The organism is Pseudoxanthomonas sp. LjRoot125, assembly GCF_964252705.1.
GTDB lineage: Bacteria > Pseudomonadota > Gammaproteobacteria > Xanthomonadales > Xanthomonadaceae > Pseudoxanthomonas_A.
In genome coordinates, this window is record NZ_CAXUOY020000001.1 from 169,213 (window position 1) to 280,131 (window position 110,919).

Sequence of the window (110,919 nt, forward strand, 5' to 3'; positions counted from 1 at the left end):
TCAGGCAGGTGACGATTGTAGCGAAGCGTGGTGCCATCCACTCCGGCGCGGCGGCGTTTAAACCCCCGGGCGCGCCGGTGCATCAGACCGATACGAGACCACCCGAGAGGCAACCCATGATCCGTCCCCGCACCGCCCTGCTGCTGACCCTGGCCCTGGCCACCACGCCTGCGCTGGCCCAACAGGAAATCTCCAAGGTCAACGGCAGCATCACCGCCGAGGCCGGCCAGGCCTATGGCGACCTCGACACCGTCAACGGCTCCATCCGCGTCGCCGACGGCGCCACCGCCGAAGACGCCAGCACCGTCAACGGCAGCATCAACGTGGGCGACAAGGCGCGCGTGGATTCGCTGGAAACCGTCAACGGTTCGATCCGCGTCGGCAAGGACGTCCAGGTCCGCAAGGACGTGGAAACCGTCAACGGCAGCATCTTCACCGACCGCGGCACCGTGGTCGGCGGCCGCATCGAAACCGTCAACGGCGCGATCGGCCTGGTCGCCACCCAGCTGGCCGGCGGCATCGAAACCGTCAACGGCGACATCACCGTCGGCGTCGGCTCGCACGTGAAGGGCGGCATCAAGGTGGAGAAGCCGCAGGGCATCCGCCTGAACGTCAAGCGCGACCCGCGCGTCATCATCGGCCCCAACGCCATCGTCGACGGCCCGCTGGTGTTCGAACGCCCGGTCACGCTGTACGTGCACACCAGCGCCAAGATCGGTGCGGTGACCGGCGCGACCGCCAAGCCGTTCAGCACCGACACCGCGCCGGCCGAGTAAGCGCGAACCGCGGGGCACGGCACAGGCCGGCCCGCGGCCATGAGGCTAGAATCGGGATTCCTTTCGTTGAGGAATCCCGATGTCCCGCAAGTTGATGCTGGTGCTTGCCGCCACGGCCGCACTGGCCGCGTGCAAGCGCGAATCCGAAGCCCCGGCGCCCGCGCCCGAGGCCGCCACCCCGCCCGTCGCGGCGCACGCCTTCACCGCCGACATCACCGAGGGTGATTTCTCCGACCTGGTGAAGACGCTGTCCTCGGACGAGTTCGAAGGCCGCGGCCCCGGTTCGGTCGGCGAAGAGAAAACCGTCGCCTACCTCGAAGCGCAGATGAAGCGCATCGGCCTGCAGCCGGGCAACAACGGCAGCTATTTCCAGGACGTGCCGATGGTGGAAACCACCGCCAACGAAGCGGCCACCACGCTGACCCTGGCCACCGCCAAGGGCGAGCACGCGCTGAAGTTCGGCACCGACTTCGTGATCGGCACGCGCACCGGCCAGACCGAAGTGAAGCTGGATGCCAGCGACCTGGTCTTCGTCGGTTACGGCGTCGACGCGCCGGAGCAGAAGTGGAACGACTACGCGGGCCAGGACTGGACCGGCAAGACCGTGGTGATGTTCGTCAACGACCCGGGCTTCCACAGCAAGGACGAGACGCTGTTCGGCGGCAACCGCATGACCTACTACGGCCGCTGGACGTACAAGTTCGAGGAAGCCGCGCGCAAGGGCGCCGCCGCCGCGCTGATCGTGCACGACACCGCCGGCGCCAGCTACGGCTGGGACGTGGTGAAGAACTCCTGGGCCGGCCCGCAGTACGACCTGCCGGCGAAGGACGATCCGGAGAAGCGCATCCCGCTGCAGGGCTGGCTGAGCGCGGACGCCGCGAAGCAGCTGTTCGCCGATGCCGGCCTCGATCTCGACGCGGCCTACGCCAGCGCCGGCAAGCGTGGCTTCAAGCCGGTGTCGCTGAAGGCCAAGGCCACGGCCACGCTGACCAGCAGCATCACCGAGAAGACCTCGCGCAACGTGATCGGCGTGCTGCCGGGCAGCAGCAAGCCCGACGAAGCCGTGCTGTACATGGCGCACTGGGACCACCTGGGCAAACACGAGGGTGAGGAAGGCGACAACATCTACAACGGTGCGGTCGACAACGCGACCGGCGTGGCCGGCATCCTGGAGATCGCCGAGGCGTTCGCCCACCAGGAGCCCAAGCCGGCGCGTTCGGTGGTGTTCGTGGCGGTGACGCTGGAAGAATCCGGCCTGCTGGGTTCCAAGTACTACGTCGCGCACCCGACCTTCCCGCTGGAGAAGATCGCCGGCGTGATCAACCTCGATGCGATGAGCGTGGGCGGCAAGTCGCGCGACTTCGTCGTCACCGGCAAGGGCAACTCCGAGCTGGAGGACATGCTGAAGGTCTACGCCGACCAGCAGGGCCGCGTGCTCACCGAGGAAGGCAACCCGGCCGGCGGCTATTACTTCCGCAGCGACCACTTCAACTTCGCCAAGGCCGGCGTGCCGGCGTTGTACGCCAAGGGCGGCAACGACCTGCTGGAAGGCGGCGTCGAGGCCGGCAAGGCGGCGAGCGAGGAATACGCCAAGCGCTACCACCAGGCCAGCGACGAGATGCACGAAGGCTGGAAGCTGGATGGCGTGGTGCAGGACCTGCAGGCGCTGTACGGCGTCGGCAAGGACCTGGCCGTGGCCGACACCTGGCCGAACTGGTACGAAGGCAACCCCTTCAAGGCCGCTCGCGACAAGATGCGTCCGGCGGCGCCCGCGGCGAAGTAAGCCGCGCGGTTCCTGCAAGTCGAAGACGGCGCCGCGAGGCGCCGTTTTCTTTGCCGCGCCCATGGACGCCCGCCCTCGCCTGCCACTACGCTGCGGCATCCTCGGGAGGGAAACGTCATGTCGATCGCTTACTGGTGCATCCTGGTCACCGCGCTGCTGCCGTACCTGTGGGTCTTCATCGCCAAGCGATCGGGCGAGCGCTACAACAACCGCAATCCGCGGGGTTGGATCGCCAAGCAGGAAGGCAACTACAAGGTGCAGCGCGCCAACGCCGCGCACCTCAACGGATTCGAGGCCTTCCCCGCCTTCGTCGCCGGCGTGCTGATGGCACAGCTGGCCGGCGTGCCGGCGGACACCATCACGCCGCTGGCCATCGCCTTCGTGGTGGCGCGCGTGCTGCACGGCGTGTTCTACCTGGCCGATAAGCAGTCGCTGCGCAGCTTCATCTGGCTGATCGGCATGCTGTGCGCCGTGGCGCTGATGGTGCTGGCGGCGATGCGGGTGGCGTGACCCTCAGCGCAGGTCCTCTTCCCAGCCGAACAGCGCGAAGGCCTTGCGGAACTCCGCATCCAGCGGCGCCACCGCCTCGATGCGCGCGCCGGTCAGCGGATGCGGGAACGACAACCGCACCGCGTGCAACAGCATGCGATGCACGCCCTGCATGCGGAAGTTGCGGTTGTGGCGACCATCGCCATGGCTGGTATCGCCGATGAGGTGATGGAACGCGTGCTTCAGGTGCCGGCGGATCTGGCGGAAGCGGCCGGTCTCCGGCTGGCAGCGCAGCAGCGCATAGCGCGAGGTCTCGAAGCCGACGGAAGGCAACGGGAGTTCGCCCGTCGCCAGGCGCACGAAGCGCGTCACCGACGGCTTCTTCTCCGGCTTGCCCGGGCCGCCATCCAGCGGATGGTCGACGGTGAAATCGGGTTCCGGCCAGCCGCGGCACACGGCCAGGTAATCCTTCTCGACCTCGCGCGACATCAGCACCTTGCCGAGCGTCGAGGCGCTCTCGCGGTCGAACGCCACCAGCAGGCAGCCGCTGGTCGCGCGATCGAGCCGATGGATCAGGAAGATCGGCTTGCCGAACTGCGCGCGCAGTCGGTCGGCGACGAAGTCCGTCTCGCCGCCGGCGAGCTTGCTGTCGTGCGCCATCACGCCCGCGGGTTTGTTGACCACTGCGATCTGCGCATCCGCGTACAGCACGGGCACTGCGCCATCGTCCGGCTTCGTTTCAGCGTATTCCATGAATCTGCGTGCCTTCCAAATCTGCGAAACTCGGGGTTCGCCGCACGCGATGGACGCACGCGGCCCCGAAGGAGGATTGAGGATGAAGTCACCCCGTTTCATTGTCGCACTCGGCCTGGCCGTGACGCTCGCCCTGGGCCAGCCGGCCTGGGCCGATGCCGCCGCCGCGCTGCCGAAGGGCGTCGCCGCCGGCCCCAGCATCGAGGGCATCAGCGAGTACACGCTGTCCAACGGCCTGCGCGTGCTGCTGTTCCCCGACGACACCAAGCCCACCGTCACCGTGAACCTGGTCTACGGCGTGGGGTCAGTGCACGAGAACTACGGCGAGACCGGCATGGCCCACCTGCTGGAGCACCTGCTGTTCAAGGGCACGCCCACGCAGGCGGACATCAGCGGCGAGATGAAGAAGCGCGGCATCGACTTCAACGCGACCACCGGCCTGGACCGCACCAACTACTTCGCCTCCTTCCCGGCCAACACCGACACCCTGGAGTGGGTGTTGAAGATGGAAGCCGACCGCATGGTCCACTCGAACGTCGCCAAGAAGGACCTCGACAGCGAGATGACCGTGGTCCGCAATGAACTGGAAGCCGGCGAGAACAATCCCGCCGCGGTGCTGTTCCAGCGGATCCGCTCCACCGCCTTCCTGTGGCACAACTACGGCAACACGACCATCGGCGCGCGCAGCGACGTGGAAGGCGTGCCGATCGACAAGCTGCAGGCGTTCTACCGCCAGTGGTACCAGCCGGACAACGCCACCCTGGTGGTCGCCGGCCGCATCGACAGCGCCGACGTGCTCGCACGCGTGGCGCGCCACTTCGGCCCGGTGAAGAAACCCGCGCGCGTGCTGCCGCGTTTCTACACCATCGAACCCGCACAGGACGGCGAGCGCGAAGTCACCGTGCGCCGCGTCGGCAACCTGCAGCTGGTCGCCGCGTCCTATCACACGCCCGCGCTCGCGCATCCGGACAGCGCGCCGCTCAGCGTGCTGGCCAACGTACTGGGCCACACGCCCGGCGGCCGCCTGCACAAGGCGCTGGTCGAGGCCAAGCTGGCCGCGGCCGCCGGTGCCAACGGCGAATCCATGCGCGACCCGGGCCTGCTCACCGCCATCGCGGTGGTGCCCAACGACGGCGACCCCGCCAAGGCCGAGGCCGAACTGCTGAAGCAGGTCGAACAGCTTGCCGCGCGCCCGATCACCCAGCAGGAAGTCGATGAAGCCAAGCAGCGCATCGGCAATGCGTACGAGCTCTACTTCACCGACGTCAACGCGGTGGGCATGGGCCTGTCGGAGTTCCAGTCCGCCGGCGACTGGCGCCTGCTGTTCACCAGCCGCGATGCGGTGGAAAAGGTCACCGTCGCCGACGTCAACCGCGTCGCCGCGGCCTACCTGAAATCCAGCAACCGCACCCTCGGCCGCTTCGTGCCCACGCCCACGCCGGATCGCGTGGAGATCCCGGCCGCGCCGGCGGTGGCCACCCTGGTGGACGGCTACACCGGGCGCGCCGCGGTGACGGCGGGCGAAGTGTTCGATCCCTCGCCGAAGAACATCGATGCGCGCACGCAGACCTTCACCCTCGGCAGCGGCTTGAAGGTGTCGCTGCTGCCGAAGAAGACCCGCGGCGGCACCGTCATCGTCGATGCGAACTTCCGCTTCGCCGACGAGGCCGCGCTGAAGGGTCGCGAAGGCGCGGCCGGCATCGCCGGTGCGATGCTGATGCGCGGCAGCAAGACGATGACGCGCGAGCAGATCGACCAGCGCCTGGAGCAGCTGAAGACCCAGGGCAGCGTGGGCGGCAGCCTGCAAGGCGCGAGCATCGGCCTGCAGACGCGGCGCGAACACCTGGCCGACGCGCTGGCGCTGGCCGCCGACGTGCTGCGCAACCCGACGTTCCCGGACAGCGAGTTCGAACAGCTGCGCACGCAGGCCGTCACCGGCATGGAAGCCTCGCGCTTCGAGCCCGGCGCCATCGCCGGCCGCGCGCTGGCGATGTACTTCGATCCGTGGCCGGCCGGCCACCCGCTGCACGCCCGCACGCTGGACGAATCGCTGACCGAACTGAAGGCGCTGAAGCTGGCCGACGTGCGCGCGTTCCATCGCGACTTCTACGGCACCGCCAACGGCGAGATCGCCATCGTCGGCGACTTCGACCCCGCGGCCGTGCGCGCGCAGCTGGAACAGCTGTTCGTGGGCTGGACGTCGGGCAGGCCCTACGGCTCGATCGCCACGCAGTACACCGACGTGGCGGCGAAGCAGGCGCGCTTCGAAACGCCGGACAAGCCCAACGCGGTGCTGCTGGCCCGCCACAACCTGCCGTTGAAGGTCACCGATGCCGACTACCCGGCGCTGGTGGTTGCCAACCGCATCTTCGGTGGCGGCGCGCTGAAGTCGCGCCTGGGCGATCGCATCCGCCAGCAGGAAGGCCTGAGCTACGGCGTCTCCAGCGGCGTGCGCGCCGACGACAGCCTGACCGGCAAGGACAACGCGGGCAGCTTCAGCATCCAGGCCATCGCCGCACCGGAGAACATGGCGAAGGTGGAAGCGATGGTGCGCGAAGAGCTGGCCAAGCTGGTCAAGGACGGCATCACCGCCGAGGAACTGAAGGACGCCGTGGCCGGCACGCTGACCGAGCGCCAGCAGGCGCGCGCCGAGGACGGCACCGTCGCGGGCATGCTGAGCGACCAGCTGTTCTACGGCCGCACCATGCAGTTCACCGCCGACCTGGACGCGAAGTACGCCGCGCTGACGGTCGACCAGGTGAACGCTGCGATCCGCGCGCACTTCAAGCCGGACGCGCTGAGCGTGTTCCTGGCGGGCGACTTCGCCAAGAAGGCGACGGCCGCCCCCGCGGCGGCGCCCACGAAGTAAGCCACATCAAGTGACACGGAACGGCCCCGCAAGGGGCCGTTCTTGTTTCCAGGCCCGTGTCATACGTCACTTGAAGCACTGCGCGTGACGCTGCGGGCCATCGATGGGATTCAGCGCTCCATCGTTCTCACATCGAGCGTCGCCCGCGAGGTGTCGCGAGTCGGCGCAGGCTTACGGCAACCGCAGTGTCGCCACCAGCGGGAAGTGATCGGACGGATAGCGGTGGTTCCAGCGCGTGGTCACCGAGGTGATCGATTCCAGCTGCACGCCGCGGACGAAGATCCAGTCGATGCGGCGGTCCGGCGTGCCGGTGAACGCGTGGAACGTGGCGTCGCTGCCCTCGACGCGCGGCGCGGTGGTCCAGGCGTCCTGCAGCGTGCGGGCGAGCACGGCGTGCACCTCGGTATCGGGCGCGGTGTTGAAGTCGCCGGTCAGCACGATCGGCACGCCGGCCGGCAGGGTGCCCAGGCGTTGCGCGATGGCCTGCACGCCCTTGATGCGTGCCGCTTCGTCCTGCTCGCGGTACGGCAGGTGGGTGTTGAACAGGTAGAAGCGCTTGCCGTTACTGCGCTGTTCGAACAGCGCCCACGTCACCATGCGCGGATACAGATGGTTCCAGGTGATGCTCCCCGGCACATCGGGCGTATCCGACAACCAGAAGTCGCCGGACTCGACCACCTTCAGCCGGTCCTTCCGATAGAACACGCCCATGTGCTCGCCGCCGCCATCGGCGTTGCGGCCGCGGCCGAACCACGCGTACGCCGGCAGTTCGCGCGCCAGGTAGTCGGCCTGCGACTTCACCAGTTCCTGCAGGCCGATCACGTCCGGCGCCTGCTCGCGCAGCATCGCTACCGCGAGCGGCTTGCGGGTTTCCCAGTAATCCACGCCGTCGCTCTCGGCCGGCAGGCGGATGTTGAAGCTCATGACGCGCAGCGGCGCGTCGGCGGCGAGCGCCGGCGTCCCGGTGGCGCACGCCAGGATGGCGATCAGAAAGAAGCGCAGGAAGCGGTTCATGGCGTTGCCTGGAGTCGACTCGCGCCAGTATAGGAACTGCGGTAACGTCGCGCTCAATCGGGGATTGGGGAGTTCCATCATGCTGGGAATGAAGCGCATCGCCGTCCGGGGTGCATGGTGGTTGGCCGCCTTCATGGTGGTGCCGTTCGCACACGCGCAGGAGGACGCGCCTGCGGCTCTCGGCGACGCACAGGTCGCGCAAGCGATCCTCGACGCGGAGGCGACGGGTCGGGCGATCTACCTGCACGACCAGGCCGCTGCCGTTGCGACGGATGCCGTGATGAAGCTCAAGGCCTTCCGGCAGGACGGCAAGCGCGGACAGCTGGCCGGCTGGATCACCGAGCAGCGCGATGAAGGGATCGTGGTGACGTTTCTGAGCAGCGAGTCGATCCCACGTGCGAGATACCGTGCCACCGTGGCGAGCGATGGTCGCGTCACCGGTGAGGTAGAAGCCCTGGAAGAACCTGCCGCATTGTCGTCGTACGAACTGGGCGCCGCACGGGCGCGGGCCACCGCCGCCACGGCGAAGTTCGAGCCGTGTTCGAAGACCTACAACAGCGTGGTGCTTCGCGACGACCGCGAGGGAGGCGGATGGATCGCCTACCTGCTGCCTGGGACGACGCAACATGGCGTCGTGCCCATCGGCGGCAGCTATCGCCTGGATCTGGACGCGACCGGCGAGAAGGTCGTTGGCCAGCGCGGATTCACCCGCTCCTGCATCGTGCTGGAGAACCCGCGGGATGCCGTCGCGATCATGATCACGCATCTGATGGACCCGGTCCCCACCGAAGTGCATGTGTTCTGGAGCGCGTGGGCGCGCAAGCCGATGTACGTGGGTACGTCCCAGGGCGGCTGGAAGATCGAGAACGGCCGCATTGCATTGATGAACCGCCGGGGAGGCGGAAATAAATGATGTGCGGGCCAGTACCGCTGCCGCAGTGCGCGCCGGTGGCGGTCCGCTAGCCCGTGGCGTCGCGCGCGACCACCACGGTACGCAGCCTCCTTGCGCTGGCACTCGCGATCATCGCGGTGCCGGTGGTGAACCTGGCCGGCGGCGAACTTGCGGCGCTGTTGGGCCTGCCGCGCGGCGGTGATGCGCGACTGGGCTACGACCTGCTGTGGGTGTTCCTGGCCGGTGTCGCCGGCAGCGCGCTGATGGTCGGCGTGGCGGCCGTGGCGAAGACCGCGCACGCGTGGGTGTTGTTCGCGCTGTACCTGGTGCTGGACCTGTATGTAACGGTGATGGCGTGGGACGACTTCCCGCGCTGGTTCACCCTCGCCTGCCTGCTGACGCTGCCGCTGCAGGTGTGGCTGGGCTGGTGGCTGGCGTGGGGACGGCGGCGCGCCTGATCGCGCGTCAGCGCCGCGGCCACGCCGCCAGCAGCGCCCACAGGCCGCCGATGCCGGCGATCCACGCCGACGCCGGCACAGAGAAAATGCTCGGGCCGCCCGCTTCCAGGCCGTACAGCACGGCCGCGACGATCAGCAGGCCCACGCCGAGGATGGCGGCGACCACGCGGCGCTGCATGCCCTTCATCGTCTGCGCGAGATCGGTGAGGTCCTTGGAACGCAGCGACAGTTCGTGCCGGCCGTCCACTTGCTGGCTCAGCCACGCGTGCACCAGGCGCGGCATGTCCGGCGCATGGGTCATGATTTCGGGCAGGCGCTTGCGGAACTCCTGCGCGGCGCGCTGCGGGCTGTATCGCTCCAGCAGGATGCGCTCCAGCACCGGCTTGGCGACGGCCCAGATGTCGATCTGCGGGTCCAGCTGGCGGCCGACGCCTTCGATGTTGAGCAGCGTCTTCTGCAGCAGGATCAGCTGCGGTTGCAGGGTGAGTTCGTAGCGCTGCGCGGTGCGGAACAGCTTGGCCAGCACCTCGGCCAGCGAGATCTCGCTGAGCGGACGGGTGAAGTACGGCTCGCACACCGCGCGTGCCGCCGCTTCCAGTTCGTCGATGCGGATGTACGACGGCATCCAGCCCGCCTGCACGTGCAGTTCGGCGATGCGGCGGTAGTCCCGGTTGAAGATCGCCATGAAATTCTCGGCGAGCCAGAACTGGTCGTCGCGCGAGAGCTGGCCCATGATCCCGAAATCCAGCGCGATGAAGCGCGGGTCTTTCTTGCGTTCCGGATCCACCCAGATGTTGCCGGCGTGCGCGTCGGCGTGGAAGAAGTTGTCGCGGAACACCTGCTGGTAGAACACGCGCACGCCCTTGGCGGCGAGTGCCTTGCGGTCGATGCCGGCGGCATCCAGCGCGGCGATGTCGTCGGACGGAATGCCGCGCACGCGTTCCATCGTCATCGCGCGTTCGGCGGTGTGCGACCAGATCACTTCCGGCACGTACAGGTCGGGCGAGTCGGCCCAGTTGCGGCGCAGCAGGCTGGCGTTGCCGGCCTCGCGCTGCAGGTCGAGTTCGGCCGCCAGCGTGTTCTCGATCTCGGCGACGACTTCGCGCGGGCGGATCTTGTCGGCGGCGGGGTGCGCGCGCTCGACGATGGCGGCGATGCTTTCCAGCAGCGCGATGTCGCCGGCGATCTGCTTGCGGATGTCGGGCCGCAGCACCTTCACCACCACCTCGCGACCGCCGGGCAGGATGGCCGCGTGCACCTGCGCGATGGAGGCGGACGCCAGCGGCGTGGTGTCGAACTGCTCGAACGCCTCGTGGATCGGCTGGCCGAGTTCCTCTTCCACCAACCGGCGCGCGATCTCGCCATCGAAGGGCGCGACGCGGTCCTGCAGCAGGGTCAGTTCTTCGGCGATGTCGGGCGGGATCAGGTCGCGGCGCGTGGACAGGATCTGGCCGAACTTGACGAAGATCGGCCCGAGTTCCTGCATCGCCAGGCGCAGGCGCGCGCCGCGCGGTTGCGCCGCGATCTGGGCCGAGGCGCGCGGCACGAACGGACGCGCGAGCCGCAACCAGCGTTCGACCGGCGTGCCTTCCAGCAGGTCGTCGAGGCGGTAGCGGAGCAGGACGCGTCCGATGCGGCTGGCCCGCAACACCGACTTCATGCGCGTTGCTCCACGCGTGCGGCGAGGCGGCCGACGCGCACGGCCAGGCGCTCGACGTCGTCGCGCACGGCATCGACGTCGTCGTGGAAGGCGTTGAGTTCGGCGCGGCCGACGACGTCGCGCGATTCCTCGGTGACGTACTCGGCGGCGCTCTCTGCGACGTTGCCGGCGACGATCCGCGCCTGCTGCAGGCCGGCGCGCACGGTGTTGGCCACCTGCACGCCGATCACGTCGCCGAACACGCGGGTGAACGGCAGCGACCAGTCGGGATCGAAACGGGTGGCGAGCGTCTGCAAGCGGCGGGCGAGATCGGCATCGCCGGAGACGTGCAGCTTGCCGACTGGAGCGGCATCGTCGCGGCGGAAGAACGGGAGCTGGGACAGCAGCCCGCCGAGCGTGCTGCGCACGGCGAGGTCGGCATCGAGGACTTCGCTCGCGGGGCCCACCTGCAACTGACCACCGCCGACGATGATGTCCATCGCCAGCGCCGGTGCATCGATGCGCAGCTGGATGCGACGGCCTTCCAGCGGCAGCAGCGCCGCCTGGGTGTCCGGGTCCAGCGTGAGGGCGTGGTTGAGCGCGGTTTCCAGCGCGCGGCCGGCGAGCGGCTTCAGGGCATCGAACGGGGACAGGTGTCGGGTGGGAGGGCTCATTTGCATGAGCCCCCCCCCCTAAGAACCGTACGTGCGAGTTTCCCCGCATACGGCTCAAGCCTGCTTAAAGCCCCCGTGAGGGAGCCGGCTTCACTACTTTCAAACCAAGTTGATGGACTCGGATATGACATACGGGGTGCAGGAGAACTCGGTTAGCCAGTGTATCCGGCCCACCCATCGCCTTGTAGACGATGTGGTGGTTTTCCCACCCAGTTTCCTGCGTGATGGCCCCTTGGCACAAGGCGCAACGACCGGCTTGCGATTGATAAAGAGATAGCCACTGCTTTCTTTGGCACTTGCTGTTCAGCAAGCGCTGTTGTCGCAGGGTCTCTCCGTACCTTTCATCAGCCGGGTCGAAGGGGTTGTAACTCCCTTTGACCTTTTGATGCCTCCGAATTGGAGTATCCGCAAGCGTATAAAGCGTCGCCTGCCGCGGTACTCCGTACCTGTCAGTTCCCATCCCGGCGAACACCCAGTTTCGAAGCTCGACCGAGTGAAAATACTTATTTCTCACCCAGTCCACCCTCTTGTCTGGATGTCGCCGTTTCGCCCATCGCCAGATCGCCCGGTGTATCAGGTGATCCATGCGATTGAACGCCATCTTGGCCACTACGGGGCTGTGATAGTTCGCCCAGCCTCGCAGTATTGGGTTCAGCAGGTCGATCAGATCGTACTGCCGTACCGTCTTGTTGCTACTGATAGCCTCCTTGACCTTGCAATAGTTCGATTGCTCGCTCTTCTTGCTCGGTTTGATGAGCATCTTTCCGCTGTACTTGCGGAAGTTCCAGCCCAGGAAGTCGAAACCCTCGTTGATGTGCACGATGCGCGTCTTTTCCATCGACAGTTCGAGCCCTCGTTCTTTGAGGAACCCTTCCACCCATGGCTTGACCTCCTCCTCCAGCAACTCCTTCGAGCTACCGGTTATGACGAAGTCATCCGCGTACCGCACCACATTTACTTTGAGTCCCGCAGCTTTCGTCTTGCCTATCCGCGCACGTAGGTGCGCGTGCAGACCTGACTCCAGCCCATTCAGTGTCACATTGGCCAATGTAGGGCTGATGATGCCGCCCTGTGGCGTTCCTTCTTCGGTGTGCTGAAGAAGCCCCTTGTGGATGACCCCGGCCTTCAGCCACTTTCTGAGCACCGTTCTGTCCATGCGGACATTGCGAAGCAGCCAGTCGTGGTTGATGTGGTCGAAACACCCCTTGATGTCCGCTTCCAGCACCCATTGGGCCGAAGCCGTCTGGGACAGGGAAACAAACAACTGGCTCATGGCATCGTGCGTCGAGCGATTAATCCGGAAGCCGTAGCTGTTCGGATCACTCGTCGATTCGGATACCGGCTCCAGTGCCAGCAGATGAAGCGCCTGCATGGCCCGATCCAAGATCGTCGGGATTCCCAGCGGACGTTCCTTGCCGTTGGCCTTCGGGATGTAGACGCGGCGTAGCGGCTTGGGCTTGTACCCTCGCCGCCTCATCCGGCCTATCGCTTCCAATCGGGTTTCAGGCGTGTCCCAGAGTTCACGATCGACACCTGCCGTTCGTGAGCCTTGGTTCTCTGTCACTCGTCTTGCCGCCATTACCTTGCCGCAGTACGAGCGGGTCAGCCAGCGTTGCAGGGCTTTCACCTTGCGCCACTGACCTTCCTGTGTTGCCTTCGCGATACGGACCTGTATACCCCGCACATTCCTTTCCACCCGGCGCCAGTCGATCTGGTGCCAGTTGTCAGGAACGTGGGAACGCGCAGGCCCGCGAGGGGTCACTCTCATGCTTCGTTCCTCCTGAGATGAAACATCCCGGCGGAAAGACGCATGGAGCCCCGGCAGGGGCGACATGCGCCCCGTCGGGGTTGGGTAGTCGTGGACCGAAGCCCACGTAGATAGGGTCAAGCAGGTGACACGCGATGCAGACCAGTCGGAAGTGGGCGTATCCGCTCCATTACAGAGGGGCATTTGCTTTCTCCGACCTCCCTTACCCGCTCCCAACAGCGCCCCTTGCGGAGAGCCTGCCCAGAGGGCGGGAGTGCGGGTATTACCACGTTCCTTGAAGATCACACGACTGAGGCAGGGTCTGTCTATTCGCCGGCGGCTTGTCTTGGTGACGCATCCCATGCATGGAGTGGGATGACCAGCCGCGGAGTACCTATAAGCAGCTTCGGTACTGCAATGGTGACGACGTTTATCGACAATTCACAAAAGTTACCCATTTCAGCCAGCCTCGCCCCTCATCCGGTTTGCTGCTACCAGAATCTGCGTGAAAACCTCGCGACTTCACGCCCCTTGCGGGAGACTTGTTCAGTGGGCTTCGCACCCCTCCGTTTCCGAAGACGCACGCCACTTCAGGCTACTGGCGGTCACACACCAGGTCCTACTTCCCGTCATCCGGACGGGTAGGACAATGATCAACAAGACACAGGTTCGCGTAGAGATAGTGCTGGCTTCTTGCAAGCCAACTCATTGATTCGCAAGGACACGACAGGGTCGTGTGGGAATTCCATGCACGACATACCCTGCCCTTGCGGCGGAGTCTGACGTACTTCCCGACTCCGCTTGCGGATTTCGATGGGACCCCGGAGGGTCTTGGTTAGATGGAGTATTAAGGCACTCAGACCTACGAGCTACACGAACCTTCGTGTCGCACCCATGCCGTCATTCTAGCGGCAAGGCCTTGCACCCCGCCCGTCCGCAGGCCGGCTTCCTGCCGGACCGGACGGGCGCGGCGGCATCCTGCCGCCCCGGCGGAGAGAGACGGTGATGGCGTCAGACGCGCTTGCCGCGCAGCATCGAGACGACGGCCAGGATCAGGAACACGACGAACAGCACCCACGCAATGTTGGTGGCGGCGCCGGCGATGCCACTGAAACCCAGCACGGCCGCGATGATCGCGACGATGAAGAAGATGACGGCGTAGTGCAGCATGGGGAACTCCTGTTGGCATGCGGCCAGGAAGGCCGGTGGTGGGGCCATGCTGGAATGCCGGGAGTCATCGCCGCGTGAGCGTGGGGCGCACGCAGACGGCCACGCTTAAGCGTCGTGATCCATGCGTGAAGGGTCGCCGCCGAAGCGCGGCGCGTCAGACCGGATGGTCGCGCAACCAGGCCTGCAGGCGCGCAAAACCTTCTTCCATCGACACGCGCGGCACGTAGCCGAAATCGCGGCGCGCGGGCGCCATGTCGTACCAGTGCGCGGTGGCGAGTTGTTCGGCGAGGAAGCGCGTCATCGGCGGTTCGCCCTTCAGCGGCAGCACCGTCCACAGGGTTTCGCACACCGCGCCCACGCGGTACGCGGCCTTGAACGACAGGTGCTTGTCCACGCGCGGCGCGCCGGCCGTTTCCAGCAGCGCGTTGAGCAGCTTGCGCATCGGCCACGGCTCGCCGTTGGAGATGAAGTACGCCTTGCCTGCGCAGGCGGCGCCCGGCGCGAGATGGTCGAAGGCATCGAAGTGCGCCTGCGCAGCGTTGTCGATGTAGGTGGTGTCGACGTGGTTCTCGCCGCTGCCGACGATGCGCAGCCGGCCGGCGCGCGCACGCGACACCAGGCGCGGGAGGATCTGGTGGTCGCCCGGGCCCCAGATCAGGCGCGGGCGCAGCGCGACCGTCGCCAGCGAAGCCTCGTTGGCGGCGAGCACGGCTTTCTCGGCGATCGTCTTGGTGCTCGCGTACGGCGCCTTGAAGCCTTCGCCATAAGGCACGTCGGCGGCGGTGCCGCCTTCGACCGGATGCGTGGCACGGTGGGTCACGCTGGGCGTGGAGGTATAAACCAGCCGGCCGATGCCGTGCGCGCGGCAGGCATCGAGCACATTCTGCGTGCCGACCACGTTGGCGTCGTGGTAGCTGCGATAGCTGCCCCACGCGCCGGCCTTGGCAGCGTTGTGGAAGACCGCATCGACGCCGTCGGCGGCATGCCGCACCGCGTGCGCATCGGCGAGATCGCCCTGCACCTGGCCCACGCCCAGTTCGCGCAACGCCGGGTAATAACCGCGATTGAGGCTGATGACCTCGTGCCCGCGCTCGACCAGGCCACGGCACAGTGCCTGACCGAGGAATCCACCGCCGCCGGTAACGAGGATCTTCATGCGTGTTGCTCCTTTTGCGTGGCGGCCCACACGGCCAGCGTCTCGCGGCCGATCTTGGCGTTGTGGCGGATGTCGACGGGAAAGCCCGGGTGCGGCAGGAACACGCCGATGCGTGCGGTATGCGGAAGGCGTGCGCCGATCTCGCGCAGTTCGGCCTCGATGCGCACGCGATCGGCGACCACGCCGAGCATCAGCTCGTAGCACAGCGCCGGCCGCTGCAAGCCAGCCTCGCCCACGCCGACCAGCGCGGTGCGGCGGACCTGTGGATGCGTGTTGAACACGGGCTCGACCTGCTCGGTGTAGAGCGGGCCGTCGGCGGTCTCCACGCGCTGCGTCTTGCGCCCGCAGAACCACAGTCGGCCTTCGCCATCGAACCAGCCCACGTCGCCCATGCGATGCACGATGCGCTCGCCCCCGTCGGGCAGCGCTTCGCGGATCTTGGCGATCCGCGTGGCCGCGTCGCGGCGGAAATAAGTATCGGTGGCGGTGGGGCCGGCGACGGTGATTTCGCCGACCTCGCCATCGGGCACGATGTCGACGTCGCGCCAGTCGGCGATCGGCGCATCGACGATGCGGATGATGCGGACCTCGTTCGGCGGGACGGCGCGACCGACGCAGGTGCCGGCACCGGCTTCGGTCGCCGTGCGCGTGGATTCCAGTTCGCGGCCTTCGATGACGGCAACGGGCAGGCACTCGGTCGCGCCGTACGGCGTCCAGAACTGCGCACCCTCGGGGAGCAGCGTGCGGATCTTCGCCACGGTATCGGGCGGCACCGGCGCACCGGCGGACGTCACGCGCTGCACGGTGGGCAGCGGTGCGCCGTGGTCGGCGAGCACCTTCATCAACGCCGGCGAGCCGAACAGCTGGGTGACGCCGAAGCGCGCGATGGCCGCGTGCAGCTTGTTCGGGTCGGCACTCGCGGGCCGGGTGGGATCCATGTCGGGGATCACCGAGGTCAGCCCCAGCGCAGGATCGAACAGCGCGAACGGCGGGAAGGTCGGCAGGTCCACGCCGCCGGGCTGCATGCCGAACGCATTGCGCAGCAGTTCGATCTGGGCGACGAAATGACGATGACGATAGACCACGCCCTTCGGCACGCCGGTGGAGCCGCTGGTGAACAGGATGCCGGCGACATCGTCGGGCGAGGTGTCCGCGAGTTGCGGGCCCGCGCCGCTGCCGCGCGCTTCGATCTTCGCCAGCGTGGTGCCGCCCCAGGCCCAGCGCGTGCCGACGGTGACGATCTTCTTCGCCGATCTCGCCCAGCCCAGCACGCGGCGCGCGACCTGGGCGAGCGGGATGCCGATGAAGGCCTCGGGCTCGGCTTCGTCCAGGCATTGCTTCAGCGCACGGCGGTCGATGCCGGGGTCTACCAGCACCGGCACGGCACCGGCCTTGAACAGCGCGAACATCAGCAGGAAGAACTCCGGCGTGGGCCGCACCATCACCACCGTGCGGCTGCCGCGGCCGATGCCGTACGCGCCCAGGCCGGCGGCGATGGCGTCGCTGCGGGCATCGAGCTGCGCGTAGGTGAGCTCGCGGGTGTAGCGGCCGGCGCCATCGGGGCAGCGCATGGCCACGCGGTCGGGCTGCTCGCGGGCCAGCCGGGGCAAGCTGGCGGCGATGTTGCACGGATCGGTCATGCGGGCATTGTCGCCGCTGGGCGGTACTTGCGTCAGCCCGCGGCGTTGGCAGAATGCGCGTCCCGCCCGCGCCCTGACGCCAGCCCACGCCGATGCACCCCTGCCTGACCTGCGGCGCCTGCTGCGCCCACTTCCGCGTGAGCTTCCACTGGAGCGAGGCGGACCCCGACCAGGGCGGCGTGGTGCCGATCGAACTGACCGAGCCGTTGCGCGTGCACGAGCGGGTGATGCGCGGCACCTCGCAGAAGGAGCCGCGTTGCGTGGCGCTGGACGCCGACATCGGCCGCTACAGCCGCTGCACGATCCACGACCGGCGCCCGTCGGTCTGCGCGCTGGTGCCGGCCTCGCTGGAATTCGGCGAGCGCAGCGCGCAATGCGACAAGGCGCGGCTGGCGCATGGCTTGCCGCTGCTCGAGGCAGCGGACTGGGCGGGCGTGGTGGACGCCGAAAAGAACCCGCTGCCGGCGCTCTGACGCGCCGCTCAATCGAGCGGGTGGCGGTCCAGGAAGTCGCGGATCAGCGGCACCAGGATCTCGTGCTTGTCTTCCAGCACATAGTGGCCGGCGTCTTCGTACGCGTGCACTTCCGCGTTCGGCAACGCGGCGCGGAAACCGTCGAGGAAGTGCTTGTCGAACACGAAGTCCTTCAAGCCCCAGCCCAGGAATGCGGGCCGGTCGGCGAACGACGGCAGCGCCTTGCCGGCGGCGTCGAGCAGCGGCCACGCCTTGTCCTTCGGACCGAGCGGGATGTCCTGCATGAAGCGGATCGTGGAGATGCGGTTGGCCCAGGTGTCGTACGGCGACACATAGGCGCGGCGCACGTCGGTGGGCATGCGGCGTTCGACGCCGATCCACGACGCGCCGGCCGAGAAGGCGTTGAAGCCGCGGATGATCCACTCGCCGATCTTCCAGTCGCGGCCGAGCCCGATCTGCCACGGCATCGCCTTCGCGGCGGGCATCGGGAACGCGGCGGTGTTGGTGACCACCAGGCGCTTCACCTGCGCGGCGTGCGAAAGCGCCCAGCCGAAACCGATCATGCCGCCCCAGTCGTGCACGGCCAGCGTCACCGGGCCGGTGATGCCGAGGTGGCGCAGCAGCGCGGCGACGTCGTCCACGCGCGACTGCAGGGTGTAGTCGTAGCGGCTGTCGTCAGGCTTGTCCGACAGGCCCATGCCGATGTGGTCGGGCACGATGCACCGGTACTTGTCCGACAGCCCCGCCACCAGCGTGCGCCAGTAATAGCTCCACGACGGATTTCCGTGCAGCATCACCACCACCTCGCCGTCGCGCGGACCTTCGTCGAGGTAGTTCATCGACAGGCCCGGGCGGACCTCGAAGCGCTGCGGATGGGAGGGATAGCCGGGAAGGTTCATCGTGCGTCGCCGCCGTCAAAGAAAAGGGCCGGCGAACCGGCCCCCTGGATACGAAGTGCGGCAGGGATCACCAGACCACTTCGGCCATCGTGCAGTTCAGGCCCGAGCCGATGCCGAGCAGGGCGATGCGGTCGCCCTTCTTCAGCTTGCCCAGTTCCTTCAGCTTGCTCAACACGATCGGCACGGAAGCCGGACCGATGTTGCCGTGCTCGGTGAAGATGGTCATGACCTTCTGCGGATCGATGCCGAAGGACTTGATGAAGGCCTGCGTGTGCGGGCGGCTGACCTGGTGGATGACGAACTGGTCCAGTTCGTCGACCGCCCAACCCAGCGCGACCTTGGCGGCGGCGAAGGTCTTGTTGGCCAGCTTCATGCCTTCGATCAGCAGCATGCGGGTGTCGGTGACCATGCGGTCGAGGTTGCCGCGGCAGAGCTTGTTCCACTCGGTCGCCGAACGCGTCACGCCGCCCTTGTAGCGCGGGGCGTCCGGCACGAGCGCAGCGCGCGCCATGACCATGGCCACGGCGCCGCAGCCCAGGGTCAGCGCGGCCAGTTCGTCGCGGAACTGCTGTTCGGTGATGTCGGGCGCGTTGAGGCGCTCGATGGTCTTTTCATAAACCAGGTTGGCGGTCTCGCCATCGACGACCAGCGCGTAGTCGATCTCGTCGCGCTCGAGCATGCGGGCGGCGATGTCCATGCCGTTGATGAAGGCCAGGCACGCATTGGCGACGTCGAAGGTCTGGCAATGCTCGGCCACGCCCAGGTTGCCGCAGACGATGCTGGCGGTGGACGGCTCCAGGTAGTCGCGGCTGACGGAGGTGTTGACCACCAGGCCGACCTTGTCGGCGGTGATGCCGGCGTCGAGCAGGGCCTTGCGCGCGGCCATGGTGGCGGCGTCGGAAGCCTGGGTGTCGGCGTCCCACAAACGGCGGGCGTGCACGCCGGCGATGTCGTTGAGGACGTCCGTCTTGATGCCCAGGCGGTCGAGCGTGGGCTGCAGGCGGGCGTTGATCTCGTCCGACGTCAGCGTGTGGGGCGCATCGATATGCGCCAGTCCCGCGATGGAGACATTCTTGAAGAGCATCGAGGTTAGCGCCAAGGCTCAGGCGGAAGGGGCCGACAAGGGTACTTGCTTCCCGTCTTCACCGCATCTTTACGCGCCCGGTCGCACCCCGACACGCCCGCTCAAGTGTGACTCAGTTCACACTTTATCGACCGCACCGATAGGCGGCGAAGCGCTGCTCGCCGTTGGCGGGGTCGCCGAGCGGCTGCAGGGTATCGGCCTGCAGGCCAGGGCCCTCGTTGCGGGCCAGGGTTTCCAGCTCGTCGCGCACCCGCAGGTTGTTGCGGTCATAGAAGGCCACGCTGTCTTTCACCGAAACCGACACTTCGCCGCGCTTCTCGCAGCCCGCGGGTGCCGCACCGCCGGGAATGACCCGGACGTTCTTCGCGGACGGCGCCAGGTGCACCCAGGTGCAGGCGGACAACAGCACGGTGGAAGCCACGGCAAGCAGGGCGAGACGCATCGGGGTCACCTTGGAATGTGAGTCGTGGCCATTCTGGCCGACGCCGGATGAATCGATCCGGGCCGACCGCCGTCCCCGGCGAGGGACGGCGGCAGGGCCAGTCTTACTTCTTGGCGTTGCCGTCGGCGTCGAGCTCGACCGCTTCGCCCAACTGCAGCGCGCGCACCGAGGCACCGACCTTGGACAGGTCGCCCACGACCACCCAGGTCAGCGCGGCCGGCGACAGCGTGGTCGCGGCCTTGGCCACGTCGGCGGCACCAATGGCCTCGTTGCGGGCCTTGTACTGGACGATGTAATCGTCCGGGCGGCCATAGCGCTGGTTGGAGGCGATCTGGCTGAGCACGGCGGAAGCGGTCTCGTACGCCCCCGGCAGCTCAAGCGTGTTCGCCGCGCGGATCTTGGCGATCTCGTCCGGCTTGGCCGGCACCTGGCCGGTGGCGAACTGGCTGATTTCCTTCTGCAGCTCCTTCATCGAATCAGCCGTGCGATCGCTCTGCACCGCCGCGCTCGCCCACCACGGGCGCTGGCCCAGCGTGTTGCGGGCGCCGCTGTAGGAACCGTAGGCCCAGTGCTTGTCCTCGCGCAGGTTCATGTTGAGGCGCGAGCTGAACTGGCCGCCGAGCACGCCGTTGGCGAAGTCGAAGTCGATCGTGCCGGCGTCGCCGGTGGGCGGCACCAGCTGCGCGGCATAGACGTTGGACTGGATCGCGCCCGGCTGGTCGATCAGGAACACGCGCGGCTTGGCGGCGTTGGCAACCTTCGGCACGGCGGCCAGCTTGGGCGCGTTCGGCGCGGCCTTCCAGTTGCCGAGGCGGGCTTCCAGCAGCGGCACGATCTGCGCCAGCGTGGTGTCGCCGACGATGGTGATGCGGGCCTGGTCCGGCTGCAGCCAGTCGCGGTGGAAGGCGACCAGGTCATCGCGGGTCAGCGAGGCGATCGAGGCTTCGGTGCCCGAGCCGGTGAACGGGATCGCGTACGGGTGGCCGGCGCCGTACAGCAGCGGCGGCAGCGTGCGCAGCGCGGCGGTCTGCGGGCGGGCCTTTTCCTGCTTGATGCCGGCGATCCAGGTGGCGCGCACGCGCTCGATCTCGCCCGCGTCGAAGGTCGGACGACGCAGCACGTCGGCCAGCAGGTCGAGCGAGGGTTCCAGCTTCTCGGTCAGCGCGGACAGGCCGACCGAGGCTGAATCCAGGCCACCGCCGGTGCTGAGTTCGGCGCCCAGGGCTTCCTTGCGCGCAGCGAAGGCCAGCGCGCTGTAGTCGCCCGCACCCTCGTCCATCATCTGCAGCGCGAAGCTCGCGGTGCCCAGCTTCTTGCCGACGTCGGCGGCATAGCCACCGGGGAATTCGACATTGAACTGCACCACCGGCGTCTCATGGCGTTCGGCCAGCACCACCTGCATGCCGTTGGACAGCGTGGCGCGCTGCACGGCGGGGAACTTCAGGTCGGGGAAGGTCGTGGTCTTCGGCACGCCGGTGCTGCGGTCGACGTCGGTCTTCACCGTCTTGAACTTCGGGTCGACCTTCGGCGTGGCGGCCGGCGTGGTGGCCGGTGCGGCGAACACGGTTTCCGGCAGCGAAGAGGCTGGCGTCTCACTCGGCTGCACGAGGATGGTGTGCGATGCGCCCGCCAGCCACTTCTTCGCGGCGGCCTGCACCTCGGCCGCGGTCGCGTTGGCGAGGATGTCGAGTTCTTCCTGGTAGCAGTCCGGCTTGCCCTGGTAGACGGCGCACGACGCGAGCACGTCGGACTTGCCGCCAAAGCCACCGATGCGCTCGATGCCGCGCACGAACGACGCACGGCCGGCGACCTTGGCGCGCTCCAGTTCGTCGGCGGTCGGGCCGCTGGCGATCAGGCGCTTCAGTTCTTCGTCCAGCGCCTTCTCCACCTTCGCCGGATCCACGCCTTCCTTCACCGTCGAGACGAGGAAGAAGGTGCCGCTGATCTCGCTGCTCCACTGGTAGGCGCTGGCCTGGTCCGCGATCTTCTCGCCATGCACCAGGCGGGTGTCGAAGCGCGACGCCGCGCTGCCGCCCAGCACCTGGGCGAACAGGTCCAGCAGCGCCGCGTCCTTCGAGCCCATCTCGGCCACGGCCCAGCCGCGGTACAGGCGCACCTGCGGCACGCGATCCGGAATGGTTTCGCGCGTGTCCTTGGCGTGGGTGGGAATGTTGGCCTTCATGTCGGCCAGCGTGGCGCTGGCGGGAATGTCGCCGAAGTAGCGCGTGACCTTCTGCTTGGCGGTGGCCACGTCGATGTCGCCGGCCAGCACCAGCACGGCGTTGTTCGGGCCGTACCAGCTGCGGAACCAAGTCTTCACGTCGTCCAGGGTGGCGGCGTCCAGGTCGGCCATCGAGCCGATGGTCTGCCAGCTGTAGGGATGGCCGGCCGGGTACAGGGCTTCGAACATGCGGGCCATGATGCGGCGGCCGTAGGGCTGGTTCTCGCCCTGGCGCTTCTCGTTCTGGACCACGCCACGCTGTTCGTCCAGCCCCTTCTGGTCGATCGCACCGAGCAGGTGGCCCATGCGGTCGGATTCCATCCACAGCGCCATGTCGAGCGCGGTGGTGGGCACGTTCTGGAAGTAGTTGGTGCGGTCCTGGTTGGTGGTGCCGTTCTGGTCGGTGGCGCCGACCAGCTCGAACGGGGTGAAGAACTCGCCGGGCTGGTTCTCGCTGCCCTGGAACATCAGGTGCTCGAACAGGTGGGCGAAGCCGGTGCGGCCCGGGGTCTCGTTCTTGCTGCCCACGTGGTACCAGATGTTCACTGCCACGATCGGTGCCTTGCGGTCGGTGTGCACGATTACGCGCAGGCCGTTGGGCAGGGTGAACTCCTCATAGGGAATGACGATGTCCGCACCGGCGGCCGGCTTCGCGTACGTGGGTGCCGGCGCGTAGGCCAGCCCTCCGACGGCGGCGGACAGGGCGACGGCAAGCAGGGCGGCGCGGGGCCGGCGGGAAACGCGCATCGGACACTCCTTAGTAATACTGAATGGGCAGCAGAACCCTCGATGCTAACCGTCGCCCCGGCTCATTACACTAGGCCACAAGCCATGACGGATGGCCTATGCGGCCCGCGCCGCCAGCCCGTTCCGTCCACCCGGGAGGTGCCATGGACCGCAAGCACTGCCTCGTCACCGGCGCCAACCGCGGGTTGGGCCTGGAACTCGTCCGCCAGCTGCTGGGCCGGCACTGCCACGTCATCGCCACCTGCCGGCAGCCCGGCAAGGCCACCGCGCTGACTACCTTGGCCGGCGACCATCCCGGACGCCTGCACGTATTGCCGCTGGACGTCGCCGACCCGCGCAGCCGCGCCGCGCTGGTGCGCGAACTGCCGCTGGTGACCGACGAAGAACCCCTGCACCTGCTGGTCAACAACGCCGGCGTCCTGCGGGGCGGCGAACGCTTCGGCCAGGTGGCGCCGGTCGATCTGGATGCCAGCTTCCACACCAACGCCGCCGGACCGTTCCTGCTGACCCAGGCCCTCGCGCCGCGGCTGGCCGACGGCGGCGTGGTCGCCAACATCTCGTCGGAAGTCGGCTCGATCGGCTTGCGCCAGGAGTTCCGCACGCCCAGCTATGCCATCGGCAAGGCGGCGCAGAACATGGCCACCTCACTGTTGTCGCAAGCATTCGCGGCCCAGGGGGTCGTGGTGGTGGCGCTGCATCCCGGCTGGGTGCGTACGGACATGGGCGGACAGAACGCCGCGCTGTCCGTGCAGGAGTCCGCCTCGGGCCTGCTGCATGTGATCGATCGACTCACACCGGAGGACAGCGGCGGCTTCCTCGACTGGCAGGGCGAGCCCCTGCCCTGGTGAATCTGAACGCCAGCATCCGACATGCCGGGGAACTGCAACGGTTCCTAGCTAAACGGCATCACAACCAGCACACCCCAAGCTGACCGGCCTCCGACTGAAGCGGCGTGTTCGCAGTCACAACACACACCTCCCGGCGTCTTGTTCAAGCAGGACGGACACCCGGACGGACACGCACCTCGGACACCGGACAGCGAAAAAGCACCACTTAGTTCAATTGGATCAATAACTTGTAGTTGGCACGGTTCCTGCGTTACCCATAACAAGATTCCCGCCGTTCCGAACCGAACCTGACTGAACCCTGAACCAAAGCACCGAAACGAAAGGTTTCGCTTGACCGTTCTGTCTAGGTGTACTACCTTACTACCACACCACCCAACAACATCACTACAGAGGCATGACAATGAACGCCAAGAACCTCCTCCCGCTGACCGCCGCCGTCGTCTTCGCGCTGTGCGCCGGCTCCATGGTCATCTCGGCCACCCACGCCGACAACAACCACAACGCCGCCCAGGCGAACACCATCGTCGACCTGCCGACCGTCACCGTGACGCCGGACGCCGCCGACCTGGCCCACTACAACACGTACAAGAACGCCAAGATCGTCGACCTGGCCGCCGTCACCGTGACGCCGGACGCGAGCGACCTGGCCTACTTCGTCGCCAGCCAGGCGGTGCGCGTGGTCGACATGCCGGTGGTCACCGTGCGTCCGTCGGCGGAAGACATGCAGCAGGTCGCTGCGCAGGCGGGTGTGCTGGCCAGCCAGCTGGCTTCGCGTTGATACGCAGGCAACACGTTCCAACCGCGTAACACGCAAGCCGGCTGCGGCCGGAGTTCCACCGCACCACCGCCCGCGAGGCCATGCAGCGCCGCGTAGAATGCGCGCCATGACCGACGCCCTGGACCTCGACGTCCTGCTGTACCAGCCGGAAATTCCCCCGAATACCGGCAACGCCATCCGCCTCTGTGCGAACACCGGCGCGCGACTGCACCTGATTGAGCCCCTCGGGTTCACGTTGGAAGACAAGCAGCTCAAGCGCGCCGGTCTGGATTACCACGAATACGCCACGCTGCAGGTCCATGCGTCGCTCGACGCGGCCCTGCAGCGCATCCGTCCTGCGCGCCTGTTCGCCCTCAGCACGCGCAGCACCACGCGCTACGACCAGGTCGAGTACCGACCGGGCGATGCCTTCCTGTTCGGCCCGGAAACGCGCGGCTTGCCGCAGGACGTACTGGACGGCCTGCCGGCAGAACACCGATTGCGATTGCCCATGCGACCGGACAACCGCAGCCTCAATCTTTCCAACACCGTCGCCGTGATGGTGTTCGAGGCCTGGCGCCAGGCGGGGTTCCCCGGCGGCGCGTGATTGCGCGTAGGCTGGTGCGATGGCCTCCCCGGCACGCCCGCCTTCCGCTTCGCAGTTCGATGTCGTACGGCTGCTCGACACCGCGACCGTCTCGGTGCGCGATGTCTGCTGCCGAGGCGAATGCCCGCATCGCAGCGACGAGGAATGCATCGGCGCCACGCATCTGGTGTTCCCCTATCGCGGCACCTACCTGCGCCACGTCGGCCAGACCCAGGCCGTCGCCGACGCCAACCATGTGCTGCTCTTCAACGCCGGGGAGGGCTACCAGGTCAGCCATCCGGTGGAAGGCGGCGACGCCAACTTCGTCCTCCAACTGGCCGACGCCTTGCTCGACGAGCTCGCGCCGGCACCGTTGCGGCGCAAGGGCGCGGAGGTCGCCTTTCGCCACCAGGCCCTTCGCATCGATGCTCGCACGCAGGCGCTGGTCGCGCTGCTCAGCCATGCCTTGCGACGCGGCACCTGCGAACCGCTCGAGGCCGAAGGCCTGGCGCTGACGCTGGCCTCGCGCAGCCTCGGCGCGCGCACCGCACATGTGCCCGGCGCAACGCGCGGACGGCAGCGGCTGGTCGACCGGGCCAAGCTGCTGCTTGCCAGCGATCCCGGGCGACGCTGGACGCTGGCCGAGATCGCGGATGAGATCGGTGGTTCGCCGGTCTACCTCACCCAGGTGTTCCGCCAGGTCGAAGGTCTCCCGCTGTACCGCTACCAGCTGCAGTTGCGGCTGGCGCGCGCGCTGGACCTGCTCGCCACGGCCGAGGATGTCTCCACGGTGGCGCACGACCTCGGCTTCTCCAGCCACAGCCATTTCGCATCCGCGTTCCGCCAGGCCTACGGCCGCTCGCCGAGCACCTTTCGCGCGTCGTGAGTGCGCGGGAAACCGCTAAAGATTCCGACAGCGCCGCGCCGACCCGCATGGTCTCCTGTGGCTGCCCAAACCCGGGCAGCCTTCTGGAGCGTGTCATGTCCGAACAAACCTGCGCCGCCTGCGATTACCCGCTGGACGGCAATGCGATCAAGGTGACCCTTGGCGGTCGCACGGTGGAAGTGTGTTGCGAGGAATGCGCGGAGAAACTGCGCGAAGCGAACGGCGCGGCGGCCTGAGCCGCGACACAGCCCTCAGCCGAAACGCGCCAGCGCGTACGGCGCGAGCGGAATCTCCGTTGCTTCACCCGACATCAACCGATCGAGCAGGCGACCGGTCACCGGCCCCTGGGTCAGGCCCAGGTGGCCGTGGCCGGTGGCGACGAAGATCTCTTCGCCCGGCACGCGGTCGATGATCGGCAGCGAGTCCGGTGTGCAGGGCCGGTTGCCGGCCCATTCGGACACCGGCTCGCCGGCGATGCCGGGGAACAGCTTGCGTGCTTCCGGATCGAGCCGGCGGATCAGGTGGTAGTGCGGATCGCGGCCGAGCGCGGTCAGTTCCTTGATGCTGGTCATGCGGATGCCCGCCTGCATCGGCGACACCACCATGTAGCGCTCGGCCCACAGCGTGGGGCGACGCACGACGGCCTCGGCCTGCGGATACATCAGGTGGTACCCACGCGCCGGGATCACCGGGATCTTCAGGCCGAACGGCTGCAGCAACGCATTGCTCCACGCACCCGCGGCCACCACGACGCGACCCGCCTGCACCGGACCATGGTCGGTATCGAGGTGGTAACTACCGTCACGGCGCGCGATCGCCGATACGCTGGCCGTCAGCGGCACGGCACCGCGTGCGCTCAGGTGGTTGAACAACCGTCGGCAGAAATCGCCCGGATCGCGCATCGCCAGCGACTCGCGCTGGAATACCGCGCGCTGGAACCCTTCGCCGATGCCAGGCTCCAGTTCGCGCAGTTGCGCCGCATCCAGCACGTCGAAGGCGACCCCGCGGTCGCGCATCAGCCCTCGCTCCCACTCGCCCTTCTCGAAGGTCTCCACGGCGCTGTACACATGCAGGTAGCCGGTGTGCGCGATCAGGTCCTGCGCCTGGATGCGCTCGCCCAGCTCTAGCCATGCGCTGCGCGAGGCGCGATTGATCGCGCTCAGCGCGTCGATGATCGGCAGCACGTGCTGCAAGCGTCCCTGCGCCAGGAACTGCAACAGCCAGCGCGCGTACGACGGGCTCACGCCCCAGTCCAGTTTCAGCGGCGCCAGCGGGTTGGCCAGCATGCGCAGCGCCTTGACGACGATGCCCGGCGTCGACTGCGGCATCACGTTGCCGACCGAGATCGACCCCGCGTTACCGAACGACGTCTCGCCCGCCGGCCCCTTCGGATCGATCAGCATGCAGGACAGGCCGCGGTCGAGCAGGTGGTGCGCCGTCGACAGGCCGACGATGCCACTGCCGATCACCGCGACATCGGTGGTGCGCGGCGGCCGGGAGGAAGAGGAGGAAGTCATCGGATCGGAACGTCGTACGCGGTCTGGGGGGAAGGTTCGGGACGGAAGGTGAAGTGCCACCATTCCATCGGGTAATTATGGAACCCGTGGCGCGCCATGGCATCCACGAGGTGCGCACGATTGGCTTTCTGCGCAGGCGACAGATCGGCGTGCGCGGTATTCGCACGGGCATCGAAGAAGTCGAACGGCGTGCCCATGTCGAGATCGACGCAAGCGCCGCGTTCGCAGCGGGTCAGCGTGAGGTCCAGCGTGGCGCCGCGGCTGTGCCCGGAGGTTTCCGCGATGTAGCCGTCGAGCAGCTTCGCTTTCTCGACGTTCGGATAGAACGCGGACTTGGTGCGCTGGTCGGTGGTATCGCTTGCCCAGGCAACGAAATGCTTCACCGACCGCACCGGCCGGTAGCAATCGAAGAGCTTCAGCGACAAGCCCTCGCGCTGTACGTCGGCCTGCACCTTCGCCAGCGCCTGTGCGACCGGCGCCAGCAACAGGCAGGTGTTGGCTTCGTAACCCGGCACGCGCGCACCAGTGAAATTGGCGGCGCCGGCATAGCGCATGTCGAGCTGGATGCCCTTGGCGAGCGATGCCACATCCACCAGCCCTGCCGCGGCTGCGTCGGTGGCGCTCGATACCTCGACCTTCACGGCGGGCGCAGCGTCGCATGCGGTCACCCGGGTGAACTCGAGGTCCTGGTAGTCGTAGCTGAAGTCCGCGTCCGGATCGACATGCGACAGCGTCAACCGGTTCGTGCCGCCCGCCGCGTCGAAATGCAGCCAGGGCTCGGCATCGACGCTGTCGTCGTCCCAGTCCACCAGCCAGCGAGTGCCCACCTGCATCACCGTGCCGGTCAGCATCGGTGAGCGCTCGGCACTGAAACGGACGCGATCTCCCTGCGCGCACATTGAGACATCGCCGAACCAGGCATCGCGATAGCGTCCGGCCCAGGTCGCCAGCGCACCGACCGGCGCCGGCGCGCGATGACGGGTGTCGGGCTTCGGCTTGGCCGCGCGTTCGCCCGCGCGCTCCTCGTCCAGCAACGCGGCATAGTGCGCCACGCTGTGCTTCTGATCCGGCAGGGTGATCTGCTTGGTCAGGACTTCGCCCAACGCGGTGCGGGCCGCTTCGCCTTCGCCGTTGATCAGGATCACGATGCCCGTGCGCTGATCAGGCAGCAGGATCACCGAGGAGTACATGCCCGCCAGCGTGCCGGTATGCGCCACCTTCCATGCGCCATCCACGTCCGACAGCCGCCAACCGTAGCCATAAGCGGATACGTGGCTGTTGTCCCAGGCGCGCATCCGCGCACTCACCGGCATCGGCATGTGCGCGGTCCACACGGCCTTGCGCTGCGCCGGCGAAAGCCAGGCCGGCGTGGCGTCCGGCGACAACCACATGCCGACCCAGGTCAGCATGTCGTTGAGGCTGCAACGAATGCCGCCCGCGGCCATCGAGGTGATGTCCGGTACCACCTCGCCGTCTTCGCGGATCACGCGATTGCCGGCTTCGGTGCGCATGTGCGGCTGGGCCACGTTGCCGACCTGCACGCGGTTCCATTCGCCCACCTGGCAGCGGCGCATGCCCAACGGGGCGAACAGCTCGCGCCTCACCAACGTTTCGTAGGGCGCGCCCCCCGCCGCCGCGGCCACTTCGCCGGCCACCACGTACAGCAGGTTGTCGTAAGCGTAGTTGGCGCGAAAGCTGTGCGTCGGCTTCAGGTGCTGCAAGCCGGCGATGATGTCGGCACGGGTGAAGCGGTTGGGCTCGGGCCACAGCATCAGGTCGCCCGCACCGAGGCCAAGGCCGCTGTTGTGGATCAACAGGTCGCGCACCTGCATCTGCTGCGTGACCCAGGGATCGTGCATGCGGAACTGCGGCAGGTGCTTCGTGACGGGGTCGTCCCAGTTGAGCTTGCCGGCATCGACCAGGCGCGCGAGTACGCCCGCCGTCATCGCCTTGCTGTTGGACGCGATCTTGAACAGCGTATCGGCATCCACCTCGTCGCCACTGCCCGCGACGCGTTCGCCCGCCGTCCGCAGGTAGACCACCTGTCCGTCGCGCACCACGCCGACCGCAAGGCCGGGCAGTTTGTAGCGCTCGAAGGTGGCATCGAAGGCCGCGTCGCGCTCGGCGCGCAACGAGCCGGGTTCCGTGGCATCGACCGTCGCGGCGACGGCGAGCATCGCGCATGCCAGCAGGAAGCGCCAACGCCGACGGGCGCGCGCCTTGGGGGTGGATTCAAACCATCGCACGCGCATTCCTTCCTGGCTCTGGCCAACGGGGCTTGCGATGCCCCACGACACGCACGGGCGGCATCGCCGCCCGTGCCATGACATCTTCACCCGCTCAGCGGAACTTGTATTCCATCAGCAGGCTGTAGGCGCGACCCCGCGGGTCGGCGATGCGGGGTTCCCACGCGGCGCCGGCGGCGAAGTCGTTCTGGTGGGCGGTGAACGGCGGATCTTCGTCGAACAGGTTCTTGACGCCGAACGTCAGCTTCATCCGCTCGATGCCGGAGTACACCAGGCTGTAGTTGTAGGTGGTGTAGTTGGAAACGCGCGGATTCCAGTTCTCCGGGATGTACGTATTGTTGCGCACGCTCACCGGCAGTTCGTCGTTGTAACCGTCGCGGTAGATCTGGCTGATGTTGTGCGACCAGTCGCCCTTCTGCCAGGTGAAGGTCAGCGTGTGCTTCCACTTGATCGGAAGGTTGTAGTAGCGGACGTAGTCGCCCACCAGGTTGTCGGTGTACGGCAGCGTTTCCAGGGCCTTCGTCTTGAAGGTGTTGATGTAGCTGCCATTGAGGTTCAGGCGGAATGTGCCGCCGGCCAGATCACCCATGACGTTGCCGTCGATTTCGATGCCGCGCATCAGGCTGCCGCCCGAATTGATGTAGCGGCGATCGATCGCTACCACTTCGCCGCTGGCGTCGCGGATCCAGTTGGCGGCGAACACGTCGTAGTACTGGATCAGGATCTCGCGCGGCGCGGACCGGATGGTGTCCTCGCGCTCGATCTCCCACCAGTCGACGCTGACGTTCAGCCAGTCGACCGGCGCCAGCACCACGCCGAAACTCTTCTGCGTGGATTCTTCCGGCTTCAGGTCTTCCTTGCCGCCGAACAGCTCGACCGGGCGGATCGATTCGCACCCGGCGACCGCCGGGTTGGCGATGCCGCTCGGACAGGTCGCCGGGTCGGCCAGGTCCAGGCCGGTGTACTGCGTCTCGGTCACGCCATTGAACAGCTGGTTGAACGAGGGCACCTTGAAGCCGGTGCTGTAGGCGCCGCGGAGCGCCACGCCCTCGAACGGCGCGAACTTGAACGAGACCTTCGGATTGGTTGTGCTTCCGAAGCCGTCGTACTCGTCGTAACGGCCCGCGACGGTGATGTCGAGGTTGTCCAGCAGCGGCAGGTAGACCTCCGCGTAGACCGCCTTGATGTCACGACTGACGTTGTCGAGGATGTTCGAATCGTCGAACGGCGCGTTGAAGACCGGGCGCCTGTCCACGCGCGAATCGCCGTCGAACTTGAATTCTTCGCGACGCAGGTCGATGCCCGTGGCCGCCAGCACTTCGCCGCCCGGCAGCGAGAAACCCAGGCTGCCCGAGAACGTCGCGTCCAAGGTGGTGAGGATCGATTCGCCGCCGTACAGCATGACGCCGGCAGCCGAGGCCTCGTTGAGCGCGGACATGGCCGCCGCACTCTGCTCCTGGCCAGGCATGAGGAACGGATTCAGCAGGCCGCTGCCCAGGATCGTGCGCAGCTGATCGGTGTAATGGAAGCCGCTGCCCAGCGTGGATTCGGACTTGCTGGAGGCGCGCGACAGGCCGACGTTGTAGTCCCACTTGCTGCCCAGTGAACCTTCGAACGCAGCGAGGAAGCGGTACGACTTGGTGGTCGTCTCGATCTGGCGCGGACCGCAGGCGATACAGCGCCAGCGGTAGGCGATCGGCGCACCGTAGTTGAGATTGCCCGCGCCGAAATAGGCCGCCAGCGAGTTGTAGATCATGTCGTACGTGGCCTGCGTGGTCGCATTGAGCGGATACCACGTGCTCGGTCCCAGCGCCGTCGTGGCCGTCGAGGTGCTGGAGGAGATCTGGTTGGGTTCGAACGTCTTCTCGACGTCGACCTGCGATCCGACCAGCTCCACATAGGCCTGGTGGTTGTCGCTGATCTTGAAGGTGGCGCGGCCGATGAAGTCGACGCTCTCTTGCGGCTGCTGGATGATCGCGGCGGCCGGGTAATCCCAGGCGCAGGCGTAGCGCGAAGCCGCACTGCTCCACAGGCGATGATCGTACGGGCCCATCATGTCGCCGCCGCTTGCGCAGCCCGCGGCGCCCGGCAGGTCGAGGGTGTTGATCGCGGTCAGGCGCAGGGTGGAGCCGGGGCCATCCGCCGGGTCCAGCTGGCCGTTGCGCAGCAAGCTGCTGGCGCCCACGCCGGTCGTGCCCAGGCTGAAGACGGTCGCGAACGGCGTGCCGCGCGTATCCGGCGACAGGCCGCGGTCGGCCTGGAAGGTATTGGAGTAGTCGCGGTCGGTGCCGCGCAGGATCTCGTTCTTCTTGTAGGTGACCGTCCCGAAGACGTTCCAGCGGTCGTTGTCGAGATCGCCCCAGCCGCCGAGCAGGTTGGCGCGGAAGATGTTGCCGCCGCCATCCTCGGTCACGTCGACGAAGGTCGACGCTTCGAGACCGGTGTAATCGCTCTTGGTGATGAAGTTGATCACGCCGCCGATGGCGTCGGTGCCGTACACGGCCGAGGCGCCGTCGCGCAGCACTTCCACGCGGTCCAGCGCGGCGAAGGGGATGGAATTCAGGTCGACCGCGCGGCCCTTGAGGCCGTGCGTCGCGACGCGGCGACCGTTCAGCAGCACCAGCGTCGCGTCGGCGCCCTGGCCGCGCAGGTTCGCGCCGGACACACCGTTGTTGCCGCGCTGCTCCTCGCTGACGATGCCGCCGTTGCTGGCGAGGTTGTCCGAGCCGTTGCCCGCGATGTTGAGGAACATCAGCAGCTGTTCGGCGGAGGAGATGCCGAGCTCGTCGATACGCTCCTTCTGCAGCACCGTCACCGGCAACTGCGCTTCCACTTCAGTCCGCTTGATGCGCGAACCTGTCACCGTGACGGTATCCAGCGTGCGCGCGCTGCTTCCACTGGCGGGCGCCGATTCCTGCGCGAGGCTGACGCCCGGAATGGCCAAGCCGAGCACGATGGCGGCGGCGAGATGGCTCGGCTTGAGCGAGACGGAACGAGCGGGCATGCGGAATCTCCTGGATGAAAGAACGCGCCGATACGATGGGCTGCGTTGCGCGGCGCATGTCGCTGATCGGGAATTCCCCATGGCGGGGCTGCCTGTCCGGCCTGACCTCACCGCCGCGTCGCCTGTCCCCGGCGGCTGGATTTCCCCATCCGTGCCAACTGGCGCGCCCCGTTTCCGGCGTGCGCAACGCAGACCACTGCTGACCTCTGGTTGTTACGCCGGCACCCCGCCGGATACTGCATCGCCGGATGGAGCATCCCGGCGCAAACCCCTGTACATCCGTGTAGCACGCGGTGTGCGACGAGTCAATAAATTATTCCTTGTGTTAGAAGAAACCGACTTGAATATTCGCATTCAAGGCGTTGTCGCGGGGGGATTTTCCGTTGGGGTCATGCGCGTGAGCGCATGCAGGATGCGAAGGTCTTCCGCATCCAACTCCGTGCCTTCGATGCCACGGAACCGATGGTGGAACGCGCGTACGGTGTCGCCGCGGTTGTCGATGGCGTAACCGATCGCCCGTAGCGCCAGCCAGGGATCGAAACCCGGCGGCGGTTCACCGGCCTCCGGGGCGGGCCACAGACCGAAGCCGGCGTCGTGCAGGCGCTTCCAGGGAAACAACGGGCCCGGATCGATCTTCCGCATCGGCGCGAGGTCGGAGTGGCCGATGATCTGCGCGGGCGGGATGCGCAGCCGCGTGGTGAGGTCGCGCAGCAGCACGATCAGGCTGTCGATCTGCGCATCCGGATACGGGCTCTTGCCGTTGTTGTCGATCTCGATGCCGATGGACGCGTTGTTGACGTCGGTGATCGCGCCCCAACTGCCCGCGCCCGCATGCCAGGCCCGCTTCGCGTCGCTGACCAGCTGGTAGATCTTCCCGTCCTTGCCGACGAGATAGTGCGAACTGACGCGACCGCCGCTGTTGCGGCTGCGCAACGTATCGAGGGATTGCTCGACCGAATCCTGCTCGGTGTAGTGCAGCACGATGACGACTGGGCGCCGTTCGTCGAAGTTCTCCGACGGCACCCAGGCGGCGAGCGGATTGCGCGGGCCGGTGTGCGCGCACGCGCCGAGCAGCAGGACCAGGGCCGCGAGGGCGAGAGATCGGGATGCGAACGGTACGTGCTTCGTCATGCGGGACACCTCGGATTGCGCGCGGGGATAGCAATAGCACGGATCGCATCGTGGGGCGGCCATCCCACCGACAAAGAAAGGCCTGCCGCGAACGGCAGGCCACGGGAGAGACACATATCCGACCGCATGCACTGTGCGGTCAGAAGTTCCACGTCACCACGAGTTGCGTGTAGCGGGGCGACTGCCAGCGGGTACCCGTGCCGAAGGTGGTGCGGTACACGCCGGGTTGCTTCTCGTAACGGCCGCGGACGTTGATCACTTCCTGGTCGTTGAGCAGGTTGTAGACCGAGAGCCGCGCCTTCAGGTCGATGCCCTCCACCGGCAGCGTCCACGTCAGGTTGGCGCCCAGGTTGTAGGTCCACGGCATGCGGCCGAAGGCACCACGCTCGGAGTATTCGTACACACGCTGGTCATAGGCGCCGCTGCAGTTCTGCACGCAGATCCAGCCGGTGCCGCCGCCACTGCCTTCGCTGGTGTAGCTCGCGACTGCCAGGTTCTCGTCGGGCCAGGTCACGCCGAAGGCCGTGATCGGACCGCCCGACAGCGCGGTGAACGTGCCGCCGACCGACCACATCTCGTTGAACCTGTAGCTGGCGCGCAGCTTGATCTGGTGTTCGTGGTCGTTGAACAGCACGCCGTAGCGTTCGTTGTTGGCCGGGTGATCCCAGTGCTGGACCATGCCGGTGTCGCCGTAGTTGGTGTCGGAGTTCACCGGACCTTCGTGGTTGCCTTCCGACTTCGACCACAGGTAGGAGGCATTGAAGGCCCACTTGTCGTCCCATGCGCGATCGATCTGGAATTCGACGGCCTTGTAGGTCCGCTTCGGCTTGGAGTAGCCGATGATCCGGTTGCTGCCGGTCGTGATGTAGCCCTCCTGCGACGTGTCGATCGTGACCCAGCCATCCTGGGCGCAGCCCATGGCGGTGGTGCCCCACAGGGTGAGCTGGTCGCCCGGGTTGGCGATCGGCCAGATGTTGGCGTGGCGCACGCCGCACAGCGCGTTGATGCGGATGTCGTCCAGCGCGTTCGTCATCCGGCGGTAGGTTGCGTTGACGCCCCACGACCAGGCCTGGTTGATCATGGTCTGGAAGCCGAGGATCGCTTCATCCTGGTAGACCGCGTCGATGTCGCGGTCCACGCTCTGGCGCAGGTCGCCGACGGTGACATTGAACTGGTCGTCCACCGGACCGATCTGCGCGCCCAGCACCGGCTGCATGTAGCTCGTGCCGGTGATGGGATTGGTCTGCGGGCTCCAGCCGTTCAGCACGTAGTACGTGCGCTCGTCGATCAGGCCGCCCGCGAACGTGTAGTTGATGTTGTTGGTGACCGGCAGGTAGTAACGGCCCAGGTTGCCGAACAGCTTGGTGCTGCCATCGCCCTTCATGTCCCAAGAGAAACCGAAGCGTGGCGACACGAGGTCGTCGATCTTGATGAAGCTGCCGCCCGCCGCGGTCTTGTTGTTGAACGCGTCGACGCGCAGCCCCAGGTTCAACAACAGGTTCGGCGTGACGCTCCAGTTGTCCTCGATGTACCACGCGTTGGCGGTGGTGTCGAAGACGCCGCCGTCGACGCGCTTGCGCCCCATCACGACGGCATTGACGCCCGCCGGCACGGTGGCGCCGTTGTCCAGCGCCGCACCCGGGGTCATCGAATAGACCGTGTAGGTCATCTGCGCCGGACCCGGGTAGAACGAAGATCGGTCGGTCGTCATGACCTCGCGGTCCAGGCCGAAGCGCAGCAGGTGGTCGCCGAGCGCCCATTCGAAATCGAGGCGGCCGACTTCGCGCTTGTCCTCGTGGTTGATGACCGTGCCGCCGGGATGGCAGCTGACCGGGGGCCGGCCCATGCCGGCGTAAACGGTGTTGTAGCTGGAGTTGATGACCACCTGCGAGCACAGCGCATCGGCGGGCGAGCGACCGAAACTGCTGCTGTTGTTTTCGCCGTACATCGCCTTGACGGTGAAGTCGTCGCCGAACCGGCCGGTGTAGGTCAGCGAACCGCTCTTGCCGCCGCTCTCCGTCGTGCTCACACCGCTCATGCCGCCGCGCGCCGCTGCGTCCCAGTCGTACGCGTAGGTGGTGCTGTCGGTGTCGCCCTCGTCGGAGAACGCAAGCAGTTCGAGGCGGTGGTTGTCGTTGATGTTCCAGTCCAGCTTCGTGCCCCAGAACCCGTTGCCCGAGTCGCCGGTCGTCCAGGTGTTGCCATTGGCGTTGGTGTAGCCGGCACGGTTGTCGCGCTGCTCGAACATCGCGAACAGGAACAGCTTGTCTTTCACCACCGGCCCGGACGCCCAGACATTGGCCTTGCTGAACGTGCGCGTGTCGTGGCTGGCGCGGTAGTACACCGGCACGGGATTGCCGTTGGCGTCGGTGTCGGAGAACTGGTGGTCGTCGGCCGAGGCACGCCAGGCCTCCGGCTCGAAGGTCACTTCGACGCCGCCCTGGAATTCGTTGCTGCCCGAGCGCGTCACCGCGTTGATCACGCCGCCGGTGCTGCGGCCGAACTCGACGGAATAGCCGCCGGTCTTGACCTGGAACTCCTGGAAGAACGCGAACGGCGCGGTGGAGAAGCTCTGCCGGCGGTAGAAGTCGGTGACATTCAGGCCGTTGATGAATACGGAATTCTCGGCCACGGACGAGCCGCCGAAGGAGATGCCACCGAAGCTGGAGTTGCCGCCGACCACGCCAGGCGCGAGCAATGCGACGGAACTGAGATCTTGCGCAACCGGCAGACGGGCCAGCTCTTCGCGATTGATCGTGGTCGCCGACTCGGTCGAGCGCACGTCGACACGATTGATCACGCGCGAGCCCACCACCTGCACGGCATTGAGGTTCACCACGCCGCCATCGCTGCCCAGATTGACGGTGGTGGTGCCGCCCAATCCCACGTTGACCGACACGGCTTGGCCCACGTCCTGGCCCGCACGCTTGACCTGCAACTGGTAGTCGCCCACCGGTAGCTGGCTGAGGCGATAACCGCCGTCGCCGCCGACCGTGACCGAGCGCTGCGCGCCCGTCGCGGTGTTGGTGATCATGATCTGGTCGCCCGCGTTCGCGCGGCCCGCGACCGCACCGGTCGCGCTCTGCGCCATCGCCAGCGGCGCCATCGATGCCAGGCAGGCACCGAGCGCCATGCCCAGTGCCGCCTTCTTGAATACCTTGCCTCTCATCCCCGCTCTCTCCTGCTAAAGATGTTGGTTGAATCGTGTGGTGGTGAAATCAGCCGCGCCCGTCCCGGGGCAGCACGGTCCATTCGAACTGGTAATCCCATTGGTCGAAGTAGAGGTTCCCGCCCTTCCACTCCACTTCGCCGCGCTGCAGGTCCACCGTCTCGGACCGCACGTGTTGCTTGGCCGGGATGAACTCCCGCGCGTAGTCGTCGTTGAAGGCGACGCGATACGCATCCAGCCCGCCGAGGTAGAACCAGCGCAATCCCGGATCGTCCGAGGCGAGCTGGCCGGTGGTGACGTCCATCGGCACCCAGCCGTACGGCGCGAGGTACAGCGCGCCCCAGTCGTGCATGGTGTCGTGGCCCTCCACGTCTTCGGAATAGGCCCAACCGGACTGCCAGCGCGCGGGAATGCCGTTCATGCGCAGCAGCGCGATCAGCAGCAGCGTCTGCTGCCCGCAGTCGGCGTGGCCGGCGCGCAGCGCGTAGTCGCTGATGTTGGTGATCGTGGAGTACTCGCGCGCGCCGCCCCAGGGAATGCGGTCCACGGCGGCGAACAACTTCTGCGCGACGCGGTAGGGATTCCTTTCCTCGCCGACGATCTCCGCACTGAAACGGCGCAGGTCGTCGCTGAAGACCACGTGCGGCGCACGCTCGGCGACGAAGGGCGCGAGGTCCGGCGTGATCTCCGCCGGCACCACGCGGTCCGGATCGATCGCCACGCGGCGCGCGTGCACCGTGACTTCGTAGGTCAGCGAAAACGTCGTCGGCTGGCCCGCGATGGCGGGCTGTTCAAGATAGGCGGTGCGTTGCAGCGCGCGTTCGGGCGCGACTTGCGGCCGCGCCGGTTGGCTGCCGATCAGTGCGATGGCTTCCTGCTGCCCCGCGATCGCACGCGGGTAGGGAATCCAGGCGCGCACGGTCTCGCCCGCGGGCACGGCATCGGGCTTCACCGTGATGCGGTGGGTGATCCGCACACGACGAGGCAGCACGCTGTCGGTCGCTGTCGCCTTCGCGATCTGCAGCACGTCGCGATGGTGGCGGTGCAGGGTTTCGTAAGGCCCCTGCGCGAACGGCTTGACCGGCGGCGCGCGACGGGCAGCCGCCTCCGGGCTCGCGCGGAACAGGTTGGAGACGGACCGGCTGAAGTAGCGCGGCTCGCCATCGATATCCAGGCGCTCGATCAGGCCGGCGGCGTCCCAGCGCTGGAACTCGTCCTCGCGCAGGTCGGGCACCTGCGCGCGGATGCGCTCGCGCACGGTCGCGGCGTCGAGGGTGAAATCGAGGCGGATGCGGCGCATGCGCTCGCGCTGGAACCTCAGGGCCTCGGCTTCCGAGGCCTCCACGCTGCGTGCCGCAAGGGCCCGGGTGATCGCCGTGTCCGCTTCGAAGAACCGGCCCCGATCGATGTCGGCGACGATCGCCGCCAGCGGATCGCCGGCGGCGGCCAGGCCGGGCGCCAGGAGTACCATCGGCCACCCGCTCAGGCACAGCCACGCGGCCAGCCGGCGCTGCCGGCGCCTGCCGTGTACTGCAACCGAGTGCTGGCAAAAGCTGGCATCCACGTCGAACAATCCCCAGGCCGACAGGTCCCGATTTGTGTAACACGGCCTGAACATAGGGTCAATAATTTATTCTTGATTTTTATATTGGAAGAAATAAATATTCTTGCAGAACCGGCCCCGGGCATGGCGTGATGTACTGCCGGCAGGCCCTGGCTCAGAGGAAGGGGAGCGGATGAACCTAGCGATGCAGCACCGGTCCGTACCACGGCCGGCTTCCCGGACGCGCCGCCCCGCGGTCGTCGGCAGCGCGCTGTGCCTGGCGCTGACAGCCCTGCTGGCGGTCACGCAGCCGGCCCACGCGCGCGACGCCGCCCTCCCCTTGCCACGGCACGCGGTGATCGGGGTCGAGGACCAGCACCTGGATCCGGCGTACTGGATCGACAAGCTGGCCCGACCGCAGCACGCGCTCCTGGATACCGCCGGGGTCGCTGCGCAGAACCGCCAAATGGTGCAGGCCGACCGCCACGTCCACGACCTCGACGCCGTACCGGCCTCGCTCACGCGCGACCAGGTCCGCGAGTGGCTGGTGCCGCTGTCCGCCGCGCCCACCCGCACGCTGTACGACGTGCAGGGGCGCGAGGTGTCGAAGGCGCAGTTGGCCTCGTTCGCCGCCAATGCGGCCGTGGATGCGGTCGCCGCGCAAGCGCCGGCCCGCTACGGCCTGGTCGTGCACCGCGCCGACCTGCGCACGTTCCCGACCCGCGAACGCGTCTTCAGCAGCCGGGGCGACACGGACATCGACCGGTTCCAGGAAAGCGCGCTGTTCCCCGGTACGCCGGTCGTCATCGCGCATGCGAGCGCCGACGGCGACTGGTACTTCGTGGTGAGCCCGCTCTACGCCGCGTGGATCGAGAAGCGGTTCGTGGCCGAAGGCGCGCGCGACGTGGTCCTGGGCTACGGACGCGGCACGCCTTCGCTGGTGGTCACCGGGGCGACCGCGCGCACGGTCTACAACCCGGAGGAGCCAGGCCTGTCCGAACTGCAGCTGGACATGGGCGTTCGCGTGCCGGTGCTCAACGACTGGCCCGCCGATGCACCGGTGAACGGCCAGCATCCGTACACCTCGCACGTGGTGCAGTTGCCGGTGCGCCGCGCCGACGGTGCGCTCGCCCTGCTGCCCGCCCTGCTGCCGCGCACCGCCGACGTATCGACCGACTACCTGCCGCTGACGCACGCCAACCTGCTGCGCCAGGGCTTCAAGTTCCTCGGCGAACGCTACGGCTGGGGCCATAGCTACAACACGCGCGACTGCAGCGGCTTCGTCTCCGAGGTCTACCGCAGCATGGGCGTCACCCTGCCGCGCAACACCAGCGCGCAGGCGGTGAGCCCCGCGCTGGAACGCGTGGGCTTCGACGCCTCGGACAGCCACGAGAAGCGCCTGGCCGTGTTGCGCACGCTGCAGGTCGGGGACCTGGTGTACATCCCGGGCCACGTGATGATGGTGATCGGCCACGACAAGGGCACCACCTATACGATCCACGACACCACCGGCATCACCTACCGCGGCGCGGACGGCAAGCCCGTGCGCGCCCGCCTCAATTCCGTCGCCGTCACCCCGCTGGAGCCGCTGATGTTCAACAGCGAGCAACCCACCGTCGACCGCATCACCGCCATCCAGAGAATCCGTCCCCAAGGGGCTCCATGAAGATCACCGATATCCGGTTCGGCATGCTGCGCGTGCCGCTGAAGACGCCGTTCAAGACCGCGCTGCGCACCGTCGACACGGTGGAAGACATCGTGGTGCTGGTGCACACCGACACCGGCCACATCGGCTACGGCGAAGCGCCGGCCACCGCCGTCATCACCGGCGACACGCACGGCTCGATCATCGAGGCGATCGGCAAGTTCATCCGGCCGCGCCTGATCGGGCAGGACATCGCCAACCTCAATCGCATCACCGACCTGATCCAGACCGCGCTGGAGCGCAACACGAGTGCGAAGGCGGCGGTGGAAATCGCGGTATACGACCTGTGGGCGCAGCTGTACGACGCGCCGCTGTACAAGATGCTGGGCGGCGGCGACCCGGTGATCACCACCGACATCACCATCAGCGTGGACTACATCGACAAGATGGTCGCCGACTCGATCAGCGCGGTCGATCGCGGCTTCGAATCGCTGAAGATCAAGGTGGGCAAGGACATCGGCCTGGACATCGAACGCGTCAAGGCGATCTATTCGGCGGTGGAAGGCCGCGCGCTGCTGCGCCTGGATGCCAACCAGGGCTGGACCGCCAAGCAGGCGGTGTTCGCCATGCAGAACCTGGAAGACGCCGGCGTGGTGCTGGAGTTGCTGGAGCAGCCAGTGAAGGCGCGCGACCTGGACGGACTGAAGTACGTCACCGACCGCGTGCATACGCCGGTGATGGCCGACGAAAGCGTGTTCGGCCCCACCGAGGTGATCGACCTGATCAAGATGCGCGCGGCCGACATCATCAACATCAAGCTGATGAAGACCGGCGGCATCTCCAACGCCATCCGCATCGCCGACATCGCCTCGCTGTACGGCGTGGAGTGCATGATCGGCTGCATGATCGAGGCCGGCGTCAGCGTCGCCGCCGCGGTGCACGTGGCAGCGGCGAAGGCCAACGTGATCACCAAGATCGACCTGGATGGCCCATCGCTCGGCCAGTTCAATCCGGTGGAGGGCGGCGTGATCTTCAACGAGTCGGAAATCACGATCACCGACGCGCCCGGCCTCGGCATCCGCGAGATCCGCGGCCTCGAGCTGCTGCCGGGCTGAGGCCGGTCGCCGGCTGCCGTTGTCAGGCCCACCCCGCCACCTTCACACTGCCGCCATGACGACGCCCTTGGTGAAGATCCGTTCCGAACGCGACCAGATGTCGGCCATCGAGCGCCGCATCGCCGACTTCATCCTGGACAACGCCCACCTGCTGCGCGACTACTCTTCGCAGCAGCTGGCCAGCGCGCTGGGCATCAGCCAGTCCAGCGTGGTGAAGTTCGCGCAGAAGTTCGGTTTCAAGGGCTATCCCGACCTCAAGTACTCGATCGGCGAGACGATCGCGCGCAACGGCAACGGCCAGGCTGCGCTGCCGGTCGCGACGCAGGACGACGCCGGCGATGCCTACCTGCGCCTGCAGGAAGCGCTGCGCCTGAGCAAAGCCGCGGCCGAGGAAGAAACCCGCGCGCTCAATCCGCGCGCGCAGGTGGAAGCCATCGTCGGCCTGATCGACGGCGCCGGCAAGGTGTTCGTTTGCGGCCTGGGCGACGACGGCCTGTTCGCGCGCGAGTTCGCCGTGCGGCTGTCGCTGCTCGGCCTGCTGACCGTGCCGCACGCCGACCCCATCCTGATGATGGCCAACCTGTCGGCGGCGCGGCCCGGCGACGTGCTGCTGATGTTCTCCGAGTTCGGCAAGCTGCCCGAGCTCTCGCAGGTCAGCCGCCAGTTCCAGGCGTTCGAAGGCAAGGTCATCTCGATCACGCGCCACACCGCCAACCCGCTGCGCGCGCATGCCGATGCCGCACTGGTCGTCTCCGCGCACGACCCCGAACCGCATGTGGAGCAGTTGCTGTATCGCTCTTCCCTGCAGTCGCTGCTGGATTTCCTGTTCGTCCTGCTGTGCCAGAACCCCGGCCGGCACCGCCAGCTCGCCCTCAATCTAGAACGCATCCATCACCTGCTGGAGTCGTGATGCCTGTCCTGCACCGAGTGTTCCGCCCCTTCCTGCTCGCGGCCCTGCTGCTGTCCGGCACCAGCGCCTGCGCGACGCAGGCGACGACGCCCGCGCCGTTGCCGTGGCGCGATGCCCGCCAACTGGTGCTGGTGCTGACCGACGGCTGGGACGCCACGCAGGGCACGCTGCATCGTTTCGAATGGAAGGACGGCCAGTGGCGTGCCGCGGGCGAGGCATCACCGATCGCCGTCGGTCGCAACGGCGCGGCCTGGGGACTGGGATTGCACCCGGCGCAGGCCGACGGCCCGCGCAAGCAGGAAGGCGATGGCCGCGCACCCGCCGGTGTGTTCACGCTTGGCGAGGCGTTCGGCTATGCCGCAAAGGGCAGCACCGCGTTGCCGTACCGCGCGATGCAGGCCACGAGCTATTGCATCGACGTGCCGGACTCGCCGCTCTACAACCGCATCGTCGACACACGTGAGGTCGGCGAAGCCGCAGCGAAGGGTTCCACCGAACCGATGCGCCTGGACCTGCATAACAACGGCGACCCGCGCTACCGCGAAGGCCTGGTGATCGGCCATAACGCGAACGCCGCGCCGCGCGGTGGCAGCTGCATCTTCGCCCACCTGTGGCGCACGCCCGGCGAAGCGACGGCGGGCTGCACCGCGATGGCCGCGGAGACGATGGACGCCTTGTTCGGCTGGCTGCAGCCTGCGGAGCGCCCGGTCTTCGTCCTGCTGCCGCGCCCGGAGTACGCGCGACTCGCACGCGACTGGCAGCTGCCGGAGACCGCACGATGAGGTGGCCCGGCGCCACCGCGCGCGTCCTCATCGGCCTGGTCGCCGGCGCGCTCGCCGGCCTGTCGCTCGCGCACTGGTGGCCGGCTTCCGCGGGCACCGCCGTCGCCATCGCCCAACCGATCGGCAAGCTGTGGCTCAGCGGCCTGCAGATGACCGTCGTGCCGCTGGTGTTGTCGCTGGTGATCCTCGGCGTGGCCACCGCCAGCGATGCGGCCGCGTCGGGGCGTGTCGCCCGGCGGGCGATGGTCGTGTTCATCGCGGTGCTGTCGCTATTCGCCGCCTATGCGGCCATCGTCGCGCCGCTGGTGCTGTCGGCGGTGCCGCCGAGCGCGGCCCTGACCGCGACGCTGCATGGCACGCTGCCCACGGCCGGGGCGCTCGAAACGCCCGGCCTGGCGCAATGGATCGGCGCCATCGTGCCGAGCAACGCGATCATGGCTGCGGCGCAAGGCGCCATGTTGCCGGTGGTGGTGTTCGCCCTGTTCTTCGGTTTCGCGCTGACGCGCGTGGATGCGGACCGCCGTGCGCAGATCATCACGTTCTGTCATGGCATCGCCGACACCATGATCGTGATCGTGCGCTGGATGCTGGTGGCCGCCCCGATCGGCGTGTTCGCACTCGTGCTCGCGGTCTGCGCGCAGGCCGGCATTGGCGTGATCGGCGCGCTGGCTGGCTACATCGTCCTGCAGTGCGGCATGTACCTGGGCGCGACGTTGATGTGCTACGTGCTGGTGGCGGTGTTCGCGCGGCAGTCGCCGCTCGCCTTCGCCAAGGCCATCCTGCCGGCGCAGGTGGTTGCGGCCAGCACGCAATCCTCGCTGGCCTCGTTGCCGGCGATGGTCGAAACCGCGCGCTTCCGCCTGGGCCATCCGCGCGCGGTCGCGGCGCTGGTGTTGCCGATGGCGGTGACGCTGTTCCGCATCACCAGCCCGATCCAGTACGTCGTCGCCGCGTGCTTCGTCGCGTGGGCCTACGGCATCGATCTCAATGCGGTGACGCTGGCAGGTGGCGCGGCACTGGCGGTGGTGATCAGCCTGGGGTCGATCGGCCTGCCGGGCCAGGTCAGCTTCATGGCCACGGTGATGCCGGTGACGCAGTCGATGGGCCTGCCGATCGAACCGCTGGGCCTGTTGCTGGCGGTGGACACCATTCCGGATGTCTTCGCCACCACCGGCAATGTCACCGGCGACCTGACCGCCAGCAGCATCGTCGCGCGCCAGTCACCGGATGCCGTCGATGCGGATACGGAAGGCCATTCGGGCGAGCCCTGAGGCAACGACGCGGGACGGAAGTCCCGCTCAGTCGTTGCGTGACGCAGGCGCGGCGGGATCCTGTTTGCTCCGCGTGGGATAGCGCGTGGCGCGGTATCCGGCCAGCACCCAGCGGATCGGATCGGCCAGATCGGGGTGCGGTGCCAAGGTCTTCAGCACGTCTTCCCAGATGCCCTCGTGCACCCAGCGGGTGAAGCGCACGTAGACCGTATGCCACGCACCGTAGTCGGGTGGCAGGTAGCTCCAAGGGGCGCGGTTGATCGCCACCCACAGCACCGCGTCGAGGAAGACCCGGGTGCGTTCGCCGTTCTTTGCACGGGCGCGCACGAGCGGCGGCAAGCGGTCGGCGATCAGGTGCCACCGCGCATCATCCAGGCGCGACGCCGTGTCGCCATCGGCACCCTGCTGCACATCCCCTGTCGCCATGTCCGCCTCCCCTGCATGTTGTGCGAAATCCCTTCGCTGCACAGGAGAATTCGTCGCGTCGCAGGCAATGCGGACACGACAGGGCGCGCTCAGCCCTGGGGCACGCCGTCCATGTTCGGCAGATGATGGGCCACGCCCTTGTGGCAATCGATGCAGGTCTTCTTGCCGGTGCCCAACCACAGCTTGTGCACCTGCGCCGCGCGCGATCCCTGCCGGGTGAGGTCCATCGAATCGTAGTCGTGGCAGTTGCGGCACTCCAGCGAATCGTTGGCCTTCAGCCGGTTCCATTCGTGCGTGGCCAGGATCAGGCGCTCGTCGAGGAACTCCTCGCGTGTGTCGATGGTGCCGAAGATCTTGCCCCAGACCTCCTTGGACGCCTGCATCTTGCGCGCGATCTTGTCCGTCCAGTTGTGCGGCACGTGGCAGTCGGGGCAGGTCGCGCGCACGCCGGAACGGTTGCTGTAGTGGATCGTGGTCTTCAGTTCCTCGAAGACGTTGTCGCGCATCTCATGGCAACTGGTGCAGAAGGCTTCTGTATTGGTCGCCTCGAGCGCCGTGTTGAAGCCGCCCCAGAAGATCACGCCCGCCAGGAAGCCGGCCACCGTCAGGAAGCCCAGGCTGTAGTGGCGGCTCGGCAGGCGCAACGTGCGCCACAGTCCCAGCACCCGTGCTTTCGTCCGTGACCACATGGGCTACTCCTTCGCCGACGGTGGGGACGACAACACGCTGTCGATGTCGCGGAACTGGTTCGCCACCAGCACCGGCGCATCGGTCTGCACCACGTGGCACTGGTTGCAGAAGTAGCGCCGCGGCGAGATCGTCGCCAGGAACTGGTCGTCGCGGTCCATGTAGTGGGTCACGCTGACCGGCGGCGCCTGGAACGTGGCCGCGTTGGCGCGTGCGTGGCACAGCATGCAGCGGTTGCTGTTCCTGTCGATCTGGTAGCCGTCGATCGCGTGCGGAATCGTCGGCGGCTGCATCGGGTACGCGCGGGCACGCTTGAGGTCGGCGTTCTCCACGCGGGCCATGGGCGGCGGGTGGCCCTCCTGGTCGATCGGCACGCCGCGGCGGATCGCATCGATCTGCCCACCGCCGGGCACGAACACCGCGCGCGCGTCCACCGGCGTGGATGCGACCTCCGCCACGGCGTCGGCATGCTTCGGCCGGCCGAACATCCAGCCCGCCACGAACACCAGCGCCATCAGCACCCCTGTCAGCGCCACCGCGATCCATAGCTGCTTGTTCTGCATGGCGAGCCTCCTAGGCGGCGACGACCTTGACCGCGCACTTCTTGTAGTCGGTCTGCTTGGAAATCGGATCGGTGGCATCCAGCGTGACCTTGTTGATCAGCTGGCCGGCGTCGAACCACGGTACGAACACGACGCCGCGCGGCATCCGGTTGCGCCCGCGCGTTTCCACCCGCGAGCGCATCTCGCCCCGGCGCGAGGCCACGATGATCTCGTCGCCGCGCTTGAGGCCGCGCTCTTTCGCGTCATCCGGATTCATGAACACCACGGCCGCCGGGAACGCCTTGTACAACTCGGGCACGCGCATCGTCATCGAACCCGAGTGCCAGTGCTCCAGCACCCGGCCGGTGACCAGCCACAGGTTGAACTCGTCGTCGGGCGATTCGGCGGCGGGCTCGTAAGGCAGCGCCCAGATCACCGCCTTGCCGTCCTTGTTGCCGTAGAACTCGAAGCCGCTCCCCGCCTTGACGTAAGGATCGGCGCCTTCGCGGTAGCGCCAGCGCGTCTCCTTGCCCTTGACCACCGGCCAGCGCAGGCCGCGCGCCTTGTGGTAATCGTCGAACGGCGCCAGATCGTGGCCGTGGCCGCGACCGAAGGCCGCGTACTCCTCGAACAGGCCCTTCTGCACGTAGAACCCGAACAGCGCCGATTCGTCGTTGGCGTAGCCGCGTTCGATCTGCTCGCTCGGGAAGCGGTCCACGTTGCCGTTGCGGTAGAGCACGTCGAACAGCGTCTTGCCCTTGTACTGCGGGTTCGCCGCCAACAGGTCGGCCGGCCAGCACTCGTCGGTGGTGAAGCGCTTCGAGAATTCCATCAGCTGCCACAGGTCCGAGCGTGCTTCCCCCGGCGCCTTCACCAACTGGTGCCAGAACTGCGTGCGCCGCTCGGCGTTGCCGTAGGCGCCCTCTTTCTCCACCCACATCGCCGCAGGCAGGATCAGGTCCGCCGCCTGCGCCGTCACCGTGGGATAGGCATCGGAGACGACGATGAAGTTGTCGGGGTTGCGGTAGCCCGGCCAGGTTTCCTCGCGCAGGTTCGCCGCGGCCTGCATGTTGTTGTTGACCATCACCCAGTACGCGTTGAGCTTGCCGTCCTTCAACGCGCGGTTCTGTTCGACGGCGTGGTAACCCACCTTCGGATTGATGGTGCCGGGCGGGAGTTTCCAGATCTCCTCGGCGTGCTTCCGGTGTTCGGGATTGGTCACCACCATGTCGGCCGGCAGGCGATGGCTGAACGTGCCCACCTCGCGCGCCGTGCCGCACGCCGACGGTTGCCCGGTCAGCGAGAACGGGCTGTTGCCCGGCGTGGCGATCTTCCCGGTCAGCAGGTGGATGTTGTAGACCATGTTGTTGGCCCACACACCGCGCGTGTGCTGGTTGAAGCCCATGGTCCAGAACGACATCACCTTGGTCTTCGGATCGGCGTACAGCTCGGCCAGCTGCTCCAGCCAGCCGCGTTCCGCGCCCGTCATCTCGACGGCCTTGTCCAGCGTATACGGCGCCACGAAGCGTGCGAAATCCTCATAGCTGATCGGCTGGCCGCCGTTGGGATCCTTCGCGTTCTTCGCCTTCACTTCCAGCGGATGCTCCGGCCGCAGGCCGTAGCCGATGTCGTCGTTGCCACGCTTGAAGGTGGTGTGCTTGCCGACGAAGTCCTGGTTGACCTTGCCGGTGCGGATGATGTGGTTGGCGATGTAGTTGAGGATGACCAGGTCGGTCTGCGGCTTGAAGATGATCGGGATGTCGGCCAGCTCGAAGCTGCGGTGCTCGAAGGTGGACATCACCACCACCTTCACGTGCGGATGCGACAACCGCCGATCGGTCACCCGCGTCCACAGGATCGGGTGCATCTCGGCCATGTTCGAACCCCACAGCACGAATGCATCGGCCGCCTCGATGTCGTCGTAGCAGCCCATCGGCTCGTCCATGCCGAAGGTGCGCATGAAGCCCATCACCGCCGAGGCCATGCAATGGCGCGCGTTCGGGTCGATGTGGTTGCTGCGGAAGCCGGCCTTCATCAGCTTGTTGGCCGCATAGCCTTCGAAGATCGTCCACTGCCCCGAGCCGAACATGCCGATCGCGTCGCTGCCTTTCTCCTTGAGGACGCGCTTGAACTGCGCCGCCATCACGTCGAAGGCTTCATCCCACTCCACGGTGGTGAACTCGCCGTCCTTCGCGTACACGCCGTTCTTCTTCCGCAGCAGCGGCAGGGTCAGGCGGTCGGCACCGTACAGGATCTTCGAGAGGAAGTAGCCCTTCACGCAGTTGATGCCGCGGTTGACCTCGGCGTGCACGTCACCGTGCGTGGCCACCACGCGCCCGTCCTTGACCGCGACGTTCACGCCGCAGCCGGTACCGCAGTAGCGGCATGGCGCCTTGTCCCACTTCAGCGTGGTCAGGTCGCCCTCGGTGACGACGTTGCTGCCGGTGCCGGTCAGCGGCAGGCCGGCCGCGGCGGCGGCCGTGGCCAGCGCGCTGTGGCGGATGAAGTCACGACGTGTGCTCATGGGCCTCTCCGGTCGCGGACAGGATGGACAGTGAAGGCAACGGTTCGTCGAGCGCGTGCGCCGGCTCGGCGTGGTGGTAGACCAGCAGCACGTTGAGCACGCCGGGCACCGCCTGCAGCTGGTCGACGCGCTCCATCACCGCATGGCGATCGGCGGATTCGCAGATCACCACGCTGCGCGTGCCGCCGGCGAGCGCCAGGTCGAGGTCGGCGTGTTCGCGGATCATCGCGGACAGCGCGTCGCCGGCGGTGTCGCGATGCTGGATGACGAAGCTGGCGATATGGATGTCGGGTGCGGATGCGTTCAAGCGACGGCCTCCATGGCGGGTGCGTGCTGCAGGGTGATGGCATCCACCGGACACGGCGCGACGCAGGCGCCGCAGCCCGTGCATGCCTCGAGATCGACGGTGGCCGCGCCGCGCGCGCCGGGCGACACGCGGATCGCGGACGCGGGGCAGACGTCACGGCAGCTGGCGCAGACCACGCCCTGCGCCGACAGGCAGGTGGCGGCGACCTGGGCGACGAGCGTCCACGGCGGATCACGCGCAGGCTCGAACGCACCGCTGTCGCATGCCGCCACGCAGTCGCCACAGAACGTGCATTCGCCTGCGTGCGCCTCGAAGCGCGGCAGGCCGTCGGCACCGCGGACCAGTACCTGCTCGGGACACGCACGCACGCAGCCATCGCAGTGCGTGCAGGCGGCAAGGAACTCAGGCTCGGGCTTCGCCCAGGGCGGTCGGAACGCGCTGGGCAACGGTTCGGCGGGCCTGCGGCCGAACAGCAGGGCACGACGGGACGGGGAGCGGATATCGCCCATCGCTCACGGCCCGGTCGGCGGCCCGGAGAACAGCAGCTGCCACATCCACACCAGGAAGCCGTAGCCGGCGACGATCAGCACGGCCGCCAGCGGAAAGATGACCGCCGTCAGCAACAGGAACGCGGTGCGCTCCTGTTTCTTGCTCGCAACGGCTGTTCCTTCGCTCTGCTCCATGATGCCTACCTTGCGGTTGGGTACTGGGTGCGACGATGCTGCGGCCGCAGGCTATCACATTCATATGACCGCCCCGGCGCCTGTCATCGGCAGGGAAACTCAGGGCACCGGATGCGCGAGCGTGCGCCAGTCTTCGGGCGTGTTGCAGTTGCGCAACGCCTGCGACCAGGGTGCTGCGGGCAGTACCTGCGTCTCCACGCCGTGCTGCAGCGCGCGCAACGAACGCTCGCGGCCGGAACGCTGGCCGATGTCTTCCATCACGGCGCGCAGGCGGTCGTCCATCCGCAGCCGCATCGGCAAGGCATGGCCTCCCACGCAGGCGCACGTGGCCCCGGCGGCGAGCAAGGCGTGCAGCAGGTCCGCGGACAGCAGCGGCATGTCCACGGGGACCACGATCCATGCGCCGTCATGCAGGCGCGGCGCGAGTTGCGCCAGCGCGCCCATCGGTCCGGTATCGGGCGTCGCGTCGGGCACGCCGCCGATCTCCGGGCGATCACCGCTGACGATCACCTCGCTTGCGCCTGCGGTGAGCAGCAACGCGCGCATGTGCGTCAGCAACGTGCCGTCGCCCCAGGGCAGCAAGGCCTTGTCCGTGCCCATGCGCGAGGAGCGCCCGCCCGCGAGCAGCACCGCACGCCAGGCGGGCGATGCCAGGCTCACGCCGGCATCCACGCGGGCGGCTGCAAATGGCTCAACCCGTGCACCTGCACCGCGGTGCCTGCGACCACATCACCGACGTCGGCCGGCAGCGTGATCCATGCGCTTGCCTGCGCGAACGGCAGCAGGCGGAACGAGGCCTGCGCAGTCGCCACGTGCGCGCGCAGTCGACCGTCGCCGTCGCACTGCAGCGTGCCGTGCAAGGCCGCATGCAGCCCGGTACGCGAGCGGCAGTCGTCGGCGAGCGGCAACCAGCGCGGCGTTTCCGGCGGCAAACCCAGCCAGGCGCGCAGCAGCGGTTCGACAAGGAAGCGGAAGCCCACCGCGGTCGACAACGGGTTGCCCGGCAGGCCGACGAACAGCGGCCCTTCGCGCAGGCGCGCGGCGAGCACCGGCTTGCCCGGACGGATCGCCACGCCGTGGAACAGGATCTCGGCACCCCGCGCAGCGAGCGCGGCGGGCACGAAGTCGTAGCAGCCCTTCGACACCGCGCCCGTGCTGAGCACCAGGTCGACGCCCTCGGCGAGTGCAGCATCCAGCGCGGCCTGGAACGCGGCCACGTCATCGCCCACGCGCACGACGCGCTGCACGTCGGCACCGGCGGCGGCGATGGCGAGCGCGAGATAGGGTGAAGTCGCATCGTGGATGCCGCCCGGTGGCAGCCGTTCGCCCGCCGCGACGATCTCGCGGCCCGTCGCCAGCACCACCACGCGTGGACGACGCGCCACCGGGACCCGGCCGACGCCCAGGCCGGCGATCAGCATCAGTGAGGCAGCATCGAGCACGTGTCCGGCCGGCAACACGGACTGCCCCGGCATCACGTCTTCGCCGCGGCGACGGATGTTCGCGCCAGCCGCCACGTCGCCCAGCACGCGTATCCGCGACGCGCCCGAGGCCGACGCAGGCAACGTCTCGATCCGTTCCACGGGAACGACCGTATCGGCGCGCGCCGGCAACGGGGCGCCGGTCATGATCTCCCACGCCAACGCGTCATCCTGCGGCGCAGGCTCGCCGGCGCCGATGCGCGCACCGATCTCCCACGCCCGTGCATCCGGCAGCGGCATGCCGCCGGTCGCGAGCGCCACGCCGTCCAGCGCCGCATTGTCGAAAGGCGGCAACGCGAGGTCACTGACGATCGCGGCGGCCAGCACGCGGCCGAGCGCGTCGCCGGGCGCGAGCGTCTGCGTGCCGCGCAAGGTCGCGCCGTCCGTCAGTCGTGCCACCGCGTCGTGGTACCCGATCACCTTGCCTCCTCGTCCCTGGCGTTACGGCGGGCACCAGCCTAGTGCGGCCCCGTGCGCTTGCCAATCGTGGCGAACGAACGCGCCTTCACGCCGCTGAAGGCTGCGACGCCACGCCGCGGGCGGTTGACCCATGTCAAGGACAACCCCGCCACGCGCGCCTAGCCTGCACGCATGGCCAGCCTGTCCTCCCTCTTCGACCCCGAGTTGCTGCGGCGCTACGACACGCCGGGGCCGCGCTACACCTCGTATCCCACCGCCCCGCAGTTCTCGCCCGGCTTCGACGAAGCCGACCTGCGCGGCATGGCGGCGATCAGCAATGGCGACCCGATTCCGCGTCCGCTCTCGCTGTACCTGCACATTCCGTTCTGCACCAGCCCGTGCTTCTACTGCGGCTGCAACCGCATCATCACCCGCGACACCGCGCGCGGCGCCGCCTACCTGACGCGGCTGTACCGCGAAGTGGCGATGGTGTCGGCCTTGTTCGACCGTGACCGCGACGTGGAGCAGGTGCACTTCGGCGGCGGCACCCCCAATTTCCTGACGCCATGGCAGATCGCCGAAGCGATGGATGTGTTGCGCCGGCATTTCTCGTTCGCCGCACCGTCGCGGCTGGATTGCTCGATCGAACTCGACCCGCGCTTCATCAGCCCCGACGACGTGGGCGAACTGGCCAAGGCCGGCTTCAACCGCGCCAGCCTGGGCGTGCAGGATTTCGATCCCGAGGTGCAGCGCGCGGTCAATCGCATCCAGAGTGTCGAACAGACCCTGGCGATCATCGATGCCTGTCGTACGCACGGCCTGCAGTCGGTCAACGTCGACCTGATCTACGGGTTGCCGAAGCAGAGCCTGGCCGGCTTCTCGCGCACGCTCGACATCACCCTGCAGGCGCGGCCGGACCGGCTGGCGATCTACAGCTACGCGCACCTGCCGTCGATGTTCCGCCCGCAGCAGCGCATCAATGCCGACGAGCTGCCATCGCCCGAAGTGAAACTCGGCCTGCTGCAATGCGCGATCGACAAGCTCGGCGAGGCCGGCTACGTCTACATCGGCATGGATCACTTCGCGCTGCCCGGCGACAGCCTGGCCGAGGCGCAGCGACGCGGCGGCCTGCATCGCAATTTCATGGGCTACACCACTCATGCCGAGAGCGACCTGGTGGGCCTGGGCGTCAGCGCCATCAGCCACATCGGTCCGAGCTTCAGCCAGAACCCGCGCGATCTCGGCAGCTGGGAGCAGGCCATCGACCAGGGCCATCTGCCGGTGTGGCGCGGCATGCGGCTGGAAGAAGACGACGTGATCCGCGCCGATGTCATCCAGCAGCTGATGTGCCACGGCACACTGGACTACCGCGACCTCGGCCGCCGGCACGTGATCGACTTCGCGACCTATTTCGCCGATGCGCTGCAACGCCTGCGCCCGTTGCAGGAGGACGGCCTGGTGGAACTGGACCGCGACGGCCTGCGCGCGACCTCGCGTGGGCGCATGCTGTTGCGTATCATCGCCATGTGCTTCGACCGCTACCTGCCCACCGCTGCAGCCTCGACGCCTCGCTTCTCGCGCACGGTCTGACCTTCCCGGGAGTGTCCGCATGACCTCACCGCTGGTCTTCCCGCGCACCGATGCGAGCATCGTCGCCGACGACGGCGATTCGCTGACCTTCTGCTCCACCTGCGCGTTCTCGCAGGCCTGCCTGTCCGAAGGCATGGACAAGCGCGCGCTGATGGACCTGCACGTGCTGGTCGAACACGTTGGCCCGCTGCGCGCCGGCGAACACGTGTTCCGCGAAGGCGACCCGTTCGGCGCGATCGCCGCGGTGCGCGCCGGCACGGTGAAGACCTACCAGATCGACCGCAACGGACACGAGCAGGTGCTCGGCTTCCACCTGCCGGGCGAAGTGATCGGCCTCAACGCCATCCACGGCGACCGCTACCCGTGCAACGCGATCGCGCTGGACACGGTGATGCTGTGCCGCTTCTCGTTCCCGAAGATCGCGATGCTGGCCGCGCGCCTGCCCAACCTGCAGGCGCACCTGTTCAAGCTGATGAGCCGCGACATCGGCGTGGCCTCGCTGTTCGCGCGCGACAACACCGCCGACGAACGCATGGCCGCGTTCCTGATCGGCCTTTCGCGCCGGCTGGCCGCACGCGGCTTCTCGCCACGCCGGTTCCAGCTGACGATGGCGCGCACCGACATCGCCAACTACCTGCGCCAGGCGCCCGAGACGGTCAGCCGCGTGCTACGCCGCTTCGAACAGGACGGCCTGCTGCACATCAAGCAGCGCGACGTCGAGATCCTCGACCTGCCCCGCCTGGAAGCCCTCGCGCTGGCCGTGCTGCGGGATTGATCGCGGGCGTGCCCCGGCGCATGTCGCGCGCCCATCCTCTTTCTCGCGACACCCACGACACGGCGATGGTGTGCCGAGGCACACCCTACGTGGCTCCTGGAGACAGCGACTTCGGCAATTACCTGTCGGCTTGACCTGCGTCATGGAGCCCCCGGGCCGGCGCGCCGATGATGCGGCCGTTTCCCGAGGAGAGCCGCATCATGAATTCGACACGCAAGTTGTGGGTGGGGTTGGCGGCCCTGCTCATTGCGTCGTTCGCCGTCCTGCTTTGGGTCGGCAGCGAAGTGCATCGCCAGGCGCCGCCGGTACCCGAACGGGTCGTGGCGGAGGACGGCCGGGTGATCTTCACCCGCCAGGACATCGAGACCGGCCGCCAGGTCTGGCAGTCCATCGGTGGACAGCAGTTGGGCTCCATCTGGGGCCACGGTGGCTATGTGGCGCCCGACTGGGGCGCGGACTGGCTGCACCGCGAAGCCGAGGCCATCCTGGACGGATGGGCAAAGCGCGAAGCCGGCGCGGAAGGCTACAAGCAGCTCGACGCGCCCACCCAGGCCGCCTACGCCACGCGCGTGCAGGCGCTGATGCGGCCCAACACCTACGACGCCGCGAGCGGCACGATCACGCTGTCGAACGATCGCGCCGATGCGATCGGCGTGGTCGGTGCGCATTACCAAAGCCTGTTCTCCGCCGATCCGGCCACCGGCGACCTGCGCGAGGCCTATGCCATGCGCAACGACACCGTGCCCGACGCCGAACACCGCCGCCAGCTGACCGCGTTCTACTGGTGGGCGGCGTGGTCGTCGGTGACCGAGCGCCCGGGTGCGGACATCAGCTACACGGCCAACTGGCCGGCGGACGAGCTGGTCGGTAACACGCCGCCGCCGAGTGCCTTCCTGTGGACGGTCTTCAGCGTGCTGTTCCTGATCGCCGGTGTCGCCTTGCTCGGCTGGCACTACGCGGTCAACCACGGCGACGAGATGGCACCGGTGCTGCCGAAGAGCGACCCGCTGGCGAAGATCAAGATCACGCCGTCGATGCGCGCCACCGCGAAGTATTTCTGGGTGGTCATCGCGCTGTTCGTGGTGCAGATCCTGCTGGGCGCGATCACCGCGCATTACCAGGTGGAAGGCCAGGAAGCCTACGGCTTCGCGCTGGCCGACATCCTCCCGTACTCGCTGACGCGCACGTGGCACACCCAACTCGCGGTGCTGTGGATCGCGACCGCGTGGCTGGGCATGGGCCTGTACATCGGCCCGGCGATCTCCGGGCACGAACCGAAATTCCAGCGCCTGGGCGTCAACTTCCTCTGGACCTGCCTGATCATCATCGTGGTCGGCGCCTTCACCGGGCAGTGGTTCGCGGTGATGCAGAAGCTCGGCCTGGAGCACAACTTCTGGTTCGGCCACCAGGGCTGGGAATACGTCGACCTGGGCCGCTTCTGGCAGTGGTTCCTCTTCATCGGCCTGACGTTGTGGCTGGTGCTGGTGGGCCGTGCGCTGTGGCCGGCCATCCGCAACGGCGGCGAATCGCGCAGCATCGTCAGCCTGCTGTTCCTGTCCACGGTGGCGATCGGCCTGTTCTACGCGGCCGGCCTGATGTGGGGCGAACACACGCACCTGTCGATGGTCGAGTACTGGCGCTGGTGGGTGGTGCACCTGTGGGTGGAAGGCTTCTTCGAGGTGTTCGCAGTGGCGGTGATCGCCTTCCTGTTCACCCGCCTGGGCCTGCTGCAGACCAGGACCGCCACGGTGGCGGTGCTGTTCGCCACCATCGTGTTCATGGCCGGTGGCGTGCTGGGCACGCTGCACCACCTGTACTTCACCGGCACGCCGACCGCGGTGATCGCGTTGGGCGCGAGCTTCTCCGCGCTGGAAGTGGTGCCGCTGGCCTACGTGGGCTTCGAGGCGTACCACAGCTGGAAGATGGGCAAGGCCACGCCGTGGATGCAGCGCTACCGCTGGCCGATCCAGTTCTTCATCGCGGTGTCGTTCTGGAACCTGGTGGGCGCGGGCCTGTTCGGCTTCCTGATCAACCCGCCGCTGCCGCTGTACTACATGCAGGGCCTGAACCTGACGCCGAACCACGGCCACACCGCGCTGTTCGGCGTGTACGGCATGCTCGGCATCGGCCTGATGCTGTTCTGCCTGCGCGGGCTGAAGCCGGACGTGGTGTGGAACGAGAAGCTGCTGAAGACCGCGTTCTGGTCGCTCAACATCGGCCTGGCCGGCATGTCGCTGCTGACCCTGCTGCCGCTGGGCATCCTGCAGCTCAATGCGGCGCTGGAGCACGGTTACTGGTTCGCACGCTCGGCGGAGTTCATGCAGCAGCCGATCGTGGACATGCTGGTGTGGATGCGCGTGCCGGCCGACACGCTCTTCAGCGTGGGTGCGCTGGCGCTGGTGTGGTTCGTGGCCAGCCTGTGGCTGGCCCCGCGCCGCGAGCCGCTGCCGGTCGCACATCCCAGCGAAGCCTGACCCTGGAACCGGCCTCTCCGGGTGGGGAGGCCGGGCCACCTGCTGCAGGTTGCAGCCCCGAGAGCCGCGCACGCGGCTCTCTTTTTTTGAGAACGAAGCGCCGAATGCCACGCTCGGGGCTCGGAATGTCATCGATGGAGTGCGGTAGCTCGATCTGTCTCACATCGAGCCCGCGACATCACATTCCGAAGGGCATCGATGGGCCTCGGTAGCTCGGCACCTCACACGCAGCATGTCAGCGACGAAGCCCTGAGCTTCGTGCACGGAGCTCGGAGCGCGATCGATGGTTTCCTGAAAGCCATCGATGGCACGCCGGAGCCCGGGACCTCACACGCCGAAGCCCATCGATGGGACTTTGTGCCTTGCGCTTGGGATTCCGAGCCCCATCGACGGCGCTCCGCGCCCCATCCCCGGTCGAGCCACGGCCGAACGACGCCCTGCGGGATGACACGTCCTCACATTCACCCCGGCCGATGGGGTGTTTCACGTTTAGCATCGGGGGACGGCAGGGGTGCCGGGGAACGACCGCATGAGATTTGCCGTATCGATCGTGGTGGCGCTGCTCACGCTGCTGGCGGGCATCCTGCTGTCGGGGGCGGGGCACGGATGGGTCACAGGCAGTACGGGCGCCTTCGTCCTCGCGCCGATCGCCTTCTTCGCCAGCCGCAACGCACTTGCGCCCAGTCCATCCCCGCGCATCGCATGGGCCGTCCTGGTGTGCGGTTTGGCGACGTGCGCGTGGGTGGCGATCCACACCGTCATGGAAGGCGGTGAGCACTTCTTTCCGTACTTCCGCATCAACGGTGTGATGGGCGCATCCGTTGCCGTCCTCGCTGTCCTGGGCTGGCTGGCTCCTTCGCTGTGGGGGCTGGTTCGCGTGCGGGGGCGATGGCACCGAACCGGTATGCAGGCCGGTGCAACTCATCTAACCGGTTCAAAACGAACCACTCCACCACGATGAAAACAGACATGAAGCATCTCTTGCTGTTGCTGTTCGTACTGGCGTCGTCACTCGCTCACAGCAGCGAAGCCGCGTCCCCTCAAGAAGCCGTCAACGCGTTCTACGCGCTGGAGATCCATGGACCGTTCTCTGACGACGGACGCATGCTTGGGAATGCCAGGCACTTGGTGTCAAAGGAATTGGACGCGCTGCTGACCGCCACCGATCGCTATCAGGATGCATGCCGGGCGCTCGTGCCGCCCGATGTGAAGCCGTGGATCATCGATGCCGACCCTTGGTACTTCCATTCCGCGGACGGCGCCAGAGCGATCGAGGGGACCCGCCTGGTTTCGCAAGGAAGAACGGCCGCGCTTGTTGCCGCGAAGCTTGCTTACGACCCCAGCATGCGGTGGACGGACACCGTTGTCCTGGTAAAGGAAGCGGATGCTTGGCGCATTGCGAACATTCGGTTCGAGCAGGGAGGCGGACTGATCGAATCCCTACGTTCGTACATCAGCCAATCGTGCACCTCGGGATGACGTCCATGGGCTGGGCATGGCCCATGGGGTGGGCCGAGCAAAGCAAAGCCCGACACGTACGCCATGTCCGCCCTGTAGCAGGAAGCCTTGCGACAGACGAAGATCGCGTCGTTGGGGTTCGCAGGCGCATCCCGACCTATGAGCTGCGAGGTCAAGAATGACGGTGACGGGTTTTCTTCTGGCGGCCGGCGGGTTGGCGTGCGGCGCGGCGGTGCTGGCGTTCCTGCGCACCCGCACGGCACGGGCATGGCCCTCCGTGACGGCACGTGTCGAGGAAGTGCCACCCTCGTCGTTGTTCGAGGATTTCAGTCATCGCCAGTGGGTCGCCAACACCGACACGGACCATGTGCTTGTCTGGACCGTTGGCGGACAGGAGTACCGCAAGCGCGTAGAAGATCGCGCGGCGATCCAGGTCGTCGGCTTGAAACTGTGGCGCAGGGCGCCCCAGCTTGAAGAGATCGTCATCCGTTACGACCCACGGAACCCCGGTACGGGCCTCACGCCCGAAGACATCGGTGCGTGGCGGTGGCTGATGGCGATATCGGCTGCCTTCTTCGCGGCCGCCGCGTTCGTCCATCTCTTCTGACCTACCGACGCATCCATGCGCAGCGAGTGGCCTCGCCCGGAAACTTGCCCCATGATGGCCCCGTCTTCATCGCCCGGGGAGGGGCCATGTCCGAACTGAAACAGCGCTCGACCTTCGTCACCGTGCTGGCGTGGATCTTCATCGCGCTGTCGGGCTTCGGCGCGCTGATCGGGGTCCTGCAGAACCTCATGCTGCAGACCGTCTTGCGCAGCGCGGAGTTCGACCAGGCCATGCAGGCGGCGCCGGGGCAACCGGGCCTGCCACCGTTCGCGACTTTCCTGTTCGAAAATTTCCAGTGGTTCTTCCTGGCGGCCCTGCTGGCCAACGTGGTCATGCTGGTCGTCTCGATCGGCCTGCTGAAGCGCCGTAACTGGGCACGGCTGTGCTTCATCGGGTTGATGATCCTCAGCATCCTCTGGCAGGTGGCCGGGCTGGCCATCCAGGCCACGATGTTCTCGTTCGTGCACGACCAGTTCGCTGCGGCGCAAGCGCAAGGCGCGCCCGACATGACGCTGTTCTTCGTCGTGATGGCCGTGGTGTGCGTTGTCTTTGCGCTCGCGTTCGGCGCGCTGTTCGGCTGGATCGCATGGAAACTGGCGTCGAGGCCCATCGCGGCGGAGTTCGGTCGGTAACGTGCAACGCCCGGACCGTCGAAGCCCCTCCTTGGACATCGCGTGAGCATCTACGCGCAGGTCGCGTTGTGCATCGTCGGCATGTCCCTGTACTTCAATGCGGGGAAGATCGAAGCCCGCGGCGGTGGCCCTGACCATGCGGTCCTGTGGGCTGCGCTGTCGTTGATGACGTCGCTGGTCGCTTTCTGGGCCGGCGGCGGGTGGATCGCCTGGGCGCTGGCGCAGGTAGCGTTGCTCGCGGGCATCACCCTGGTCCGCGTTGGGCTCGACGGTCGCGGCGACTAGGCGTCAATGCGCCTGGCCGTCGGGCCGCGTACATTCCCTTGTCATGAACCGTATCCATGCAGGCGCACCATGAGATACCCCGGATTCCTGTTGGTCTGCCTGGCGGTCATCTCATCGACCGGGTGCTCGCGTCCGGCGCCTTCGCTTCCAGCCCAGCTCGTCGATATCCCGATGGCCCACAAGCCCCTGCTTCCGGAAACCGAAGCCGCTTGCTCCCTGGTCGGCGGATGGTGGGAGCGCCGCGGGCTGCCGCCCGGCGGGCCCTATGTCTGCGATTTCCCCGCACGCGATGCAAGAAAGATCTGCACGGACAATCGGCAATGCGAGGGCCGCTGCCTGGTGGCCGCCGACATCGCCACGGGCAGTCCTGCCATCGGCAGTTGCTCCGATTCGATCCGCACGTACGGGTGCTTCAAGCAGATCGAAGATGGCGTGGTCCGGCATGTCTGCGTGGATGGCACGTGACGGGTGACGGGGCCATTGCAGCATCCTGGACTCGATCTGACGACGCAGGACGGAATGCCGGGTCGCGCCCCGATCATCCATCGATCAGTGCGAGCACCCACCGCAGCATTGCCCGGCCTGGTGCCCGTGCGGTTCGCTTTCGCCGGCTTCGGCATGCTCGCCGGCTTCCTTGAGGATGGCGATCACGCGCTCGGTGGGCAGCGTGGTCATCACCATCAGGCGGCCGGTGCCGGTTTCGAGGCTGACTTCGGCTTCCGGATCCCAGGCGCGCAGGGCCTCGGTCATGGCCTGCTGGCGCTGCTCGGTGGGGGATGGAGTGGGGTCGGACATCGGGCTTCCTGTGGCGGACGTGGCGCGCATGCGCGGGTGGCAGGACTGTAGGGGCTCGGTGCGCGTTCGGCCTTGACCCGGATCAAGGCGACGCCGCCCACCGGATTGCGCTCGGCCTGACCCACGTCAAGGCGGTCGCCGGCCGGCGCGGGCACGCTGCCCGCATGAAGATCGACGTCGTTCCCCCACCCCGTTCCCGCGCTGCGCCGCCGTTGCCCGGACTCTCTCCCGCCTGGCTCGCGCATGCGCCGCACCGGCTGATGTTCTTCGTCGGCGCCGGCAACGTACTGCTGGCGATGCTCTGGTGGATGGCGTGGCTGGTGGCGACCCGCTGGGGCGTGTGGACGATGCCCGAGACGCCGATCTACGCCGGCTGGCTGCATGCGTTCCTGATGCAGTACCTGGTGCTGCCGAGTTTCATCTTCGGCTTCCTGCTGACGGTGTTTCCGCGCTGGATGGGCATGGCCGACCTGAAGCGCTGGCATTACGTGCCGGTCGGGCTCGGCCTGATGGGCGGGCAGCTGGCGATGTTGCTGGGCGTCGCCGGTTGGCAGGCGGGCCTGACCGTCGGCCTGTGGATGGCGCTGGCCGGCTGGAGCGCCGCGCTGCTGACGCTGGGCCGGCTGCTGGCCGACGACACGGCGAAGACCTGGCATGCGCGCTCCTGCTTCGCCGGGTTGCTGCTGGGCTGGCTGGGGCTGGTGATGTTCATCGCGTTCGCGCTGGGCGCGTCGCCGACGTGGGCATTCGCCAGCATCAAGCTCGGCGGTTTCGGCCTGTTGTTGCCGGTGTACGTGACGGTAGCGCACCGCATGTTCCCGTTCTTCGCCGGCAACGTGGTGCCGGGCTACGTGCCGTGGCGTTCGCTGCCATGGCTGGGCGCGGTGTGGGCGCTGCTGATGGCGCACCTCGGGCTGGAACTGATGCACGCGTACGCGTGGCTGTGGCTGGCCGACGTGCCGCTGCTGGTGCTGACGGCCTGGGCCGTGCATCGCTGGTGGCCGCGCGGGCGCATGCCGGGGCTGCTGGCGGTGTTGTTCATCGGCACCGCATGGTTGCCGATCACCTTCCTGCTGTACGTGGTGCAGAGCGTGACGTTTCTGGTGACGGATGACTTCGTGCTGGGTCGCGCACCGATGCATGCGATGTTCATCGGCTTCTTCGGCAGCCTGTTGGTGGCGATGGTCACGCGGGTGACGCAGGGCCATTCGGGACGCCCGTTGGTGATGCCGAAGGTGGCGTGGTTCGCCTTCGTCGCGATCCAGGTGGTCGCGGTGATGCGCATCGTCGCCGACCTCGCGCCGGATGCGATGGCGTGGCAGGCCGCAGCGGCGATGGGTTGGCTGGTCGCGTTGGCGCCATGGGTGTCAAGGATCGGCGGCATCTACCTGCGCCCGCGCGCGGACGGCCGGCCGGGATGAGCGCCATGATGACCTTCTACCCGGACATCAAGCTGGTCCACATGGGCGCGGCGATGAGCAGCGGCGCGCTGTTCGCGCTGCGCGCGCTCGCCCTGCTCGCTGGCATGCGCTGGCCACGCGCCGCGGCCGTGCGCTACCTGAGCTACAGCATCGACACCGTGTTGCTGACCGGCGCGATGATGCTGCTGACGATCCTGCCGGCGGGCCTGTTCGCCAACGGCTGGCTGCTGGCGAAGCTCGTGTTCCTCGTCGCGTATGTCGCGATCGGCATCGCGGCCTTCCGTCCTGCGCGCGGCAACGGTGCACGCGCCGTGCTGGTCGCCGCTGCCCTGCTGTGCTTCCTGCAGGTGTACGGCATCGCGCGCGCGCACGACCCGTGGGGCTGGCTGCTGTGGCTGGGAGGCTGACCGGCATGGAAACGGCGTTCGATACCGAATGGCTACCCGAGGCGTTCGCCGCGTGCGTCTGCTGCGTGCGCGAATCGCTCGATGCCGCGGGCGTATCGCTGGATTGCACACCGACGCGCGAGGCCGAGGAGCCCGACGCATGGCGCATGCCCTGACCCTGTTGCGCCTGGACCTGCGCACGCTCGCGGCCCCCGAGCCGATGGAGCGCATCCTCGACTGCCTGCGCACGTTGCAGCGCGGCGAGCGACTGGTGGCGCTGACGCCGCTGTATCCGGCGCCGTTGCTGCCGATCCTGGACCAGTGGGGATTCGCCTATCGCGTACGCGATGCCGACGCGGGCAGTGCCTGCATCGCGATCTGCCACGTCGCCGACCGGCACGCGCTGGAGCCCCCGCAAGCCGCATGAGCGGGCTCGCGTTCGCGCAGGCGCCACCGCCGTCCGTGCCGATGCGCTTCCTGGCCACCGCGTTGGCGTGGGGCGTCGTGGCGGGCGGCGGGTTGGCCTGGCACGGCGAGGCCGCACTGCTGTCGCGGTGGACGCCGGCGACGCTCGTGCTGGTGCACGTGTTCGCGCTCGGCCTGCTGGGCAACGCGATGCTGGGCAGCCTGGTGCAGTTCCTTCCCGTCGCGGCGGGCAGTCCGTTGCCCTGCGCGCGCCTCGTGCCGGCATTGCATGCCACGTTCAACCTTGGCCTGGCCTTGCTGCTGGCGACACTGGCGACTTCGTCGCATGTGTTGGCCGTGCCGGCGGCCGTGTTGCTGGGAGGATCGCTGGCGCTCTTCGCATCGCTGGCGCTGGTGGCCGTCGTGCGCGGGAGCGGCCTACGCGTCGTGCGCGAAGGCATCGGCCTGGCCGTGCTCGCGTTGTTGGCGACCACGCTGCTGGGCCTGGTGCTGCTGGCGGCCCGCACGGGCTGGCATGCGCCGGCGGCGCGGGGCGTGGTGGATATGCACGCGGCCTTCGGTGTGATCGGCTGGACGATGGGGCTGCTCGCGGCCGTCGGTACCGTGACGCTGCCGATGCTGCAGGGCACGCGCGCGCCGCCGCACCTTGCCTCGCGTGCCGGGCACATCGGATTGCTGCTGACGCTGGGTGTCGTTGCGGCGGTCCATCTCGGCGCGCTGCCAGCGGAGGCGGTCCGCCTCGCGGCGTGGCCACTCGTGGCGTTCGCGGTGGCGGTGTTCGTCCTGCAGGCACGCGCGCCGTACCGGCGCAACGCGATGTTGCGTGCGTTCTGGCAGTCGGGGTGTGCGGCATTGCTGCTGGCCGGGGTGCTGTCCGCAGGGCGGGGTGCATCGGTGATCGTGATCGGCACGCTGGTGCTCGGCGTGGGCCTGCCGCTGCTGGTGGTCGGCATGGCGATGGAGATCACCGGCTTCCTGACCTGGATCGCACTGCGCCAGCGCGTACCACGCGGTGTGCGCGTGCCAGGGGTGGGGCGCTTGTTCGACGAGGCGGCGAAGCGACGCGCCTTCGCCGCGCACGTCATCGCAGGCGCTCTGCTGGCGGCGGCGACGCTGGTGCCCGCGCTCGCACACATCGCTGGCGGCGCGTTGATGTTCGCCTATGCGGTGAGCCTGCAGGCGCTCTGGCGTTGCTGGCGGTTGTCCGTCACGTGGCAGGCCCACGATCCCGGCTGATCCGCCGGGATCGCGTGCGTGCGGCTCAGTAACGCAGGTTGAGCTTCACCCAGGCGGTGCGGCCGGGTTCGTTGATGCGCACGGGATCGGCCGGGTAGCCGAACGCGCTGTTGCCGCCAAGGTTGAGATGCTCGCTGTAGGCGCGATCGAACAGGTTGTCGATGCCGGCGGTCAGTTGCAGGCGGTCATTGAAGCGATAGCCGCTGTTGACGGAGAACACCGCGAAGCCCGCGCTCGGCCCGAGGTCGCGGCCGACGATGTTGCCCTGGCTGGTGCTGACACGCTCCTGCGCGGCCGCCACGCGCCACAGTGCGCCCCACGACCACGGCCCGCGTTCATGGCTGACCGAGAAGCGCGCCTCCAGCGGTGGCATCTGTGGCAGCGCCGTGCCGGTGTCGCGCACCGCGCCCCACGCGTAGGACGCGGCGCCCGACAGCTTCCAGCCTTGCGCGGGACGCCAGTCGATGCCGGCTTCGCCGCCGCGGATGTCGGCATCCACGTTGTGCGCGCGCGTGCTGCTGCCCATCATCCCGGCCGAATAGTCGAACAGGATGAAATCCTGCACGCGTCCGGCGTACAGCGATGCCCACGCATCGATCTTCGCGCCTTTGAACTGCAGGCCGATATCCAGCTGCGTCGTGCGCTCGGGCTGCACGCCGGCGAAGGCGTTCGGCGCGCCGACCGGACCGCGCGTGGGCGAGAACAGCTCCCAGTAGTCGGGCATGCGCTGCGTGTGGCCCAGGCCGGCGTAGGCACCCCAGCGGCCGCCCAGGTCGTACTCGTAGCGCACGAACGCGCTGGGCAGCGATTCCTTGCGCGTCATGCCGGCGGTGGGATTGGGCATCGGCATCATGCCGCCGGTGGTCGCGCGCAGGTCCTGCGCTTCGGCGCGATCGAGGCGCACGCCGCTCATCAGGTGATGCGTGTCGGTGATGTGCCAGTGCGATTCGGCGAACGCGCCCCAGCTCTGGAACTTCGCGTCCACCTGCCAGGGCAGGGCGAGGTAGGCGCCGCGTCCGCTGGCGCTGCGCTGGCGGTGCCGGCTGTCGCGCAGGTCCAGGCCGGTGGTCACTTCCCAGCGACCGGACTGCCAGGTGGTGGCGACGCGGCCACCGCGCGTGCGGTGCGCCACGTTGCTGGCCATCGGCATCGGCATGCTGCTGGTGGGGTCGGGATCGCGCAGGCTGTAGTTGTCCATCACGTGGTCCACGTCGTTCTGGTAGACGTTGGCGACCACGGCATCCAGCACGCCGCCGATGTGCTTCTTCTCGAAGCGCAGGCCCAGGCTGTCGCGACGGAACTGCGCGCCGTCCATGCCGCGACCGGCGTAGCGCGCCTGCGCATCGCCGATGCCGGCGCTGAGTTCCAGCACGGTGTCCTCGTCCGGCGTCCAGCCGAGGGCGGCGTCGGCGTTCCACTTCTTCCAGGCGGACGGCACGCGGTCGCCGTTGCCGTCCTCGTAGTCCTCGGCCTCGGAGCGGTTGGCCGACAGGCGCGCATAGCCGCGCGGCGTGCCGGCGCTGATGTCGAGCACCTGGTCGTTGCGGCCGTGGCTTCCGGCCAGCACGCTGCCCGAAGCCTGCACGCCGGGTTCGGCGAAGTACGGAATCTCGCGCTCGAAGCGCACCGTGCCGGCCGATGCACCGCCGCCCCACAGCACCGTCTGCGGCCCCTTGATGACGACCAGCCGGTCGTAGGTTTCCGGGGCGATATAGGACAGCGCGTTATCCATGCGCGCGGGGCATGCGCCGCTCATCGCGCCATCGTTCGTCATCAGGTTGATGCGCGAACCGAACATGCCGCGCAGCACCGGATCACCATTGGTGCCGCCGCTGCGCAGCGTGGAGAAGCCGGGAATGGTCTTCAGGTAATCGGCACCGTCGCTGGCCGGCACCGGCTGGCGCGGCAGCTTGGGATCGGTGATGACGGTGGTGGCCATTGCGGGCGCCACGCCGACCACGACGACATCGTCCAGCGTGGTCACCGGAAGCGCGTCGGCATGCGCGCCGGCGTGGGCGTCCTGCGCGTGGGCAGGGGTGTGGGCGAGCGCGCCGATCAGGGCGACGGCAAGCAGGTTGCGGTTCATGGCGCAGGGCTCCTCGTGGGATGCACGCATTGTCCGGATGCAGCCTGGAGTGCAGATGCGACACGGTGTCGCAGGCGGTCGCGCGCTTGACTTTGGTCAAGCACCCGCGCGAATCCACGCGATCGGCAGGCGTCGATTGATCCAGATCAACGTCGTTGGGCGTGCGCATTTCCACCATGGCCACACACCCACCGACGACCGATCAAGGAACCGCCATGAAACGCCTGCACACCTCCCTGCTTGCCTGCGCCCTCGCCGCCTTGCTCGCCGGCCCCGCCCTCGCAGGCGGTCCCGGCGGCAAGATCACGCCTGCCGGCGAAACGATCCACGCCGTGCTGACGGCGCCGCCGATGGTGCCACCGCCGCTGACGCGCAAGACGCCCGCCCACGTCGTCGTCGATCTCGAGATGATCGAGAAGGACATGCGCATGGCCGACGGCGTGACCTACAACTTCTGGACGTTCGGCGGCACCGTGCCGGGCAGCTTCATCCGCGTGCGCAAGGGCGACACGGTGGAGTTCAAGCTGAAGAACCGCCACGACTCGCACATGTCGCACAACATCGACCTGCATGCCGTCACCGGCCAGGGCGGCGGCGCGGAAGCCACGTTCACCCTGCCGGGCAAGGAAACGCAGTTCTCGTTCAAGGCCTTGAACCCCGGCCTGTACATCTACCACTGCGCGATGGCGCCGGTAGGCATGCACATCGCCAACGGCATGTACGGCCTGATCCTGGTGGAGCCGGAGGAAGGCCTGCCGCCGGTCGACAAGGAGTTCTATGTGGTGCAGGGCGACTTCTACACCGAAGGCGCGTACGGCGAACCAGGCCTGCAGCCCTTCAGTCTGGAAAAGGCGATCGACGAGCACCCGACCTACGTGGTGTTCAACGGCTCGGTGGATGCGCTGCAGGGCGACAACGCGCTGAAGGCCAAGGCCGGCGAGACGATCCGCATGTTCGTCGGCAATGGCGGGCCGAACCTGGTCTCCAGTTTCCACGTGATCGGCGAGATCTTCGACAAGGTCTGGACCGAGGGCGGCAGCAAGTACCAGGAGAACGTGCAGACCACGCTGATTCCGGCGGGCGGTTCGGCGATGGTCGAGTTCAAGGCGGACGTGCCGGGCAACTTCGTGCTGGTGGACCACAGCATCTTCCGCACGTTCCACAAGGGCTCGCTGGGCATCCTGAAGGTGGAGGGCGACAAGAACCCCGACATCTACACGGGCCAGCAGCACGACATCGAGTACCCCGAAGCCAAGCCCGCGGGCAGCAAGTGAGGCACGGATGAAACGGACGCTGCCCTCGACCGCCACGCTTCTCCTGCTCGCCCTGGCGTCGGCGCTCGCCGTCGCCGGCGATGCAGGCAGCGGCTACCGGTGGATCGAGGGTGGCGACTTTCGTTCTTCGGTACGTTTCGAAGAGACCACCCGCGTGGTGCGGGTGGCCTCGTTCTCGCTCATGGAACGCCCCGTCAGCAACCGCGCATTCGCCGCGTTCGTCGCCCGCCAGCCGCAATGGCGGCGCGATCGCATCCCCGCCGTGTTCGCCAGCCCGGGCTATCTCGGCCAGTGGGCGACGGCAGAGGCGCCTGGTCCATCGCTGGATCCCTATGCACCGGTCGTGCACGTCAACTGGTATGCCGCCGACGCTTATTGCCGCGCGCAGCAGGCGCGGTTGCCGCGCTTCATCGAATGGGAATACGCAGCGGCGGCCGACGCCACGCGCCGCGACGCGCGCCACGATGCTGCGTGGCGGATGCGCCAGGTCAACGACGGCACGCCGCACGCCATCGATGCGGGGCCCGACGCGCCCGCGAATGCTTACGGCATCCACGGCCTGCACGGCGCGCATTGGGAGTGGAGCGAGGACGTCGCCTCGCTGCTGGGCGACGGCGACCGCCGCGGCCAGCAGGACGGCGACGCGTTGCGCTACTGCGGCGCGACCGCCATGAGCTTCAACGATCCCGGCGACTACGGCGTGGTGAAGCGCTTCGTGCTGCTGTCCGCGCTGCAACCCGACGCCACGCTGGGCAACCTCGGCTTCCGCTGTGCAAGGAGCACGCCATGAAGATCGCTTCCCTGTTTCTCTCCACCCTGCTGGTGGTCGCCGCGCCGCTGCACGCGCAGTCGCTGCCTGGCGATTCGGTCTACCACCTGCAAGCCGGCACGCAGGACGCGGACGGTGCGCCCGTGGCCTGGGCGTCGCTGCGCGGACAGCCGCGGCTGGTGTCGATGTTCTACACGAACTGCCACCTGATGTGCCCGCTGATCATCGAGAACGCCAAGAGCGCGCAGAAGCAGCTGTCGGCGGCCGAACGCAAGAAGCTGGGCATCGTCATGCTCAGCCTGGACCCGGCGCGTGATACGCCGGCGGCGATGCGCGAGGTCGCGCAGCGCCATCGTGTTCCGCAGGGCTGGCAGTTCCTGACACCGGACAACAACGATGTCCGCGCGATCGCCAGCGTGCTGGACGTGCGCTACCGCTTCCGCGACGACGGCAGCATCAACCACACCAGTGTGCTGGTGCTGCTCGACGCCGAGGGCCGGGTGCGCGCCCGCAGCGAAGTGACCGGCGCTGCCGCCGACCCCGCCTTCCTGATCCAGATCAAGGCGCTGCTCGCCGAGCCGTGATGACATGGCACCCACACCCCTCCCGATCCTGCTTTTCCCTCCAAGGAGCCACACCATGAAACTCTCCCGCACCTTCGCCACCATCGCCCTGCTCAGCGCTGCCGGCATGGCCCAGGCGGCCGGCAACTGCACCGTCAGCCTGAAGGGCGATGACGCGATGAAGTTCGACCTGAAGGAGGCCACCGTCTCCGCCAGCTGCCCCACCATCACCATCGAGCTGACCCACAGCGGCAAGCTGCCGGTGACCGCGATGGGCCACAACGTGGTCGTGTCGAAGACCGCCGACCTGGCCGGCGTCGCGCGTGACGGCATGAAGGCCGGCGCGGCCGGCGCCTATGTGCAGGCAAGCGATGCCCGTGTGATCGCGCATACGTCGCTGGTCGGGGGCGGCCAGAAGACGAAGATCACCTTCCCCGGCAAGAAGCTCACCGCCGGCGGCGACTACAGCTTCTTCTGCAGCTTCCCCGGTCACTCCACGCTGATGAAGGGCAAGCTGGTCGTCACCAAGTAAGCCGACCCGATGCGCCGCCCCAGGGCGGCGCATCCGCTTCAGGAGCCTTGCGATGGAATACGTCATCCGCGTGGGCGAGCGACCGGTCGATCTCGCCATCCTGGCGCACCACCTGCTGGACCTCGACCCCGCCATGCTCGTCGATCGCGACGTGGTCACCGGACACCTGCGCTGCTCGACCAGCGCGCTCGCCGTTGAGTTGTTGCTCGCGTTCTCGCACGCCGGCTACCGGCTCGTTCCCGACGACATCGTGCGCATGCCTTCGGTGTGCTGCGGGGGCTGCAGCGGATGACGCGGGGTGTGCAACGCACCTGCCAAAAGTTCCCATGACCATGGGTTAATTCATGTACTGGTCAGTTTGATATTCAGGGCTTGTTGTGAGGTGGAGCGGATACTGCGCCCACCGTCGCAATGCATCGCGACGGACACACAACAACAAACAGAAAGGCGTTCCCCATGAAGAAGTCCTTGCTTGCCCTGACCCTGCTGGCTGCTGCTCCCTTCGCTGCTTCGGCCGCGGAAGGCGTGTCCTACAACTACGTCGAAGGTGGCTACACCGCGACCAACCTGAGCGACGGTCTTCCGGACGCCGATGGTTGGGGCGCGAAGGGTTCGGTCGCCATCGCCCCGAACTTCCACCTGTTCGGCGAATACACCACGCAGGAGTTCGACAACACCAACGTCGACCTCGACAACTACAAGTTCGGCGTGGGCTACAACCATGAGATCAGCCAGCGCATCGACCTGCTGACCCGCGTGGCCTACGAGCGCTACAAGGTGCCGGGCGACCACCTGAACGGCTACAGCGCCGAAGTCGGTATCCGTGGCGCGATCGCGCCGAAGTTCGAAGGCTTCGCCACCGTCGGTTACGAAGACGGCAGCGACTTCGATGGCGACTACTACGGCCGTCTTGGCGCGCAGGTGAAGTTCAACCAGAACTGGGGCCTGAGCGGCGACGTCAAGTTCGCCGACAACGACACCCAGTGGTTCGTCGGCCCGCGTTTCACCTGGTAATACGCAGTACCGCTCCCCGCGACGCGTCCCTCTCTCCCCGCGTCGCACCCAGCCCGGCCCTTGTGGCCGGGCTTTTTTGTGTGCGCCAAAAAAAGCCCGGCGGTGAGGCCGGGCTTTCATTGCATGCAGCGGATCACTTGAACAGCGTTTCCGGATATTCCGGTTTCTGTTCCCGCGACAGCAGCTGCTGCAGGCCATCGCGCGGGGTGAGGTCGCCATGCAGCACGGCGCGCACCGCGCTGGAGATCGGCAGATCGATGCCGTGGCGGTCGGCCTGGCGCATCACTTCATCCGCCGTCTGCACCGACTCGACCACCTGGCCGATCTCACGCACCGCGTCCTGCAGCGACTGGCCGCGGCCGAGGGCCAGGCCCAGGCGACGGTTGCGCGACAGGTCGCCGGTACACGTCAGCACGAGGTCGCCCAGACCGGCCAGACCCATCAGCGTTTCCGGCTTGGCGCCGATCGCGGCCGACAGGCGCAGCATCTCGTTGAGGCCGCGGGTGATCAGGCCGGCGCGCGCATTGAGGCCCAGCTGCATGCCATCGGCGACGCCGGTGGCCACGGCCAACACGTTCTTCATCGCACCGCCGAGTTCGGCACCCACCATGTCGTCGCCGGTGTAGGCGCGAAAGGCGGGGCCATGCATCACGTCGGCCACTTCCTGCGCGAACACGGGATCGGCGCCATGCACGGTCACCGCGGTGGGCAGGCCCAGCGCGACTTCCTTGGCGAACGACGGGCCCGTGACAACGGCCAACGGCACGCCGGGGCCGAGGATGTCTTCGGCGACTTCGTGCAGGAAACGGCCGGAACCGGTCTCGAAGCCCTTCGTCGCCCACGCCACGCCGGCACCGGCCGGACGCAGCGGCGCCAGCTTGTGCAGCGTTTCAGTAAAGGCGTGCGAGGGCACCACGACCAGCACCTGGTCGACCCCTTCGAGCGAGGTCGCCAAGTCGGTGGTCGCCCGCAGCGTGAGGGGCAGCGGGATACCGGGCAGGTAGCGGGTGTTCTCGTGCTGCGCGTTGATCGCGTCGGCGACGACCGCGTCGCGGCCCCACAAGGTGACCGCGTGGCCATGCCGCGCCATCAGCGCGGCAAGCGCCGTGCCCCAGGAACCGGCCCCTAGCACCGCGATCTTCAGCGGTGCATCTGATCGCAGATCAGTCATCCGTCACCCCTGTGCGAAGCGTCGCCGCCCTGACGGGATTGTCCATCACGGATCAGGCGTTGCCGGCGGGTTCCGAGCTGGCCAGGCCGGCGTCGCCACCCTGCGCAGCGCGCTGGCGCAGCGATTCGGCGTACAGCGCCTCGAAGTTGATCGGCTGCAGGAAGAACGGCGGGAAACCACCAGCCTGCACCAGGTCGCTGACGATCTGGCGCACGTACGGGAACAGGATGTTCGGGCACTGCGTGCCGAGCAGCACATCCACGGCCTGCGGGTCCAGGCCCATCAAGCCGAAGATGCCGGCCTGCTGCACTTCCGCCACGTAGGCGGTCTTGTCGCCGGCCTTGCAGGTCAGGGTCACGCCCAGGACGACTTCGAAGGCGTTCTCGCCCAGGCGCTGCACGCGCTGGTTGAGGTTGAGCTGCAGCTCGGGCTGGGCGGCCTCGGTGTAGATCGCCGGCGCACCGGGCACTTCGAAGGAAACGTCCTTGACGTAGATCTTCTCGACAGTGAAGGCAGGGCCAGCGGCTTCGGCGGACGCGATCGCGCCGTTGGTGGTCTCGTCGGACATTTCGAACTCCGGAATTTCGGGATTGATACGGTGAATGGGAGATTATGGCATGGCGTCGGAGGCGGCCCGGTTCAAGGGGCGGTTCCGGCCAGGCGGGCTCAGCGGCCCTTGACCAGCGGCAGGTCGGCCTGCTGCCAGGCAGCAACGCCGCCATCGAGCCAGTAGACCTTCTCGAAGCCGGCCTTCTTCAGGCGCTTGGCGGCCGCGGCGGAAGCCTGCCCGTTGCGGCAGACCAGCACCACCGGCTGGGACTTGGCCCCGGCCAGCAGTTTGTTTTCGGGGTCGAAACTGCTCGGCAGCACGTTGCGGCTGCCGGCGATGTGGCCCTTCTCGAAATCGTTGCTGGCCGACAGGTCCACCACCAGGGCGTTCTCGCTGTTGACCAGTTGGGTCAGCTCGGCCGGGCGCAACGCCTTGTAGCCGCGGAACAGGCGCGAAATCTCCGTGTAGACGATCGCGACCGTCAGGCCGACCAGCGAAAGCGACAGGATCTGGTTGAAGGGCGAACGGGTGGCAAAAGCCAGGATTTCTTCGAAATTCACAGGGTTGGCGACCGTGGAGCGGGCGGCGATTGTCGCACAGGACGCCCGCGCGGGCGCCGGGCCGCTACTGGCCCTTCCACAGGTCCGGCAACCCCACCACCAGCCACCAACGCTTGGCCTCGGGGTCCCAGCGCCAGCGCTCGATGTAGCGTTCGGTCCGTTCGGCCATGGTGTGCTTGTTGATCACCCGCAACTCCACGGCGCGTTCGACCGTGCCATCGGGCCCGCCACGGGTCGACAGGTCTCGATAGCCGGAAATCTGGACCTGCTGGTAGCGCTCGAATTCCAGGTCGCTCATCGGATGCTCGTCGCGATAGGCGGGATCGACCGCCTTCCAGGCGTTCTCGAAGTCTCCCCATCGGATCGATGCCGCATAGGCATCCTGCACGCCCTGCAACTTGCCGCGCTGCATCCGGCTCTGTGCGCCGGCTGGGGCGAACATCGCCAGCAGGCCCAGGACCAACAGTATTCTCGTGATCGACCGCATGGCGCCCCCTCCCGTTCTTGACCGCATGCTACCGCTTCGCGATGGCGACGAACCGCCCGCTCAGCGTGGTGGCCAGTCCACCTTCAGGCAGCAGCACCTTCGCCTCGACCTGGATGCGCGCACGCCCCCGCTGCACGAGCGTGTCGATGAAGGTGTCCCAGGACTGTCCTTCGGCGGACATCGCCTCGGCGACGAGATCGCCATACAGGGGCGCGAGGTAACGGATCTGGCTGTCCGCCACGTAGACCTCCGCCTTCAGGCCCGCAAGCCGCAGCTTCAATGTGACCAGGCCCCAGCCCGCGACCGTCATCAGCGACGTCAGGCTGCCGCCGAAGGCGTTGCCCTTGTCGTTGACGTTGGCCGACAGCGGCGCGACCAGGCACAAGGCATCGCCACGCATGCCCTCCACGTCGACCCGCATGGCCGCCACGGGCGGCATGCCTTGGCAGTACTCACGCAGTTCCTGCAGGGCTTCTTCCAGGCTCATCACTCATAATCCGCGCATGGGACATCCAACGCCGCCGGCATGGTACGTCATCTCGCTGCGGCCCCAGGGCGGCCACGACGCGCTGCGTCTCGCTGCCCGCCGGCATGGCGCGGGACTGCTGGCGCTGTCGCCGTGGCGCATCCAGCCCTGCGACGATCCCGCCACGCGCGGAGCGCTGGAGAAAGCGCTCGCATGCCCGCTCGTCATGTTCACCAGTCCGGCAGCGGTCTCGGCCGCGCAGGCATTGGCGTCGCTGCAGACGCAGCGGGGCAATACCTGGCTGGCCGTCGGCGCGGGGACCGCGGGCGCGTTGCGACGCGTCGGCATACCCGCCACCTCGCCGCACCGGATGGACAGCGAAGGCCTGCTCGCGCTGCCGGCGCTGCAGGACATCCGGGGCATCGACATCGGCTTCGTCACCGCCCCCGACGGACGCAACCTGCTGGTGCCGACACTGCAGGCGCGCGGCGCGCAGGTGCATCGCGCCGAGGTCTACCGGCGCGAGCCGCTGGCGCTCCCCCCACGCGCACTGACCGCGCTCGCTGCGCTCGACCGCCCGGCCTGCCTGCTGTTGAGCAGCGCCGGCGCGCTGGAACGCGTACTCGCACAACTGCCGCCAGCGGCGGCGGCACGCTTTCTGACGGCGAGCGTGGTGGCCGCCAGCGCGCGCCTGGCCGAGGCCGCGCGCGCAGCGGGATTCGGCGACGTGGTGCAGGCCGACGGCCCGCGTCCGGCACAGCTGATGAAGAGCGCGTCGACCGTCATGGGCCCCCGCATCCGTTAGCATCTGCGGCAGCCATCACGGTTCTGCCTGTCTCCAAGGATGCTTTCGTGAACGACGCGTCGCCCTCTCCGCCCCGCACCATCGGCTCGCGTCGCCTTGTCGTCGCGTTGCTCGTGCTGATCGTGGCCGGCATCGGCGCGTGGCGCGGCTGGGCCTGGTGGCAGGCGCGTTCCGCGCAGGAACGCACGGCGGCCTCGGAGGCCTCGCTGCGGCTCGATGCATTGGAAGCGCGCGCCGAAGCCTTGCGCCGCGACCAGCGCGCACAGGCCCAGCGCCTGCTCGACGCCGCGGCGACCAATCGCGTGTTGCGCGATGAGGTGCTCGGCCTGGGCCAACGCGGCGCATTGCTGGAGGAGAGCGTCGCCAAGCTCTCCGACCCGAACCGCCATGGCGCCCAGGCGCTGCGGCTGGACGAAGTCGAACTGCTGTTGTCTCAGGGCGCCCAGCGCCTGGACATCGCCCGCGACCTGGCAGGCGCGAAGCGCGCGTATGCACTGGCCGCCGGGGCGCTGGACGGCATCGACGACCATCGCCTGCTGAACCTCAAGCAGGCACTGGCGCAGGAACGGATCGCGCTGGATGCCCTGGGCGCCGGCACGCAGGCCGAAGGCGCCGCGCGGCTGGACGCCTTCGTGAAGGCGTTGGCGACCCTGCCTCGTGATGCGCACGCTGCCGCGGGCGGCGACACCCGCGCCCGTCCGGCCTGGCAACGTGTCCTCGCGCCGCTCGTCGACGTGCGTCCGACCCGTGACACCACGTTGATCGCGCCGGCGGAGCGCACGGCCGCGGATGCCGCATTGCAGATCGAGATCAGCCTGGCCCGCGCTGCCCTGGAACGCGAAGACGACGCCGCTTATCGCGCTGCGCTGGATCGCATCGGCACCTGGTTGCCCCGCTTGTGGCCGGACTCATCGGCACTCCGGCAGGTGCGCGGCCAGCTGCATGCGTTGCGTCAGGCACCTGCCCCCACGCCACCCGCCGTGATGGGCACGACGCTGCAGCAGCTGCGCGCGCTGCGCAATGCAGGCGTGCGCCTGCGACTGCCGCCTGCGCCCGAGGCGGCGCCGGAATCTCCGGAGGTGTCCCCATGAAATCGTTCCGCACCGTGATCCTGTTGCTGGCGCTCGTGCTGCTGGGCACGCTCGCGGCGCAATGGATGGCCGGCACCGACCGAGACCTGGGGGAGGTGTTCATCCGCTTCGCCGGTTACGACCTGCATACCAACGTACCGCGCGCAGCGCTGACGCTGCTGTTGGCGGCCGCCCTCGCATGGCTGGCGTGGCATCTGCTGTCGCTACCGTTCCGCGCGTGGGGACGCCACCGCCGCAAGCAGGCGCGTGCGCGCCTGATCGAAGGCCTGGATGCCTTGCACGCAGGGCAGTGGTCGAAGTCGGGCAAGCTGCTGGAACGCGCCGCCGAGGACGACGAGGTCGGCACCGTCGCACGCATCGGCGCCGTCCAGGCCGCAGCCGCGCAGGGCGACGACGACGCTCTGCAGCGCCACCTCGCTGCGTTGCGCGAGCGCTCGTCGGTGACGCATGCACTGACGGCCGCACAGCTCGCCATCGCGGCCGGCCGTCCGAAGGAGGCGCTCGACTTGCTGGATGCCCCGTCGGTACAGCCGCTGCCGCCGCGCGGCCTGGCGCTGCGCGCGCAGGCGCTCGCGGACACCGCGCGCGCCAACGAAGCCTACGGACTGCTCGGCGCGCTGAAGCAACAACAGGCCTTGGCGCCGGCCGCGTTCGATGTGCTGGAACAGCGCCTCGCCGCGCAGACGCTGCATGAAGCCTCCGATGCCAACGCATTGGCCGAGCGTTGGGAGACGCTCACCAAGGCGCTGCGCCTGCAGCCCGCCGTGGTCGCGGCGTATGCCGAACGCGCGGCCGCGTTGCGCTGGGAAGATGCGGCGACACGCAGCATCGAACAGGCCCTCGAAGCGCGCTGGGACGACGGCCTGGCCGCGCTCTACGGGCGCCTGCCCATCGGCAAACTCGATTCACGCCGCGCCAGCGCTCAACACTGGCTGCAGGCGCACCCGGCGAGCCCGGCGCTGCTGCTGACGCTGGGCCGTCTGACCCGCCTGCAGGGCCAGTGGGCGCAAGCGCAAGACTTCCTGCACCGCGCGATCGCGCAAGGCGCTAGCGCCGAGGCCTGGGAAGAACTCGGCCACGGCTTCAGCGCCGCGGGCGACGCCGCGCAGGCGCAGCAGTGCTACGCCAACGCGCTGAAGGCCACGCGCGCAGAGGCGCCCGTCGTGCTGCCCGGACGCGACCTCAGGCAGACGATCCACGACGAAGCTGTCGTCGAAGAGCGCGACGCGCACGGATTGCCGCGCCTGCGCGACTGAGCCCGGGTTCACGCGGCAGGACGCGGGTGCTTTGCGCGCCAACGGCGCCATCCCAGCACGGCCGCCAGCAACACCAGCCACAAGGGCCACATCGCCGCCAGGGCAACGACGATGTCCAGCGCGGCCCGCCAGCCGACCGCCAGGGATTCACCGAGGCGGGAGAAGAAGCCGGGCCCGTTGTCGCGGAACACTGCATCCACGTCCACCCGTTCGGCGCGGCGCACCTGTGCATCCTGGCGCAGCGACAAGGTGATGGTGCTGAAGGCCACGCGGTCCTCGAATTCCTTCTGCGCGATCAGGGCTTCATCGCGCGTGGCGCGCGCTGCACCGCGCGACTGGATCGCATCGGTCTTGTCGCCGAGCTTGCCGCCCGCCTGGACGGCGTCGCCGAGTTCGCGCTGCTCGTCCTGCGCGCGTTGGCTGGCCAGCTGCTGGCGCAACAGGTCGAACTGCGCGTCGCGCGCGTTGAACGTGCGCTGGTCCAAGAACTCCATCTGCGCCGCCACGGCCCGCAGGAAGGCCTGCGTCCGCTCGCTCGGCACGCGCACGGTCAAGGCGCCCTGCAGGCTGTACTCGGTCAACTCCAGGCGCTTGCCTTCGCCGAGCGGGCGGCTCAGCACGCGCTGCACCTGCGAGGTGATGTCGTTGTCGACGACGAAGCCGCCTTGCGAGGCCACCTCGTCCTCGATCGCCAGCGCGGTGCGATACACGTCCTTCACCTGGAACTGCGCTTGCGCGGTGCGGATGAAGCGACGCTGCGGATCGACCTGGGTCGCCACATCGGAGGCCATCTGCGAGGGATCGACCCCCGGCCCCTGCGTTGGTGGTTCCAGGTTCTTCTGCGGCGCCGCTGCCGCGGCATAGTCACCCGAGGCCGCTTCCGCCATCGCCGGCGCGGCAGGCGCATCGGCTGCGCGGGAGGCGGCGACGTCGGCCTCCGGCGCTTCGTGCCTGCTGCAGGAAACGACGAGGATCGAGAAGGCCAACAGCGGAACGACGCGGTACATCCTGTGCAGGCGCATGGAAACTCCGGGGCAGCATGGCAGTGGCCGGCGGTACCGGCCCGATTACCAACGCCTGGCACGGCCCACCGGGGTTGGACGACATCATTCCATGTCCGGATCGGTCACCGCGAGAGGGCGCGCGTGGCGTGCCTGGTGCGTGTGACAATCGGGTCGCCTGCCCTTCGGTGATCCGTGATGACCCGACTCCTGCGCGCCGCGTTCCTCTTCGTCCTGCTGGCCGCCGGCGCCACGCACGCCAAGACGCCGGTCGCCACCGGTACCGGAGGCGCAGCGGCCACGATCAGCGACCCCGCCACGCAATCCGCGATGGCGATCCTCGACCGGGGCGGCAATGCGATCGATGCCGCGGTCGCCGCCGCCGCGACGCTCGGGGTGACGGATCCTTTCAGCTGCGGCATCGGCGGCGGCGGCTTCATGCTGGTCTACCTGGCCAAGGAGAAGCGCGTGGTCGCCCTCGACCATCGCGAGACCGCGCCCGCCGCGGTGACGCCTGCCCTCTTCATCGAGAACGGCCGCGAAATGGACTTCGACGCCGCGGTCGCCAGCGGACTGTCCGTCGGCGTACCCGGCACCGTGCGTGGCTGGCACGAGGCGCTGCGCCGCTACGGCACGATGTCGTTCGAACAGGTGCTGGCGCCCGCGATCTCCGTGGCGGAGCAGGGCTTCCTCGTCGACGCGAATTTCTCCGCGCTGGTTGCGCGGAACGAAGGCAAATTCAATCGCTTCCCCGCCACCGCCGCGCTGTATCTGCGGAACGGCAAGGCGCTTCCGACGGGGACGACACTGCGCAATCCCGACCTCGCACGGACCTATCGGCTGCTGGCGCGCGAGGGCGTGGAGGCGTTCTACGAAGGTCCACTCGCGCGCGCGATCGTCGATGCCGTGAATCGACCCCCGACGACCGATGGCGTGTCGGTACGCGGCGGCCGCATGACGCTGGCGGACCTCGCCGATTACGAAGCCCGCCTGCGTGCACCGGTCCGCTCGAGCTACCGCGGCTACGACCTGTACGGCATGCCGTTGCCGAGCAGCGGCGGCGTGACCGTGTTCGAAGCGCTGAACATCCTCGAAGGGTACGACTTGAAATCGCTGCCGCGCACGCAGGTCGAGCACCTTTATCTGGAAGCGAGCCGTCTCGCCTTCGCCGATCGCGATGCGTACCTGGCCGATCCCGAATTCGTGGACGCGCCCGTCGCAGGCCTGCTGAGCAAGGACTATGCGGCGCAGCGGCGCGCGTTGATCGATCCGGATCGTGCGGCCACCAGCGCCGTCGTCGCCGGTGACCCGTTCGGTTTCCAGCAGGACCCCAGTTATCCGCTGCGGCCCGCGGCAGCGCGCGCGCTGCAACCGGAGGGCACGCATACCACGCACCTGACCGTGTCAGACAAGGACGGCAACATCGTCGCCTATACCTTCACCATCGAAGACTGGGGCGGCAGCGGCATCGTGGTGCCGGGTTACGGCTTCCTGCTCAACAACGAGTTGACCGACTTCGATTTCACCGCGCCGCATCCGAACATTCCCGAGGCCGGCAAGCGTCCGCGCAGCAGCATGACGCCGACGATCGCGCTGAAGGACGGCAAGCCCGCGTTCTCGGTCGGCAGTCCCGGCGGCTCCACCATCATCACCACGGTGTTGCAGACGATCGTCAACTACGTCGACCTCGGCATGCGGATGGACCAGGCGATCGACGCGCCGCGGCTGTCGCAGCGCAACGGCCGGGCGACGGACATCGAACCCGGTTACGCAGACAGTGCCGAGGCGAAGGCGCTCGAGCAGCGCGGGCAAGGCTGGTCAGCGGTCCCGGAGGAAATCGGCGCCGCCAACGCGTTGGTGTTCAATCCGGATGGCACGGTGACCGCCGTGAGCGAAGGCCACCGGCACGGCGTGGGCAGTGCCAAGGTGCAGGCACCGGCGCACTAGCGGGACCGGCGCAACGCGACCGCTTACCGCTCGATGATGGCGACGACGCCCATGCCACCGGCGGTGCAGATGGACACCAGTGCGCGGCCGCCGCCGCGCTGCTTCAGTTCCTTCGCGACCGTGGCGACGATGCGCGCGCCGGTGGCGGCGAACGGATGGCCCGTCGCCAGCGACGAGCCGTTGGGATTCATCTTCGCCGGATCGATCTTGCCGAGCGGCGCGTCCAGGCCGAGGCGGTTGCGGCAGTAGTCCTCGCTCTCCCACGCGCGCAGCGTGCACAGCACCTGCGCGGCGAAGGCTTCGTGGATCTCGTAGATGTCGAAATCCTGCAGCGTGAGGCCGTTGCGCTTGAGCATCTCCGGCACGGCCACCGTCGGCGCCATCAGCAGGCCTTCGCCGTGGACGAAGTCGACCGCCGAGACCTGCGCGTCCCTCAGGTACGCGAGCGGCTCGTGGCCGTGCGCCCTCGCCCACTCGTCGCTGGCCAGCAGCACCGCTGCCGCGCCGTCGGTCAGCGGGGTGGAGTTGGCGGCGGTCAGCGTGCCGCGGCCCGAGGTCTTGTCGAAGGCCGGCTTCAGCGTGGCGAGCTTCTCCAACGATGTGTCGGGACGCAGGATGTTGTCGCGCTCGAGGCCGCGGAACGGCGCGATCAGGTCGTCGAAGAAACCGCGCTCATACGCGGCGGCCAGCTTGCGGTGCGACGCCACCGCCAACTCGTCCTGCGAATCGCGCGAGATGTTCCACTCCTTCGCCATGTCTTCGCAGTGGTCGCCCATGCTCTTGCCGGTGCGCGGCTCGGCCACGCCGGGGAACTCGGGCTTCAACTCGCTGAACTTGAAGCCGCTGACCAGCGCCTTCAGCTTGTCCTGCGTGGTCTTCGCCCGATTGGCGGCCAGCAGGCGCGCGCGCAGCTTCTTGCCGTAGACGATCGGCACTTCGGAGGTCGTATCCGAACCGCCGCCGATGCCGGAGTCGATCTGGCCCAGTGCGATCTTGTTGCCGATGTGGATGATGGTGTCCAGGCTCGTGCCGCAGGCGCGCTGCAGCGTGATGCCCGGGGTCAGCGGCGACAAGCCGGAGGAAAGCGCGGCTTCGCGGCCCAGGTTCCAGTCGGAGGAATGCTTGATCACTGCGCCCATCGCCACTTCGCCGAGCTGCTGGCCGTGCAGGCCGAAGCGCTCGACCAGCGCGCCGAGCGTGCGCACCGACATGCCCAGGTTCCCCACATCCGCGTAGGCCGTGTTCTGGCGGCAGAACGGAATGCGGACGCCGCCGAGGATGGCGACGGGGCGGGGTGCGGGCATGGGGACCTCTGTGCGGATGGCGATGGGAGGGTGAAGATGCGCCTGCGTACGGCAGGCATAATGGGGGAGTGTAATCCGCCCCTCCACCGCCTCCAACCGCCGACATGACTCGATCCACAACCAGCCCTGTCGTGATGGGCGTGATGGCCCTGGAACTGGCGGCCGGCCGCATGCCGCAGCAGGCGGCACTGCCCGCCGCGGAGGCGAGCGCGCTGGCGGAAAAGCTGGGGCGCGACCTCGCCACGCATGCGCCGCAGGTCCGTGACCTGGATCTCGTCCTGGCCGCCGCGCATTTCGACCCCGCGGAAGCGCTGCGACCCGGCTGGTCGCTGCACCAGCGCCTGCGCGAACTGCACCAGCGCGCGCCGGGGCGCGGTGAAGGCGCGCGGCTCATTGCGTTCGGCGCCGACGATACCGGTGACATCCCGATGCCGCTGCAGGCGGAGGAAGGCTTGCGCGGCGGCCTGCTGCGCGTGGTGCCGTTCCTGCTGGTCGGCGATGACCATACGGTTGCCGCTGTCGATGAACGGTTGGAATCCGTCCTGCTGGAAACCGGCATGGCGCAGGCCGACACCGCGCTGCTGGCGCAGACCGCGTTCGGCGCGCAGGTCGAGCATGCGCGCTACATGACGCTGAACGACCTGGCCGCGATGACCGCCATGCAGTACGAACATGGCGGGCTCGGTGCGCTGTGGCCGGTGATCGAAACCGCACTGATGGCGCCGGGCGAGGAACAGTGGCTGGACGCCGTGCCGGAGCCGCTGCTGCGCTACGCGAACGGCGAAGTCCACATCGCGCTGTTCGAACCGATGGCCTGGCGCGCGCGCTACGCCACGCAGGAAGCGACCGACGAACGCCTGGAGCGCGCCTACCAGCACTTCCAGGCGCGCCAGCAGCAGATCGCAGCGGTGCTGGAATCCCATGGCATCCCGGTCACGTTCGCGCACTGCCCCGGCAAGGCCGATCCGCGCACCTCGCTGAGCGCGTGAACCACGCGACCACGGCGCGCGCCGTGGCCGCGCCAGTGATTACTGGGTGACCTTGATGATGCCGCACGCGACGCGCGCGCCGGCATTGCCGGCCGGCTGGCTCGCGTAGTCGTCCGCCGCCGCGTGCACGATCAGCGCGCGTCCGGACACGTCGTTGACCGCGCCGCCGCCGAGGGTGACGCCGTCCAGGTGCACATTGATCTTCGCCACGCCTTCGGCATCGGCGGTGAGGTTGTTCATGTCGCCCGCGTGGTGCGCGCCGCTGCCCGCCTTGCCGTGCGCGGCATTGAAGGGATTGAAGTGCGGACCGGCGCTGCTCGCGTCGGCGGCGCTGCAATCGCCCTTCTCGTGGATATGGAAGGCATGCGTGCTGTTGGCGGGCAGGCCGCCGATTTCGCCGGTCAGGTGCAGGCCCTTGCCCATCGGCATCAGGGTGACGCTGCCGCTGACGCGGCTGGCCGAAGCCGATGCCAACACCGCGATCGCCTGCTTGGCGGTGCTGGTGGTGGGAATATCCGGCGTGGACGCCTTGGGCGTCGACGGCGTGGTACTGCACGCGGCGAGTGCGAGGGCCGACGCGGCGGCCAGCAGGGCGATGCGCATGGAAATCTCCGGAGGCAGGTCGTGGCCCGCCACCGTAACGGCCGCTACCTTCATGTTCAATGAAAGCAGCGCGCCGCGCTCACCCGCGCTTGCGGCCCGGCCCCAGCTTGCGTGTCACCGTGTTGCGTCCCACGCCCAGCTTCACCGCGGCTTCCGCGCGACGGCCGTGGGTCAGCTCCAGCGCGACTTCCAGCAGGGTGCGGTCGAGCCGCTCCCGCGCTTCGGCATGCAGCGCTTCCGCGCCTTCCAGCAGGCGTCGGCGCGCCCACTCGGCCAGCGCGTGGTCCCACTCGCCGCGGCCGCCGCCGGCAATGGGCGCATGCGACAGCGCGCCCTGCAGGTCGGTGGTGTTGATGACATCGGCGGGTGCCAATGCCGCCAGGCGCCAGCACACGTTCTCGAGTTCGCGCACGTTGCCGGGCCAGTCATGGGCCTGCAGCAGGTCGAGCGCGGCGTTGGCGAAGCGCTTGGGCGCGATGTCGAGCTTGCGCGTGGCCATCGTCAGGAAGTTCTCCGCCAACTGAGGCACGTCCGCGCGGCGTTCGCGCAGCGGCGGCAATTGCAGTCGGACGACGTTGAGGCGGTGCAGCAGGTCGGCGCGGAAGCGGCCTTCGGCGACGAGGCCATCGAGGTCCTGGTGGGTCGCGGCGATCACGCGCACGTCGACCCGGATCAGCTCGCGCCCGCCGACGCGGAAGAATTCGCCTTCGGCCAGGACGCGTAGCAGGCGCGTCTGCAGCGGCAGCGGCATGTCGCCGATTTCATCGAGGAACAGCGTGCCGCCGTCGGCCTGTTCGAAACGGCCGATGTGGCGCTTCTGCGCGCCGGTGAACGCGCCGGCCTCGTGGCCGAACAGTTCGCTCTCCAGCAACTCGGCCGGAATCGCGGCCGTGTTCAATGCCACGAACGGTTTGCGCGAGCGCGGAGATTCGTGGTGCAGCGCGTGCGCGACCAGTTCCTTGCCGGTACCGGTTTCGCCGGTGATGAGCACCGACAGCGGCGCCTGCGCCAGGCGGCCGATCGCACGGAACAACGCACGCATGGCGGGGGTGTCGCCGATCAGCTGCGGCGTGGCGTTGCGCGCATCGCTTTCGGGGATGGTGTCGGCGACGTCGCCCGCATCCGGCAGGGTACGCGCGGCCAGTGCGACCGCATCATCGAGGTCGAAGGGCTTGGAGAGGAATTCGTGGGCCCCGCCGCGGAAAGCCCCGGCGGTACTCGCCACGTCGGTGTACGCCGACATCACGATGACCGGCAGCTGCGGGTGCGTGGCCTTCAGTTTGTCGAGCAGCACCAGGCCATCGTCGCCGGGCATGCGCACGTCGGTGAACAGCAGGTCCGGCGCGCCGCGCGCGCCCAACGCCTGCAGCGCCGCCGCCGCACTGTCGAAACCGTCGACCGCATACCCGGCATCGCGCAACGCGGTGGCCAGGACGAAACGCACCGAGCGGTCGTCGTCCACGACCCAGATGCGGCGGGCGTCGGCGGCGGTGGCCGCCGCCAGGCGGTCAGTGGACATGACGTTCCTCGTCGGTGTCGTGCAGCGATTGCGGCAGCATCAGGGTGAAGACCGTGTGGCCGGGACGGGAGCGGTAGGCCAGCGTGCCGCGGTGTTCGCGGGCGACCTGCTGGGCCAGGGCCAGGCCCAGTCCGCTGCCTTCGGCGCGGCCGCTCACGAGCGGCAGGAACAGGTGTTCCGCCAGCTCTTCCGGCACGCCGCGACCGTCGTCGACGATCTCCACCCGCAGCGCCATCGCATGCAGGTGATCGTGGATGCGAGATCCGTGTTCGACACGGGTACGCAGGATGATGTTGGCCGCACCCGCCTGGATGGCGTTGCGGACCAGGTTCCATACCGCCTGGGTCAGCCGGTCGGCGTCGCCGTCGAGCTCGGGCAGGCTGGGGTCGTAGTCGCGCTGCAGGCGCACCGACCAGCCGCCTTCGTTCTCGGCCAGCCGCAGCACGCGCTCAAGCACGGCATGGATGTTGAGCGGCGCATGCGGTCGTTGCGGGACCGGCGACAGCAGCTGCTCAAGCAGGTTGTTGAGGCGGTTGATCTCCGATTCGATCAGGCTGATCAGCTCGCGCTCGTCGTCGTTGTCATCGCGCTGCACGGCGCGGCGCGCCAGCAGCTGGGCGGCGCCCTTCAGGCCCGCCAGCGGATTGCGCAGTTCGTGGGCCAGGCCCTTCAGTGCGGCGCTCAGGGCATTGGGCAGCGCCTGGGTCGGGTCCAGGGCCGGGAACTCGTCGACCGGGTGGGCTTCCAGCAGCCAGCCGCCGCCATCCAGCCGGGACAGCCAGCCTTCGGCGAAGCGGGGCGACTCGCCCGGCATGCCCAGGGCTAGCCGGTGCAGGCGCAGGACGTCGCGGTCGGTGTTGTCCAGGAAGCGCGCCATGGCGTCGCCTTCGATCTCCAGGGCCGCCAGCGGTTGTCCCAGCAGGCGGCGGGTACTGACGCCCAGCCAACGGGCGAAGGCCGGGTTTACGCCGAGGATCTGGCCGGCGGCGTCCGCCCAGGCCACCGGCGTACTGAGGGCGTCGGTGGTGGGCTCGATGCGCATGCGGAAAACGTCCGGGGACGACATTGCACCAGTTTAGTGCAAAGCCGTCCCCGGCAAACCCTCAGGCCTCGTAGGCCGATTCGCCGTGCGAGGCGATGTCCAGGCCCTCGCGCTCGGCGTCTTCAGCCACGCGCAGACCGAACACGACCTTGGCGATCAGGAAGCCGATCACCGAGACCACGCCGATCCAGACGATCGTCAGGCCGACACCCGTCGCCTGCTTGATGACCTGTCCCACCAGATCGAAGTCCTCACCACCCTGGCCACCCCACGCCGGGTTGTAGAACACGCCGGTCAGGATCGCGCCGACAATGCCGCCCACGGCATGCACGCCGAACACGTCGGCGGTGTCGTCGACCTTCAGCAGGCGCTTCAGGCCGGTGACGCCCCATACGCAGGCGATGGCGGCGATGAAGCCGATGGCCACGGCACCGAACGGACCCACCAGGCCGGCGGCCGGGGTGATGCCGACCAGGCCGGCGACCGCGCCCGAGGCCACGCCCAGCGCGGACGACTTGCCCTTGAGGATCTTCTCGGCCAGCGCCCAGGCGATCACCGCCGCGGCGGTCGCGACCAGCGTGTTGATGAAGGCCAGCGCGGCGCCCGCGGTCGCTTCCAGGTTGGAGCCGGCGTTGAAGCCGAACCAGCCCACCCACAGCAGCGACGCACCGACGTAGGTCAGGGTGACGTTGTGCGGCTTCAGTGCAGTCTGTCCGTAGCCCAGGCGCTTGCCGACGAAGTACGCCCCGATCAGGCCGGCCACGCCCGCATTGATGTGCACCACGGTGCCGCCGGCGAAATCCAGCGCGCCCAGTTCGAACAGATAGCCACCGGTGGCCCACACGATGTGCGCGATCGGCAGATAGCCGAAGGTGAACCAGATCACCGAGAACAGGATGACCGCGGCAAACTTCATGCGCTCGGCGAACGCACCGACGATCAGCGCGCCGGTGATGCCGGCGAACGTCGACTGGAACGCGACGAACACGTACTCGGGCAGGCTGACGCCGTCGGTGAAGGTGGCGGCCAGCGTGTCGATGCCGACGCCCGTCAGGAACAGCTTGTCCAGGTTGCCGATCCATTGGCCCTCGCCCGAGAACGCCAGGCTGTAGCCGTAGACGATCCACAGCACGACCAGCAGCGAGAACACGGTGATCACCTGCACCAGCACGGACAGCACGTTCTTCGAACGCACCATGCCGCCGTAGAACAGGGCCAGGCCCGGCACCACCATCAGCAGCACCAATAGCGTGGACGTCAGCATCCACGCCACGTCGCCCTTGTCGACCACCGGCGCGGCGGCCGGGGCTTCTTCTGCAGGCGCGGCAGCGGCTTCCGCCGGGGCCGCAGCCGCTTCCACGGGAGCGGCGGCCGCTTCGACCGGTGCAGGCGCAGCGTCGGCAGCGGGGGCGGCTTCGGCAGCGGGAGCTTCAGTCGTGGGTGCGGCAGTGTCTTGCGCGGCGAACACGGTGGCGGTCGCGCCCACCGTCATCAGGCCGAACAGCGCGGCCATGCACAGCATCCGGGTACGGGTCTTCCACCCGGAGAACAGTCGAGTCTTCATGTGGGGGCTCCGAGTGTTAGAGCGCGTCCGCGCCGACTTCGCCGGTACGGATGCGGATGACCTGGTCGATGGTGGTGACGAAGATCTTGCCGTCGCCGATCTTGCCGGTGCCGGCCGCCTGCTGGATCGCCTCGATGACGGCATCCAGTCGCTCGTCGGTGACGACGGTTTCGATCTTGATCTTCGGCAGGAAATCGACGACGTACTCGGCGCCGCGGTACAGCTCGGTGTGGCCCTTCTGCCGGCCGAAGCCTTTCACTTCGGTCACGGTGATGCCGGACACGCCTGCTTGCGACAAGGACTCTCGGACCTCGTCAAGCTTGAACGGCCGGATGATGGCGGTGATCAGTTTCATGCGCATACCCCGATGGTGGATGGAACCGGCCGACCGAAGCCGGCCGGTGGTTTCAAGGCACCCGTGCGCACAACCCCCTGGCGGCGCGCACGTTTCCGGTGCGGAGCGATGCATGAACCGCACCCGTGCCCGCCGCGATCATGTGCGGCGGAAACGGATGACGTGGGAGGGAGCTGCGGTTCATGGACCTCTCCTGTGTTTCCCCAAGTACAGCGTTGGTGCGATCTCCAGGAATCGAAGACAGGTGTTGCCCCGGTTCCCCAACCGGGCGGACGCATCGCGACGCGATGCGTTCGAGAGGGTGCGGCGATGGCGACGGGTGGGAGGGGTGATCCGTCGCCATCGCCGCGAGAACTCAGTGCGCGACCGCTGCGGTGCGGAGGACCTCGGGAAGGCCCTCCGCATGCGTGGCGATGAGCGCGTACGACGGCATCAGTTGGCGTAGTACAGCTGGTATTCCAGCGGGTGCGTGGCCGCGCGGAACTTGGTCACTTCCTGCATCTTCAGCGCGATGTACGCATCGATGAAGTCGTCGGTCATCACGCCGCCGGCCTTGAGGAAGTCGCGGTCCTTGTCCAGCGCTTCCAGCGCCTGGTCCAGGCTGGAGCACACCTGCGGGATGTTCTTCTCTTCTTCCGGCGGCAGGTCGTACAGGTCCTTGTCGCTCGGCGCGCCCGGGTCGATCTGGTTCTTGATGCCGTCCAGGCCGGCCATCATCAGCGCGGTGAAGGTCAGGTAGCCGGACTGCAGCGGATCGGGGAAGCGGATCTCGATGCGGCGCGCCTTCGGGTTGGCCACCCACGGAATGCGGCACGAAGCGGAACGGTTGCGCGCCGAGTAGGCCAGCATCACCGGCGCTTCGAAGCCCGGCACCAGGCGCTTGTAGCTGTTGGTGCCCGAGTTGGCGAACGCATTGATCGCCTTGGCGTGCTTGAAGATGCCGCCGATGTACCACAGCGCCATCTGCGACAGGCCGCCGTAACCGTCACCGGTGAACAGGTTGGTGCCGCCCTTGGCCAGCGACTGGTGCACGTGCATGCCGCTGCCGTTGTCGCCGACGATCGGCTTGGGCATGAAGGTGGCGGTCTTGCCGTTGCGGTGGGCCACGTTGCGGACCACGTACTTCATGCGCTGCAGTTCGTCGGCCTTCTGCACCAGCGTGTTGAACTTCGCGCCGATCTCGCACTGGCCGGCGGTGGCGACTTCGTGGTGGTGCACTTCGACTTCGATGCCGACCTGTTCCAGCGTCTTGCACATCTCGGCGCGCAGGTCGTGCAGCGAATCGGTCGGCGGCACCGGGAAGTAGCCGCCCTTGATGCCCGGACGGTAGCCGCTGTTGGCGCCGTCGTAGCTCTTGCCGCTGTTCCAGGCGCCTTCTTCGGAATTGATCTTGAAGAACGCGTGGCCCATGTCGTTGGCGAATTGCACGGAATCAAAGATGAAGAATTCCGGTTCCGGGCCGAAGAAGGCGACGTCGGCGATGCCGCTGGCCTTCAGGTGGGCTTCGGCGCGCTTGGCGATGCCGCGCGGATCGCGCGAGTAGCCCTGCATGGTGGCCGGGTCGAGGATGTCGCAGATCAGCACCAGGGTCGGATCGGCATAGAACGGATCGAGGTAGGCGCTGCTCGGGTCGGGCAGCAGCACCATGTCGGACTCGTTGATGCCCTTCCAGCCCGAGATCGACGAGCCGTCGAACATCTTGCCGTCCTCGAACAGCGAGGCGTCCACGATGCTGACCGGGAAGGTGACGTGCTGTTCAACACCGCGCATGTCGACGAAGCGCAGGTCGACGAACTCGACCTTGTTGTCCTTGATCAGCTTTTCAACATTCTCCACAGACATCTTGGAACCTCGGGTTGGATAAGGATGTATCGGGATACAGCAATCCTCGTGCCAACCCAAAAGTCACTTCAAGTCATTGATTTTATTGAGCTGGGTTGACACAGCTTTCACGTCCAATCCCCATGGTGGTGCACATTTCCCGCACTCATCCCTAAAACGGTGCATAGGGCTTTCCACTATCCTCTTCCGCTTTCCGCCGCCCCCTGCGCCCATGACCGACCTGCTCGCCGCGCTGCTGCTCGGCATCCTCGAAGGCCTGACCGAATTCCTGCCGGTCTCCAGCACCGGCCACCTGCTGATCGCCCAACACTGGCTGGGCCAACGCTCGGACTTCTTCAACATCGTCATCCAGGCCGGCGCGATCCTGGCCACCACGCTGGTGTTCCGCCGCCGGATCTGGGAGCTGGCCACCGGCTGGCGCGATGCCGCCACGCGCGACTACGCGATGAAACTGGCCGTGGCCTTCCTCGTCACCGCCTTCGTCGGCCTGCCGGTGCGGTTGGCGGGCTGGGAGCTGCCGGAGACCGTCACCCCGATCGCCTGGGCGCTGATCCTGGGCGGCCTATGGATGCTGGTGGCCGAGCATTTCGCCGAGAAGCGCGGCGACGTGGCGACCATTACGTGGAAGGTCGCGGTGCTGGTCGGCCTGGCCCAGGTCGTGGCGGGCGTGTTCCCGGGCACGTCACGCTCGGCGGCGGCGATCTTCATGGCGATGCTGGCCGGCACCAGCCGGCGCTCGTCGGCGGCGGAGTTCGTGTTCCTGGTGGGCATCCCCACGATGTTCGCGGCCAGCGGTTACGCCTTCCTGGAGCTGGTGAAGGACAACGCGCTGGGTAGCGAGAACTGGGGCGAGGTCGCCCTGGCGTTCGCAGCAGCGACCGCGACGGGCTTCGTGGTGGTGAAGTGGCTGCTGGGCTTCATCAAGGCACATCGTTTCACCGGCTTCGCGATCTATCGCATCGTGCTGGGCGCGCTGCTGCTCCTGCTGATGCCGGTCGGAAGCTGATCGCCCTTCACCCCGTTCCAACCGCTCGCGCGTTTGCATAGGCCACCCTTGGAGAAGACGCCATGAAACGACTGCTGCTGCTCGCCCTGCCCCTCGCACTGGCCGGCTGCCCGAAGCCGGCCGAAGAGACCCCCGCCCCTCCTGCCGCGGTGGCCCCCGCGGCCGCACCCGTCGCCGCTCCCGCCGATGGCGCGCTGCTGCCGAAGTACCACTGGCGCTTGACCTCGGCGACGGATGCGCAAGGCCAACGCATCGACGCGCTGTTCGCCCAGCCCGACAAGCCGGTGACCCTGGATTTCCGCGACGGGCGCCTGGGCATTTCCAACACCTGCAATCGCATGGGCGGCAGCTACACGCTGGCCGACGGCTCGCTGACCGCCGGACGCCTGATGTCGACGAAGATGGCCTGCGCCGACGCCAAGCTGATGGCGCTCGACGACGAAGTCGGCAAGCGCCTGGAAGGCACGCTGAAACTGGCGACCACCGCGACCGGCGATGCGCCCACGCTGACCCTCACCACCGCCACCGGCGACACGCTCGCCTTCACCGGCGAACCCACCGCCGAAACGCGTTACGGCGGCCCGGGCGAGCGCGTGTTCCTGGAAGTGGCCGCGGACACCAAGCCTTGCAACCATCCGCTGATCCCGGACATGCAATGCCTGCAGGTCCGCGAGATCCAGTACGACGACAAGGGCCTGAAGGTCGGCACGCCCGGTGAGTTCCAGCACTTCTACGACAGCATCGAGGGCTACACCCACGAGCCGGGCATCCGCAACGTGCTGCGCGTGGATCGCTACACGGTGAAGAATCCGCCGGCGGACGCGTCCAACCGCGCCTACGTGCTGGACATGGTGGTGGAGTCCGCCAACGAGAAGAAGTGACGCGTTCGGCGGTGGCGCGTCGCCGGTATAGTGGCGCGCCACCGGACTGGATGCGTCACTGATGAGCCCTGCAAGGAACGCCTCCTCCCTCTCCTGGGTCGTCGTCATTGGGTTGGCCATCTCAGCGGCGGCCATGTGGCTTCCTGCGTTGTGGACGCCGTTCTGGGGCGACGACTATGTGTTCCTGCATGCGGCACACGCGACAAACGCGAGTGGTGCGCCGTGGTGGTCGGATTTCTGGCCTTCATCGCCGGTGCGCTTCTGGCGACCGCTGTCGCAGGAAGCGTACTGGCGCTTCATCGATGCCGTCCTGCATGGGAATGCCTTCGCCGCGCATGCGGTGAACCTGGGGCTGCACTTGCTCGCGTCGGTGGGCGTCGGCCTGCTCGGATACCACGTGGCGCGCGCCTGCACATGGCAAAGCGCCGGCAGGATCGCTGCGCTGGCCGGTGTCGTGTACGGTGCATTGACGGTGCATGTTCTGCCCGTGCATTGGGTGGCCGCCGCCAACAACGCGCTGCTCTCGCTGTTCACGACCCTGGCGCTGGCCGCTTGGATCGGCGCGCGGGATGCCAAGGGCGCCGTACGCATGGCGCTGCTGGCATCGGTGCCGGCATCGGTCGCGCTGGCCCTGCTCTGCAAGGAATCCGCCGCGCTCACGCCCGGCTTGATCCTGGTGATGGCCGCCTTCGTCGGTGTTCGCCGACCGAAGGCGGACGAGATCGTCGCGTGGCTGTCGACGGTCGTCGTGGTCGCCGTGTGGCTGGTGTTGCGCGGACGATTCACCGCCAATACCGATGCGGCCTACGAACTCGGTCTCGGCAGCCATGTGGTGCGCAATGCGGCTTCGTTCGCCGCCTGGCTGCTCAACGTCCCACGCGAAGCGCTGCGCATGGCCGTCGCTGGCGAGCGACTGCCCGGGCTGGCCTGGATCGTCGCTACGGCGCTGCCGATGCTGGGAGCCTGGGCGCTCGCGTTCCGGCACGGACGCCGCACGCTGGCGACGCGGCAATGGCTGGCCCTGCCCCTCTTCGCCGTGCTGGCCTATGCGCCCTACTTCCTGTTCGCCTGGAACAGCTACGAGTACTACGCCGCCATCGCCGTCATCCTGCCCATCATCGCGATGGCGCGCGGCATCGTGGATACACCGCGCGCGCTGGCGGTCGCCGCGCTCATCGCCGTTTCGTCATGGATCGCCGTGGAAGGTACGCGCAGGCTCGAGCATCCGGGACTGATCGGACGCGCCCGCTGGGCGGAGGCCACGCTGCAGTCCCTGGAAAAACAGCCCGCACCGACCATGCCCTTGCATGTCAGCGTGGCGGACGCACAGCGCTTCTACGCCATCGGCGCATGGGGGCTCGCGTGGCGGCTCGATGTTCCGTTGCACGACATCCGCATCGTTCACGAATGCCCTGCAACGGGGACCTGCCTCGTCATCGACGACGCCGGGCTTGCACGCTGGCGGCTCGACGGCGAGTGACGACGGGGACGGCTCAGGCCGGCACCGCCGTGGCGCGGCGCCTGAGCACGACCCGCGTGCGGGGCCAACGATCGTGCCAGCCTCGAGGATCTTCATCCTCTGCGAGCAGGACGGAAAACGCTTCGAACGGAACCACGCGGCTCAGGCTGCGCAGCAACGCCTGCCGGAAGCCTATCCGGTCCCCCGACTCGTCGACCACACGCGTGCCGGTAAGCAACTTGCCGATCGTGGTCCCGGTCAGTCCTTCCATCGCGGTGTAGTACAGAACGATGGCCGCAAGCCCGATGAGCTGGTCTTGCCACCAAGCCAGGGTTTCCACCCATTCGAAGACTGCCTCGCCCCCCACGATCCCTGCACCGACCATGGCCAGGAACAGCAGGCCCACCACCATGCACCGATCGATCAGCCAATGGATGAAACGGCGTAGCTTCGTAGCCGGGATGAGCGTCGCCGCAGCGACCGCGGGATCCAGAATGGAGCTGGCGGGACTTTCGTAAGGATTGCCCTCAGCCCCAGCGTTCATGCATGGCCCGCATTCAAGGTATAGGTGCCGTGCACCGCGGCTTCGGCCAGCACATGGCCCTGCATCGCACGCTCAACATCGTGGGCAGTGAAGCGCTTCGGCAAGTCCAGCGTCGCCACATCCAGCGCGAACAGGCGGAAGAAGTAACGGTGCACGCGCAGATCGTTGAACGGCGGATAGGGACCGTCGTAACCGGAATAGTCCCCGCCCATCTGCGCATCGCCGGCGAACCAGCCGGTGTAGTCGTTCAAACCCTGGCGTGCGCCAGCCGGACCTTGGGGGTGCTGTTTGCCACGTGCGGTGACGCCATCGCTGCAGCTGCCGGCCGCAATCGTGCGTATGTCCGGCGCGATGTCCGCCATCGCCCAGTGGATGAAATACGCACGCGGTTGTTCGACCGGGATCTGCACGTCCTCGCGCCCGACCGTTTCAGGCACGGTCGGCGCGTCCGGATCGATGCAGAGCAGGGCGAAGGATGCGGTTCCGTCGGGGACGCCATCCCATGCCAAGTGCGGGTTGCGGTTGGGCGCGAAGCCATCGGGCTGCCCCATCGCGAACTCGGCCGGGATGGGACGGGTGTTTTCGAAACTGTCGCTCCAAACGCGCATGCGCGGCTCCTGTCGCAGATGGGAATCAGGCTGCCGGATAGCCCAGTCTTACCGCGACGGGCGTGAGCACGGCGAACGGCACGGCGAGCGCATCGGTGTACTGGCGCCAGTGGCCGGCGGCGAAGCCCTCGTTGCCCGCTTCCGGCGGAACGGCAAGCCGGGTGCCGCCGAGCGCCTGGCTCAGCGCTTCAGCGATGGAAGAAGGCGAGCGTTCGATGCCGTCGAGTCGCACCACCGTGGCGGGATAAAGATCCTGCTCCAGGATCGTGGCGACATGGTCGAGTACCGTCGCCAACCAGTCTGCGGCGGCTTCGATCGAAGAGATCGCGAACATGGCGGGTGAACCGTAGGCGAGCCACTCCAGCAGCATGTCCCGGGGATCGCGCAACGCGACCAGCAGTCGCCCCTCGGGCAAGCGGGGGCGCAGGCCATGGAGCAATGCGTTGTCCCACCAGACCAGCCAGTCCACCACGTTGCCATCGTGGACACCGCGGGAAGGTAGGCCGGCGCGCCAATCCGCAATCAGGCCATCGCCCTTCTTCACGCCGTTCACAAGCTCCTGCACGGTTACATAACGCTGGAATCCATCCCCAGGCGCTCGTTCTGAGAATCGATCGCTCCGCAGGGGAGCACCACTGGCGAAGAACACCGCTGCCATTCGCTCGACGCCGGAACCTGGTGCGCCCCAGAGGAGCAGCGGTCTGCTCGGCGTTTCAGGAGTGATCGATCCTCTTTCCGGCCATGCCTGTGAGGACGCACTGAGAGGGTTCGGCGGCAGGCTGTTGGGCAGATAACCCTCGGCCCGTTTCAGCCAACTGCGCACCGCTTCCGCACGCAGACCTGCGCGGTCCTGCGCCAGCGCCAGCCATCCCAGCAGCGTCTGCCGGATCTCGTCCTGCTGCGCCTGCTGCAACAGGCTTTCAACGTGCGCCACCGCAGCCGCCGGGTCCCGTGCGACCAGCGCATTGACCTTGCGCGCTTGCGCGTCGCTGTGCCCCGGCACGAAATCCAGGATGCGATAGGCGATGGCGTCCGCGTCCTCGCCGCGCCCGGCATGGGCCAGGGCGGCCATCTGCGCTTCCAGCGCGGGCACGGACTCCGGCGCCACGTGCACCCAGCGCGCCGCGACGGCAAGGGCGGCCTCGCTGCCCACGTCTTCGAGCGCCAAGCGCGCCAGCCACAGGTCGGCCGTGCGCGGGTGCAGCGCCAGACATGCTTCGAGCAACGCGCGCCCCCGCTCCTGCTGGCCTTGGGCGTGCCAGAGCTGCAGCAATGCCGACAGCGTGGCGCGGTCGTGGGCGCCCTGGCCCACGGCGTCTTCCAGCAGCGGCTGCGCTTGCTCGAGCTGGTCTGCGCGCAGGCGCAGGTGGCCCGCCAGGCGCTTCAGTCCCGGGGTGGCGCGCGCGGGATCGGCGAACAACGTGCCCAGTGCGTCGGCGGCTTCGTCGAAGCGGCCCTGACGACCCAGCAGATCGGCGATCAGGCCCCACAAGCTGGAGGCAGCCGGATTCTTTTCCACGATGGCGCGAAAGGCCTGCTCGGCGAAGGCCAGGTGTCCCTTGGCCATGTAGATGAAGCCCAGCACGTAGCGCAGCTGCGCGTCGTCCGGCGCCGCCTCGATGGCCTGCGACACCCGCTTCAGCGCGGTATCGGCCTCGCCGCGCTGCAACGCGACCATGCCCTCCACCACCGCCAGTTGCGGATGGTTGGGCGCCACGCGTTCGGCGAGGCGGTTGACCCTTTCGGCCTCATCGAGATCGCCGCGCGCCAACGCCAGCTGGGCCTGCGAGAGATAGGCACCGAACTGATTCGGATCCAGCACGGTCGCCTGGTCCAGGGCCGCCTGTGCCTCGTCGGGACGCCGGCTGCCAACCAGCACGCCGGCGCGCGCAAGGTGCAGTTCGGCATTTTCCGGCGACAGCGCGATGGCGCGGTCGATGCTGGCCAGCGCCGCATCGGCCTGGCCGTTCTGCAGTTGGGCGGCGGACAGCCAGCGCAACGCCTGGGCGTCGGCGGGGCGCTCGGCCACGAGGGTTTCGGCAGCGGTCAGCGCATCGGCCGTGGCGCCGCGGCGCAGGGCTTCGAGGATCGGGTCGTACATCGGACTACCAGCGTTCGGACAAACGTCGATTGTAACGGCGGTTCCGGGCTCAGGCAGCGTCGCCGGCCAGCCGCTCAGCCACCCAGCGCTCGGCATACCCGTCGCCCGCGACGTTCTCGATGAAGGCGCAATGCCCGCCCCAGGGCGCGATCTCCAGCGTGGCCTGGGCCGGCAACGTCCAGCCGCGGAAGGTATCGAAGGGGATGACCGGGTCGTCCTCGGCCATCAGGATGTGTGCAGGCACGGACAGCCCGGACAGCCGATCGCCGCCGATCGCATAGCCGTCGAAATACGCATCCAGCGTGCCGAACGCCGTGTGCCGCTGCACCAGCCAGTCGGTCAGCGCGCGCATGTCGAGCGCCAGCACGGTGTCGTCGAAATCGTGGCGCTGCGGGAACAGGTGGCGCTTGCGCTCCAGCGAGCGGCGCCACTTGCGCGCGAAATACCAGTCGTACAGCGGCAACCCGTTCTCGATGCGCTCCATGGTGGTCGCCGGGTCCAGCAACGGGCATACCGCCGCCACGTGCGCCAGCGCCAGCCCGGCCTGGGGTGCCCTCAGCGCCAGGCGCAGCGCGAAGTTGCCGCCCAGCGAATAGCCGGCCACCCGCATCGGCACGCCGCCGGCGAAGCGCCGCGACACATCCACGGCTGCGTGCACCACTTCATCGAGGCGGTTGGAGTGGAACAGGTCTTCGTTGAGATGGTGGGTATCGCCGTGGTCGCGGAAGTTCAGCCGGAACACATCGAAACCGCGCGACAGCAGTTGTGCCGCCGTCAGTCGCATGTAGCTGGAATCGGCACTGCCTTCCCAGCCGTGCAGCAACAGCACCAGACCGCGCGGTTCGCGGCCCGGCACCTGGCTGAGGAACCCCTGCAGCCGCACCCCGTCGCCACCATCGACGATGTGTTCGGCGGTCACTGCGCCGCTCACCGCCAATGCGCGCAGGCCGCGCCGGCGACGCAGCGCGCTCGAGCCCAGCACCGATTGCAGGTGCGGGTTGCGAAGCCAGCGTGGCGGACGATAGTCGGCGGCTGTGATCATGGGCTCATCGCGGCAGCGTCGGGCCGAGGATGGCACCGCGGGACCGAGTATTCCTTCGATTCCGTCGGAAACCCGTCAACGCCATGGGTCAGGCCGCCGCCATCGCCTGCACGATCCGTTCGCGCGAGAGGTCGGCGATGCGCCGGCGCCCTTCGACGTCGGCGATGCGGATCGGTTCGAGGAAGCAGATGTCCGCCGTCCGCGCCGGCTCGCCGAGCAGGCGCAGGAAGTTGGCGAAGAAACTCTCCTTCGGCCCGAACGCCACCACCGGCTGGGCACTGCCGCGCGCACCGTAGCGCAGCGCGACCGGCTGCACCGGCACGCCGGCTTCGACTGCGGCCAGGAAGATGCGGGCATGGAACGGCCCGACCTCGTGGCCATCGCGCGTGCGGCCTTCGGGGAACACGCCCACCGAACGACCCTCGCGCAGCCGTCGCATCATCGCCTGCAGCACGCCGCCCAGCGATTCTTGGCTGCCGCGCTGGTGGAAGATCGTCTGGCCTTGCGCCGCCAGCCAGCCCACCACCGGCCAGCCGCGGATTTCCTGCTTGGCGACGAAGCCCATCATGCGCTGGCTGTGCAGTGCCTCGATGTCGATCCAGCTGACATGGTTGGCGACGAACATCGTCGGACCCGACAACGGCGTGCCGACCCGGCGCAGGCGGAAACCGAAAATGCGCATCAGCCCACTCGACCACCAGCGCACCGCCACGTCGCCCGCGTTCTCGTCGCCCACCCGGATCCACACCAGCAGCGGCGACAGGCACAGCAGCGTGACCGGCAGGAAGACCAGCAGGTGGATCAGCAGCAGCGGCACGCGATACAGGTAGCGGAATGCCCGCGCGGCGCCATGGGCGCGCGCAACATGAACAGGGGGTGGCGTCATGCCGTCACGATAGCAGGAGTGGACCGGGAGAAGTGAGGCGCGGCCTTGCGATCACGGCATTCCGCAGGGCTCAGCCCTTGGCGCCCGGCACCACTGCCAGGGTCAGGCGCGAGACACAGACCAGCTTGCCCTCGTCGTTCTCGATGCGGATCTCCCACAGCTGGGTGCTGCGGCCCACGTGCAGCGCGCGCGCCGTCCCGGTGACCACGCCGCCGCGCATCGCGCGCACGTGGTTGGCGTTGATTTCCAGGCCCACGACCATCTCCTTGGTCGTGTCCACGCACAGGTTGCCGGCCATGCTGCCCAGCGTTTCGGCCAATGCCACCGAAGCGCCACCATGCAGGATGCCGTAGGGCTGCACCGTGCGCGCATCGACCGGCATGGTGCCGCGCAACCAGTCGTCCCCGGCACCGGTGATGACGATGCCCAGGTTCGAGACCAGCGTATTGCCCGCGTGGGCGTTGAGGGCGGCGAGGTCGACGGGCGCGCGGAAGCTCATGGCGGAACGGGATCCGGAAAGGAAAGCGCAAGGGTACGCCAGCCTGCGCGGTACCCGAAGCGCCACATCGCCTCGGGTGGATCGGCCTTCAGAGGATCGGGACCAGCCCCGCGCCGAACGCGGTGAGCACACGCGTGTACAGCCACTTCGGGCCGACGTTGACCTCGGGAAAATCGCCCACCGACACATAGCAGCGATGGAAGGCCGGATCCTTCGGCGTCACCGGCAGCGGGCAGTCCGGTCCGGGCTGGAATTCGTAACTGGTCGCATACCGCCACGGCCAGATGTCGAAGATCGGCAATGCTTCGGACACCTTGCCCAGGCTGTAGTCCAGGCCCGAGAACACCACCGGCTTGGCACGCGGCGCGATCACCCAGGCGTTGCGGGGCGACATGTCGCGCCGGATGCTGTCCGCGAGCGCCTGGGCGAAGGCGGTGTCCTGGATCACCACCGCCGCCTCGGTGTTGTAGTTCTCCGAGCGCGGGTCGAAGTTGTGCGTGCCGATGACCGCCGTCTCGCCATCGATCACCATCGACTTCGCATGCAGGCCCATGCGGACGCCGGCGCGCTTCAGCGGCAACGGTTCGGAACCGGCACCGCTGCTGAGGAACGACGGCCGCGACTCGGTGCGCTGCAAACGCCGCGTGGTTTCGCCGGAGGATGCACTGGATGAACCCCCGGAGGACGGTCCGATAGAACCCGATGGACCTCGGATGCCGCCGCTGCCGCCGGCCTCGCCACTCGGCGATGAGAGTGGCGGTCCTTCCGGCATCAGCGCGGCGTAGTCGACCGGCGCGTCTTCCGGGAACGGCTTGAACTCGTGGATCTGGAAACCGAACTCGCGCAGGTAGCGGCGCTTGTACTTGAACGACATCGAATAGACGACCGGATTGTCGGTCGCGGCCAGGCTGTTGGTGGACACCACCACCTGCGGCGGCGGCTGGCGCTGCCGCATCTCGCGGAACATCGCCTGCGCCTGCTTCGACATCACCAGGTACGGCGTCTGCAACAGCACTTCCGTCTGAGCGCTGCGGATCAGCGCTTCCAGCTCGGGCGCGGCGGGCGCATCGTCGTCGCGACGTTCGCGCCGGTGCTTCTGCGGCAGGTCGGCGATGTAGCGCACGGCGCCGACGGGGTAGGCGGTATCGACGAAACGCTCGCGGATGACGGCCGGATCGCTGGCATCGGCGCTGGCCGCCTGCACGCGTTCCGGCCGCAGGTAACGCGGCACGGGCATCGCCGGGACGCCTTCGTCCAGCAGCGTGCGACCGACGTCGTTGAGCCGTTCCGCCGGCACGCTGCGCCGCGCCTCCCAGAACAGCTGGAAATTGCGCGCCATCGCCTCCGCCTCGGGGCCGGCGACCAGCACGTCGCGATCGCGAAAGTTGTACTCCGCGTCCCAGTCGTAATAGTCGTCCTGGTAGTTACGGCCACCGCTGATGCCGACGCGTCCGTCCACCAGCAGCAGCTTGGTGTGCATGCGCTGGTTGAACCGACGGAAACAGCACAACACGCTGCCCGCGTAGTCCAGGTAGTTGAGCTTGGCCTTGCCGAAGCTCGGGTTGTAGATCCGGATGGCGAAGTTCTCGTGCGCGCCGGACAGCGCGGCGAGGATCTCCAGGTCGGCAATAGCCGACAGTTGGTCGATCAGCAGGCGCACCTTCACCCCGCGCCGGGCGGCGCCGAGCAATTCGTCCAGCACCAGCCGGGCGCTGTCGTCCTTGTCGAAGATGTAGGTCTGCAGGTCGATGTGCTCGCGCGCGCTGCGGATCAGGTTGAGCCGCGCCAGCAGTGCGTCGGAACCCTGATCCAGGATCACGGCGTAGTGGCGCGGTGCTTCCGGCGTGGACGATGCCCGCGCCTCGTCGCCGAGGTCGTACAGCGGCGAGCGCAGCGCGCAGGCATCGGCCTGGGTGCATTCGACGACCTGCGAGCGTGCGGCGGCGGCGATGCCGGCGGCACGGTCGCGCTGGCGGTCGGAAAGACTGGCGCAGGCGCTGCACAGCAGCGCGAGCCAAAGGACCGCGCAACGCGCGGCGATCACGGCGGCACGACGGTGGTTCACGGCGCCTTTCCGCTCCTGATCCGCGCACGCAGCACGAACACCACGCGGTCACTGACCGCCAGCATCCAGTCGTCCATGTCGTAGTCGCTGCGCCGCACGGCACCGGTGGCCACCACGTCGCAGCCCACGGCGGGGCGCTGGCAGGTCGACGGGGCCACGTCCAGGCTGCGCGGCCGGCTGATGCCCTTGATGCTCAGCTCGCCCTCCAGCTTGCCGCCGTCGTAAAGCAGCATCGGGTCGTACGGCTTGGAGGTGAAGGTGACCACCGGATAGCGGTCGGCATCGAAGAACTTCTCGCTGCGCGCCCAGTCGCCGTAGCGGGGATGGTCGATGATCTCGACATCGCGCGTGTACATGCGCAGGCGCACCTGCTGGCGGCCGTCGGGCAGGTGCTCCACCGAGCCTTCGTACTGGCGGAACACGCCATCCAGCACCTGGCCCCAGCGCGTGCGCAATTCGAACCCGAGCCGCGTGTTGGCCGGATCGAAATCGTTGCGCCCCTGCGCCAGCACCGGCGCGGACAGCAACGCGCCCACCACCAGCGCGGCCAGCCGCAGGCCGGCGGCGGCGTGCGTCATGGCCACCAGAATTCGGAGAGCTGTGCCACGCCCGGTTCGATGGACGCGTCCACCGGCAGGGTCAGCACCACCACGCCCGCCGGCGGCATGCCGCGGTATTCGCTGGTCACGCCGGAATACATCAGGGCCGCCAACTGCTCGAAGCCCGGGTTGTGGCCCACCATCAGCAGGCGCTCGGCCTCGCGATGCTGGTCGGCGAGGTCGGCCAGGGTGCCGGGAGTGGCTTCATAGATGCGCTCCTCGAGCCGCTGTTCGACATAGCCGATCGCCCCCAGCACCGCCTCCAGCGTCTCCCGCGCCCGGCGCGCCGGCGAACACAGCACCCGGTCGGGTACCAGGCCCTTGTCCTTCATCCAGGCCGCGACCGATTCGGCCTCGGCCAGGCCCTGCGGCGAAAGGGGACGGTCCAGGTCGGACTGGCCGGTGGTGGCCGGTTCGGCATGCGCGTGGCGCAGCAGGATGAGTTCACGCATGGGACGCTTGCTCCTTAGGCCTCAGGCCTTCTTGATCCATTTCAACAACGGTTCCCAGTCGGCCTGGTGGTCGCGGACCTGGGCCGAGCGGTAATCGAACAGGCTGCGCCCCAGTCCCACCAGCACCACGTAGGCCTGGGTGTCGCGCAATTGGGTAACCACCGGGTACGGCCAGGTCTTCAGCATCTCCACGGCCTGCTGCGAGGCATTGGTCCAGGGCTTGGTGCGGTTGACCACCAGCCCCACCGGCAGCTTGCGCTTGTGCACGCGCGGCACCTTGGCCAGCGTGTTGAGGAAGCCGACCGTGGCCTCGATGTCCAGCGCTGAAGGCAGCACCGGCACCACGACGGCATCGGCATGTTCCAGGAAGCTGTCCAGGTCGTCGGCCATCGCACCGGCGGGCGCATCGACGACCACGCGTTCGGCGTCGTCCGGCAGCCAGGCGCGCCAGGCGCGCTTGCCGCTGGCATCGATCGGCAACACCGCGCTTTCCAGTTCGGCGCGGCGTTCGGCCCAGCGGGTGGAGGAGTGCTGAGGATCCGCATCCACCAGCACCGTGCGTTTGCCATCGAGTGCGAAGTACGCGGCCAGATTGGTCGCCAGGGTGGTCTTGCCCGCGCCGCCCTTGGAGCTGGCGACCAGAATCGTCTTCATGCGCGCACCTCGTTGCCCGGGGAGCCCGCAGGGTACACCGGCCTTGGTGAAGCGGGAACCGGCGTCCGGGAACCGGGGATGAAGCCCCACCACCGTCGTTCCCCGCCGCGCACGCCCTTGCTATCGTGCCCGTCCCCACGGACCGGCCGCCCCATGAACGAACTGCAGGACCTCACCGCGCTGATCCGCGCCAACACCCCGCTGATCGTCATCGAGACGCAGGACGAGGCCCGCGTGGTGGAGCTGTTCCGACAGGCCCTGGCCCAGGTGTGGCGGGCGCTGTTCCGCTGGAGCATCACCGAAGGCCTGCGACGTCTGGACATGGACCGCGAGGACGACGCCGTCGGCCCGCCCGACGCCAGCGCCGCCCTGCAGGCCATCAAGCAGGCCGAGCAGCGCGGCATCTACCTGCTGTTCGATTTCCATCCCTACCTGGGCTACGCCAGCAGCCAGCGGCAGCTGCGCGACATCCTGCAGCGCCGCCACACCCTGCCGCACGTGGTGGTGCTGGTCGGCGCGAAGATCGAGCTGCCGGCCGAACTCGAGGCGCTCGCGGTGCGCTTCAGCCCGCGCCTGCCCGATGGCCCGGCGCTGCTGAAGATGGTCCGCGAGGAAGCCGAACACTACGCCCGCGAACACGGCGGCCGCCGGGTCGAAGCCGATGGCGAGGCGGTGAAGCAGATCGTGCGCAACCTGCAGGGCCTGAGCCTGGTCGACGCGCGCCGGATCGCCCGCCAGCTGATCTTCAACGATGGCGCGCTCAGCGCGAGCGACCTGCCGGCGCTGAACAAGCTGAAGTTCGAACTGCTGAACCGCAGTGGCCACCTGCATTACGAGTACGACACGGCGAAGTTCGCCGACGTCGCCGGCGCGTCGCGGCTGAAGCGCTGGATCGAGCAGCGCCGCGCGGTGTTCGTTTCCGGCAATCCGCCGCCGGGCCTGGACCTGCCCAAGGGCGTGCTGCTGCTCGGCGTGCAGGGCTGCGGCAAGTCGATGCTGGCCAAGGCCACGGCCGCCGGTTTCGGCGTGCCGTTGCTGCGGCTCGACTTCGGCACGCTGTACGACAAGTACCACGGCGAGACCGAGAAGAACCTGCGCTCTGCGCTGGCTTCCGCAGAGCAACTGGCGCCGTGCGTGCTCTGGATCGACGAAATCGAGAAAGGCCTGGCCAGCGGCGGCGACGAAGACGGTGGCGTCTCGCGCCGCGTGCTCGGCTACCTGCTCACCTGGATGGCCGAGCGCAAGGCCGGTGCGGGTAGCGGGCAGGTGTTCCTCGTGGCTACCGCGAACCAGGTGCAGGACTTGCCGCCGGAACTGCTGCGCAAGGGCCGCTTCGACGAGATCTTCTTCGTCGACCTGCCTTCGCCCGAGGCGCGCGTGGAGGTGCTGCGCGTCCACCTGTCGCGTCGCCAGCTGGACCCGGAAGGCTTCAACCTGCCGGCGCTCGCCGCCGCGGCCAACGGCTTCTCCGGCGCAGAGTTGGAACAGGCCATCGTCTCGGCCCTGTACGCCGCGCATGCGGAACAGAAGCCACTGGACACCGACGTGGTGATGCACGAGATCCGCAACACGCGCCCGCTGTCGGTGCTGATGGCCGAGCAGGTGCAGGCGCTGCGCGAATGGGCACGCGAGCGGACGGTGCCGGCGGATTGAGCGCCCGGCGCCGCGCGCTCCGTCAGAACGTCGTCGTGTTCCGCAGATACAGGTCGAGCGTGTAAGCGAACGCGTACTCGCGCAGCTTCGCCACCTGTTCCCTCTGGAAACCGTCCGGGTCCATGAAGGCCTTCGGATCCTTGCTGGTTTCGGCATGCGCCCGCACCGCCTTCGAGAAGGCTTCGAACTCACCCGCGCAGCTAGCGTAGGCAGCCGTCGCCACCTCGGTCGGCGTTCCCTTCACCGGCGTCAGCGCCTTGGTGAAGCGTCGTGCGTAGTCAGCGTGGCAATCCAGCACCGCCTTGGCGTGCGGGTCGTCGCCAAACAAAGGGTCGGGTGCGGCATGCACCTCGGCCGGCACAGCAGCAATTGCCATGGTTGCTGCAAGGACAAGCGCGTTCAATCGCATAAGCTCCTTCCCGTGGATGATCTGCCAGTGAGTGGGGCGCCGCAGCCCTGATCGGGGTGCGGAAGCGCAGGTCCTTGTAGCACCCCCATTGATGCGACGCCACGGATCACTACGCATCTCGCGCACGTCAGGCCATCATCTCCACCGCCGAGCCACTCACCCGCACGCCTTGCTGGAGGTCGTGGGGCACCTCCACCTGCAGCAGGCTGGGTCGGCCGAGGTCGTGGCCCTGCAGGATGCGGAAACGGCGCGTGTCGGGCAATGCATCCTGCGTCGCCAGGTAGGCACCCAGCGCGGCCGCCGCCGCGCCGGTGGCGGGATCTTCCACCACGCCGCCCGGCGGGAAGGGATTGCGCGCGTGCAGCGTGTGCGCGTCTTCGCGCCAGACCAGGTTCACCGTGGTCCATCCACGCGCCGCCATCAATGCGGACAGCGCATCGAAGTCGTAGTGCAGGTCGGCGAGCCGCGCACGCGAGGCGACGGCGATGACCGGATGCCAGGCGCCCGCATATGCGACGGCAGGCGGCAGGGTGGGATCGAGATCGTCGCGATGCCAGCGCAACACCGCCAGCACGCGGTCGAGATCCGTCACGTCGAGTGCGTCGACGCGCGGCGCCACGCTGGTGAGGGTGGCGGCGAAGTCGGCGTCGACGGTCACGCGTACACGCCCTGCTTGTGTATTCAGTACAAGATCCCCCGGACCTTGCTGATGCGCGTACGCGACCATCGCCGCGATCGTCGCGTGTCCGCAGAAGCTGACTTCGGCCAACGGGCTGAAGTAGCGCACGTCGAGTTCGCCGTCTTCGCGCGGCAGCAGGAAGGCGGTTTCGGAATAGCCGACGTCCGCGGCGATGCGCTGCATGGCGTCGTCGGACAGGCCGCGCGCGTCCAGGACGACGCCCGCCGGATTGCCACCGGCCGGATCGGTGGTGAATGCGCTGTAGCGCAGGATCGCGGGGCTCATCGTGTTTCTCCTTCGAGGGCGACGGTCGTCGGCTTTTCCAGGCGCACGACCAGATAGCGCAAGAAGAACTGCGTCAGTGGCCCAACGCCGAAGGCGAACACCAGCGTGCCCACGCCCACCACGCCGCCGAGCACGACGCCGATGGCGAGCACGGTGACTTCGATCAGCGTACGGATGCTGCGGATCGACCAGCCGGTGCGGCGTGCGAGACCCGTCATCAGGCCATCGCGCGGGCCCGGCCCCAACTGCGCGCCGATGTACAGCGCGGTGGCGATGGCGCACAGCACCACGCCGGCCAGCAAGTAGGCGCAGCGCAGCGGCAGGCCTTCCGGCGTGGCCAGCCAGGCGAGGTTGAGGTCGGCGAAGGGTCCCAGCAGCAGCGTATTGGCCAGCGTGCCCAAGCCCGGCATCTGGCGCAGTGGGATCCACGCCAGCAAGACGGCGACCGCGGTGAGGATCATCACCGTGCCGAACGACAGCGGCAGGTGGTGCGACACGCCCAGGTGGAACACGTCCCAGGGCGAGGCCCCGACCGCGCCTTCGATCATCAGCGCGATGGCCAGGCCGTACAGCCACAGACCGACGAACAAACGCAGCAGGCGTTCGGGGAGGCGACCGGCCTTGAGCTGGGCGAGGGGGCCGAGGTTGGCCAGTCCGATGGAAGACGTGGGTTTCATAGGGCCACCTTCCGCCCGATTGGCTCTTTTCGATAGAGCCAATCATGCGATAGTGGCCCCATGAACCGCTCAATGGCTCCGGATCGCCTCGCCACGCTGGTCGGCGATTTCCCCCGCTCCCCCGCCTACCGCGGCCTGCGCCAGGCGCTGCAGGAACTGATCGGCGACGGCCGCATACCGCTCGGCACCCGCTTGCCCAGCGAACGCGCCGTCACCGAAGTACTCGGCGTTTCGCGAAACACGGTGACCCGTGCGTATGCGGACCTGGTGGCGGCGGGCTTCGCCACGGCACGGCAGGGCGCCGGCACGTTCGCCGCCGTACCCATCGACCGCCGACGCGCGCACGACCATGCCCTGCATGCGGTCGGCACCGCGACGTCGTCGTCGGACGGCACGATCGACCTCAACTGCGCGGCCGGCGCGGCCACGCCCGGTGTCGCCGCGGCGTATGCGCGCGCGCTCGAGGCACTGCCCGCCTATCTCGCCAGCGACGGCTACCTGCCGTCGGGCCTGCCCGCGCTGCGGACACGCATCGCCGCGTCGTACGCCGCCCGCGGACTGCCGACCGCCCCGGAGCAGATCGTGGTCACGTCGGGCGCGCTCTCGGCCATCGCGATCATCGCGCGTGCGCTGTCGCGTCCCGGCGACCGGGTGATGATCGAGTCGCCGGTGTATTCCAATGCCATCGAAGCCCTGCGGATGGGCGGTGCGCGGCTGGTCAGTTCGCCGATGGGCGATCCGCTGGGCGAGGAAGGCTGGGACCTCGCGGCCATCGAGGCCACGCTGCGGCAGACCTCGCCGCGCGCGGCGTACCTGATCCCGGATTTCCAGAATCCCACCGGCTTCCTGATGAGCGACGCACAACGCGTGCGCTACGCCGCGGCGCTGCGTGCCACGCGCACGATCGCCATCGTCGACGAAACGTTGCAGTCGACCCGATTTTCCGATGCGTCGATGCCGCCGCCGTTCGCCGTGCACGCCCCCGACGCCTTCACCATCGGCAGCGCATCGAAGCTCTGCTGGGGCGGCCTGCGCGTGGGCTGGATCCGCGCGCCACACGAGCATGTCGAGCGCCTCATCGCGACGCGCGTGCAGATGGACTTGGGCAGTTCGCTGTTCGACCAGCTCGTCGTCACCGAGATGCTCGACGATGAGAGCGTCCTTACCGCGCGCCGAGAACAACTGCGCTTGCGTCGCGACGCGCTCGCGGATGCCCTGCGTGAATACCTGCCCGCGTGGCAGTTCCGCCTGCCCGAGGGCGGCCTATCGCTATGGGCGCGCATGCCTCGCGGTAGCGCCACGCAGCTCGCGGCGGACGTAGAGCGCAAGGGCCTGTATCTCGCGCCCGGCCCGGTCTTCAGTGTGGAAGGCGGTGCCGACCAGTGGCTGCGCCTGCCCTATGCCAAACCGGAAGACACCCTGGTACAAGCGGTACGCGTCATGGCCGAGGCCTGGAACGCACAGCCGCGCGAAGCGCCGCATCGTCGCGAGGGTGCGACACGCCTGATCGCGTGATGGTCGCTCACCCCAACCGCCCCACCACCCAGGCCCACATCGGCAAGGTCACTAGCGACAGCAGGATGCCGTAACCGACCAGCGCGGCGGCCAGGCGCGGGGCGAGCTGGTGCGAGATGGCGAGCGCGGCGGCGGTGATCATCGTGGGCATGGCGGACTCCAGCACGTTCGCCTGCAGCATCTCGCCGCGCATGCCGAAGGCGAGCGACAGCGGCACCGCGAGGGCCGGCATCACCAGCAGGCGCAACAGCAGGCCGACGGCGAGCGGCTTCAACTCATCGCGCGGCAGTTTCAGCTGCAAGGTCAGGCCTACCGCCAGCATCACCAGCGGCAGCATGGCGTCGGCGAGCTTTTGCAGTGCGGCGGCGATCCATGCCGGTGGCTGTTCCGGCATCAGCGTCAGACCGAACAGCAACGCCCACACCGGCGGGAACTTCGCGATGCGCAGCGATCTCGCGCGCGGTCGGCGGCGCATCGCCGCCGTAGCGCGCCAGCACGTACAGCCCGAACGTCGAGAGCAGGATGAAGGTGCCGAACTGGTCGTAGACCACGGCATAGGGGAGCGCGTGCTCGCCCAACAACGCGCGCACCATCGGATAGCCGATGAAGCTGCTGTTGCAGAGCGCCACGCACAGCAACAACACCGCGTGCTCGTCGCGGCGGAAGTTCAGCACGCGCGTCGCCAGCGCCACCAACGCGACGGTGGCCACCGTCAGCAGCCACGGCGTGACCACCACGCCCATCAACGATGTGTCCAGGCGCAGGCGGGGGACGTAGGTCAGCATGGCCGCGGGCAGGCAGACGTACAGCACCACGCGATTGATGACGTCGCCCGCGTTGTCGGGGAAGGCGCGCAGGCGCGCGAACACCATGCCGAGCGCCAGCATGGTCAGGATCAGGGCGAAGGCATCGAATGCCATGGTGGAGCGGATGACGACGTGGGGCGGGCAGGATCGCACACCCGGTCGCGCGACGCCGTTGGGCTTTCGTCGGGAGTGCGTTCCACGGCCGCGCCGGTCGCGTGAGGGCGCAGGGCTTATCATGGCCGCATGACGAATCCCGCTTTCCCCGCCGCGTCCGGCCCGATCACCCTGGACGGTCCCGAAGGGCCGCTGGAAGCCCACGTCGACTGGCCGGAGGAAGGCGAGCCGCTCGCGCCCGTCACTGCGGTGGTCTGCCACCCGCTGCCCACCGAGGGCGGCACCATGCACAACAAGGTGGTGGTGATGGCCGCGCGCAGCCTGCGCGAACTCGGTGCGGTCACCGTGCGCTTCAACTTCCGCGGCACCGGCGCCTCGGCGGGCCTGTTCGACCAGGGCGATGGCGAAGTCGACGACCTGCGTGCCGTCGTCGCCTGGGTGCGCGAGCAGCGCCCGGGCACGCAGCTATGGCTGGCCGGTTTCAGCTTTGGCGCCTACGTATCGCTGCGCGCCACCGAAGGCCTGCAACCGGATGCGCTGGTGTCGATCGCACCGCCGGCCGGGCGTTGGGATTTCGCCGCGATCACGCCGCCCACGTGTCCGTGGCTGGTGATCCAGGGCGAAGAGGACGAGATCGTCGAGCCACAGGCGGTCTACGACTGGATCGATACGCTGGCGCACCCGCCAGAACTGATCCGGATGCCGGAAACCAGCCATTTCTTCCACCGCAAGCTGATGGACCTGCGCGGCGCCATCAAGCATGCGATGAAAGCCTACGTGCCCGCGTGATGGCGGACGATGTTCAAGGGACGGCCCTGGCGCCGTCGCAGGTGTACGCACGCGGCGCGGCGCAGGGCCAGTGGCAGGACGACCCGGCGCAACATCCTGCGCTCGCCGAGCTGGACCGCATCCACGGCGCGCTGCTCGCCGACGACGGCGCGCCCGGCCTGTTCGGGCGACTGTTCGGCAAGGCGCCGGAGACGGTGAAGGGCCTCTACTACTGGGGCGAAGTCGGGCGCGGGAAGACCTTCCTGGTCGACCTGTTCTACGACAGCCTGCCGCTGCCGACGTACTCGGTCTCGCAGAACAAGGCGCACGGCGAAGGTGGCGGCAAGTACCGCACGCACTTCCACCGCTTCATGCGCGGCGTGCACGAGCGCCTGCGCCTGCATGCGGGCGAGAGCGACCCGCTGGCGAAGATCGTGCGCGAAGCGCGCGGCAAGTTGCGGGTGCTGGTGCTGGACGAGTTCTTCGTCACCGACATCGGCGACGCGATGCTGCTGGCACGCCTGCTGGAGCGCATGTTCGCCGAAGGCATCACCCTGGTGACGACGTCCAACACCGCACCGCAGAACCTCTACAAGGACGGCCTGCAGCGCGCGGGCTTCCTGCCGGCGATCGACCTGCTGCAACAGCACTGCGTGGTGCTGCGCTCCGACGGCCAGGAAGACTATCGCCTGCGCGCGTTGACGCGCTCGCCCGTCTATCGCGCGCCGCTGGATGGCGAATCCGATGCCTGGCTGGCCTCGCGCTGGCGCGAGCTGACCGGTGGCGAGGACGCGCACGCCGGCAACATCGAGATCGACAGCCGCAAGATCCCGGTGCGCGGTCGCGGCAAGAGCATCGCGTGGTTCGATTTCGCCGCGCTGTGCGAGGGTCCGCGCGGCACGACCGATTACATCGAGGTCGCGCACGAGTTCAACACCGTGCTGCTGGGCGGCATCCCGCGCTTCGATGCGCTGAACGAGGACGCCGCGCGCCGCTTCGTGAACCTGATCGACGAACTGTACGACCGCCACGTCAACCTGGTCTGCACCGCGGCGGACGCCCCGACGCTGCTGTATGCCGGCACACGCCTGCAGGGTGCGTTCGAGCGCACCGCGTCGCGCCTGATCGAGATGCAGAGCGCCGAGTACCTCGCCACCCCGCACAAGGCGTGAACCCGTGGACGCCGTGCCCACCGCGATCACCGAGGCCCTGCAGCGGACGATCGATACCGGCGGCGCCGTCTGTGTGCTGACCGGCGCCGGCATGTCGGCCGAAAGCGGCATTCCGACCTTCCGCGGCACGCACGACAGCCTGTGGTCGCGCTTCGACCCGATGCACCTGGCGACCGCCGATGCGTGGCGCGAGGATCCCGCACTGGTCTGGGGCTGGTACCGCTGGCGCATGCAGCGCGTGCGCGATGCGCAACCGAATGCCGGCCACCTCGCCCTCGCGTCGCTGGCGCGGCGCGTGCCGCTCTCGCTGGTCACCCAGAACGTCGACGATCTGCACGAGCGCGCCGGCAGCGTCGTCGAGGCGCATGTGCACGGCAGCCTGTTCGCCCTGCGTTGCTTCGCCTGCGGCCACGCGCACACGATGCTCGACGACTACGTGGACGGCATGCAACGCGTCGAGCCGATGCGCTGCACGGCGTGCGGCGACCGCATTCGTCCAGGCGTGGTGTGGTTCGGCGAAGCCTTGCCGGATGATGCGTGGGCATCGGCGGTGGACGCCGCCGAGCGTTGCACGTTGATGCTGGTGATAGGGACGTCTGGCCTGGTGTATCCCGCGGCCGGCCTGCCCGCACTGGCGCGACGCCACGGCGCGACCGTGGTGGAGATCAATCCGGAACCGACGGCGCTGTCCACGGAGGTGGACCTCGTCTGGCGGGCGACCGCAGCGCAGGGCTTGCCGTTGCTGGTCGGCTGAAGCGCAGGCACCGGCTTCACGCGCGGCTTGCCAGACTTGGCGCGACCGTTACTCGGGAGAGCGCCATGAAACCCATCGTCCGCGTTTCGCTGTTTGCGGCCGTTGCCGCCGCGCTCCTCGTCGGCTGCGACCGCGCGCCCCAGCAGGAAGGGGTCGAAGCGGCGGGGCAGACTGCGGCCGAGATCGCCGATCCGGCGCCGCCGGTGACCGGACGCGAAGCGCCGCAGTTCCAGTTCTCCGACGACGACATCGGCATCGCGCTTGCGCCCTCGCCTGGCTTCGCGCTGCGCCGCGACTTCACCCGCGACTATCTGTCCAACGGCGGCTGGAAGACCTTCGCCGCCCCCGACGTACGCGGCGAACCGCTGGTCGCGCTGGTGCTGGACGGCTCGGACAAGATCACCGCGGCCGAACTGCGCATCGGCACCAGCACCGACAGCCATGCGGTGGTGACGTGCCTGGATCCGCCCGAGGGCGCGACGACCGAAGCGCCGGACGAGATCCGCATCGACGGCCAGCCGTTCCGCCACTTCCGTGCGGGCGATGCGGCAATGAGCCACTACCAGTCGGTCGATGCTTATCGCTCGGTGCGCAACGGGCGCTGCCTCGCGATCGACCTGCTGGTCGCGGGCACGCGTCCGGAGGTCTACGACCCACCAGCGACGACGCCGTTCGACGAAGCGAAGGCGCGCACGCGACTGCAGGAGGCGTTGGGCGCCGTGCGGATCATTCGCTGACGCGGCTCACCGCATGCGTGGCGCGATGAAGCGTGCGACGGCCTCGGTGTACGCCGACGGTGCGCCGAGCAGGCGGTTGACCTCGCCGTGCGAGAGGTCCTCCGGCAGCACTTCCATCGTCACGCCCAGCGCCCGTGCCTTTTCCGCCATCGCGCGGCCTTGGGGGCAGGCGTCCTTGCGGCGCGAGGAACAGACGAACAGCATCGGCACCGCATCTCGGCTGAGCTGGTGATAGGGCGAGGCGGCGATCCACTCATCACGATCCTTGCCGAACGCACGATCGTAGATGCCGGG

General features: G+C 68.0%; 107 protein-coding genes and 1 pseudogene (1 of these 108 only partly in view). 51 read left to right on the forward strand and 57 right to left on the reverse strand.

Annotation, left to right across the window (positions count from 1 at the left end):
* Positions 1-119: 119 nt before the first annotated feature.
* The 3 genes from ACSION_RS00785 to ACSION_RS00795 all read left to right on the forward strand — a co-directional run bounded on the left by ACSION_RS00785 (position 120) and on the right by ACSION_RS00795 (position 3,069).
* A complete protein-coding gene (locus tag ACSION_RS00785) occupies positions 120-776 on the forward strand; it encodes a hypothetical protein (RefSeq protein WP_435306633.1) in 657 nt (218 codons plus the stop codon).
* Between the two features lie 79 nt (positions 777-855).
* Positions 856-2,559: a M28 family metallopeptidase gene (locus ACSION_RS00790; RefSeq protein WP_435304425.1), complete on the forward strand. Its 1,704-nt coding sequence runs from the start codon at positions 856-858 to the stop codon at positions 2,557-2,559.
* 117 nt (positions 2,560-2,676) lie between these two features.
* Positions 2,677-3,069, forward strand: coding sequence for an MAPEG family protein (locus tag ACSION_RS00795; protein WP_093488758.1), 393 nt, complete (start codon positions 2,677-2,679; stop codon positions 3,067-3,069).
* A 3-nt stretch (positions 3,070-3,072) separates the two neighbouring features.
* Here ACSION_RS00795 and ACSION_RS00800 read toward each other — a convergent pair whose 3' ends face one another.
* A complete protein-coding gene (locus ACSION_RS00800; RefSeq protein ID WP_435304426.1) occupies positions 3,073-3,801 on the reverse strand; it encodes a pseudouridine synthase in 729 nt (242 codons plus the stop codon).
* 82 nt (positions 3,802-3,883) lie between these two features.
* On the opposite strand from ACSION_RS00800, the gene ACSION_RS00805 reads away from it, so the two are divergent.
* The gene (locus ACSION_RS00805) at positions 3,884-6,670 is read left to right on the forward strand and encodes a M16 family metallopeptidase (protein WP_435304427.1); all 2,787 of its coding nucleotides are present in this window, start codon (positions 3,884-3,886) and stop codon (positions 6,668-6,670) included.
* Between the two features lie 171 nt (positions 6,671-6,841).
* Here ACSION_RS00805 and ACSION_RS00810 read toward each other — a convergent pair whose 3' ends face one another.
* Positions 6,842-7,684: an endonuclease/exonuclease/phosphatase family protein gene (locus tag ACSION_RS00810; RefSeq protein ID WP_435304428.1), complete on the reverse strand. Its 843-nt coding sequence runs from the start codon at positions 7,682-7,684 to the stop codon at positions 6,842-6,844.
* Positions 7,685-7,763: 79 nt separating this feature from the next.
* Between ACSION_RS00810 and ACSION_RS00815 the strand changes: the two genes are divergently transcribed.
* Positions 7,764-8,597 (forward strand): hypothetical protein, encoded by an 834-nt coding sequence (locus ACSION_RS00815; RefSeq protein ID WP_435304429.1) that lies wholly within the window; start codon positions 7,764-7,766, stop codon positions 8,595-8,597.
* A gap of 53 nt (positions 8,598-8,650) precedes the next feature.
* The gene (locus ACSION_RS00820; protein ID WP_435304430.1) at positions 8,651-9,034 is read left to right on the forward strand and encodes a hypothetical protein; all 384 of its coding nucleotides are present in this window, start codon (positions 8,651-8,653) and stop codon (positions 9,032-9,034) included.
* Positions 9,035-9,041: 7 nt separating this feature from the next.
* Here the strand turns inward: ACSION_RS00820 and ubiB are convergent, their stop codons facing one another.
* The 6 genes from ubiB to oleC form a co-directional block, all read right to left on the reverse strand.
* Positions 9,042-10,694 (reverse strand): ubiquinone biosynthesis regulatory protein kinase UbiB, encoded by a 1,653-nt coding sequence (ubiB, locus tag ACSION_RS00825; RefSeq protein WP_435304431.1) that lies wholly within the window; start codon positions 10,692-10,694, stop codon positions 9,042-9,044.
* Positions 10,691-11,347 carry a ubiquinone biosynthesis accessory factor UbiJ gene (locus ACSION_RS00830; protein WP_435304432.1) on the reverse strand — a complete coding sequence of 219 codons (657 nt, stop codon included), beginning with the start codon at positions 11,345-11,347 and terminating at the stop codon, positions 10,691-10,693. Before ACSION_RS00830 ends, ubiB begins: the two co-directional genes overlap by 4 nt.
* 64 nt (positions 11,348-11,411) lie before the next feature.
* On the reverse strand, positions 11,412-13,115 hold the full coding sequence (ltrA, locus tag ACSION_RS00835) for a group II intron reverse transcriptase/maturase (protein WP_435304433.1): 1,704 nt from the start codon (positions 13,113-13,115) through the stop codon (positions 11,412-11,414).
* Positions 13,116-14,105: 990 nt separating this feature from the next.
* On the reverse strand, positions 14,106-14,264 hold the full coding sequence (locus tag ACSION_RS00840) for a DUF1328 domain-containing protein (RefSeq protein ID WP_093488778.1): 159 nt from the start codon (positions 14,262-14,264) through the stop codon (positions 14,106-14,108).
* Positions 14,265-14,418: 154 nt separating this feature from the next.
* Positions 14,419-15,420, reverse strand: coding sequence for a 2-alkyl-3-oxoalkanoate reductase (oleD, locus tag ACSION_RS00845; RefSeq protein WP_435304434.1), 1,002 nt, complete (start codon positions 15,418-15,420; stop codon positions 14,419-14,421).
* A complete protein-coding gene (oleC, locus tag ACSION_RS00850) occupies positions 15,417-17,060 on the reverse strand; it encodes an olefin beta-lactone synthetase (protein WP_435304435.1) in 1,644 nt (547 codons plus the stop codon). The genes oleD and oleC overlap by 4 nt, the downstream gene beginning before the upstream one ends.
* Before the next feature lie 92 nt (positions 17,061-17,152).
* Between oleC and ACSION_RS00855 the strand changes: the two genes are divergently transcribed.
* Positions 17,153-17,533, forward strand: coding sequence for a YkgJ family cysteine cluster protein (locus ACSION_RS00855; protein WP_435304436.1), 381 nt, complete (start codon positions 17,153-17,155; stop codon positions 17,531-17,533).
* A gap of 8 nt (positions 17,534-17,541) precedes the next feature.
* On the opposite strand, the gene ACSION_RS00860 is transcribed toward ACSION_RS00855, so the two are convergent.
* From ACSION_RS00860 to ACSION_RS00875, 4 genes are all read right to left on the reverse strand, one after another.
* On the reverse strand, positions 17,542-18,432 hold the full coding sequence (locus ACSION_RS00860; protein ID WP_435304437.1) for an alpha/beta fold hydrolase: 891 nt from the start codon (positions 18,430-18,432) through the stop codon (positions 17,542-17,544).
* Between the two features lie 67 nt (positions 18,433-18,499).
* Positions 18,500-19,516 (reverse strand): 3-oxoacyl-ACP synthase III, encoded by a 1,017-nt coding sequence (locus ACSION_RS00865; protein WP_093488788.1) that lies wholly within the window; start codon positions 19,514-19,516, stop codon positions 18,500-18,502.
* Between the two features lie 124 nt (positions 19,517-19,640).
* Positions 19,641-19,958 (reverse strand): DUF4156 domain-containing protein, encoded by a 318-nt coding sequence (locus ACSION_RS00870; protein WP_093488790.1) that lies wholly within the window; start codon positions 19,956-19,958, stop codon positions 19,641-19,643.
* Between the two features lie 103 nt (positions 19,959-20,061).
* Positions 20,062-22,926 (reverse strand): M16 family metallopeptidase, encoded by a 2,865-nt coding sequence (locus ACSION_RS00875; RefSeq protein ID WP_435304438.1) that lies wholly within the window; start codon positions 22,924-22,926, stop codon positions 20,062-20,064.
* A gap of 143 nt (positions 22,927-23,069) precedes the next feature.
* On the opposite strand from ACSION_RS00875, the gene ACSION_RS00880 reads away from it, so the two are divergent.
* The 5 genes from ACSION_RS00880 (at position 23,070) to ACSION_RS00900 (ending at position 26,239) form a co-directional block, all read left to right on the forward strand.
* Positions 23,070-23,774 carry an SDR family oxidoreductase gene (locus ACSION_RS00880; RefSeq protein WP_435304439.1) on the forward strand — a complete coding sequence of 235 codons (705 nt, stop codon included), beginning with the start codon at positions 23,070-23,072 and terminating at the stop codon, positions 23,772-23,774.
* Positions 23,775-24,174: 400 nt separating this feature from the next.
* Positions 24,175-24,552, forward strand: a complete 378-nt coding sequence (locus ACSION_RS00885; protein WP_093488796.1) for a hypothetical protein — start codon at positions 24,175-24,177, stop codon at positions 24,550-24,552.
* A 106-nt stretch (positions 24,553-24,658) separates the two neighbouring features.
* Positions 24,659-25,138, forward strand: a complete 480-nt coding sequence (trmL, locus tag ACSION_RS00890; protein ID WP_435304440.1) for a tRNA (uridine(34)/cytosine(34)/5-carboxymethylaminomethyluridine(34)-2'-O)-methyltransferase TrmL — start codon at positions 24,659-24,661, stop codon at positions 25,136-25,138.
* Positions 25,139-25,157: 19 nt separating this feature from the next.
* The gene (locus tag ACSION_RS00895) at positions 25,158-26,003 is read left to right on the forward strand and encodes a helix-turn-helix transcriptional regulator (protein ID WP_435304441.1); all 846 of its coding nucleotides are present in this window, start codon (positions 25,158-25,160) and stop codon (positions 26,001-26,003) included.
* A gap of 95 nt (positions 26,004-26,098) precedes the next feature.
* On the forward strand, positions 26,099-26,239 hold the full coding sequence (locus tag ACSION_RS00900; RefSeq protein WP_435304442.1) for a hypothetical protein: 141 nt from the start codon (positions 26,099-26,101) through the stop codon (positions 26,237-26,239).
* Positions 26,240-26,254: 15 nt separating this feature from the next.
* On the opposite strand, the gene ACSION_RS00905 is transcribed toward ACSION_RS00900, so the two are convergent.
* The 6 genes from ACSION_RS00905 to ACSION_RS00930 all read right to left on the reverse strand — a co-directional run bounded on the left by ACSION_RS00905 (position 26,255) and on the right by ACSION_RS00930 (position 38,541).
* The gene (locus ACSION_RS00905; protein WP_435304443.1) at positions 26,255-27,520 is read right to left on the reverse strand and encodes an NAD(P)/FAD-dependent oxidoreductase; all 1,266 of its coding nucleotides are present in this window, start codon (positions 27,518-27,520) and stop codon (positions 26,255-26,257) included.
* Positions 27,517-29,697: a serine hydrolase gene (locus tag ACSION_RS00910; protein WP_435306634.1), complete on the reverse strand. Its 2,181-nt coding sequence runs from the start codon at positions 29,695-29,697 to the stop codon at positions 27,517-27,519. The genes ACSION_RS00905 and ACSION_RS00910 overlap by 4 nt, the downstream gene beginning before the upstream one ends.
* A 163-nt stretch (positions 29,698-29,860) precedes the next feature.
* Positions 29,861-32,770, reverse strand: coding sequence for a TonB-dependent receptor domain-containing protein (locus tag ACSION_RS00915; protein WP_435304444.1), 2,910 nt, complete (start codon positions 32,768-32,770; stop codon positions 29,861-29,863).
* A gap of 354 nt (positions 32,771-33,124) precedes the next feature.
* Complete coding sequence (locus tag ACSION_RS00920; protein ID WP_435304445.1) at positions 33,125-33,901, reverse strand: N-acetylmuramoyl-L-alanine amidase; 777 nt, start codon at positions 33,899-33,901, stop codon at positions 33,125-33,127.
* A 139-nt stretch (positions 33,902-34,040) separates the two neighbouring features.
* Entirely contained in the window at positions 34,041-37,070 is a 3,030-nt protein-coding gene (locus ACSION_RS00925) for a TonB-dependent receptor (RefSeq protein ID WP_435304446.1), read from the reverse strand.
* A gap of 49 nt (positions 37,071-37,119) precedes the next feature.
* Positions 37,120-38,541, reverse strand: coding sequence for a transglutaminase-like domain-containing protein (locus ACSION_RS00930; protein WP_435304447.1), 1,422 nt, complete (start codon positions 38,539-38,541; stop codon positions 37,120-37,122).
* 277 nt (positions 38,542-38,818) lie between these two features.
* On the opposite strand from ACSION_RS00930, the gene ACSION_RS00935 reads away from it, so the two are divergent.
* Genes ACSION_RS00935 through ACSION_RS00955 form a run of 5 tightly spaced genes read left to right on the forward strand, consistent with a single transcriptional unit; the run spans position 38,819 to position 44,336 of the window.
* Positions 38,819-40,279 carry an SH3 domain-containing protein gene (locus tag ACSION_RS00935; RefSeq protein WP_435304448.1) on the forward strand — a complete coding sequence of 487 codons (1,461 nt, stop codon included), beginning with the start codon at positions 38,819-38,821 and terminating at the stop codon, positions 40,277-40,279.
* Complete coding sequence (locus ACSION_RS00940) at positions 40,276-41,373, forward strand: dipeptide epimerase (protein ID WP_435304449.1); 1,098 nt, start codon at positions 40,276-40,278, stop codon at positions 41,371-41,373. Before ACSION_RS00935 ends, ACSION_RS00940 begins: the two co-directional genes overlap by 4 nt.
* 55 nt (positions 41,374-41,428) lie before the next feature.
* Positions 41,429-42,283 carry a MurR/RpiR family transcriptional regulator gene (locus ACSION_RS00945; protein WP_435304450.1) on the forward strand — a complete coding sequence of 285 codons (855 nt, stop codon included), beginning with the start codon at positions 41,429-41,431 and terminating at the stop codon, positions 42,281-42,283.
* Entirely contained in the window at positions 42,283-43,065 is a 783-nt protein-coding gene (locus tag ACSION_RS00950; protein ID WP_435304451.1) for a L,D-transpeptidase family protein, read from the forward strand. Before ACSION_RS00945 ends, ACSION_RS00950 begins: the two co-directional genes overlap by 1 nt.
* Positions 43,062-44,336: a dicarboxylate/amino acid:cation symporter gene (locus tag ACSION_RS00955; RefSeq protein ID WP_435304452.1), complete on the forward strand. Its 1,275-nt coding sequence runs from the start codon at positions 43,062-43,064 to the stop codon at positions 44,334-44,336. Before ACSION_RS00950 ends, ACSION_RS00955 begins: the two co-directional genes overlap by 4 nt.
* A 27-nt stretch (positions 44,337-44,363) precedes the next feature.
* On the opposite strand, the gene ACSION_RS00960 is transcribed toward ACSION_RS00955, so the two are convergent.
* The 9 genes from ACSION_RS00960 to ACSION_RS01000 form a co-directional block, all read right to left on the reverse strand.
* Complete coding sequence (locus ACSION_RS00960; RefSeq protein WP_435304453.1) at positions 44,364-44,762, reverse strand: transposase; 399 nt, start codon at positions 44,760-44,762, stop codon at positions 44,364-44,366.
* 89 nt (positions 44,763-44,851) lie between these two features.
* The gene (locus tag ACSION_RS00965; protein WP_435304454.1) at positions 44,852-45,451 is read right to left on the reverse strand and encodes a NapC/NirT family cytochrome c; all 600 of its coding nucleotides are present in this window, start codon (positions 45,449-45,451) and stop codon (positions 44,852-44,854) included.
* 3 nt (positions 45,452-45,454) lie between these two features.
* Positions 45,455-46,012, reverse strand: a complete 558-nt coding sequence (locus ACSION_RS00970) for a nitrate reductase cytochrome c-type subunit (RefSeq protein ID WP_435304455.1) — start codon at positions 46,010-46,012, stop codon at positions 45,455-45,457.
* 10 nt (positions 46,013-46,022) lie between these two features.
* On the reverse strand, positions 46,023-48,515 hold the full coding sequence (gene napA / locus ACSION_RS00975; protein ID WP_435304456.1) for a periplasmic nitrate reductase subunit alpha: 2,493 nt from the start codon (positions 48,513-48,515) through the stop codon (positions 46,023-46,025).
* Positions 48,499-48,822, reverse strand: a complete 324-nt coding sequence (locus tag ACSION_RS00980; RefSeq protein WP_435304457.1) for a chaperone NapD — start codon at positions 48,820-48,822, stop codon at positions 48,499-48,501. Before ACSION_RS00980 ends, napA begins: the two co-directional genes overlap by 17 nt.
* Positions 48,819-49,331, reverse strand: a complete 513-nt coding sequence (gene napF / locus ACSION_RS00985; protein ID WP_435304458.1) for a ferredoxin-type protein NapF — start codon at positions 49,329-49,331, stop codon at positions 48,819-48,821. The genes ACSION_RS00980 and napF overlap by 4 nt, the downstream gene beginning before the upstream one ends.
* Positions 49,332-49,334: 3 nt before the next feature.
* Positions 49,335-49,505 (reverse strand): periplasmic nitrate reductase, NapE protein, encoded by a 171-nt coding sequence (locus ACSION_RS00990; protein ID WP_093488832.1) that lies wholly within the window; start codon positions 49,503-49,505, stop codon positions 49,335-49,337.
* Between the two features lie 99 nt (positions 49,506-49,604).
* Entirely contained in the window at positions 49,605-50,165 is a 561-nt protein-coding gene (mobA, locus tag ACSION_RS00995; RefSeq protein ID WP_435304459.1) for a molybdenum cofactor guanylyltransferase, read from the reverse strand.
* Positions 50,162-51,406 carry a molybdopterin molybdotransferase MoeA gene (locus tag ACSION_RS01000; protein WP_435304460.1) on the reverse strand — a complete coding sequence of 415 codons (1,245 nt, stop codon included), beginning with the start codon at positions 51,404-51,406 and terminating at the stop codon, positions 50,162-50,164. Before ACSION_RS01000 ends, mobA begins: the two co-directional genes overlap by 4 nt.
* A gap of 171 nt (positions 51,407-51,577) precedes the next feature.
* On the opposite strand from ACSION_RS01000, the gene hemN reads away from it, so the two are divergent.
* The 9 genes from hemN to ACSION_RS01045 all read left to right on the forward strand — a co-directional run bounded on the left by hemN (position 51,578) and on the right by ACSION_RS01045 (position 59,671).
* Positions 51,578-52,975, forward strand: coding sequence for an oxygen-independent coproporphyrinogen III oxidase (hemN, locus tag ACSION_RS01005; RefSeq protein ID WP_435304461.1), 1,398 nt, complete (start codon positions 51,578-51,580; stop codon positions 52,973-52,975).
* A gap of 19 nt (positions 52,976-52,994) precedes the next feature.
* Positions 52,995-53,750 (forward strand): helix-turn-helix domain-containing protein, encoded by a 756-nt coding sequence (locus ACSION_RS01010; protein WP_093488838.1) that lies wholly within the window; start codon positions 52,995-52,997, stop codon positions 53,748-53,750.
* A gap of 200 nt (positions 53,751-53,950) precedes the next feature.
* Positions 53,951-56,224, forward strand: coding sequence for a nitric-oxide reductase large subunit (locus ACSION_RS01015; RefSeq protein ID WP_435304462.1), 2,274 nt, complete (start codon positions 53,951-53,953; stop codon positions 56,222-56,224).
* A gap of 529 nt (positions 56,225-56,753) precedes the next feature.
* Positions 56,754-57,185, forward strand: coding sequence for a hypothetical protein (locus tag ACSION_RS01020; RefSeq protein ID WP_435304463.1), 432 nt, complete (start codon positions 56,754-56,756; stop codon positions 57,183-57,185).
* 8 nt (positions 57,186-57,193) lie between these two features.
* Positions 57,194-57,703, forward strand: a complete 510-nt coding sequence (locus ACSION_RS01025) for a hypothetical protein (RefSeq protein WP_435304464.1) — start codon at positions 57,194-57,196, stop codon at positions 57,701-57,703.
* Positions 57,704-57,866: 163 nt separating this feature from the next.
* On the forward strand, positions 57,867-58,289 hold the full coding sequence (locus ACSION_RS01030) for a hypothetical protein (protein ID WP_435304465.1): 423 nt from the start codon (positions 57,867-57,869) through the stop codon (positions 58,287-58,289).
* Between the two features lie 86 nt (positions 58,290-58,375).
* A complete protein-coding gene (locus ACSION_RS01035) occupies positions 58,376-58,921 on the forward strand; it encodes a hypothetical protein (RefSeq protein ID WP_435304466.1) in 546 nt (181 codons plus the stop codon).
* Positions 58,922-58,963: 42 nt separating this feature from the next.
* Positions 58,964-59,206: a hypothetical protein gene (locus ACSION_RS01040; protein WP_435304467.1), complete on the forward strand. Its 243-nt coding sequence runs from the start codon at positions 58,964-58,966 to the stop codon at positions 59,204-59,206.
* 171 nt (positions 59,207-59,377) lie between these two features.
* The gene (locus ACSION_RS01045; RefSeq protein WP_435304468.1) at positions 59,378-59,671 is read left to right on the forward strand and encodes a hypothetical protein; all 294 of its coding nucleotides are present in this window, start codon (positions 59,378-59,380) and stop codon (positions 59,669-59,671) included.
* 84 nt (positions 59,672-59,755) lie between these two features.
* Here ACSION_RS01045 and ACSION_RS01050 read toward each other — a convergent pair whose 3' ends face one another.
* Positions 59,756-60,001, reverse strand: a complete 246-nt coding sequence (locus ACSION_RS01050) for a hypothetical protein (RefSeq protein WP_435304469.1) — start codon at positions 59,999-60,001, stop codon at positions 59,756-59,758.
* A 164-nt stretch (positions 60,002-60,165) separates the two neighbouring features.
* Between ACSION_RS01050 and ACSION_RS01055 the strand changes: the two genes are divergently transcribed.
* From ACSION_RS01055 to ACSION_RS01075, 5 genes are read left to right on the forward strand one after another with little or no spacing between them, the layout of a single operon-like run.
* On the forward strand, positions 60,166-61,422 hold the full coding sequence (locus ACSION_RS01055) for an NnrS family protein (RefSeq protein ID WP_435304470.1): 1,257 nt from the start codon (positions 60,166-60,168) through the stop codon (positions 61,420-61,422).
* 5 nt (positions 61,423-61,427) lie between these two features.
* Positions 61,428-61,829: a SirB2 family protein gene (locus tag ACSION_RS01060; RefSeq protein ID WP_435304471.1), complete on the forward strand. Its 402-nt coding sequence runs from the start codon at positions 61,428-61,430 to the stop codon at positions 61,827-61,829.
* Positions 61,830-61,834: 5 nt separating this feature from the next.
* Positions 61,835-61,984, forward strand: coding sequence for a hypothetical protein (locus ACSION_RS01065; protein ID WP_435304472.1), 150 nt, complete (start codon positions 61,835-61,837; stop codon positions 61,982-61,984).
* A complete protein-coding gene (locus ACSION_RS01070; protein ID WP_435304473.1) occupies positions 61,969-62,235 on the forward strand; it encodes a DUF2249 domain-containing protein in 267 nt (88 codons plus the stop codon). Before ACSION_RS01065 ends, ACSION_RS01070 begins: the two co-directional genes overlap by 16 nt.
* A complete protein-coding gene (locus tag ACSION_RS01075) occupies positions 62,232-63,470 on the forward strand; it encodes a hypothetical protein (protein ID WP_435304474.1) in 1,239 nt (412 codons plus the stop codon). The genes ACSION_RS01070 and ACSION_RS01075 overlap by 4 nt, the downstream gene beginning before the upstream one ends.
* A gap of 25 nt (positions 63,471-63,495) precedes the next feature.
* Here ACSION_RS01075 and ACSION_RS01080 read toward each other — a convergent pair whose 3' ends face one another.
* Positions 63,496-65,556, reverse strand: a complete 2,061-nt coding sequence (locus ACSION_RS01080) for a TonB-dependent copper receptor (RefSeq protein WP_435304475.1) — start codon at positions 65,554-65,556, stop codon at positions 63,496-63,498.
* Between the two features lie 215 nt (positions 65,557-65,771).
* Between ACSION_RS01080 and nirK the strand changes: the two genes are divergently transcribed.
* The 6 genes from nirK to ACSION_RS01110 all read left to right on the forward strand — a co-directional run bounded on the left by nirK (position 65,772) and on the right by ACSION_RS01110 (position 69,708).
* Entirely contained in the window at positions 65,772-66,830 is a 1,059-nt protein-coding gene (gene nirK, locus ACSION_RS01085) for a copper-containing nitrite reductase (protein ID WP_093488867.1), read from the forward strand.
* 7 nt (positions 66,831-66,837) lie between these two features.
* Positions 66,838-67,620, forward strand: a complete 783-nt coding sequence (locus ACSION_RS01090) for a formylglycine-generating enzyme family protein (protein WP_435304476.1) — start codon at positions 66,838-66,840, stop codon at positions 67,618-67,620.
* Positions 67,617-68,183, forward strand: coding sequence for an SCO family protein (locus tag ACSION_RS01095; protein ID WP_435304477.1), 567 nt, complete (start codon positions 67,617-67,619; stop codon positions 68,181-68,183). Before ACSION_RS01090 ends, ACSION_RS01095 begins: the two co-directional genes overlap by 4 nt.
* Positions 68,184-68,238: 55 nt before the next feature.
* On the forward strand, positions 68,239-68,694 hold the full coding sequence (gene azu, locus ACSION_RS01100; RefSeq protein ID WP_056880081.1) for an azurin: 456 nt from the start codon (positions 68,239-68,241) through the stop codon (positions 68,692-68,694).
* A gap of 52 nt (positions 68,695-68,746) precedes the next feature.
* Positions 68,747-68,986 (forward strand): hypothetical protein, encoded by a 240-nt coding sequence (locus ACSION_RS01105; protein WP_093488872.1) that lies wholly within the window; start codon positions 68,747-68,749, stop codon positions 68,984-68,986.
* A gap of 164 nt (positions 68,987-69,150) precedes the next feature.
* Positions 69,151-69,708 carry an outer membrane beta-barrel protein gene (locus tag ACSION_RS01110; RefSeq protein WP_093488874.1) on the forward strand — a complete coding sequence of 186 codons (558 nt, stop codon included), beginning with the start codon at positions 69,151-69,153 and terminating at the stop codon, positions 69,706-69,708.
* A gap of 133 nt (positions 69,709-69,841) precedes the next feature.
* On the opposite strand, the gene ACSION_RS01115 is transcribed toward ACSION_RS01110, so the two are convergent.
* From ACSION_RS01115 to ACSION_RS01135, 5 genes are all read right to left on the reverse strand, one after another.
* Positions 69,842-70,879 carry an NAD(P)H-dependent glycerol-3-phosphate dehydrogenase gene (locus tag ACSION_RS01115; RefSeq protein ID WP_435304478.1) on the reverse strand — a complete coding sequence of 346 codons (1,038 nt, stop codon included), beginning with the start codon at positions 70,877-70,879 and terminating at the stop codon, positions 69,842-69,844.
* A gap of 52 nt (positions 70,880-70,931) precedes the next feature.
* A complete protein-coding gene (gene secB / locus ACSION_RS01120) occupies positions 70,932-71,447 on the reverse strand; it encodes a protein-export chaperone SecB (protein WP_435304479.1) in 516 nt (171 codons plus the stop codon).
* Between the two features lie 98 nt (positions 71,448-71,545).
* A complete protein-coding gene (locus ACSION_RS01125; protein ID WP_093488880.1) occupies positions 71,546-71,989 on the reverse strand; it encodes a rhodanese-like domain-containing protein in 444 nt (147 codons plus the stop codon).
* A gap of 64 nt (positions 71,990-72,053) precedes the next feature.
* Positions 72,054-72,476, reverse strand: a complete 423-nt coding sequence (locus ACSION_RS01130; RefSeq protein WP_435304480.1) for a hypothetical protein — start codon at positions 72,474-72,476, stop codon at positions 72,054-72,056.
* A 28-nt stretch (positions 72,477-72,504) separates the two neighbouring features.
* On the reverse strand, positions 72,505-72,963 hold the full coding sequence (locus ACSION_RS01135; RefSeq protein ID WP_435304481.1) for a YiiD C-terminal domain-containing protein: 459 nt from the start codon (positions 72,961-72,963) through the stop codon (positions 72,505-72,507).
* Positions 72,964-72,979: 16 nt separating this feature from the next.
* On the opposite strand from ACSION_RS01135, the gene ACSION_RS01140 reads away from it, so the two are divergent.
* From ACSION_RS01140 to ACSION_RS01150, 3 genes are read left to right on the forward strand one after another with little or no spacing between them, the layout of a single operon-like run.
* Entirely contained in the window at positions 72,980-73,747 is a 768-nt protein-coding gene (locus tag ACSION_RS01140) for a uroporphyrinogen-III synthase (RefSeq protein WP_435304482.1), read from the forward strand.
* A gap of 47 nt (positions 73,748-73,794) precedes the next feature.
* A complete protein-coding gene (locus tag ACSION_RS01145; protein ID WP_435304483.1) occupies positions 73,795-74,838 on the forward strand; it encodes a uroporphyrinogen-III C-methyltransferase in 1,044 nt (347 codons plus the stop codon).
* Positions 74,835-76,094: a heme biosynthesis protein HemY gene (locus ACSION_RS01150; RefSeq protein WP_435304484.1), complete on the forward strand. Its 1,260-nt coding sequence runs from the start codon at positions 74,835-74,837 to the stop codon at positions 76,092-76,094. The genes ACSION_RS01145 and ACSION_RS01150 overlap by 4 nt, the downstream gene beginning before the upstream one ends.
* Positions 76,095-76,102: 8 nt before the next feature.
* On the opposite strand, the gene ACSION_RS01155 is transcribed toward ACSION_RS01150, so the two are convergent.
* Positions 76,103-77,116 (reverse strand): DUF4349 domain-containing protein, encoded by a 1,014-nt coding sequence (locus ACSION_RS01155; protein ID WP_435304485.1) that lies wholly within the window; start codon positions 77,114-77,116, stop codon positions 76,103-76,105.
* A gap of 177 nt (positions 77,117-77,293) precedes the next feature.
* On the opposite strand from ACSION_RS01155, the gene ggt reads away from it, so the two are divergent.
* On the forward strand, positions 77,294-79,042 hold the full coding sequence (ggt, locus tag ACSION_RS01160; protein ID WP_435304486.1) for a gamma-glutamyltransferase: 1,749 nt from the start codon (positions 77,294-77,296) through the stop codon (positions 79,040-79,042).
* 23 nt (positions 79,043-79,065) lie between these two features.
* Here ggt and ACSION_RS01165 read toward each other — a convergent pair whose 3' ends face one another.
* Positions 79,066-80,346: an acetyl-CoA C-acetyltransferase gene (locus ACSION_RS01165; RefSeq protein ID WP_435304487.1), complete on the reverse strand. Its 1,281-nt coding sequence runs from the start codon at positions 80,344-80,346 to the stop codon at positions 79,066-79,068.
* Between the two features lie 104 nt (positions 80,347-80,450).
* On the opposite strand from ACSION_RS01165, the gene ACSION_RS01170 reads away from it, so the two are divergent.
* Positions 80,451-81,335, forward strand: a complete 885-nt coding sequence (locus ACSION_RS01170) for a hypothetical protein (RefSeq protein WP_435304488.1) — start codon at positions 80,451-80,453, stop codon at positions 81,333-81,335.
* Between the two features lie 39 nt (positions 81,336-81,374).
* Here ACSION_RS01170 and ACSION_RS01175 read toward each other — a convergent pair whose 3' ends face one another.
* The 6 genes from ACSION_RS01175 to glnA all read right to left on the reverse strand — a co-directional run bounded on the left by ACSION_RS01175 (position 81,375) and on the right by glnA (position 88,260).
* Entirely contained in the window at positions 81,375-81,944 is a 570-nt protein-coding gene (locus ACSION_RS01175; protein WP_435306635.1) for a superoxide dismutase family protein, read from the reverse strand.
* Between the two features lie 73 nt (positions 81,945-82,017).
* Positions 82,018-83,457: a nitrogen regulation protein NR(I) gene (ntrC, locus tag ACSION_RS01180; RefSeq protein WP_435304489.1), complete on the reverse strand. Its 1,440-nt coding sequence runs from the start codon at positions 83,455-83,457 to the stop codon at positions 82,018-82,020.
* A complete protein-coding gene (locus ACSION_RS01185; RefSeq protein ID WP_435304490.1) occupies positions 83,447-84,499 on the reverse strand; it encodes a two-component system sensor histidine kinase NtrB in 1,053 nt (350 codons plus the stop codon). The genes ntrC and ACSION_RS01185 overlap by 11 nt, the downstream gene beginning before the upstream one ends.
* A 61-nt stretch (positions 84,500-84,560) precedes the next feature.
* A complete protein-coding gene (locus ACSION_RS01190; protein ID WP_435304491.1) occupies positions 84,561-86,063 on the reverse strand; it encodes an ammonium transporter in 1,503 nt (500 codons plus the stop codon).
* 16 nt (positions 86,064-86,079) lie between these two features.
* Entirely contained in the window at positions 86,080-86,418 is a 339-nt protein-coding gene (locus tag ACSION_RS01195) for a P-II family nitrogen regulator (protein ID WP_056880236.1), read from the reverse strand.
* A 432-nt stretch (positions 86,419-86,850) separates the two neighbouring features.
* Positions 86,851-88,260, reverse strand: coding sequence for a type I glutamate--ammonia ligase (glnA, locus tag ACSION_RS01200; RefSeq protein WP_435304492.1), 1,410 nt, complete (start codon positions 88,258-88,260; stop codon positions 86,851-86,853).
* A gap of 211 nt (positions 88,261-88,471) precedes the next feature.
* On the opposite strand from glnA, the gene ACSION_RS01205 reads away from it, so the two are divergent.
* The 3 genes from ACSION_RS01205 (at position 88,472) to ACSION_RS01215 (ending at position 91,627) form a co-directional block, all read left to right on the forward strand.
* A complete protein-coding gene (locus ACSION_RS01205) occupies positions 88,472-89,266 on the forward strand; it encodes an undecaprenyl-diphosphate phosphatase (protein ID WP_435304493.1) in 795 nt (264 codons plus the stop codon).
* A 62-nt stretch (positions 89,267-89,328) separates the two neighbouring features.
* Positions 89,329-90,147, forward strand: a complete 819-nt coding sequence (locus ACSION_RS01210) for a DUF4377 domain-containing protein (protein WP_435304494.1) — start codon at positions 89,329-89,331, stop codon at positions 90,145-90,147.
* Between the two features lie 61 nt (positions 90,148-90,208).
* Positions 90,209-91,627, forward strand: coding sequence for a hypothetical protein (locus ACSION_RS01215; RefSeq protein ID WP_435304495.1), 1,419 nt, complete (start codon positions 90,209-90,211; stop codon positions 91,625-91,627).
* A 13-nt stretch (positions 91,628-91,640) separates the two neighbouring features.
* Here the strand turns inward: ACSION_RS01215 and ACSION_RS01220 are convergent, their stop codons facing one another.
* The 10 genes from ACSION_RS01220 to ACSION_RS01265 all read right to left on the reverse strand — a co-directional run bounded on the left by ACSION_RS01220 (position 91,641) and on the right by ACSION_RS01265 (position 101,056).
* Positions 91,641-92,150, reverse strand: coding sequence for an RDD family protein (locus ACSION_RS01220; protein WP_435304496.1), 510 nt, complete (start codon positions 92,148-92,150; stop codon positions 91,641-91,643).
* Entirely contained in the window at positions 92,147-92,758 is a 612-nt protein-coding gene (locus tag ACSION_RS01225) for a YbhB/YbcL family Raf kinase inhibitor-like protein (RefSeq protein ID WP_435304497.1), read from the reverse strand. The genes ACSION_RS01220 and ACSION_RS01225 overlap by 4 nt, the downstream gene beginning before the upstream one ends.
* Before the next feature lie 25 nt (positions 92,759-92,783).
* Complete coding sequence (locus ACSION_RS01230) at positions 92,784-94,859, reverse strand: tetratricopeptide repeat protein (RefSeq protein ID WP_435304498.1); 2,076 nt, start codon at positions 94,857-94,859, stop codon at positions 92,784-92,786.
* Between the two features lie 49 nt (positions 94,860-94,908).
* Positions 94,909-95,898: a YheT family hydrolase gene (locus ACSION_RS01235; protein ID WP_435306636.1), complete on the reverse strand. Its 990-nt coding sequence runs from the start codon at positions 95,896-95,898 to the stop codon at positions 94,909-94,911.
* 91 nt (positions 95,899-95,989) lie between these two features.
* Positions 95,990-96,787: a lysophospholipid acyltransferase family protein gene (locus tag ACSION_RS01240; protein ID WP_093488919.1), complete on the reverse strand. Its 798-nt coding sequence runs from the start codon at positions 96,785-96,787 to the stop codon at positions 95,990-95,992.
* A gap of 70 nt (positions 96,788-96,857) precedes the next feature.
* Positions 96,858-97,286, reverse strand: coding sequence for a hotdog fold thioesterase (locus tag ACSION_RS01245; RefSeq protein ID WP_435304499.1), 429 nt, complete (start codon positions 97,284-97,286; stop codon positions 96,858-96,860).
* Positions 97,287-97,374: 88 nt separating this feature from the next.
* Complete coding sequence (locus ACSION_RS01250) at positions 97,375-99,351, reverse strand: phospholipase D family protein (protein ID WP_435304500.1); 1,977 nt, start codon at positions 99,349-99,351, stop codon at positions 97,375-97,377.
* Positions 99,348-99,929: a YceI family protein gene (locus ACSION_RS01255; protein ID WP_435304501.1), complete on the reverse strand. Its 582-nt coding sequence runs from the start codon at positions 99,927-99,929 to the stop codon at positions 99,348-99,350. The genes ACSION_RS01250 and ACSION_RS01255 overlap by 4 nt, the downstream gene beginning before the upstream one ends.
* Entirely contained in the window at positions 99,926-100,402 is a 477-nt protein-coding gene (locus tag ACSION_RS01260) for a SixA phosphatase family protein (protein WP_093488925.1), read from the reverse strand. The genes ACSION_RS01255 and ACSION_RS01260 overlap by 4 nt, the downstream gene beginning before the upstream one ends.
* Before the next feature lie 21 nt (positions 100,403-100,423).
* Positions 100,424-101,056 carry a ParA family protein gene (locus ACSION_RS01265; protein WP_435304502.1) on the reverse strand — a complete coding sequence of 211 codons (633 nt, stop codon included), beginning with the start codon at positions 101,054-101,056 and terminating at the stop codon, positions 100,424-100,426.
* A 153-nt stretch (positions 101,057-101,209) separates the two neighbouring features.
* Between ACSION_RS01265 and ACSION_RS01270 the strand changes: the two genes are divergently transcribed.
* Positions 101,210-102,709 (forward strand): AAA family ATPase, encoded by a 1,500-nt coding sequence (locus ACSION_RS01270; RefSeq protein WP_435304503.1) that lies wholly within the window; start codon positions 101,210-101,212, stop codon positions 102,707-102,709.
* Positions 102,710-102,731: 22 nt separating this feature from the next.
* On the opposite strand, the gene ACSION_RS01275 is transcribed toward ACSION_RS01270, so the two are convergent.
* The 3 genes from ACSION_RS01275 to ACSION_RS01285 form a co-directional block, all read right to left on the reverse strand.
* Positions 102,732-103,112 carry a hypothetical protein gene (locus ACSION_RS01275; RefSeq protein ID WP_435304504.1) on the reverse strand — a complete coding sequence of 127 codons (381 nt, stop codon included), beginning with the start codon at positions 103,110-103,112 and terminating at the stop codon, positions 102,732-102,734.
* Positions 103,113-103,245: 133 nt separating this feature from the next.
* The gene (locus ACSION_RS01280) at positions 103,246-104,082 is read right to left on the reverse strand and encodes a PhzF family phenazine biosynthesis protein (RefSeq protein WP_435304505.1); all 837 of its coding nucleotides are present in this window, start codon (positions 104,080-104,082) and stop codon (positions 103,246-103,248) included.
* The gene (locus ACSION_RS01285) at positions 104,079-104,759 is read right to left on the reverse strand and encodes a YczE/YyaS/YitT family protein (RefSeq protein ID WP_435304506.1); all 681 of its coding nucleotides are present in this window, start codon (positions 104,757-104,759) and stop codon (positions 104,079-104,081) included. Before ACSION_RS01285 ends, ACSION_RS01280 begins: the two co-directional genes overlap by 4 nt.
* A gap of 72 nt (positions 104,760-104,831) precedes the next feature.
* Between ACSION_RS01285 and ACSION_RS01290 the strand changes: the two genes are divergently transcribed.
* Entirely contained in the window at positions 104,832-106,274 is a 1,443-nt protein-coding gene (locus tag ACSION_RS01290) for a PLP-dependent aminotransferase family protein (protein WP_435304507.1), read from the forward strand.
* A gap of 7 nt (positions 106,275-106,281) precedes the next feature.
* On the opposite strand, the pseudogene ACSION_RS01295 reads toward ACSION_RS01290, so the two are convergent.
* Positions 106,282-107,194, reverse strand: a pseudogene (locus ACSION_RS01295) (AEC family transporter).
* Positions 107,195-107,323: 129 nt separating this feature from the next.
* Here ACSION_RS01295 and ACSION_RS01300 point away from each other — a divergent pair.
* From ACSION_RS01300 to ACSION_RS01315, 4 genes are all read left to right on the forward strand, one after another.
* Entirely contained in the window at positions 107,324-107,983 is a 660-nt protein-coding gene (locus ACSION_RS01300) for an alpha/beta hydrolase (RefSeq protein WP_435304508.1), read from the forward strand.
* Positions 107,983-109,134: a cell division protein ZapE gene (gene zapE / locus ACSION_RS01305; RefSeq protein ID WP_435304509.1), complete on the forward strand. Its 1,152-nt coding sequence runs from the start codon at positions 107,983-107,985 to the stop codon at positions 109,132-109,134. The genes ACSION_RS01300 and zapE overlap by 1 nt, the downstream gene beginning before the upstream one ends.
* Positions 109,135-109,138: 4 nt before the next feature.
* Entirely contained in the window at positions 109,139-109,888 is a 750-nt protein-coding gene (locus tag ACSION_RS01310) for an SIR2 family NAD-dependent protein deacylase (RefSeq protein ID WP_435304510.1), read from the forward strand.
* Between the two features lie 65 nt (positions 109,889-109,953).
* Positions 109,954-110,625 (forward strand): hypothetical protein, encoded by a 672-nt coding sequence (locus tag ACSION_RS01315; protein WP_435304511.1) that lies wholly within the window; start codon positions 109,954-109,956, stop codon positions 110,623-110,625.
* A gap of 6 nt (positions 110,626-110,631) precedes the next feature.
* On the opposite strand, the gene ACSION_RS01320 is transcribed toward ACSION_RS01315, so the two are convergent.
* Positions 110,632-110,919: the 3' portion of an alpha/beta hydrolase gene (locus tag ACSION_RS01320; protein WP_435304512.1), read on the reverse strand. It continues 618 nt past the right edge of the window; the window shows 288 of its 906 coding nt (coding positions 619-906); its start codon lies off the right edge, out of view; its stop codon occupies positions 110,632-110,634.

What these genes read in the sequence shown, in the direction of transcription:
- ACSION_RS00790 (WP_435304425.1), top strand. Translation starts at nt 856, where the DNA reads ATGTCCCGCAAGTTGATGCTGGTGCTTGCCGCCACGGCCGCACTGGCC.
- ACSION_RS00795 (WP_093488758.1), top strand. Translation starts at nt 2,677, where the DNA reads ATGTCGATCGCTTACTGGTGCATCCTGGTCACCGCGCTGCTGCCGTAC.
- ACSION_RS00800 (WP_435304426.1), bottom strand. Translation starts at nt 3,801, where the DNA reads ATGGAATACGCTGAAACGAAGCCGGACGATGGCGCAGTGCCCGTGCTG.
- ACSION_RS00805 (WP_435304427.1), top strand. Translation starts at nt 3,884, where the DNA reads ATGAAGTCACCCCGTTTCATTGTCGCACTCGGCCTGGCCGTGACGCTC.
- ACSION_RS00810 (WP_435304428.1), bottom strand. Translation starts at nt 7,684, where the DNA reads ATGAACCGCTTCCTGCGCTTCTTTCTGATCGCCATCCTGGCGTGCGCC.
- ACSION_RS00815 (WP_435304429.1), top strand. Translation starts at nt 7,764, where the DNA reads ATGCTGGGAATGAAGCGCATCGCCGTCCGGGGTGCATGGTGGTTGGCC.
- ubiB (WP_435304431.1), bottom strand. Translation starts at nt 10,694, where the DNA reads ATGAAGTCGGTGTTGCGGGCCAGCCGCATCGGACGCGTCCTGCTCCGC.
- ACSION_RS00830 (WP_435304432.1), bottom strand. Translation starts at nt 11,347, where the DNA reads ATGAGCCCTCCCACCCGACACCTGTCCCCGTTCGATGCCCTGAAGCCG.
- ltrA (WP_435304433.1), bottom strand. Translation starts at nt 13,115, where the DNA reads ATGAGAGTGACCCCTCGCGGGCCTGCGCGTTCCCACGTTCCTGACAAC.
- ACSION_RS00840 (WP_093488778.1), bottom strand. Translation starts at nt 14,264, where the DNA reads ATGCTGCACTACGCCGTCATCTTCTTCATCGTCGCGATCATCGCGGCC.
- oleD (WP_435304434.1), bottom strand. Translation starts at nt 15,420, where the DNA reads ATGAAGATCCTCGTTACCGGCGGCGGTGGATTCCTCGGTCAGGCACTG.
- oleC (WP_435304435.1), bottom strand. Translation starts at nt 17,060, where the DNA reads ATGACCGATCCGTGCAACATCGCCGCCAGCTTGCCCCGGCTGGCCCGC.
- ACSION_RS00855 (WP_435304436.1), top strand. Translation starts at nt 17,153, where the DNA reads ATGCACCCCTGCCTGACCTGCGGCGCCTGCTGCGCCCACTTCCGCGTG.
- ACSION_RS00860 (WP_435304437.1), bottom strand. Translation starts at nt 18,432, where the DNA reads ATGAACCTTCCCGGCTATCCCTCCCATCCGCAGCGCTTCGAGGTCCGC.
- ACSION_RS00865 (WP_093488788.1), bottom strand. Translation starts at nt 19,516, where the DNA reads ATGCTCTTCAAGAATGTCTCCATCGCGGGACTGGCGCATATCGATGCG.
- ACSION_RS00870 (WP_093488790.1), bottom strand. Translation starts at nt 19,958, where the DNA reads ATGCGTCTCGCCCTGCTTGCCGTGGCTTCCACCGTGCTGTTGTCCGCC.
- ACSION_RS00875 (WP_435304438.1), bottom strand. Translation starts at nt 22,926, where the DNA reads ATGCGCGTTTCCCGCCGGCCCCGCGCCGCCCTGCTTGCCGTCGCCCTG.
- ACSION_RS00880 (WP_435304439.1), top strand. Translation starts at nt 23,070, where the DNA reads ATGGACCGCAAGCACTGCCTCGTCACCGGCGCCAACCGCGGGTTGGGC.
- ACSION_RS00885 (WP_093488796.1), top strand. Translation starts at nt 24,175, where the DNA reads ATGAACGCCAAGAACCTCCTCCCGCTGACCGCCGCCGTCGTCTTCGCG.
- trmL (WP_435304440.1), top strand. Translation starts at nt 24,659, where the DNA reads ATGACCGACGCCCTGGACCTCGACGTCCTGCTGTACCAGCCGGAAATT.
- ACSION_RS00895 (WP_435304441.1), top strand. Translation starts at nt 25,158, where the DNA reads ATGGCCTCCCCGGCACGCCCGCCTTCCGCTTCGCAGTTCGATGTCGTA.
- ACSION_RS00900 (WP_435304442.1), top strand. Translation starts at nt 26,099, where the DNA reads ATGTCCGAACAAACCTGCGCCGCCTGCGATTACCCGCTGGACGGCAAT.
- ACSION_RS00905 (WP_435304443.1), bottom strand. Translation starts at nt 27,520, where the DNA reads ATGACTTCCTCCTCTTCCTCCCGGCCGCCGCGCACCACCGATGTCGCG.
- ACSION_RS00910 (WP_435306634.1), bottom strand. Translation starts at nt 29,697, where the DNA reads ATGCTCGCCGTCGCCGCGACGGTCGATGCCACGGAACCCGGCTCGTTG.
- ACSION_RS00915 (WP_435304444.1), bottom strand. Translation starts at nt 32,770, where the DNA reads ATGCCCGCTCGTTCCGTCTCGCTCAAGCCGAGCCATCTCGCCGCCGCC.
- ACSION_RS00920 (WP_435304445.1), bottom strand. Translation starts at nt 33,901, where the DNA reads ATGACGAAGCACGTACCGTTCGCATCCCGATCTCTCGCCCTCGCGGCC.
- ACSION_RS00925 (WP_435304446.1), bottom strand. Translation starts at nt 37,070, where the DNA reads ATGAGAGGCAAGGTATTCAAGAAGGCGGCACTGGGCATGGCGCTCGGT.
- ACSION_RS00930 (WP_435304447.1), bottom strand. Translation starts at nt 38,541, where the DNA reads ATGGTACTCCTGGCGCCCGGCCTGGCCGCCGCCGGCGATCCGCTGGCG.
- ACSION_RS00935 (WP_435304448.1), top strand. Translation starts at nt 38,819, where the DNA reads ATGCAGCACCGGTCCGTACCACGGCCGGCTTCCCGGACGCGCCGCCCC.
- ACSION_RS00940 (WP_435304449.1), top strand. Translation starts at nt 40,276, where the DNA reads ATGAAGATCACCGATATCCGGTTCGGCATGCTGCGCGTGCCGCTGAAG.
- ACSION_RS00945 (WP_435304450.1), top strand. Translation starts at nt 41,429, where the DNA reads ATGACGACGCCCTTGGTGAAGATCCGTTCCGAACGCGACCAGATGTCG.
- ACSION_RS00950 (WP_435304451.1), top strand. Translation starts at nt 42,283, where the DNA reads ATGCCTGTCCTGCACCGAGTGTTCCGCCCCTTCCTGCTCGCGGCCCTG.
- ACSION_RS00955 (WP_435304452.1), top strand. Translation starts at nt 43,062, where the DNA reads ATGAGGTGGCCCGGCGCCACCGCGCGCGTCCTCATCGGCCTGGTCGCC.
- ACSION_RS00960 (WP_435304453.1), bottom strand. Translation starts at nt 44,762, where the DNA reads ATGGCGACAGGGGATGTGCAGCAGGGTGCCGATGGCGACACGGCGTCG.
- ACSION_RS00965 (WP_435304454.1), bottom strand. Translation starts at nt 45,451, where the DNA reads ATGTGGTCACGGACGAAAGCACGGGTGCTGGGACTGTGGCGCACGTTG.
- ACSION_RS00970 (WP_435304455.1), bottom strand. Translation starts at nt 46,012, where the DNA reads ATGCAGAACAAGCAGCTATGGATCGCGGTGGCGCTGACAGGGGTGCTG.
- napA (WP_435304456.1), bottom strand. Translation starts at nt 48,515, where the DNA reads ATGAGCACACGTCGTGACTTCATCCGCCACAGCGCGCTGGCCACGGCC.
- napF (WP_435304458.1), bottom strand. Translation starts at nt 49,331, where the DNA reads ATGGGCGATATCCGCTCCCCGTCCCGTCGTGCCCTGCTGTTCGGCCGC.
- ACSION_RS00990 (WP_093488832.1), bottom strand. Translation starts at nt 49,505, where the DNA reads ATGGAGCAGAGCGAAGGAACAGCCGTTGCGAGCAAGAAACAGGAGCGC.
- hemN (WP_435304461.1), top strand. Translation starts at nt 51,578, where the DNA reads ATGGCCAGCCTGTCCTCCCTCTTCGACCCCGAGTTGCTGCGGCGCTAC.
- ACSION_RS01010 (WP_093488838.1), top strand. Translation starts at nt 52,995, where the DNA reads ATGACCTCACCGCTGGTCTTCCCGCGCACCGATGCGAGCATCGTCGCC.
- ACSION_RS01015 (WP_435304462.1), top strand. Translation starts at nt 53,951, where the DNA reads ATGAATTCGACACGCAAGTTGTGGGTGGGGTTGGCGGCCCTGCTCATT.
- ACSION_RS01020 (WP_435304463.1), top strand. Translation starts at nt 56,754, where the DNA reads ATGAGATTTGCCGTATCGATCGTGGTGGCGCTGCTCACGCTGCTGGCG.
- ACSION_RS01025 (WP_435304464.1), top strand. Translation starts at nt 57,194, where the DNA reads ATGAAGCATCTCTTGCTGTTGCTGTTCGTACTGGCGTCGTCACTCGCT.
- ACSION_RS01035 (WP_435304466.1), top strand. Translation starts at nt 58,376, where the DNA reads ATGTCCGAACTGAAACAGCGCTCGACCTTCGTCACCGTGCTGGCGTGG.
- ACSION_RS01045 (WP_435304468.1), top strand. Translation starts at nt 59,378, where the DNA reads ATGGCCCACAAGCCCCTGCTTCCGGAAACCGAAGCCGCTTGCTCCCTG.
- ACSION_RS01050 (WP_435304469.1), bottom strand. Translation starts at nt 60,001, where the DNA reads ATGTCCGACCCCACTCCATCCCCCACCGAGCAGCGCCAGCAGGCCATG.
- ACSION_RS01055 (WP_435304470.1), top strand. Translation starts at nt 60,166, where the DNA reads ATGAAGATCGACGTCGTTCCCCCACCCCGTTCCCGCGCTGCGCCGCCG.
- ACSION_RS01060 (WP_435304471.1), top strand. Translation starts at nt 61,428, where the DNA reads ATGATGACCTTCTACCCGGACATCAAGCTGGTCCACATGGGCGCGGCG.
- ACSION_RS01065 (WP_435304472.1), top strand. Translation starts at nt 61,835, where the DNA reads ATGGAAACGGCGTTCGATACCGAATGGCTACCCGAGGCGTTCGCCGCG.
- ACSION_RS01070 (WP_435304473.1), top strand. Translation starts at nt 61,969, where the DNA reads ATGGCGCATGCCCTGACCCTGTTGCGCCTGGACCTGCGCACGCTCGCG.
- ACSION_RS01075 (WP_435304474.1), top strand. Translation starts at nt 62,232, where the DNA reads ATGAGCGGGCTCGCGTTCGCGCAGGCGCCACCGCCGTCCGTGCCGATG.
- ACSION_RS01080 (WP_435304475.1), bottom strand. Translation starts at nt 65,556, where the DNA reads ATGAACCGCAACCTGCTTGCCGTCGCCCTGATCGGCGCGCTCGCCCAC.
- nirK (WP_093488867.1), top strand. Translation starts at nt 65,772, where the DNA reads ATGAAACGCCTGCACACCTCCCTGCTTGCCTGCGCCCTCGCCGCCTTG.
- ACSION_RS01090 (WP_435304476.1), top strand. Translation starts at nt 66,838, where the DNA reads ATGAAACGGACGCTGCCCTCGACCGCCACGCTTCTCCTGCTCGCCCTG.
- ACSION_RS01095 (WP_435304477.1), top strand. Translation starts at nt 67,617, where the DNA reads ATGAAGATCGCTTCCCTGTTTCTCTCCACCCTGCTGGTGGTCGCCGCG.
- azu (WP_056880081.1), top strand. Translation starts at nt 68,239, where the DNA reads ATGAAACTCTCCCGCACCTTCGCCACCATCGCCCTGCTCAGCGCTGCC.
- ACSION_RS01105 (WP_093488872.1), top strand. Translation starts at nt 68,747, where the DNA reads ATGGAATACGTCATCCGCGTGGGCGAGCGACCGGTCGATCTCGCCATC.
- ACSION_RS01110 (WP_093488874.1), top strand. Translation starts at nt 69,151, where the DNA reads ATGAAGAAGTCCTTGCTTGCCCTGACCCTGCTGGCTGCTGCTCCCTTC.
- ACSION_RS01115 (WP_435304478.1), bottom strand. Translation starts at nt 70,879, where the DNA reads ATGACTGATCTGCGATCAGATGCACCGCTGAAGATCGCGGTGCTAGGG.
- secB (WP_435304479.1), bottom strand. Translation starts at nt 71,447, where the DNA reads ATGTCCGACGAGACCACCAACGGCGCGATCGCGTCCGCCGAAGCCGCT.
- ACSION_RS01130 (WP_435304480.1), bottom strand. Translation starts at nt 72,476, where the DNA reads ATGCGGTCGATCACGAGAATACTGTTGGTCCTGGGCCTGCTGGCGATG.
- ACSION_RS01135 (WP_435304481.1), bottom strand. Translation starts at nt 72,963, where the DNA reads ATGAGCCTGGAAGAAGCCCTGCAGGAACTGCGTGAGTACTGCCAAGGC.
- ACSION_RS01140 (WP_435304482.1), top strand. Translation starts at nt 72,980, where the DNA reads ATGGGACATCCAACGCCGCCGGCATGGTACGTCATCTCGCTGCGGCCC.
- ACSION_RS01150 (WP_435304484.1), top strand. Translation starts at nt 74,835, where the DNA reads ATGAAATCGTTCCGCACCGTGATCCTGTTGCTGGCGCTCGTGCTGCTG.
- ACSION_RS01155 (WP_435304485.1), bottom strand. Translation starts at nt 77,116, where the DNA reads ATGCGCCTGCACAGGATGTACCGCGTCGTTCCGCTGTTGGCCTTCTCG.
- ggt (WP_435304486.1), top strand. Translation starts at nt 77,294, where the DNA reads ATGACCCGACTCCTGCGCGCCGCGTTCCTCTTCGTCCTGCTGGCCGCC.
- ACSION_RS01165 (WP_435304487.1), bottom strand. Translation starts at nt 80,346, where the DNA reads ATGCCCGCACCCCGCCCCGTCGCCATCCTCGGCGGCGTCCGCATTCCG.
- ACSION_RS01170 (WP_435304488.1), top strand. Translation starts at nt 80,451, where the DNA reads ATGACTCGATCCACAACCAGCCCTGTCGTGATGGGCGTGATGGCCCTG.
- ntrC (WP_435304489.1), bottom strand. Translation starts at nt 83,457, where the DNA reads ATGTCCACTGACCGCCTGGCGGCGGCCACCGCCGCCGACGCCCGCCGC.
- ACSION_RS01185 (WP_435304490.1), bottom strand. Translation starts at nt 84,499, where the DNA reads ATGCGCATCGAGCCCACCACCGACGCCCTCAGTACGCCGGTGGCCTGG.
- ACSION_RS01190 (WP_435304491.1), bottom strand. Translation starts at nt 86,063, where the DNA reads ATGAAGACTCGACTGTTCTCCGGGTGGAAGACCCGTACCCGGATGCTG.
- ACSION_RS01195 (WP_056880236.1), bottom strand. Translation starts at nt 86,418, where the DNA reads ATGAAACTGATCACCGCCATCATCCGGCCGTTCAAGCTTGACGAGGTC.
- glnA (WP_435304492.1), bottom strand. Translation starts at nt 88,260, where the DNA reads ATGTCTGTGGAGAATGTTGAAAAGCTGATCAAGGACAACAAGGTCGAG.
- ACSION_RS01205 (WP_435304493.1), top strand. Translation starts at nt 88,472, where the DNA reads ATGACCGACCTGCTCGCCGCGCTGCTGCTCGGCATCCTCGAAGGCCTG.
- ACSION_RS01210 (WP_435304494.1), top strand. Translation starts at nt 89,329, where the DNA reads ATGAAACGACTGCTGCTGCTCGCCCTGCCCCTCGCACTGGCCGGCTGC.
- ACSION_RS01215 (WP_435304495.1), top strand. Translation starts at nt 90,209, where the DNA reads ATGAGCCCTGCAAGGAACGCCTCCTCCCTCTCCTGGGTCGTCGTCATT.
- ACSION_RS01220 (WP_435304496.1), bottom strand. Translation starts at nt 92,150, where the DNA reads ATGAACGCTGGGGCTGAGGGCAATCCTTACGAAAGTCCCGCCAGCTCC.
- ACSION_RS01225 (WP_435304497.1), bottom strand. Translation starts at nt 92,758, where the DNA reads ATGCGCGTTTGGAGCGACAGTTTCGAAAACACCCGTCCCATCCCGGCC.
- ACSION_RS01230 (WP_435304498.1), bottom strand. Translation starts at nt 94,859, where the DNA reads ATGTACGACCCGATCCTCGAAGCCCTGCGCCGCGGCGCCACGGCCGAT.
- ACSION_RS01240 (WP_093488919.1), bottom strand. Translation starts at nt 96,787, where the DNA reads ATGACGCCACCCCCTGTTCATGTTGCGCGCGCCCATGGCGCCGCGCGG.
- ACSION_RS01245 (WP_435304499.1), bottom strand. Translation starts at nt 97,286, where the DNA reads ATGAGCTTCCGCGCGCCCGTCGACCTCGCCGCCCTCAACGCCCACGCG.
- ACSION_RS01255 (WP_435304501.1), bottom strand. Translation starts at nt 99,929, where the DNA reads ATGACGCACGCCGCCGCCGGCCTGCGGCTGGCCGCGCTGGTGGTGGGC.
- ACSION_RS01260 (WP_093488925.1), bottom strand. Translation starts at nt 100,402, where the DNA reads ATGCGTGAACTCATCCTGCTGCGCCACGCGCATGCCGAACCGGCCACC.
- ACSION_RS01265 (WP_435304502.1), bottom strand. Translation starts at nt 101,056, where the DNA reads ATGAAGACGATTCTGGTCGCCAGCTCCAAGGGCGGCGCGGGCAAGACC.
- ACSION_RS01270 (WP_435304503.1), top strand. Translation starts at nt 101,210, where the DNA reads ATGAACGAACTGCAGGACCTCACCGCGCTGATCCGCGCCAACACCCCG.
- ACSION_RS01280 (WP_435304505.1), bottom strand. Translation starts at nt 104,082, where the DNA reads ATGAGCCCCGCGATCCTGCGCTACAGCGCATTCACCACCGATCCGGCC.
- ACSION_RS01285 (WP_435304506.1), bottom strand. Translation starts at nt 104,759, where the DNA reads ATGAAACCCACGTCTTCCATCGGACTGGCCAACCTCGGCCCCCTCGCC.
- ACSION_RS01290 (WP_435304507.1), top strand. Translation starts at nt 104,832, where the DNA reads ATGGCTCCGGATCGCCTCGCCACGCTGGTCGGCGATTTCCCCCGCTCC.
- ACSION_RS01300 (WP_435304508.1), top strand. Translation starts at nt 107,324, where the DNA reads ATGACGAATCCCGCTTTCCCCGCCGCGTCCGGCCCGATCACCCTGGAC.
- zapE (WP_435304509.1), top strand. Translation starts at nt 107,983, where the DNA reads ATGGCGGACGATGTTCAAGGGACGGCCCTGGCGCCGTCGCAGGTGTAC.
- ACSION_RS01315 (WP_435304511.1), top strand. Translation starts at nt 109,954, where the DNA reads ATGAAACCCATCGTCCGCGTTTCGCTGTTTGCGGCCGTTGCCGCCGCG.